Consider the following 86,573-nt stretch of genomic DNA (forward strand, 5'->3'; position numbering starts at 1 on the left):
GCTGCAGGCCAATGGGATGTTGATCTTGACTCCATACCGATACCTCGGCCCAGGGGTGTTCTTTTTGCACTTTCTCCACTTCACAGCCCAGTTTTTTTTTCCACTGCTGTTGTTGTTGAGATATGAATTGGTGATTGTTGGTCGAGGTACTTTTAGCCCTTTAATCCATTTGCTTGAGAATCCGCCATCCAAGTTGAAGTCAGACAATTCGAACCAATAATTCACAGAGATAGTCTGCAACTTTGCGACCGTTCCACAGCCCACCATCCGGGGGTTGAAGTTACCGTAAGGATAGGGTCGCCTTAATCAAAAAGTTTTAACCAAAGGTGCGCAATAGTCGGCGAATTAAATTCGCCGACTATTGCGCACCTCTTTTATGCATAGCCGACTAACCATAAAGGCGACCCTATCCTAAGGTTTCGTTTCCGGGCTGGACCTGACAAAATTTGATCTAATTGCCCTTGTTGCTGATAGCTTTTAAGAGGTGGAGCAAAACAGGTTTCTACGCCTACCATCTCCCAAGGTCAACGGTCCAATCCGGTTGTAGCCCCACACCAGTTCATAAATCCAACTTCGTTTATATCCAGTCACTTTGCGCGACTTCTTCACTGGTTCTGCCAAGGGCTAGCAACCAGATGATTTGATAGTGGGAGCATTCAATCGGATCTTTCCCTTGACGATAGCGCTGTTAATGTTCTTCTATACTCAGATGGGGTTCTATGCTGATTCGCTTGGGCATCAGTTTGGACCATTGTCTTGCATCTCTCATATATTACGGTTATTTAATGCAACTTGATATTACCTGAATAAAATGTTAGAGGGTGGGGGATTATAGCTGAGGGGGTGACATGAGCCCTGAAAAGCTTACTATATGAGGCTTTGATGCCAATTATCTCAGGGAAGATACAGTCCCAAATTGACCCTACGAATGATTTTCTGGAAGCTCAAACCCTTATAAATACGTCCAAGGTCGCGCCCAAAACAGCATATATATTTTTGTAACTTATGGGCTGAAATTATTACCCAGTAATGATTTCAGCTTGCATGTCACCCCCCCAGGGATTATAGCCTCCCCAAACCCTCCACGTAATACTAAAAATTAAGACTAAAAATTAAAACTAAACATTCAAACACAATTGAACATAATTACTGTTTTCTGAATCCACTGACTGAGTGTTACCCGACCTAGGGGATAAATCATTATCCAGCCAAATTTCACTAGTACCTAACCTCTGACCATCACTAGCTAACCAGCTCTGGAACACTTCCATGCGACCATCTTCTGGACTAACTAGCTGATAAACTCTGAACCGCTTTTTTCCTTGGCTCTGATAACGAATACACTGCAAGCCATAGCCGATTTTATCTAAGAAGCGCCTGATAATAACAATCGGAGTTGCTTTTTTAGCTAGTCCTATCCCGGTGATGGTTTTGATAGCACAACGGTTTGCTAATGCGATCGCAGCCATCTGCTGCAAGTCCTGATCAGTATTTTTGAGTTCTCGTTCCAGATTTTCTAATAGAATTGGTATCCCCAAAACCTTCATGGTACCAATCATGGCTCCTAGCACAGCACGATTGAAATCCGGTAGAAATATACTCCCTTGACCTTGCTCAATTAACAGTCGCGCTACCTTAGCATCCCGTTCTGCTAGATGTTGCCGACCGATGGTAAGAAAATAATGGAGCCGTAGCTGCTGATACCAGCCTTGGTCATCTTTGAGTACCAGTTCTGGTGTGACTGGGATGCCATAACGCTGCTTTAAATCGTACTTCCGTAGTGAGCGACGCTCCGATGGTGTTTTGACTAGGCATTTGCTAATCTTTTGATATTGGCTATCACTGAAGTCTTGACTAGATGCGATCGCATTACACTCAGCCTGATAGTTTTGGTCTCTAACTGCAGTAATCGCTGCCATCAGAGCATTCTGTGCTCCCAACTCTTCCGCTTGGGGTGAACCCTTAGACTTCTTTTTCCCAGCTTTAGTGGAACTAGCTGGGGAAACATCCATCACCAGATGACCTTCAGCACGCAATCCTGCTAGCACGGATTCCCGATAGTTCACCATGGCGGCATTGAATCGGACAGCCATTTTAGCCCAGCACATCAAGGATTCTGCTTGAAAGCCTGTATCTAAATCATCCACAGCATCGAAATCCGATTGTTGTAGCAACCGAATATTCATTTGGGTCAAACGCTGTCCAGATGCCAGCAGTGAGGATAGAGACGTGGAGCCATTACCCACTTGATTAAAGCCATAAGGGGCTACCCAGATGAACCGGGGGAGATTTTCTCGGATTCGCCCTAAGGTTTGTCTGACACTATTTTCTCCTTGCACCCCTTGGGCAATACACCACACAGAGGTAAAGTGTCCCCGCAGATCAATACTCACTCCCGTTTCAATAGCAGGACTAGCTAATACAATGTCATACTCCCCTAAAACATTGTTGAGGTTATTGATACACCCCATGGCTGGATGACTGGTTTCACCAAGGGATTCCGAATCAATGCGCAATATCCGGAGGTCGGGAAATTGCTTTTTTAGGTAAGCTTCTAGAGTGCAAGTACCCCATTGGCTCTTTGGTTTTTGAGCAGAAAGACACACAAAGGGTTTGCCTCCTTGAGCAATGTGTGCTTCTAGCTCTCGCACTAGTCTTTTTGGTGTGCTATCGGTATAGTTATGAATTTGCCAGGACCCGTCAATGTTGGGTTTCCAGTCATTCTCAATGATGAAGGGTTCCAGGTCAACGCCAGACAAGGTCAGTAAGTAATCTATCGATATATCACTCAAGTCTGCATCCGCAATATAAACTTGACCAGACCCCCCCAAGACATTCTGGATTAGGGTTTTCAGGGATTTGAGAATAGCAACCCGATTACTCTGACAGGTGCTAGAGTTCAATCCATGCCAGAGCACTTGCTCGACTTCATCGATAATCACTACGCCATCAGACCAGTTAGCGGCATTGAAGCGAGCCTGAGAATTACCATGCAAGGAGTCGAGACATAAACCATAACCTAATACCCCTTGCTTCTGGTCATCCCTGACCTCAGTGATATACTTGATGCCAAAGCGTTGGCACAATGCTTCTACTAATCGCACCCGATGACCAAGCACCAATACCCATTGCTTTCGGGCTAGGGCTTGAGAGACAATTTTTTCTAGTAGTTGGGTTTTTCCAGTACCCTTAGGGGATTTAATGCCAATCAGTTGGGCTGTATCCGGAATCGGAAGTTCTTGCAGATAGCGGCAATTTACTTTAAGGTTAGCTCCATAGGTGAGCTGGGTTAGGGATTTAGCTTTCCAAGTATCCAGGGGGAGTGCTCGTTGGTAAACTTGCTCAAAGGTCTTCTGACCTTGATCAGCAATTAAATCATCTACCCCTTTGCCTAGCTGGGCATCCCAAGTTATTACCTTCACAGGGCAACCTGCTTGATTGAGCAGATATCCCATTCTACGAATCGCAGCATTGACAGCTTTGATCGTATTCGGTTTCGAGTCTTGGTCAAAGACTATGTAAATCGGTCGGTCCGGAGTCGCTAGTTTCTGTAGTTGAGGAATCAAGTCAGACTTGCCAATCCGATTTCCCTGGGCATCCCTACGGATTCGATACCCACCATTAATTCCTGGTAATGCGATCGCAGCGTAACCAGCAGTGAGTAAAGCTCCAGCTTTCTTAGCGCCCTCAGTAATACACAAGGGAATCGAGGGGTGAGAGATTAGCCACTGCCAAAACCCTAGATCCGGTTGATTGTGGTCAAGGTCTGTGGGGAGAATAGTAAAATCATTGCGTTCAGCAATCCGTTGCCACAGGTGGAAAGGTACTCGCAGAGCAAACAAGCCTGTGGGGGTTTTGGGGGGATGTTCATATTTTATTAGCTTCCTAGTTTCCCCACTCTGACGGGGTTGGCTGGGTTTGAAACAGCCCCAAATATCCTCCTGACCAGTAAGCAAGTCAATACCAGAACACCACCATCCCCCTTGTTCGAGGTGTTGATAGCGTTTCAGAATCGAGTTTAGCAATCGACCATCATTGCGTCTGGGCAGGGAGTCGGAATAGAAGAGATACTCAAATGGGCTAGAGCCTTCGAGAGACCTTACATTGAGGCGAGTCAGCTGTTCATCAACACTACTAGCTGTCCACTCCTGGATATGGTTCATGGGTTTGGGGAAGACTCTGGCAGAGGTCACGCTATATCTAGTGGTTTAATCTTTAACTTAAGGAATATAACACTATTTGTGACCTAATAGCTTATTTTACCTAATGCTTTAGCTTTTCTTGACAGTTCACCGTTTACCGTTCACCGTTGACGGTTGATAGTACCATAAAATGATCACTTATCCCTAGCATCGGATCACTAGTCATTAGTTATTAGTTATTAGTTATATAGGGATCAGTGTAGGAATTGTGACAATTTTTGTTCCCTACTCCCTACTCCCTACTCCCTACTCCCTGTTCCCTTTGCTATTGCACCATATTCCCATAGTCTGGGCGAGAGTTGGAAACGCCACTTTCACCCTCATTGCTCTAATTATTATTGCCCTAAGTTTAGGTCAAGCAGGTTGGTTTCGGTGGTTAGCGCTTCACATAGCTAATTGGGGATGTGGTCGTGGCCATTTGCTTTTCTCCTTAGTGATCCTAGTCGGGATGTTATTGAGCAATGTGTTTACTAACGTGGCCACCACCATAGTCTGGACAGCTGCTGTCATGGAAATTTTGCTGCTGCTTGGCTTTAGTGCCAAAGCTACTCTAGCATTTGTATTTACTAGTGGTTTTATTACCGATGCCGCTAGCTTGCTACTGCCGATGAGTAATCCAGTAAATCTGATTTATGTTGATTATTTACAGATTTCCTGGTTGCGGTATGTGATGGTGATGTTGCCCGTAACCGTTGCCACAATAGCCACTAGTATCATCATTCTCTGGTTCTATTTTGAACCCGAAATCCCCCTGACCTATAACCTTGCCCGTCTACCACCACCTAATCGTGCGATTCGAGATTCCTTAATTTTTAAATTGAGTTTTCCTATTTTAGGACTACTCCTAATTGGCTACTTGTTGGCAAAAGTGCTAAATTTACCCATTGCCTGGATTGCTGCTATGGCAGCTTTAGTGATGGTGGCATTAGCAGCACGTTCCCTTAACGGTCGTGCTATTACACTTAGTTATATTTTACAGCTAGCAGGTCAACTGCCATGGCGAATTATTTTACTTATCCTAGTCCTGTTTTTATTCAGCATCGGTTTGGACAATCTGGGCATAACTGCTCTGTTGAGCCAGCGGTTGGAAATTCTTTCTAATTGGGGACTCACCTTAGCCGCTAGTGGTAGTGGTTTCCTAGCCACATTTATTGCCAGTGTACTCAACAATTTACCAACATTACTGCTGAATGCTAAGGCAATTGAAAACATTACGGATATTGATCCAGCTGTAAAAGAAGTGATGATATACGGTAATTTAATTGGGTGCAACTTAGGAGCAAAAATTACTCCTTTAGGAAGTCTATCAACTCTACTTTGGTTGAATGTATTGGCTTTTAGAGGACTCCAAATCAGTTGGGTTTATTATATTCGCTTAACTTTTATTCTTACCATGCCAGTTTTGTTTGTTAGCTTGCTGAGTTTAGCAATTTGGTTACCATGGCTAATTGCTTGATTATATTTATGTTCACATCTTAACTAAAAATGCTATATAATAGAGAGAGGAATTACATGGGGTTTGTGACCAATGACAATGATTACTCAAAACTCTCCCAATAAAAAATCACAACTAGTGTCATTGGAAGCATTTCTAAAACTACCAGAAACCAAACCTGCTAGTGAGTACATTGATGGCCAAATTATTCAGAAACCAATGCCACAGGGAAAACACAGCACAATTCAAGGGGAATTGGTTACTGCTATTAATCTAGTGGTGAAGCAAGAACGAATTGCTCGTGCTTTTCCAGAACTTCGGTGTACTTTTGGTGGACGCTCAACCGTTCCGGATGTATCTGTGTTTGTTTACCAGAGAATTCCTCGTGATGACAATGGCGAAATTGCCAATGTTTTCCAGGCAGCGCCTGATTGGACAATTGAGATTCTTTCACCTGACCAAAGTCAAACCAAGGTGACAAAGAATATTCTCCATTGTTTAACGTATGGGACGGCAATGGGCTGGTTGATTGATCCAGAAGAGCAAACCGTTTTCGTTTATCGTCCAAAACAGCAAATCGAAGTGTTTGATCAATCATCCGAGAAACTTCCTGTGCCATCCTTTGCTAGGGAGTTAAGCATTACTGTGGGCGATTTGTTTAGTTGGCTATTGGATTGAAGCTATAATGGTAGGGTGGTAAAAAAGCGATCGCCGATAAGCTTAATGGAAAAAGTCTATTACTTTTTGCCCACCCTACGACTAAACTGCTTTTTTGTAACAGGCTACTGGTGAGCATATGCAGTAAATTGCCTTTTGAAGGGAGACTTAAACCCTAAAACTATATCCTGTTGGGGAACTCCGGCTTCAACTAATTCATTAGCTACTCCCACTTCAGTGCCATCACTCTGAATCCAAATTTTGTTATCTTTTATATCAATATGAATTAAGCTTCCATATTCCCGTCGTTGGTCATACCAGCCCACTAGCATAACTAAATAATGATTGCGCTCACTATCAAAAATCATTTGAACTTCTGTCTGATCATCGTTAAGGTTGATAGCGTGGGCTTTCAGGATTTTTTGGACTAATTCATGATAGTTTAATGTTTCCATGCCTTTCCGTAAACTTTGATGTATAATAGAATATATTTGGTGATAACCTAGCCATCTTTTTCCAGGGCTAACCGAACGGTGTTGTGAAAAATATCCTTGGTTGGTATAGACAGATGGGCAATTGGAAATGACTTAGGCTTTTTAAGATTTATTATAACTGAGATCGATCTAAAAAATTCCTCCCGCGCTCTACCGTAACGTCACCATCGGGAGGAATTTGAGCGGAATTATTAAATTGAGACCATAGGGTAAAAGTTAAACCTTGTTTAACTCGTGTTCGCCACACTTGCCTACCCCAAAGTTAGGTGTTTCCCTCTATAACTAAAACGATATCACCAGGGAGTTTGTGACATTTTTTTCGACTTAGAGTCCTGTTTTAAGAACTTCCGCCGCTAAAATCTGGGGCCGGGTACAAACAGATTGGCCACTTTAAACTCTTTCGCTCCCACTTCCGACAGCGAGAACGTAATCGGGTAGGGACGGGAAACACCTTTACAAAGATCCGGTTTCAGGCGGATGAAGGTAACAATGGGAGGCTGGGATTTTGCCAATATGGTTGTGAAGTCCTCTTTCTGCGTGCAGCCGTTGCTCGTCACTACGATCGTGACACCTTTTTCAGTGATGTTTATTCCATGCAATGGTTCTACCGTTTCTGCTAAAGCCGTGGGAGCTGTGACACAAAATACTGCCACTACAGCAAAGGGCAGGGTCGCTAGACCGAGTGCTAGTCTTGAGAGTGCTTTCTTCAAGGGAAGAGCAGCTGGCTTGAAGCGGTTGAATGGTGTATTTAGCATGATGTTTGAATTATTGATTTTCCGAATTTTGGCCTGATGTTAAAGGGACAGGACAGTCGAGATGATGGAGACCCTCGTGTCTCCCATCCCCTTAAGGCCGGGCCAATTTGGATTGAGCACTCAGAAGATTGAACCATAGGGTCTCCTTGTGGCTTCTGGTTCCGGGGAATTCAGGAATACTCAGGTTTCCTGCCCGATCGGACTTTGGAAAAGATTGGAGTTCGGCTCAAGAACTCCTGCGCCATTCGCGATTCTAAGAGCAGGGATATTTCATTGTCAATAAAATATAAGATAATCAGAGATAATTACTCTTAAGTACAAAAACTGATGCTTCGCTTTTTTACAGAAAAGAACCAACGGGGGCAGTTGCGATTAGCCCGAAGGGCTACGCTACGCGATCGCATCCTTGTCAAAGCAATACCCTAAACCTGAATAAAATAGGTTAACCCTTAATTATAACTTATTATTTTCAATGATTGGCTAGATTAAGTAAACTGCTTGGTAAAATGATTCCTATCAGTGATACCAATGGGTGTAATAGTGTTTACAAATTCAAGGCAGGAAGTGATGCAGGGTGGTCTTATATCATGTCAGGATAATTACCCTTAAAAAAAACCTTACCCATCTCCCGTTTCTCCCCATCTCCCCATCTCCCCATCTCCCCACACTCCCCTATCTTTTTCTATTTCCTATTCCTTGCGCACAGCGCTATTACTCACATGATCGCCAATCCAACCATCCCCTTGATGACCGCTCAAGAGTACTTGGCATGGGAAGAGAAGCAACCCATTAAATATAACTTTATCAATGGTAAAGTTTATGCCATCACTGGGGGAACACTTCCCCACAACTCCATTGCCCTCAATTTAGCCTCTGCCCTAAAAATTCACTTACGTGGCAAAAGCTGTAAAGTTTTTATGGCAGATGCCAAACTTGGTGTATCAGCAAACGGGCCTTATTACTATCCCGATGTCATGGTAACCTGTGACCACCGTGACCAAAAGTCCCGCAAAGTGATTTATCACCCTTGTCTGATTGCGGAAGTCCTTTCCCCTGGTACAGAAGGTAGCGATTAGCCCGAAGGGCTACGCTACGCGAACGCGGTAAAAAATTTAGACACTACCGCCGCCTTGATACCCTTAGGGAATATCTCCTGATTGATTCGGAAACCATGAGCATTGAATGCTACCGACTTAATGATAGAGGCAAATGGGAACTTACCAGTTACTTGATGGATGAAACCACAAAAGACGCAACAGAACCGGATGTACATATAACCAGCATTGACTTTGACTGTCCTCTATCCCAGCTCTATGAAGATGTTGAGTTTTTGGAAGACCAAGACAATTAATTACAGGTTTTTGGTGAGCAAAAGCTCATTTACTGGCTGGGTTAGCCTAGCGCTATAGTTTAGCCATGGCAATACTATAGCCACTCAATCAATTTATAGCGCAGCGCTAGCTTACCTGACCTCTGCTGAAGTCTTAACTATCACCCTACCAGCCTTGCCAGCACCAAACACCTGAGCAGTCAAGTCTCAACGGCTCGACTGGGAGTTGGGTTGGTACTGAGCAGAGTTGGTATTTTGAATAGAAGTACTCAACTTTCAGCACTTTCAGGAATTTCATCAGGTCTTTTTTCAGGACTTTCAGCAGCTGTTTTTTCAGGACTTTCAGAACTTTCAGCAGCTCTTTTTTCAGCCATTTCAGCAGCTCTTCTCTTAGCTTCGGCCAAGGCTTCCTGCTTATCTTCTTTCCGAACCTTGCAGAACCGTGGAGGCTGATCCATTGGGGGTGCCAATTCTTCTACAAACGCGAAGGCATTTTTGTGGGGAAGGAATCGGGCTTTGACCTGGATGAATTTTGGCTTGCCCTGCTCCTTGAGCTTAGGATTGAATCGGAATGGTTTGACCGAGGAGTCCCGCCAGAATAATGGACAGTGACCAGCTTTGAGTACCCGAGTTCTTTCTGTAGCCTGGTGAGTTTTGAGATAGTTCACTAATTGTTCACTGTGGTTCCTAAAGACTGACACACAGGGAACTTTACAAACAGGGATGAACTGCCACAATCCAGCCAAGATGAAATACCCATTGCCAATCGCTTCAGCCCAAGCATGGGGTCTGTCTTCCTGTAAAATCCCAATCACCTCAAACCGGATATCCTGGAATTTGTTCCGATCTGGGAAATGGATCGGCTTAGGATATACCACGAGGCGATGCTCTCGGTTTCCGGCCTCGATGTGCCCCTTGAGAATATCCAGCACATACCTTTTCCGGTTGTGCTTCAGCAGAAAAAAGAGTGGGTAAGGCTTACCCTGGATGGTAATGGTAGGAATTTTCTCAGACAAATCTACCTCACCAGTTATAACCCCAACAGCCATAAACTTTGGTTCTGATGGCTGAATTAGTTCAATTGGTTGAGATGGTTTTACTAATTTTTTGGGAATTTCTGGTTTTTTGATTAGTGTTAGAATTTCTGACATAATTAAGAGTGATTGTTTATGTTCTTAACAAAAGACATCTAAAGAAATCTAGGAGATAGATCCAATAGGTTACCTGGCAACTGCAAGACGAAAATAGAGACGATACAACTGATAGCTTGGCTTCGCCTGATTGCCATCGAGTGTCACCAAACCCATACTTTCTATAGGTGCGCTCTTACCATTAAGGATTAAATTCGCGCTTTGGTGTATTTTTCAATGGGCGAGTAAATCCCCCTTGGGTCACACCTCCTAGTGTAGGTACTGCTTGCAAGAACTCCTTTTATGTTATCTCTCTGACGAGAAAGGTGATAAAGGCCAAGGCTGGCCAGATCAGGAGATCATGCTCCCATGACTATTAGTCCAATTTGGTTTTACTGCTATTAGTCGAATCAATACCATAGTGCTGCCCTAAATTCTGCTCCTGCTTTGGCCTAAGCGGCTTTGGGCGCTTATTAGACTTCGCCGGAGTTGTCAGGGGAAAGGGGAAAGGACAAAGAGATTAGATTTGAGTCTACCCCAAACCTGTTGATGCCAAAATCCCAGTATGAACAATCGGTGTTGGGCAATAGGTCTTGAGCAACCTCAGTTCCCTGTCAGAAATTGCCTGGTGTTTTGAGAAGATAGGAGACATCATTCAGAATTCAGGAGAATAATTCAGAAGTTATTGGGAGAATACATAGGTTAATTGCCCATTAAACTCTGATTAATTCCAAATTAACTATAAAATTCCGTTATTATGGCTACTGACTCCTGACTCGAAGCTCCTGACTCCTGGATAAAGTCGGTGATGTCGAACTCAGTTTGGGCAAGACTAGGATACTCGAAAACCACCTGGACTTAATTCACAATATTTTTACTTTTTTTTCATAATTAACCAAATCTTCACATTTAGTTTAAAAAAGCTTTCAAAAAATTTGGCTAGTCTTCATGATAAATTTATTAAAATTATACTGATTTTTTCAGATCCTTACTTATATAACCTAACTGGGTTGTTTTTACAGCACCTTTGAACGGCACAGGAAGCTGCAAACAGCGAGTCAATCCCAAATGGACTAGTTTGGGATTGACTCGTAATTATCACTATTAGCCACTGAATCCAGAGGAATTGCTACAACCCACACTCACCTCAACCAGGTTTTGTAGCAATAATAGTGCGGTGACGAGGATCGCTGGCTACCGTGGTCTGATAGTCAAAACCAACTTTAATCATCGCCTCTTCTACATTAAAGCTGTAGTAGTCATCACTCCAAGGTTCTGTACTTTTCATCAACACAAACAGTGCAGGGGGGAGATTCTGGATGACTGGGGAGGCAGGATTATTGTCTACAACACCAAGGCAGCCACCAGGTCGTAGAATCCGTAGCACTTCCGAAAAAATTTCCTCTGTTGCTTGGCGCGGTAGTTCGTGGATCACAAACTGTAACGTGACCACATCAAATGAATTGTCCGGTAAACCGGTGTCCTCTCCTTTGCCATGGATCCATTCTGATATTTCTGCTGTCTGATCCATGGTCTTGGCCACAGCCAGCATATAAGGGGATAAGTCTAACCCAACGGTGCGGATTTTGCCCTTTTTGATCCTGGAGTAGTAGCGGTGTAGCGCTAAGGTAGAGATGCCCACTGAGCAGCCAATGTCTAGGACATCTGTGACTATCTCGGGATTATACTCTCCTAGTACTTTATGAAAACTACTTCGTAATCGTTCTTGTGCCGAAAGCCAAGTAAGTTTTTCTTTAGGCCAAATCCTCAACCCCATAGCCTTGGTAGCACTGCCAGCTTCAAAGGCAGCTTCCCAGCATAGGTTTCCCTGGTCATAAGCATGGAAAGGCACTTTGTAGTAGTCTGGGTAGACCAGGCTAGGGTTAGTAATCTCGGATAGTAAGGTCTTCGCTGCTGATTTTTCTAACTCCTGGTAGTTTTTCCGCCACTCAATCCCATTTTTTTCTGCGGTTTTAATTAGCACCTGTCTGGCCTGGTGTTGCATCACCTTGTAGATCGGCTTGGTGTCGATCAACAGATTAACGAACCGGGAGAGTAAGTCATCCCCCGCCCAGTCTGGTTTGAGCTTGTCTTTCATCAGTATTCAAAAATTATCCCAATGATTAGCTCATCTAATTATTTCATAGGGGTATTATTGCGCGGTATTATTCCTCTGCCCCAGCACCGATTTCAGTTCAAGTAACTAAACAGTGGCATCAACAATAATAAAGTAGTGTGGGAGAACGTTACGTTTATTCCTACCTACAAAGAGAATTAATGGCTAATGATTCTTAACCACCCAAAATCCCAAGTGGACAAAAGCTGGAGTAGTTGGGTCATAGTTCTATTACTGCTGGTGTGGATAGCGATCGCAGCAGGTTTACGGTTTACCTATCTGGCCGGAAAACCCCCCTGGTCAGATGAATTTGCCACCCTAGTGTTTAGCCTGGGCAATAGTTTTCGGAGCGTACCCCTGGATCAGGTGATTACCTCAGATACCCTCTTAGCTCCCCTCAAACCGAACTCTAGTGCTAGCATCAATTCCGTTATTAATAACCTAATCACGGAGAGTAATCACCCACCACTGTACTTCGTCCTCACCCATCTGTGGCTGAAGCTGTTTCCAGGCCATGAGGAATTGGTATCCCTGTGGGTAGCGCGATCCTTAAGTGTCCTACTGGGAGTGATTTCCATTCCAGCCATGTTTGGCTTAGGTTGGTTAGGGTTTCGCTCTTCCCTGGTCGGTCACTTCGCAGCAGCACTGATGGCTGTTTCACCCTATGGCATCTATCTGGCACAAGAAGCTCGACACTACACTCTAGGGATTCTATTAGTTATCGCTTCAGTCAGTTGTTTGGTGTACGCTACGCGATCGCTTCAACGGCAGACTCCCTTCCCGATTTCAATAGCATTAATCTGGGTTATTGTCAATAGTTTAGGCATAGCTGTCCATTACTTTTTCGTCCTGGTGATCGCAGCTGTAGGACTGGTAATGCTTGGGTTGCGGATTGGGTCAGGGGGTTCAGTGTTTTCTTGGAAGTACTGGTGGCGAATTTACGCGGTAGCCCTCGGGACATTAATGGGAGTCTTAGTTTGGCTGCCAATTTTGCCACGCCCCTCCAGTAATCGTTTGACAGAGTGGGTTCACCAAGACACAACCCTGAGCAATTTGCTCGAACCGGTAGCTAGACTCTTGTCTTGGCTGATCACTATGGTAGTGATGCTGCCAGTAGAAGGGCAATCCCTACCGATTATGGTCGCCTCTGGACTAGTAACAGTAATATTAGTAGTCTTGATCGTGCAACTGTTGCGTCGAGGACTCAGAATTCAGAGCTTACACTCCCAGACTAAGGTCATGACTCAGGTTTTGGGCGGATTTGTGGTGGGAGCGATCGCATTATTCTTATTATTCACTTACGGTCTTGGGATTGATTTGACCTTAGCGGCTCGTTACCAGTTTGTCTACTTCCCCATCGTAATTATGTTACTAGCAGCAAGCTTTGCCAGTTGTTGGAGAGCTGCCCAAGGGAAAGATCAGCAATGGGTAGCACTAATCCTGTTGATGGGATTGGTAGGTGGAGTCATAGTCGCATCCCATGTCAGTTACCAAAAAGCCGATCGACCAGATCTTGCGATCGCTAAAATATTAGAGATTAGTGATTCCCAGTCTCAATCCCTTCCAGTCCTGATTGCCACAGTTCACAAAAGCCATGAACAAACAGGAGAAATCATGGGCTTAGCTTGGGAATTGAACCGTCGCAAAGTAGTTGATACTGCTATTAATTCACCCCAGTTTCTCTTGGCACATAAAGACACCGAGCCAAGGGTGGCTACAGAAACGCTACAAAAAACTGTGGCTCAACTGCCGAAACCTTTAGAATTGTGGGTAGTCAATTTTTCTGCCTCTGTTGAGTTAAAATCCCAAGGTTGTATTAAGGATAAACAATCTATATCTAAAGTCCCTGGTTATCGATTTCGACGGTATTACTGTCAGAACTATAGGGCTGGAGCCAGCGAATAAGCGAGAGTGGTAAGCATTCAGCATAAGCGCTACGCGCACGCTACGCGAACAGCATTCAGCTATCAGCATTCAGCTTATGTGCTACGCACACGCTACTTGAGGTGCTATCAGTAGTTGGCCAACGGCTGACGCCTGACGCCTGACGCCTGACGCCTGAATGCTTACGTGTGGGGATAGGGTGGAGACGGGAGATCTAAGAAGTAGTTTTCGATAATTTGCTATAGTTATAGAGATTTTTGCTTATTTTTATTCTACTTTATGCACAGACATCAGCAATTTTGCTAAACCATTATTACTAGATTCAACACTTAATCTTGAATACTTAGTACTTAATCTTTAATCTTTAATACTTAATACTTAATACTTAATACTTAATGCTTAATCTTTAATAATCTCTGTTCCCAGATCCGCTGTTCCCAGATCCGCTGTTCCCAGATCCGCTGTTCCCAGATCCGCTGTTCCCAGATCCGCTGTTCCCAGATCCGCTGTTCCCTATCAAACTTGGCAATTGCTGTAATTGTATGGTATATTTTCGAATAAATTAATAGCGCTAGAGTAAGTTGTCCGATCATGATAGATACCACCCAAGCTGCCTATCTTCTAGGTATTTGTCCTCAACGAGTTCGCCAACTCCTGAAAGAGGGCAGAATTCAAGGAGCCGAAAAAGTTGGTCGCTTTTGGCGGATTCCCCTATATAACGGTATGCCCAAGATAGTTCCCGGTAGCCGTGGACCACAAGGCTCCTGGAGAAAACAGCCCAGCAAATCCCTGACTCACATTTACCTCAACGAGGAAATACTTCTCAAGAATCAACAAAACCATACAACAGACCCAGTGATTACAGTTAAACGGGGTAATCGCGATATCAACTGTCATTATGTAGAAATCAGCGGGCCATCCCGGTTAGTCTATCGACCCGAGTCTCCCAAGAATGGTGGTGCCACCCTTTGGATAGAGGTTGAACCGAATGTGGAGGTTGTAACTAAGGTTTTTGGTCAGTATTAACATTTTCAGAATTAAGCTCAACCACTTCTAGGCTGTATCCTCTTTGCTTAGCAATCCGCTTAGCTTTGGCTTGGGCTTGACTGGAGGAATCAAATTTGAGTGCTCCCCCTGGATGAGGACACCAATTTAAGCGTTCCATACCACCTAATAACTCTAATGAGGCTAGGTAATTAGAGCTATTGGATTCAAATAATACGTACCTAGCTCGGGATGAAGTCCTGTTAGTAACATCGTGAGATTCTTGGCGACGTTGTTGTTTTAGTTTTGATGCACGACCCATAGCAGACCTCTAAAAAACTAGTGTTGAATTTTTAAAAAATTATCATTCCGGGGGCAAGTGATTATTGACAAAAGCAGAATCCTAGGTTGACCAAAGATAGTGCAAATCCAAGACAAACCCAGGCAAAACCTCCTCCCCTGATAAAGTCTTAGGAGACTCCAACACCTCCACCACTTGTCCTGGTCGATAAATTTCCACTTGCCGTGCTTGAGGATTAATTAACCAGCCCAGACGTACCCCATTTTTTAGATATTCCTCCATCTTGGCTTGAGTCACCGTTAACCGATCACTTGGAGACATTAATTCTACCACAAAATCCGGGCAAATCGGTGGAAACTTCTGGCGTTGCTCTGGTTTAAGTGCATCCCAGCGTTGTTGTTTAATCCACGCTACATCCGGAGAACGGTCAGCACCATTAGGGAGTTTAAAGCACGTCGATGAATCAAAAACTTTACCTAGCTTAGTTCGTCGATTCCAGATCACGAAATCAGCATTTATTTCTGAATTATAGTTACCGGTTTCTCCGCCAGTAGGTGACATAATAATCACTTCTCCCTTGGCATTGCGCTCAAATTTAATCTCCGGGTTATTTCGACATAACTGATAAAATTTGTCATCGGTCAGTTCAATAATAGAGTTTAAATTTACTGTAAAAGCTGTCATGGTTATGTTAGCAAATTATATAACAAATTTAACAATAAATATTGCTCACATCTTGCTTATTTAAAAAAAAGCAATGCTTGCTACGAGCCGCTACGCGAACGCACAATAATCCTAGGTTGACCAAAGATAGTGTAAATCCAGGACAAACCCAGGCAAAACCTCTTCCCCTGATAAAGTCTTAGGAGACTCCAACACTTCCACCACTTGTCCTGGTCGATAAATTTCCACTTGCTGTGCTTGAGGATTAATTAACCAGCCCAGACGTACCCCATTTTTTAGATATTCCTCCATCTTGGCTTGAGTCACGGTTAACCTATCAGTTGGAGACATTAATTCTAGAACAAAATCGGGGCAAATCGGTGGAAACTTCTGGCGTTGCTCTGGTTTAAGCGAATCCCAACGTTCTTGTTTAATCCACGCTATATCCGGAGAACGGTCAGCACCATTAGGGAGTTTAAAGCATGTCGAAGAGTCAAAACAAACCCCTAATTTAGCTTGTCGATTCCAAATTCCAAAATCAGTAGCTAGTTCAAAATTTTGTTTACCAGTTTCTCCACCAGTAGGTGACATAATAATCAGTTCTCCCTTGGCATTGCGCTCAAATTTAATCTCCGGGTTATTTCGACATAACTGATAAAATTGGTCATCGGTTATTTCAAGAATAGAGTTTAAATTTACTGTAAAAGCAGTCATGGTAATTTAAAATGTAGAATGGTAGTGACTATTGGACTTATTATTAATTTCCACAGGTATGATACACTCAGGACTACTATTTCTGACATTATTCACAGTAGTGCTAACGGGATAAACACTCATCTTCTGGGCATCATAGGTAATCAGTAGTGGCTGCAATAGCTCCCGTTGACTTACCTGATGATGCAGCCATAAATCATAATCACTAGGTTCTAATATCACTGGCATTCGATCATGGATCGGACTGATAATTTCATTAGCTACTGTGGTTATAATTGTACAAGAAACAATTATCTCACCCGCTGGATTTTTCCAACGTTCCCAAAGTCCTGCAAAAGCAAACGGACGCTTATCTTTCCTCTGGAAATACAACGGTTGCTTCTTGCCATCCTTTCGTCGCCACTCATAAAAACCATCCGCTACAACCAAGCAACGCCGACGACGAAATGCACTGCGAAATGCTGGCTTTTCTGCTACCGTTTCTGCTCTAGCATTAATCAGCTTTGCACCAATTTTAATATCCTTTGCCCAACTAGGAATTAAACCCCAACGTAACAATTGCCATTGTCGCTCGCTATCGTTTGAGGGGTTTAAGACTGTTGCTACCAGCTGAGTAGGGGCAATATTGTACTTAGCCTCCTCAGTTGGCACATGATCTAAATTCAAAGCTCGCGCTAGGCTTACCCCTATCGTTGTCAGGGTGAATCTACCACACATACTGGCTGGACGTGATTTAGTATTTATGTACTATTTTAAAAGCCAGTTATCCGTCCTGAGTGCTACAAACCAGCAAGCCTGTATTAAGCGTTCGCGTAGCCTGGCCTACGGCCAATCGCAATTAAATCAGTAATTCAATTATTTGTGGCTGGACGCTCTGGCCAGTTTGTTAGTTTCGTCCCTTACTGGAGCAGCGTTCAAGTAATAGACCTTGACAAAATTAGCAATTAAATCAGCAATTACCCGATTCCCGATTCCCGATTCCCGATTCCCGATTCCCGATTCCCTGCGCGCAGCCCTATAGTACGGGCAACCAGTCCGGTCACCCGTAGAACCGTCAACTCTCAACGAACCATCAATGTCTTAAACATCTGTTTCGCTAAACTCACGATTCATGTGGTCAAAAGGCTGATCAACAAATCCGATATTCCCAATACCAGCTTCTGTTGCCATTGCTTTGACCATATCTTTCATAATCTCAATCCCACGTACCGTTGGACCGATTGGCACACCTAGGGAGTTATAGGTTTCCCGCAACCCTTGTAGAACCCGCTCATCCAGGACATTGGTATCACCAGCAACTAGGGCATAACTAGCATAGCGCAGGTAATAATCCAGATCTCGTAAACAAGCAGCATAACGACGAGTTGTATAAGAATTGCCACCTGGACGCAACAGTTCAGGAACTTCCTCATACAGTTGTGCTGATGCTTGCTTGACAATAGAAGCAGCATTGCCATTGATTAAAGTAGCTACAGCCACCCGAGCGGTGCCAGTTTCAAAGTAAGACTTAAGTGAATCGATGGCATCCCGATCTAGGTAGCGACCTGAGCTATCATAATTCCTAATCAAGTTTGTGACTAAATCCCTCATTAAATTATTCTCCCAACAACAATCTTGATAATTTTGATTTACTATTGGTGTCTTCCCATGATTTAGGGCGAGAACTCAACAGGTACAGAGCGCTACACTATGCACTCCACAGGAGTTAAACAGCAAGTTGAATGTGTGCTCAATTCCAGACGCTATAATTGGCTGGAGCTAAGCGTATACATATCTTTCATCACTAGATTGTACCCTGTTGCTTGTTGCTTTCATCCTTAATGCTTCTTTAGAATTGGGCGTTGTCCACCATCGATAGGACCGATTAATTGCGCAAGATACTCCCAGAGGGGGGAAACAGGGAAACTAGAACCGACCGACCCAATGCTCCCACTAACCCCATTGCTTATATAGAGGCGATATAGAGGGATTTAGGCAAAACCTGCCACTAACCAGAGCCTAGTTTTGCCATGGGCTCCCTTGCTGAGCAGACAAAGACCTTCTCTTGAGCCTTTGTGCGAGCCTTTTTGCCAACCTGACTGAGTCTAGAACTGGAAAATTTAATTTTTTATTCATATGAGATCCGATCATCTTAGGACATTCTGTATTGTTAGATACATAATCTCCTACTTTCTATCCCTAGGATCAGTCAGGAATCAGGGAACTACAACTTTTCACTGTTCAAGGGAAAAGCCAATCAAGATGCTTTTAAGGAAATAGTGCTCCTTGCACCACTCAAAAAAAAGTATCTCCCCGCGAATAACTGACTCGGATGCTTACCCAGTCAGTCCTCGGTTTGGGAAAGCTTCAGTGTCGCCAATTTTGGTAGAGTCACTGACTCAAGTAATTTTATAAGGTTGTTTCTTTGTAAACAAACGTAAAGCTGATCAAAGGAGTAATTCATGCCTGAAACCCCACAAGAAGTCTTGAAAATGATTCAAGACGAAGACATAAAAATCATCGACCTTAAATTCATTGATATGCCAGGGATCTGGCAGCACTGCTCATTCTACCAAGACCAAATAGAAGAGAGTTCCTTTGAGGATGGAGTTCCCTTCGATGGTTCAAGCATTCGGGGTTGGAAAGCAATCAACGAATCTGACATGGCAATGGTTCCTGATCCCAAAACAGCTTGGATCGACCCATTCATGAAAGAAAAAACCCTGAGCATGATTTGCAGCATTAAGGAACCGCGCACTGGGGAATGGTACAGCCGCGATCCTCGCAGCATTGCTCAGAAAGCCCTTGACTATCTGATCAGCACTGGCATTGGGGATACCGCCTTCTTTGGTCCAGAAGCTGAATTCTTTGTGTTTGATGATGTTCGCTTTGACCAAACCGAGAGCCAGTGCTACTACTATGTAGATAGCGTTGAGGGTCGTTGGAATTCTGGTCGAGAAGAAGCAGGTGGTAACCTCGGATATAAGCCTCGCTATAAAGAAGGTTATTTCCCTGTCTCTCCCACAGACACCCTGCAAGACATGCGTACCGAAATGCTGCTAACCATGGCAGAGTGCGGTGTACCCATTGAAAAGCACCACCACGAGGTCGCTACAGGTGGACAGAACGAGTTGGGTTTTCGCTTTGGCACCCTAATTAAGGCTGCTGACGATCTGATGACTTATAAGTATGTCATCAAAAATGTTGCCAAAAAGTATGGCAGAACTGTCACCTTCATGCCCAAACCAATCTTTAACGACAATGGTTCGGGGATGCATACCCACCAATCGATCTGGAAGGATGGAGAACCCTTGTTTTGGGGTGATGGTTACGCCAACCTAAGTAAAATGGCGCTCAATTACATCGGTGGTTTACTAAAGCACGCACCAGCTCTGTTAGCATTTACCAACCCCAGCACTAACTCCTACAAGCGACTAGTACCTGGGTTTGAAGCGCCCGTGAACTTAGCTTACTCCCAAGGTAACCGTTCAGCTTCCATCCGCATTCCTCTATCTGGCCCCAATCCCAAGGCGAAGCGGTTAGAGTTCCGTTGCCCTGATGCCACCTGTAACCCCTATCTCGCCTTCGCCGCTATGCTCTGTGCTGGTATTGATGGCATCAAGAACGAGATTGAACCAGGTGACTCTCTAGATGTGGATATTTACGACCTCTCTCCAGAGGAATTGAGCAAAATTCCATCAACCCCCGGTTCTCTAGAAGACGCTCTGGCAGCCTTAGAAAAGGATCATGCCTTCTTGACTGAATCAGGAGTATTCACCGAAGACTTTATTACCAACTGGATTGAATTCAAAATAGACAACGAAGTCAATCCCATGCGGTTGCGGCCTCATCCCTACGAGTTCGCACTCTACTACGATGTCTAGTACTTTGTCTATGGTGAACTAAGACCATTAGCCATCCTTAAGGGTGGCTTCTTTATTTATGTCTGACTCTTGATTAATTAGTATTTCAGATCGCTCACAATTTAGGAATAGGTATGATCCCACTGTTTTTAGATTGTTTGAGATTGATGTTATTACTGAATCAAACTTTTGGCTACTGGTAAGGTCGAGTAACTTCTTATTATTACAGACTACAGTAGACTGGGGGTATGTTCGGTGAAACTCAGAAATAATTCCTGTTGCCAATTCAACGACCGTTCCCCTATCGGGTCAGACGTCGGTTTGGTGCGAGTATAGCTAATAAAATCTATGACAGTTGCATATCCTCACAAATCAAACAATGGCATGGGTGCCCGTGAAATCTTGCCACATGTGGTACGCGATCGCAAACTTCACCTGGTCATGCTCAACCGCTATCGCTACAACGAACAACACAGTTGCCTAGATCTCACGGATTTGGTAGAAAAGTTGGATGGTCAGCCAAAAGAACTGGTGCGGGATTTATCTCATCACATTGCTGACGAAGCTCGTCATGCCATGTGGCTGACTGACCTACTCATGGAACTGGGGGCAGATATTGGTAAGCCCCCTGGAGTGTCCTACATCAACGAATTTGATCGACTCATCGACCAGGAAAGCTATAAACAACAAGGAAAGCTTGATGATGGACTAATCGGTGGTTTGGCAGCGATTAATGTCACCGAAAAACGGGGATGTGAGTACTTCTCAGCTCACATCAAAGCATTGAAAGAGGCACCGAAAACTGAAGAAAATATTAAGATTATCAAAACCATTGAACGGATTTTCCCAGAGGAAGTTGGTCATGTCCGTTGGGGGAATCGGTGGTTGGCACAAATTGCCAAGAAAAGCCCAGAACATCGACAGAAGGTAGAACAGGCAAAGCGCCAGTATGTAGCCATTGAACAGGCGGCTTATGAATCTGGTATAGATCTGATGGCAGGTGCGGAACTGCGCCGACTCAATAACTTGCTAGAGGTTGCCCATACCTTGCCAGTGTGGGAACGTCCTCAGTACCTGATCGAGCGCTTACCCCAAACCTTGCTAGCCCCTGAACTGCAAATGACCAGGATTCAGGTAGCACAAAAGGCTTGGCAGCAAGATCCACAAGGGTTTATAGAAAAATTTGTGCCAATGTTTTTAAAGGGTCTCAATCAGGTATCTAAAAATCAGCAAAAAGCAGTCTCCTAGAAAATTGGTCAAGTAATCAGAAGCTGAGCAAGTGCCTTTGTTAGTGTTTCGATCTCTCAAAGGTAAAATATAAGAAAAGGGTTCAAGGAAAAAGGTTAAAGAAAAATCATCTTTTACCCTTGACCCTTTCCTTTTTGCCTCTCTCACCTAATTCCATGTCTCGACCCTTGATTTAAGAAAATTAATCAACGTGTCAACAAGCATAGCTACAGGTGATACTGGGTCTTAGGCAAACCCCAAGACCAGCACAGAGAAATTGATTATGACAAACCCACAGCCGAATCCTGACACTCTATCTAGTCAAGACTTGTCAATGGCAGAAATCGTTGCCAGTGAGTTCAACCAGACTATGACTGCCGTTAACTATGTCGAAAACATTGAAACGGTCATCTCCAGCCTGGAACAAAACAATAGCGCTATGGTAAGCCACAGTGAAGAAGGCTACTTGTGGAAGTTTCAGTACGGTAGCGTGGAAGTATTCGTCCAGCTCACTGGTTCCACAGATGATGACACCTTTACAGCTTGGTCTTCTGTGATGCATCTACCTGCCAAAGACGAGGCAACATTGATGCGCAAGCTCCTGGAAATGAACTGGTATGACACCTTTGAATCCCGCTTTGCTATTGTTGAGGATCAAGTTGTCGTGTTATCCACGCGAACTGTTGCTGAATTGTCCCCAGGAGAAATTTCTCGCGCCATTACCGTGGTAGCCACTATTGCCGATGACAATGATGACTTATTACAAGCTCAGTTTGGTGCCGCCTAGAATCTTCTGATTCAAGTTGATATTACCACACAGGTGAAGGAATAAAGCTTAAAACATACCAGTTAATCAATTAGCGAACAAATCAGCCAACAATGGCATTGTTTCATACTTCAGACTTACCACTTGAGACTTCTGATAGTTCAGACTTACCACTTCAGAGTTCATCCTGGCGTTTAATTCCCTTACTACAGGCATCAGGGCGGCTTCAGATGGCCATTGACCAGTGGCTACTAGCCCAGCACCAACGGGGAAAACATTCCCCAGTATTGCGATTTTATACCTGGGCATCACCAACCATCTCTCTTGGCTACCATCAACGCCGTTGGCCTGAGTTCTGGGAACAACTCACTTGGGCATCACAACCAGTAGAGCTGGTAAGGCGTCCCAGTGGTGGTAGAGCTGTGCTACATCAGGGAGATTTGACCTATATGGTGGTTAATTCCGGATTGACTGGTAAACGTCTTGATGCCTATCACCAAATTTGTGAGTTTTTGATTCAGGGGTGGCGCTCCCTTGGTGTAGAGTTGCACTATGGTTCAGCTGGACGGGGGTATATTAACAATCCCAACTGTTTCGGGACTGCTACTGGTGCCGATTTAGTGTTAGCAGATGGTTCTAAACTGATTGGTAGTGCTCAATTGCGCCGTGGTAATGTGATTTTGCAGCATGGCTCAATTCGCTTAGAACCAGATGCTCGACTGTATACTCAAGTGTTTGGGGAAGTGCCCCCTCCCTTTCATCTACCCATGGCTCAACAGGGAGATGCCTTAATCAACATTGTGGTGGATGCCCTAACTCATGCTGCTGCTGATTGTTTTGGTGTGGAGTTGGTAGAGAAGCCTTTATCAAATCAGGAGTGGCAAGAAATTCTGGCTTTGGTAAATAGCAATCAGAACAAATCTGGTTGAACACCCATAGTTAAGGCTGATGGGAAAGCAGACAAGGACAGGTTTTTATCATGGGTAATAATCCAGAAATAATCAGGACTTAAGCAAAAGTAGGTAACAAACTCGCTTATGTCTGAAATTACTCCAAGAAACAACTTGGGCGTGATGACTTGTAAGCTCCGAATCCTGTACCGAGCAAAATATACTTCTGGCTCGTTTCTCAATCTTTGACAATAACTGCCATAAATCCCACCTCCTGTCAGTATTTTCCCTGAGGGTAAGTTCAAGGTAAGTTTATATAATCCTAAACAAGCACCTTTTTCAGTAATAGCTTCAAGTATGAACCAGCACAGATGAATCAGGTTACCCATTTTTTTTTCCGGCTTAGGGTTTGCTAACTTTAATAAGTTAACTCATTTATCCAAATCAATTGATAATCACTAACTTTAATCTAATTATAACTCAAAAATATTTGTTTTATTTTAATTAAATTAGGATTAGACATGGTTAAGGGATAATAAATTATAGATATTTTTAAATTTATGAGTAAATCAATTTGTGTTGATAGGATCCTGAAGCAGTGACATACGATCAAGACAAAAATCTCATCTTAGTTGTAGATGATACACCCACCAATTTGTCAGTTATATCCCAGGCTTTGCACAATGCTGGCTTTACGGTTGCTGTGGAAACAGATGGTGAAAGTGCGATTGAACAAGTTAACTATAATCAACCCGATCTAATTCTATTGGACGTAATGATGCCAGGAATTGACGGATTTGAGACTTGCAAAAGACTAAAGGCAACAGGGCAAACGCATCTAAATTAGATTTAAAAATAAGCAAAAAGGTGATAAAAAAACCCAGGTTAAGTTGATAAAAAAAATATGATATCATGACTTCATGACTAATTTTTAATAACTCGTTGGCGTGTCTGACAAGTGCATGGTCTGACTCTCACCAATTAGTCTTAGGACAACATAAAGTTAAGGATAAATCCAATGAAATTACCGCTATCCCTCAATTACTAGAAATGCTATCAATTGAGGGAAGCATAATTACTATAGCAATTCTATAACTGGTGAGGTACAAATATCTAGGTTTTAGGGAGCAGGGAGCAGGGAGCAGGGAGCAGGGAGCAGGGATTAGGAACCCACCCCTAACCCCTCCCAGGAGGGTAGGGCTGTTTCATTCTGGCCAAAAATGGGGAGATGGGGAGATGGGGAGATGGGGAGAATTTTGGACGAATAGTCGTGATTTTGGCCAAATTTATCTAACCATACTCAAAAGCCGAATCACGAATTGTTAGTCATTTGAGTTGATTGAAGCCGGCTAATTAGTCAGATTTTAATGACTAAATTTGGGGATTTTTCGGAAAATTTTGAGCTATCCCCCTATCCCCCTATCCCCCTATCCCCCTATCCCCCTATCTCCTTTTCTCGTTAACTTATTTTTCTTTGAAACAGCCCTGCTCCCAGGAGGGGAAGGCAAGAGTCAAGAGTGAAACAATCTTGTGTACCTCATGAGTCCTAGAAACGCTATATCGATGCAATGGGGTGTCAAAAAGATATTACCTCCCTAATTATTAATAAAAAAGCTGATTATATTTTGGCTCTAAAAGCTAATCAAAAAAATCTTTATGAAGAAGTAAAAACTTGGTTTGATTTAGCTATGAAGTCTGACTTTGTCGGAAAAGACTATAGTTATTATCAAGAAATAGAAAGTGGGCATAATCGAATTGAAAAAAGAGAAGTATGGACGGTGAATGTGTCTAGTTTCACCTGTCTTCATAACCAATCACTATGGACAGGTTTAACCACAATTGTGATGGTTAGAAGCGATGCAGCGCGGTCTTGGGGGTTTCCCCCATGAGCGACTGCATCAAGACAGTGAGCGACGTTTGTGGAATAAAACAACCACTGAAGTTCGTTTTTACATAAGTAGTTTGGAAAATAATGCTGATAAAATTGCTAAAGCTATCCGCAGTCATTGGGGGATTGAAAACAGCTTACATTAGATATTAGATGTCACCTTCTCTGAAGATAGTAGTCGTATTCGCAAGGATAATTCTCCTGAAAACTTGGCTTTACTACGTCGTTTAGCTTTAAATATAATGAAACAAGAAGCCAGCTTTAAAGGAAGTTTAAAGATGAAACGCGCTTCGTGCTGCTATGGACAATAACTATTTAGTCAAAATTTTAGCATCTGCCAGTAAATAACTAGGGACTTGTTAGTCAAGTTTTCTCCAAGAGAATAAGCCAAATATGCACCCAAATTTATGAGTTAACATTTCGGGAAATAAGGGAGGACGCGGTCAAAAATTTTTAGTCAGCTCCAATCGCTTGATTGTTACTAGTTAAAATTGATAAATATAGATTTTTTAAAACTTACTTAAGTTAGATGCGTTTACCCTGATTGATTGAAGAACTGATAACCAATGTGCGTCCTTTATCAGAAAAGAACAACAATACCTTAGAAGTAATCTATTTGAACAACCCTGGCAGAATCCTTACTGACCCCACCAAAATGCGCCAAATCCTGCTTAACTTGCTCAACAACGCTTGTAAATTTACAGAGCATGGAACTGTTAAATTGATAGTCAAAAAGAGTGATGGCACAGCAGAGATTGACGATAAATTTAATTCACCATCTACAATTATTCCTGATCTTGGTCAACACCAAAGAACTAAACCATCAATCACATTTCAAGTCAGTGACACCGGTATTGGCATCAGTCCAGAGCAACATTCAAAGATTTTTGAACCCTTCACTCAGGTAGATGAGTCGGACACCCGCAAGTATGGTGGGGCTGGCTTGGGTTTAGCGATCGCGAAAAAGCTCTGTCATCTGATGGCGGGTCAGATAACTGTGGACAGTGAATTGGGTAAGGGAACGACCTTTACCGTTTCCCTACCCATAGAATTAGTTTAACAATCATTAATCATTAATGATTTTTACCCAATGGTTATCCTTCTATCCCTACACCGAATCCCCTTGGGCAAACAACTTTGGTCAAAAGGCCACGCTAAGCGAACAACCTGCAACCCTCAATCGTGACAGCTCCTACACTGACCCGTTGGGTTCAGTGTAGGCTTCCCAGCCAATCCGGCTATCGCTTAGGAGGCGCTGGGCTTTAAGAACGGACTGCCCTGCCGCTCTGTTTTCTTGGTCTTTTTTTTAAGACTGTTTTGCTGACAAACCAGCATTTTCGGCTTTGTTTACCAGTACTTATATTATAGCAATTCCATCCATACCCTGTGCAAAATTCATCCCACACCTATGCTGCGCATTAGGTGTGGGATGAATTTTGCCGGACAGCTAAACCGTACTTAGAGCTGTATCAATCCACTGCTTTAGGGTGGGTAGCACTTCCTCAAGGGAGAGTTCTGTCGATTTGTGGGTAGCCCGTTCCACCACTTCCACTTTGCCATCTTTAAGCGATCGCCCAGTGACAATCCGGTAGGGAATCCCAATTAAATCAGCATCTTTGAACTTGACCCCAGCTCGTTCGTTGCGGTCATCAAGCAGGGTTTCGATACCTGCTTCATTGAGTTGAGTGTAAAGTTTTTCTGCTGCTGCCATCTGCTGGGTATCTCCCACATTCGGGATCGTGATAATCACATGGTAGGGTGCGATCGCAACTGGCCAGATAATCCCATCCTTGTCATAGGATTGCTCTACAGCTGCTTGAGCTAACCGAGACACTCCCACCCCATAACAGCCCATACATAACGGAATTTCTTCCCCTTGCTCACTGGTGTAGGTAGCCCCCATCGCAGATGAGTATTTCGTCCCCAACTGGAAAATATGGCCAACTTCAATTCCGCGAGCGCTTCGTAGGGTTTGATTCGGGTCATGGATGGCGCGATCGCCTGGACTAGCCTTACGGACATCCACCACTAGCTTCGGTAACTGGAATTGCTCACCCCAATTGGCACCAACTACGTGATAGCCTGACTCATTAGAACCAGTAGTAAAGTTTTTCAGTTCCACTGCTGTTTGATCTACCAACCGCAAAAACTGAGGCGCAATATTTTTCGTTGGTTTGATGTAATCATCTGCCAAATCAGGTGCCATGTAACCCAAAGGTAGAGGTTTCGATGCCCATTTTTCCTGGGTAGCCACCTCTGGTACCGTCAGAGCTAAAACCGTTGTGGCATCGTATTGGTCTGCCAATTTCACCAATTCATTCTGTAACTTCACCTCATTTACATCTTGATCCCCCCGAATGCTCACCAAAACCAACACCGTCATCCCGTTGTCATAGACAATTTGGTAAAGAACATTTTTAACCACACTAGTGGCAGAGCACTTCAGGAATTGACAGAGGGTGTTAATAGTTGAGGTGTTTGGAGTTTCTAGCTTTTCATAAGTGTTATAGGGTGAGGGCTCTAGGTCTGGTGGTAGGGAAACCGCTTTTTCTACATTGGCAGAATACTTGCCATCCTCCGTGTAGAGAATCTCGTCTTCCCCAGCATCAGCCAGAACCATAAATTCTTGAGAACCCGAACCCCCAATCGCCCCAGAGTCAGCCTCAACCGCTCTAAACTCCAAACCACTGCGGCTAAACATATTTCGATAGGCTTGATCCATCGCCTGATAAGTCTTTTTCAGGCTTTCGTGATCGGTATGGAAGGAGTATGCATCCTTCATAATGAATTCCCGTCCCCGCATCAGGCCAAATCGGGGGCGAATTTCATCTCGGAACTTAGTTTGAATTTGATACAGGTTTAGAGGTAATTGCCGATAGGAGCGAATCATGTCCTTAGCAACAGTAGTGATTACCTCTTCATGGGTTGGTCCAAGTCCCAATTCTCGCTTTTGTCGGTCAATCAGAGCAAACATAATGCCCTCAGCTTTCGTATAGGTGTCCCAACGACCCGATTCTTTCCACAGCTCAGACGGTTGTAGCTGAGGCAGTAGACACTCTTGAGCACCTGTGGCATCCATTTCCTCCCGCACAATCTGAGAAACTTTTTTTAGGACACGCCACATCATTGGTAAATAGGCGTAGATGCCACTGCCAATACGTCGAATATAACCCGCACGGAGCAAAAGTTTATGGCTAGGGATTTCTGCTTCCACTGGGTCTTCCCGCAGTGTCACCAACAGCATCTGAGACAGTCGCATTACTTACTTCCTTTTTAGACCAAACTACCATTATCTCATCAGTTTAAAACTTTCATCAACAGTATGTCAGCCAGGATTGACAAACTATTCACCCTCTGAGAAGGTATTTGATTATATGCTAGTTTCTAATTTAATTTAAATTACCATAATCGTGGTTATAAACGTTTTAGCTGGCGAAGTTTTACATTTCCTTGGTTTCATTAGTTAACATATTTCCATCTGAGCTTTAAAAAAGGCTCGTGGTGATGGTATTGTTAAGGTTTTTAAAAAATCTAGAATTTTTTGATATTTCCAGCTTTGATATAACTCTGAATTATAGCAGTATAAATACCAGTTATAGATTTTATAAACAGTCATACTTTTTAAGTAAAAATGATATTAATTTTTAGATAAACACAACAATAAAATCTTTCGTTGCTTGTCATAATTGCTGTTGATGTCTATGAACAAAAGCTCGAGCAACCCATCTGCCCCCCCAGAGAATATACCCTAGATGAATTACTAGCCAATGAAGTCGAAATCAGTGAAGAGGTTCACTGGGGTAAAGCAGAAGGTCGAGAGGTGTGGTAGGCTTCTTTGAGTGCGAATTACCTTTTGGACAACTTCTAGTCAGCAAAAAAGGAACAGATATAAACTTTGGGTATTGAACTACGCAGTTACGTATACATAGACAGCTTGCAGCCTCAGCACGCCGCTTACATGGGAACAGTAGCGTTAGGATTTTTGCCCTTACCAGGAGATACCTCCCTTTGGATTGAAATCTCACCAGGTATTGAAATTAACCGGATTACCGATATTGCCCTCAAATCCACTGCCGTGCGTCCAGGAGTGCTGGTGGTCGAACGGCTTTACGGACTTCTAGAGGTGCATGCTAATAAACAAGGGGAAACCCGTACAGCTGGCAAAGCAATTTTAGACGCACTGGGCGTCCGGGAACAGGATCGGCTCAAACCTCGGGTCATTTCTAGCCAAATTATCCGTAACATTGATGCCCACCAGACCCAGTTAATTAATCGCACACGGCGGGGTCAAATGTTGCTAGCAGGGCAAACCCTATATGTATTAGAAGTTGAGCCAGCTGCCTATGCTGCCCTAGCTGCCAATGAAGCAGAGAAATCTGCCTTAATTAACATCTTACAAATTAGTGCAGTGGGCAGCTTTGGACGCCTCTACCTAGGTGGAGAAGAACGGGATATATTAGCAGCGTCTCAGGCAGCGCTGACAGCTATTGAAAGCGTGAGTGGTCGTGAACATCCTGCTGCCAAGCGCAAGGAATAGAAAGGAATTCTTCCTGAGCTGATCCCTTAATGTAGTGCCATTGGGTTAAAGTCTTTGTTGGCACCGCTACATAATGTGAAGGAGAACCTCAATGGCCAATATAGAACATCTTGCTCTACTCAAACAAGATCCATTGAGATGGACAGAATGGAGAAAGACAAATCTAGATCTAGAACCAGACCTTAGCGAAGTTAACCTCAATGGGGCTAACTTTGAAAGGGTAAACTTAGCAAAAGCTAACCTAAAAAAGGCAAATCTAGGCAATATTAAACTGATTAGCGCTAACCTCAGCCAAGCTAACCTCAGTAATGCCAACCTCCAAGATGCTGAACTGATCAAAGCTAAACTGATCTCGGCAGAGCTAATTGGGACTAAACTTATAGCAGCTAACCTGATCAGGGCTGACCTAAATGGTGCCAATTTAATTGGGGCTGACTTGACCCTAGCTAACCTCATGGAAGCTGATTTGAGTAATGCTAACCTAATTGGCACTAGCTTGCTCAAAGCTAATCTCTCAGAAGCAGATTTAAGTGGGGCAAAGCTAAGACGGACTAACCTGGTTGAGGCTAACCTTATGGCTGCTAATCTCTGCCATGCTAATCTGAGCAATGCTAATCTTCATCAAGCTGAACTGCTTGGGGCTTACCTATACAAAGCTGAGTGTCGAGGGGCTAACCTAGCAGAAGCTCACCTTAGTGGAAGCTATCTGTTTGGAGCTAACCTAGCAGAGGCAGACCTTTACAGGGTTGACATTAGATGGGCGAACCTTACTAAAGCAAATTTAAGCGGGTCTAACCTGACTACAGCTAAGCTCAGGGGCGCTAACCTCAGTAAAGCTAACTTAACTGGGGCTACTATCATTGAAGCTGAACTAAGCCAAGTTAATCTAAGGGAAACAATTATGCCTGATGGAACCATCCATCCTTAGATCACCACATCTGATCACACTCAATCAAACCTTCGATTAATCAGTTAGTGCTGCCAATATCATCCAACAGACAAAATCGACCAGACACCGATGAGTCATGCCCAACCGCCCCTAGAATTTATCCGACAAGCTATAGTTGACCTGACTCATGAGCTGCAAACCTCTATGCAAAGTCTGATCATAACTTGACAATATTCTCTGAATAAGTAATAATACAAAACATTATTTTTATCCTTAACGTAAAGTTAATCAAAGTGGGCTTTTGGTTAACTTTAGGTAAAGGTTTGGACTGTGACTATCCTGAGTCCACTCAACCTCAATCTCAAGAGTCTGGCTTGCTAGACGTCAGACTGGGACGATGAACAAACTAGTATTACCCCAAAGCAAAACCATTGGAGAATGGAGTTATCTGGGAATTGAGAAACACTTCCAGAAAATGCTTAGTCACGAAGCCGCCGTTCTCCAAGATCGAGATCCAGAACAGCTGCACCAAATGCGTATCGGAATGCGGCGCTTGCGTACCGCCGTCACTAGTTTTACCCCTGCCTTAGACTTGCCCAAAGCAGCCTCTGAAAAACAGATTGGTAAGATTGCCCGTATTTTAGGCAGTCTTCGAGATCTAGATGTCCTCCAAGAAACCCTCCACAAAGGTTACCAACCCAAGTTACCCACCAAAGAACGGAAAGCATTGAAGCAAGCTTACGTTTACTTGGAAAAAAAGCGGTGCAAAGCTTTAACACAAGTTCGGGAAGCTCTGCAAGGTAAGCCACACCAAAAGCTTAAGCAAACCTTAAAACGGTGGCTCAAAAAACCCACCTATAAAGAAATGGCTCAGATGCCAGCGGCTGCGGTATTACCTGATTTACTCTTACCCATTGTCAGCCGCCTGTTACTCCACCCCGCTTGGCTAGTGGGCGTTGATCTTCAGGATACTGGTAGCCAAACTCCCAAGCAGCTGAAACCAGCAGCAGTTGAGTCATTGCTAGCCATTCGTGGAGCAATGATTCACGATCTACGTAAGCAAGCCAAGCGGGTGCGTTACCAAATGAATCTATTTACTGAACTATATAGTCCTACCTATAAGGACTATGTGGAAGATATGAAGCAAATTCAAGGCATCTTAGGTGATATTCAGGACAGTATGGTTTTAGACGAATTCTTAAACTCTGTCTTTGACTCAGACCTAAAACATAAGGCTCCCCAGCTGGCTCAGTTACTACAGGCCAACCGCTACAAATCATGGCAGCAGTGGCAAACCTTACAACAGAATTATTTGAAGCCCGAAACCAGGCAAGCCTTTCGCCAAATATTACTGACTGAGTCAGGCAACTGATAGGTCTGATGCTGGTGAGGGTATAAACACGGTTAATGTATCTTGGTTGAATGAATTGTATAAAATGTGCTAGCCTTAGTAACATAATAGATACAACACTTTGTTCTTTTTGCTTTCTCAGAGTCATGGTCAAGGCAAAAACCTTTAGGCAAGACTGATTCCCTTGCTGAGCTGCTCAAAAAGCAGTGATGGTTTTTAACCTGTTAGGGCTAGCCACTGTTGACGATTTTCTACAAATATCTTGCAGTATCTACAAAAATAGGTTAGACTTTGATTAGGAATCTAGTGTCATTGAAAACATTCTGTAACTTGAATTGAAGCCGAAAACCAAAGCTTTAATGATAGTGGTTGCGTTTTCTATTAAACACAGATTTATGCGCCAAGAGCGGAACAAAACCTATCTTGGCCTTGGGAGATACCCCCTGGCTGCGAGAGCAGCTTGCATTAGTGGGCTAAAATCTGCAAAGTAGATTTTGGTAGCTAAAAAGTATCGGAACTGAAAGTGTAAAAGAAAAGATACAAGTGGTCTTATAGGAGCTTTTTGCTTGATGGACTATATAGAAAAGGTTTTGGAAAAAATTCAAGAATGGGCGCGCAAACTTATTGAAGCGCTATTAGGTCCTGAGGCTCAGCCTGAACCAGAACCAATACCCATTCCTGTTAATGACCCAAGGTGTCGTCGGAATTAGATAGTTATTGTGTCCGGTGATCCTCGAAAACGTCTAAGTATCCTGGTTCTCCATGGTCCCAATCTTAATTTACTGGGACAGCGAGAACCACGTATTTATGGATCTGTAACCTTGGATGAGATTAACTATCTCCTAGAGCAAGAAGGGCAAAGGCTTGAGGCAAGCGTGACAGCCTTGCAGTCTAATCATGAAGGTATCTTAGTCGATAGGATACATGGAGCTTTAGGAAACCACGAGGGGATTTTAATTAATGCTGGTGCTTATACCCATACCAGTGTGGCTATTCGAGATGCAATAGCTGCGGTAGCCTTGCCAACTGTAGAAGTTCATCTGAGCAACATCTATAAACGAGAAGCCTTTAGACATCATTCGTTAATGGCACCAGTGGTAGTCGGTCAGATTAGTGGTTTTGGAGCTAACAGCTATAGACTGGGGTTACAGGCTCTAGTTCTTACATTGAGAAAATCGATTGGTAATTAAAATCGAAAAGGTGATGGGTGCTGCCTTGCGGGTTGAAAAAGGCAATTTAAAAGCACAGTAGATTTCTTGACAAAATATGGATGCGGTACTCACTTTTGAACCGATTTAGAGGTGCCTTGTTAGGTAGCCTTGTGGGAGAAATCCTGGCTGGGAGTGGCTGCCAAAAGTTACCACCAGCTCAAGTAAGATTTCGACCGCTTTCCCTTGGGGATGCTGGTCTGAGTAAGGCGATTTCCGATTGGAGCAAGATTGCTACTTGTGGTATTGAAAGTTTGATTCGCTGTGGCAACCTCGATTTAGGAGATTGGTTAGTTCACTGTGAAAAGGCTCAACCCTCTATCCTTTCATTAAAAGGGACTGCCAACAGTAGCGAAGCAGCAGTAGCAACCTTACCAATAGCATTATTTTTTCATGAAGATGAAGTCAAGTTGCGCCAAAAGCTGCTACAGGCGGCAGCAATTTGGCAAAATGATTCTCAAAGGTTTGAGAGTGTCTTGACAATAGCTTGGGCAATAGCGATCGCTCTTACCGAAAAACTTGACTGCCCTAACCTGATTTCCCGAATCATTGCCTACCTAGGGAACTATGAAAATCAAAATACCTGGGTGGAACAATTGGAACAATTACAAAGTCTACTGGAGCTTGGGGCAAGTTTAGAACAAACTGTTATCCAGCTGCGTCGAGAGCAAAGGCGTAGAAATGAGTCTGAGGATGACTGCTCTTTATCGATTGCCTTAGCATTGTACTGTTTCCTAAACACCCCAGAAGATTTTCGCCTCTGTGTAACTCGTGCAGCTCTTACAGGCTATCAATCACAAACTACTGCTGCCTTAACAGGTGCTTTAGCTGGTGCCTATAACGGTATCATCAGTATTCCAGTGCCCTGGCTGGTGGCTCTTAACCTCAACATTACTGGGGTTGACCCATGGCAATTAGCAGACCAGTTGTTGGCAGTGTGGTCAGGTGTATATGACGTTTCAGCGATAGCTCAGTTTCAGAAGCTAGCTGTGGTAGCACCAAGGGTGATCGGATCTCGATAAGCTGTTCAATCAAAGGACTTTCAAACCAAAAATGAAGTTTTACCTACAAGGGGCTGTAGCCTGAAACGTGATGGTAGATAAAATTTTCATGGCCTGTGTTGCACCCGTGGTGTTGAATTTGCTACCACAGCTATAGGTAAAACTAATATAAACCAGTTAAACTAAGATGATCTAAAAAAAACACTGGCTTCTGAGTTTTGTAAACTAAAAATCAGTCAAGTCTGGAATTATATTCTGTTACTGACCCCGCAATAAAGGGTGCTTATGGGGTAAGACTTAAGCCTAAGTGTGACTAGACGATTGAGCCTAATCCTGGTAAGAACTTCCAGCCACAACCCCTAAGCTGGAGTATCTGCAAGACTGCTTACTTCAGTCGCGGTTAAGGATCGGAATCATCAAGGTGCGCGCCTCCTAGGCCGCGAGCAATCCCTCGCGGCCTAGGGTGGCACCGCTTGGATTAGGTGGTCAAGGGGACTTACAACTCCATGATTGAGGATTATCTCAATGCGAGTAGCTATTTGATCACCAACTCGACAGCAACTAATGCCAATTACCCCAAGTTCCCCTAGGGAATCGATTAAAGAAAGAAAAGCTAAAGTTGTAAATAATGACGTAGGCGTATTTACGGTGAAGTTGGTCTGTGAATCATCTGGAAGTCAAACCCAAGCAATAGCCATGGGAATTGACCAAGGTAACCACGAAACCATAATCGGCGTAAAGTCAGTCTATACCACTTTAATAAAGTTTTCTGTTCGTAAACTCCAGTTACTGTTACAGTATACAAGGCGTGATTGTAACTGGAAGTTTCCCACGCAACCTGCGCTCTACCCATGTCAAATGAGTGGATTTAAAATGAGTGGAGGAAAACTTTCCAGTGTTTTTTATGAATAATCAATAAATGTAGATGTCTTTAAGCAAAATGCCACCACCACACAGCAAATTGTGAGCAGACCGCTACTGTTACCAGACATTGCCATTCTTGTGCTATGAAAACGTTAAATTCGCTGACGCAGCCGATCACGCAATTACGGCGAACATCTCAGCACCTTCGCAGTTTTTTGGGATTTAACTCCTCTAGTGCTGCCAAATCCTCAGTTAGCCAATCACAGCAGGAGAATTTAAAAGGACAATCTCTACAGCTCACAGAGTCTCCAAGGCATGGTGAAGGCAGTTCCACTAGCCTAACTTCAGGAAAAAATTGGGGCAAAAGCCAGCATCAACTTCAACAGAAAATTACTCTACCTGTAATGTGGACTTTAGCAGTGGTTTCCCTGACCAGTGTTATGGGAGGGCGCTTTTACAATCAGCCACAGCTAGGTGAAGACACAGTAGCACCACAGACAATCCGGGCACCATTCGATGCTCTGGTTGAGGACTCTAAGACGACGGCTGAGAGACGCAAAGAAGCTCAAAGAGGTGCTCAACCAGTTTTGATGATTGACCAATCTGTTACAGAAAGAATTTATCAAAATCTTGAGCAGTCTCTGGACGCTGTGGAAGAACTGCGCACTAACAGCGGTGTTTTTCCTTTTGTAAAGACTGATGTACTATCCATCGCCACCCAGCGGTATCTGCGGCAAAGTAAGGAATGGGAATGGCGGGCTATCTTGGCATTTTCAGATATCGATAACCATGGCAACGGGTTTGATGCTGAAGCCAAACCACCTACTCCGGCAGAAAATTCATTAAATAAAGCTTTTGTTGAGGCAGTAAGTGAACTGCAAAGCTACCGTCAAAAGTCTTCTGAACAAGAGTTCTCAGCTCTGATTGAGTCAATATCTGCTGCTCGGCAACAGTACGCTCAGGTGTTGCCTCAGCTGTCACAATACCTTAGCCCTGAATTCAGTAGCCTAGATGATGTTTCCGTACTGGATCTATCAGATCAAGATTGGCAAAAAACCCGCATAGTCATTAAGCAGGCTGCTAGTCGCATCCTGACCCAAGGTATTGTTCCAGGATTACCACCAAATCTGATCCAAGAGACCGTGAAGGTAAACTTGACTAGCCTTATGCCCCAGGAAGCTCAACCACTAGCCAAGTATTTACTAGTCAGAGTTTTAGAACCCAACTTGATCGAAAATAAGGAATTAACCAAGCTCATAGCAGAACAGGCAGCAGAAAAAGTGGAACCAATGATGGTTTCAGTGCGTAAAGGAGATGTGATTGTAACCGCAGGCGAAACCATCACTCAAACAGAATTTGTACTACTGGATTATTTTGACTTAAGCCGTCGAGGAATTAACTGGCTGGGTTTGATGGGATTTGGTGGTTTGGTTACTACTACGGTGGGCATTTTTGCCTTAGTGCAACGGCGAGTTCACCCTAAATGGAGGCGGCGGGACTACATTTTGGTATTGCTACTGACCCTGAGTATGCCAATATCAATACTTTTCAAGAGTCCCTTCTTCGAGATTCCCTACACTATGCCTGCTATTGGTTTGTTAGTAGGGAACTTTTATGGGTCTACCATGGGCGTGACAGTGGTGGTTTTACTGACAGGCTTAGTGACCTTTAGTATGGAAGTCACTGGAGAACAAGTACTGGCAAATGTTGCTGGTGGTTTACTGGGTGCCTTGATGGCAGGACGAATGCGATCGCGAGAGGAATTGGCTCTGCTCGGAGTTGGGGTGGGCTTAACTCAAGGTGTGGTTTCCCTGATTATCAATCTGATTATTAGTGCCACGGCTAGTACAATTTGGTCTGCAGTTCTGCCAGGAGCTTTGTTATTAGGTTTATCTGGGTTAGCTTGGAGTATTGTCGCCCTGGGGCTATCACCTTACCTGGAACGTTTGTTTGACCTGGTAACACCAATTCGTCTGGCAGAATTGTCTAATCCCAACCGTCCTCTGCTCAAGCGTCTAGCTACTGAGGCACCTGGAACGTTTCAACATACTCTGTTTGTTGCTTCTTTGGCAGAAGCAGCGGCTCAAGAACTCCATTGTAATGTGGAACTGGTTCGGGCAGGTACGCTCTACCATGACATTGGTAAAATGCACGATCCGTTAGGGTTTATAGAAAATCAAATGGGTGGTCCGAACAAGCATGATGAGATTAATGATCCTTTCAAGAGTGCTGAAATTATCAAAAAGCACGTTACCGAAGGACTGGTTATGGCTCGTAAGCACCAGTTACCCAAGGCAGTGCGGGACTTTATCCCAGAACATCAAGGGAAATTGCTGATTTCCTATTTTTATTTCCAGGCTCAGCAAAAAGCCCAACTCGAAGGTACTGGGTCTGTGGACGAGTCATATTTTCGTTATGACGGTCCAATTCCCCAGTCCCAGGAAACTGGTGTAGTTATGTTAGCTGACGCCTGTGAAGCGGCTCTACGCTCACTCAAAGAGGTTACTCCGGAAACGGCTCTTACGGTGGTCAATAAAATTCTCAAAGCTCGCTGGCAGGACAACCAATTAGTGGATTCTGGGCTAACCCGACAGGATTTATCAAAAATTGCCCAAGTCTTCATCAGAGTTTGGCAACAATATAATCACCAACGTATTGCTTATCCAAAGGGAGCACTTAATTGTCAGTCGTCTCCTAAATGAAGTACGAAGTCTCCAGTTTTTGTAGACAAAGAGTATTAAACAGTATAAAACACAGAATTTCAGATCTGTTCCACCTTCTTGAATCCTGTTTCTGTACAAACACTGTGCAAGTCTTTATCCCACTGATCAATGGGTAGTTGAGGTATATAGGCAAATTCAAATACAATGCCGATCCTAGGAATAGAATCCCACTCTGGTGAATTAAGCAATCGGTCATAGAAACCACCACCGTAGCCCAAACGATACCCCCGCTGGTCACAAGCCACAGCGGGGACAAGGATTAAATTCACATCCTTTGGCTCTAGGCTGGTAGAATTAGGTAATGGTTCTAAAATACCGTAATTTCCTTTTTGCAAGGGTTCGCCCGCCTTCCAGGTATGCCATAAGAGAGATTTTCCCACACATCTCGGTAGTCCCCAACAGTGCTTAGTGTCTGTAAATAGGGGACTTAGATCTGGTTCTTTTCGAAAACTGAAATAGGCTAAGACTGTTTGTGGCTGGGTCACTAGGACGCCAGATTGCAGATGGGTACAAATGCGATCGCTTTTTTGCCGCCATTCTTCTACAGACATAGACTGGCGCTTTTGAAGCAGGGATCGGCGTAGTTCTGCTTTGTTCATCTGATCTTCCCTCCGCTTTGATAGGGCGATCATATCAACAAACTATGCTGATAGTGGGTAATCATACCGAGTTGCATTTATAGGTAGTAGATAGGAGCTTGTTTACTCCCATCTCCCCATTCCGTTCAATTGAGCCCTTAAGCAATAAATAATAGGTTAAATAATAGGTTTGAGAGCAACTTGGTATCAGTAATGGGTAATTGGCAACTGGGCTTATTACCCATTACCCATTACCCATTACCTAATCTCTCCTCTAGCAGGTACCAGTTACCTCTAGTAAGCACCGTTATTTTTGGGAAAAATAATAACACCAATGGTTTTCAATATGATCCATAAATCCAGCCAAAAATTCCGGAAACTGACATAGTAAACATCAATTTGCACACGGCGGTGGTAAGGTATGTCATTGCGTCCAGAAACCTGCCATAAGCCAGTAATTCCGGGTCGAATTCTCAAGACTTTATCCATGTGACGCCCGTATTTGGGCAATTCCTCTGGCACTAACGGTCTTGGACCAACCACACTCATCTGTCCGTTGAGTACATTCCAGAACTGAGGAAACTCATCTAAGCTAGTCAGCCGTAGAAATTTTCCAATTCCAGTAATTCGAGGATCATCCTTGAGCTTGTAATTATCCTGAAATTCCTCTCGTATCTGAGGGGATTTTTCGATCATCTCTAGCAACATTTCGTCTGCATTTTCCACCATAGTTCTGAATTTCAGGCAAGCAAAAGGTTTGTAGTCTTTACCCACCCGCTCCTGAACATAAAAAATTGGTCCAGGTGAGCTGATCATAATTAGCAATGCCAGTAGCAGGTAAACGGGAAAAAACGAAATCAGAACTGATAGGGAAAAGGTAACATCAAACAGTCGCTTGGCAAAATTTCCGTCTAAGCGATAGCGAGTCAGATTCTTGTGTATACGACGTGAAGCGAGGGGCTGAAAACCTCGCTTCACGAATGCTCGCAATATCTTGACGGAGTTAAGTTGGCTTTCGGCAGTCATCTCACTCCTTCAATTCACACCACACGTCATAATCATAAAGCTACGAGACACTCGCTATAGCCCATAGCCAGCTCGGATATTTAATTTTTTACCAGAGAAATTAAAACTGGTAGTCTTGATAACACTTTTCCAGAAATGTCAGGTAGCGATCAGCAAAAATGTTGGGGGCAAATTTGGCAGCGTTTAACCGGCTCGCTTCCCGATTAAACTTTCCTGCCAAGGTCTCAAAGGTTTCCATGGCTTCAATCAAAGCCTCTGAGCTTTGGTCTGGAAACAATAGACCTGTACCACTGTCTAAATGTTGCCGAATATCTAGAACTGTTTCTAGTGCCCCACCAGCACCATAGGCAATCACCGGCGTACCACAAGCTTGGGCTTCCACCAGGGCAATGCCGAAATCCTCACAGGCAGCATAGACAAACCCTTTAGCTTTAGCCATATACTGCTCAACCACCTGATTGGGTTGAAATCCCAAAAATTTTACATTCTTGTGAGCCAAGTTGCGAATCCCTGCTAAATCTGAGCCATCACCAATCACCACTAGAGGGTATCCCAGTTGATTAAAAGCTTGAACAATTAAAGATACTTGTTTGTAACTTACTATCCGGGAAACGGTCAGATAAAAATCTTCTTTTTCTTCCTGGAAAGGAAAACGTTCAATATTAACCGGTGGGTAAATCACTTCAGCCCTACGCCGATAGCAGCGCCAGATCCGCCGTGCTGTGTGATGAGAGTTGGCAATAAAGTAATCCACCCGATTTGCTGTAATCACGTCCCACTGACGTAACCGATGAAGCAGATAGCGAGTGATCAACCCTGGAAAACCCTGTCCCATAGCACTACTGCGCAAATAATCAAACGTCAAGTCCCAGGCATAACGCATGGGCGTATGGCAGTAGCAGATATGCAGTTGTTGGGGACTAGTAAGGACACCCTTGGCAACAGCATGGGAAGAGGAGAGAATAACATCATACTCCCCTAGTTCCAGCTGTTCAATCGCTAAGGGTAGCAGCGGCAGATATTTCTGAACCCCGTTACGAGCGAAGGGTAAGTTCTGTAGGAAGGTTGTGCCAATAGAACGCTGATATAGATAACTCTGGGGATTGGTTGATTCAAAATCAATCAGGGCGTACAGGTCGGCATCAATGTGTTTGAGTATTTCTTGAACTACCAGTTCCGAGCCACCAGTTGCTTTGGGAGTCAACCACTCATGAACCAAGGCATATTTCATGAGATATCAACGGCAGATTGTTTAAATATACTAATAGCAGTACTTGACAAACGAAACATACCATAGACTTCAATGGTAAATTTACGATAGACCTAGCAGATACGGTATTTTGGGTATTGCCTAAGCAGGATATAAAAATATAGGGTTTTTCAGCTGCGCTCTAGACGGCGATTCTATAGCGCAGTCAGCCCGCCACAAGAAATCTAAACAACCTGTCTGGCAATACAGACGTCGAGGTAATAATAGGGTTTTATTAATTGTTTCAACCCCCTAGTTAGCTGAGCAATAGGTATTAATATCCGCCACTAATTTTGGTTCTGGGGTGGTGGCTTTCTGCAAATTGCTCAAGGCTTCCTCAGCAGCTGAGCGGTCTTGCTTCTTAAAAGCCTCTACAAAGTCGCGAGTCGCCTTGCTGGTATTGCGATACATCTTAATAAAACCAGCTTGATAGTCTTGGAGCTGTTCGTCCTTAACTATTATCGATTCCATGTCTTGAGATGCCCCCTCCATAGCATCAGCTGCCTGGAGCATTGCCTCGGGATCGCTTGATTCTCCACCATTAGTCAGGGTTTTAGCTTCTTCAACTGCCTGGTTCGCCACTTCAATAATCTTCTGACATTCAACTTTTTGGCCACTACAGCTAACGGTCAATAAGCTCATGAGTACACTCACCGTAACAAGGAGGAAGTACCGCGTTGGAAAATGCATTAATGCTCTCCTAATCAGTTTTGGGTACTCTCGTTGTGGTAGCATATTTTTACCATGCTGAAAAGCTTTAGCTTGAATTCCACAACACTCCACTCTTCAATGCACGGCGCTCAGAGTCAGGATAGGGTGAGCGGGTGGGTCTAGGCTGACATTGAGCAATTTATTGTCAATAAACCTGTAAATAATCCCCAAAAGTTTTGAGCGGTTTTGACAGGCGAAAGTATGGTAAAAAAGGGCTTTAGCCTTCTTGTAACCGCACAGCCGTTCGCTGACACCCCATACCCAGTCTCAATAGACAAGCTTGGTGCTTAAATCAAGGGCAAGGAAGGTCAGTGTTCCCCTGTTTCAATAGCTGCAGCAAGCTTTTGCAAGGTTTGTGTGACTTGCTCAAGCTGTTTTAGAGACTCATTTTGAGTTTCTGCCAAGGTTTGCACCGCATCACTGAGAGCAAAAAGCTGGTAGCCTTGTTGTTGAACTTGCTGCCCTTGGTTTTGTACTTGAATGACAAAGTTATCGACCCGGTCAGCTAGACGGTCTATGGTTTCGGTAGTGGCAAGTACTGCCTCTCCGATTTGTCCAACAATTAATTCCAAACGACTGATGCGGTTTTCCACCGTCAGAGACTCTTGTATGGTAGGAGTCGTGTTGTATGTAGTGTTTCCCATTTGAGCTGGTTTATCCACCGGCAACGTTTTCAATCAAACAAACATCAATATCGGCCATCAATATCGGCCATCAATATCGGCGCGAGACAGATAGACATGGAGTATGAAGTCTTGCCTAGTCTGCTATTAAATGGGGTCAGATCCGAATATCCCCTCTTAATTCGCCAAGAGTATTCTATGATTATTGGTTGAACTAGCAAAATTTCAACCCCTTTGACAGAAAACGTTTCCTAGTTTGATCGCACTCACACCAATTTCAAAGTGACGCTTTTCAGCCAATGGCAAGTATAATGCCGGTGTTAAGGCAATTCAGACTGGGGTGATTTACCTGTTGAGAGATTCCTCAAACTGAGCATGTCCCCCCAATTTGAGGGATGTATGCCTATCAAATTACCACAGTTTATCAATTAGCCGAATACGACTAGCCGGATAGGACGTTGAGTTGTCGGATCAAACTTCCACAACAAACAGCTAACGGTCAAAAACTTACAATGGTATTCACTTATGCAACTACTATTTCTAGTCCTGCTATGGGTAGTGCTTGGATTTTTGCTCGCCAAGCTGCTGCTCGAAATCATCCCTAAACAGTATTTCACCTGGCTTGGGGGTTTTTTGGTTTTTGCCATCATTGTCCTGCTGTTTTTCCGCCCAAACAATGCCCTGGTTTCACCGATATGGACAATTCTCTCACTTCCCTTTCAACCATTGGGCTTAGCACTTGTGCTGTGGTTCCTAGGAGCAATGCGAATTAAAGGTGACAATATCTCTAACCCAGGACCTACCTTGATTTGGACAGGATTTTTTGTCTTGCTTGTGGCCAGCACCCCTTTTCTATCTAATCGGCTGGCTCAACTTCTCGGGCCTGGAGTCGTTCAAAACCAACCTGCGGTTCAAATGGCGAAAACAATTGGGTGGCAGGAGGAAACCCTCACTGCATTTGTCCCCAATGGGGAATCAATTCAGCTTACTACTAATGCTAGTCCTTTCCCTAGGGACGCTGTGTTGGCTCAACTTGTTCCACCCAATCAAGCCATTGGCATCCGAGCTTTTATTCCTTCTATCGGAGCCCTTGAGCAGACTACCGGGGTAATTAACACCTTCTTTAGCAATATTTTGTTCCAACTACGAGGAGGACGAGTTACCGGCACAGAAGTTGAATCGCCGACCGCAAGAGATGTTTCTTGACATATAGAGGTGCAACTATTAGCCTTATAGCTATCTAAACCTTGTCAAACACTATTCATTGTTTTACACTGAAATAAGTTAGTAACTTGTTTAACAAGGGAACACTACCGCCCAACGAAGAACTAAAAGCTGATAAGCTGGTCGTAAGTTAAGCGACGTAAAATAATGGACTGAGTGAAGTTACAGTGCGGTTTGAGAGTAGGCCGAGAGCCTCCATCAATAAAATTAGCGCAATGCTTTTGGCATTGCTTTGTCGGCAACAACCATTAGTTTTCACGCTTTGCTATACCATCGTCCTATCTGCTTGTAAGTAGGTTTGTACAGGTTAAATGTTGCACCTGATGTTAACTACCCACATTAACCCGATCGGGTATAGTGTGGGTTTCTGGTTTAATTGGAAGTAAACCGATACCACCCTCAGCTCTCACCTTCAGTAAGGGTCGATGATTTATCCTGATCTGCGGTTCCATTGAGGGTAATTACTCCCCGAATTTTTGGTGAAAGGTTAAGCCTAAAGGAGGGGTATGGTTGAATATTGTAACCAGGACTGGAATTGTATAGTATTGTAACATGCTGAATTCCCGTCTAAAAAAACTGCTGCTTTACCTGCGCCCATACTGGCGACAGTCAGCCCTAGGTATTTTTGCCCTCCTTATTGTCAATGGACTTGGTGTTTATATCCCCTTACTGATCAGGGATACTATTGACAAGTTGAGTCAAACTTTGAGCTTTGACCAAGTCTCTAGCTTTGTGCTGCTTATTTTGATACTCACCTCATTGATGTGGGGGATTCGGATGGTTTCGCGCATCCTATTGTTTGGAGTGGGGCGCAAAGTTGAATTTGACCTGAAGCAGCGGATTTTTAAGCATTTGCTGACATTGGAACCAGCCTATTTTTCTCAGAACACGATAGGTGATTTGATTAACCGAGCCACCAGTGATGTGGATAATATTCGGCGTCTATTGGGGTTTGCAGTTTTGAGTCTGGCGAATACGGTGTTTGCCTACTGTTTGACCCTGCCGGTTATGATTGCCATTGATCCGTGGTTGACGTTCTTAGCATTGGCGGTTTATCCGTTGATGTTGATTATTGTCAAGCTATTTAGTGAGAAACTGCGCAGCCAACAACAAGAAGTCCAGGAGAAACTTTCTAACCTCAGTGAGCTGATTCAGGAAGATATGAGTGGTATCGCCATGATTAAAATCTACGCTCAGGAAGAAAACGAGCGTCGTGCGTTCCATCAGCTCAATCAGCAGCTTTTGGGAGCAAATCTCAATTTGGCAAGAACACGAAACTTTCTGTTTCCGATAGTTGAGGCTCTTACCTACCTCAGCTTACTGGTGCTTTTAAGCATTGGTCCTGGTTCCATTGAATCCGGTGCTATCAGTATTGGTGACTTTGTGGCGCTGATTATTTACACTGAACGTTTAGTCTTCCCCACAGCACTGCTAGGGTTTACCATCACTGCTTATCAACGTGGTGAAGTGAGTATTGATCGTATTGAGTCGATTCTCTTGGCTCAGCCTCGGATTACAAATGCCCCAGATTCGGTTAGCCTGCCAACGCCAGTAAGGGGTAAGCTCAAGGCTGTAAACTTGAGTTACACTTACCCCGGCAGCAAAACTCCTGCCCTGAAAAATGTTAGCTTCACGATTAATGCAGGTGAGACAGTAGCGATTGTGGGAGCCATTGGTTGTGGAAAATCTACCCTGGCTAATGCCTTGCCTCGTTTGCTGGATATTCAAGCTAGTCAACTGTTTTTGGATGGATATGATACTACTAAGCTGCCCTTGCAGGACTTGCGGAATGCGATCGCATATGTTCCTCAAGACAGCTTCTTGTTCAGCACTAGCATTAAAAACAATATCTGCTACGGTATACCAATCAGCGAACACTCAGAGGTAGAATACGCAGCTTCGCAATCCCAAATTCACCCGGAAATTATGAATTTCCCCCAGCAGTACGAAACAATTGTTGGGGAAAGGGGAATAACCCTCTCTGGGGGGCAGCGACAACGTACTGCTTTAGCTAGAGCTCTGCTGATGGATGCACCAGTGCTGATTCTTGATGATGCCCTTTCCAGTGTGGATAATCAGACAGCAACCCAAATTCTGGACAATCTCTCGGAAGGAGTCCAGCGCAAAACTGTAATTTTTATCTCCCATCAACTTTCAGCTGCTGCCAAGGCTGACCGGATTTTGGTCATGGACGCAGGGGAAATTGTCCAAACTGGTTCTCATGGTGAACTTCTACAACAACCTGGTATTTATCGCTTTCTTTGGGAGCAGCACCAATTAGAAGAAGTATTGAAGTAGTTCTTGAATTTAGTTAACTTACCTAATAGCTAACAGCTTATCAACGGGACTGGCCGGATTCGAACCGGCGACCTAGCGCTTCAGATTGGTGTGAGTTTCCCCACTCTCTGGACTATACCTTCACCCTAGGTTAATACCCCTTAAGGTTAATACCCCTTAGGTGGTGGCCGTCTAGTCTCTCCACCTTCCTGCATTTAACCAAGGGCGATGACTCGCACACAGATTCAGGCTTGGCTCGGTATTGCCTTAGAGTACTGAGTAAGCTAAATACCCCTTAGGTTTCACCGAATTTGACCACATTCACTCACGGAATTTCTTCCATGGTGCCCGATTTTTCAGGAGGCGCTTGCTCTATCCAGCTGAGCCACAGCCCCAATCGCAATATACCCGTATATTATCACAAAAGCTGTTAATCAAGCATCGATAGCCATACCTAATCAGGGTTGAATACCCCCGTTAACCCAACTGGTAATAGGTAATGGGTAATCGAACCCAATTTTTACGCAGTTTGTTGGTTGACGCTCTTGCCTAGAAAAGTGGGAACTATAGAACTAATCCCGATTAGCTCCCATATTGGGGAAGAATATGTTCCGGTCATGGCTCGAATGTAGAAAATATTTCTGGTACTGGACTGGGGTTAGCTATTGTCAAAAAATGTGTCGATATCCATGGCGGGACAATTAGTCTAAACAGTGATGTCAGTGTTGGCACTACGTTTACGGTCATGCTGCCTCGTAGAGTATTAGATGCGGATCAACTGCTCAAGGTAACTGGAAAGTCCATTCCTGATTACCAATCTGGATCACATTTCCTGCACTGAGCCAAAAGGGTTGATGGGAGGTAAGCCGCTGTTGGTCCACAAAAGTACCATTGGAACTACCAACATCAATGATTTGATAGCGCACTTTGTCCTGAGGCTCTGGAATTTGGAGAATTTGGGCATGGTTGCGAGAACACATCGCATCTTCTAACACTAGGGTGTTCGTGGGTTCTCTGCCAATGGTGAAAGGATTAGCAGACAAAACAATGATGGTACCGGATGAAGGGTTTACTAAACGCCCCTTGCTTGGTGGGGTAGGATTGGAAAAAAGTACGGTTGGGGCAAGTACTGGTTGATCGCGAATCGGCAGACTGGGTGTGGCGGCTGATTCGTCTGGAATTGTAGCCCTAGGTACTTCTTGATTGACAATGGCGTGTTTAGAGTTAGCTTCTCCACCAGGGAGGATATTGACTTGCTGGATTGGTGGTGGGGAGAGTTCTGGGCGACCAGCATTGGCAATCTGCATTTTTAGGACGGCTTCATGTTCTGCTTCCTGTCGAGCACTCATCCCTTCGACTTGACGAATTATCCCCCGTGTGTTAGGAAAGCTGATGTCACTGACTCGCACATCTTCGATGGAAAAGCCTACGGTATAGTAAACGTCAACATGGTCGAGAACGTATTGTCGGACTTCTACTCGTCCCTGATTGGTTAACTGTTCCATCCTCAGGTGACTAATTGCTACTCCTAAACTATCTTTAACGGCACTAGTTAGGGCAGCAATGGGGTCAGATATTTCTAGGGCAACTCGTTTGGCATCTACGACTTGATACATTACATTCAAAGAGACATTGACAAGATACTGATCCCGGGATAGAAAGTCTCCCTGAGAGGTAATGGGCAAGTGCCGGAGTTTGCTGTCTACTAGGAGCAGTTCACATTTTTCTAGCCAGGGTAGGGCAAAGCTGACATGACGCCCTGGTTTCCATACCCGCACACACCGACCATTTTTGACAAATAAAGCGATATAGCCTGCCCCGATAAAGTCCATGCTCCACCCTGCCCAACGGTCTGGGGTCAGGGTTTGAATCAGTGGGGGTGAGTTACCAGACATTAGATTTTGTTTAGAGGAGTGATGGGGGTAGTGCTTTTTTTAGCATTCCGCCGACAGGATGGTCCGATGGAATGCTGCCTGATCAATAGGTAGATGAATGTGGGACAGGGATTTACTGAAACTGACTGAATCAATTATAGCGCTACGCGCAAGTCAGAAGTTAGAAGTCAGAAGTCAAAAGGCAAAAGTGGGGAGGGTGGGAAGTGTGGGGAGAGGGGGAGATGGGGAGATCTCACAGGGGTTCCCACCACAAATCATTTTTGCGATCGCGTAGCGTGACCGTAGGTCAATCGCACTTTTATAATTTATAAATTCTAATTTAGAATTAGTTCAGTCTTCAGTCTCCATTCTTCAGTCTCCATTCTTCAGTCTCCATTCTTCATTCTTCAGTCTCCATTCTTCATTCTTCATTCTCCATTCTTCATTCTTCATTCTTCATTCTTCATTTTGCCGATTCCCGATTTCTTAATAAAAAAAATTTCTAAACCCCTTGACAAACGATTAACTTATTGATAAATTAATAGTGTCCACAAAATCAATCCATAATTTCAGATGAGTAACAATTTTCCTCCTTCCGACAACCAAAGTCCTAAACCCAAGAAAGCCAAGCTCTTTTTGATCGGTTCTCCTGAAAAGGTTCGCAAAACAATTAATGCCATTTATTCCCTTAAGTATGCGGAACCAGACGAGTGGAGCACTCCGGAGCCGACGGGAAAACCTGGTGAGGTTATGACCTTTTTGATTCGATATTTTTACGTAGATTAAGATAGGATTTTGCCAGGGTTGCCCCCTGGCAAATCAGGACTGGCGAAGGATGTTTTGTGGAGGAATATGAAGCAGCATCAAGCAAAATGAGTTGGAATGTTATTGCTTTCCAGTAGTTGCTGACTAACTCGGGAATCATGTCATAGTTGATCTGAAATTATCGATAGTTGAGTGCAGCTCAGCTGTATTTGTGGAACGTTAAAGTACAGAATTCGGTCAAGGATTGGGGTTAACCCAAACTTGACCGATTTTTTTTTAGGGAGATAGGGAGATAGTGCAGTGTGTTCGCGTAGCGTGACCTATGGTCAATGGCGAAGCGCTAGCTTTTTGGGCTAATCGCCTATCTTGTATGGTGCGTTAAAAAGTGTAGCGCACCTGTTTTGCTATCAGTAATGCGTTCGCGTAGCGGCTCGTACCGAGCATCGCGTAGCAGCTCGTACCGAGCATCGCTTTCTCAACAAACACACTGAAACGGCTACAAGTTAGGTTAAAAAAGGGTTTTGAGCTTTGAAGTGGGGTTAATGGGGTGAGTTGAGATCAAAAAATTGGTGCTAACTCGAAAAATTCCAAAATTGGGTTTTGAGATCGTCTTAAGGGTGTAGAGACAAAAGACAGAGAATAAAAACTTTGTCCAATGTCGAAACCTGAAAAGGTATTCCATCGTAAACGTCAAATCATTAAGGAAAAGAAATCCCTCATGGCAACTAACACTATCAATTCTAACTCTGTACTAGCTAATGGTTCTCAAGTAACTAGTCAGGCTAACGCTGCTTACGTCACCCACCTACCAGTTTTGAAAAAGGGAACAGCCGGTGAAGCTGTCCGCTTTCTCCAGCAGTTCTTAAATTGCTACACGGGCTATTATTTGGTTCTTGACGGACAGTTTGGCTCCCAAACAGAACAGGCAGTAAGGGATTTCCAAAGCAACTACAACTACTTCGACAAATCTAATCCTGACTACTTGATTGTAGATGGGATTGTCGGGAAAGAAACCTATCGTGCCATCGGTAATATGTTTTGCTAAAGATCCCAAATTAGTGCGTTCGCGTAGACGGTAAATCGCGAAGCGCTCTTTGGACTAATGCCTGATCTTGTCGGGTGCGTTAACAACGTGTAACGCACCTTTTTTGCTATCAGTAATGGGTTCGGGTAGCGGCTCCGAGCTTTTTCCCCCAACACACTGAAACGGCTAAAAGTTAGGTTTTAAAAGGGTTTTGGGCTTTGAAATGGGTTTGAATGGCGTGAGTCGATATCAAAAAATTGGTGCTAACTCGAAAAATTCCAAAATAGGGTTTTGAGATCGTCTTAAGGGTGTAGAGACAAAAGACAGAGAATAAAAACTTTGTCCAATGTCGAAACCTGAAAAGGTATTCCATCGTAAACGTCAAATCATTAAGGAAAAGAAATCCATCATGCTAACTAACACTATCAATTCTAAATCTGCACTAGCTAATGGTTCTGCACTAGCTAATGGTTCTGCACCAGCTAATGGTTCTGCACTAGCTAATGGTTCTGAAGTAACTAGTCAGGCTAACGCTGCTTACGTCACCCACCTACCAGTTTTGAAAAAGGGAAAAGCCGGTGAAGCTGTCCGCTTTCTCCAGCAGTTATTAATTTGCTACATGGGCTATTCTTTGGTTTTTGACGGACAGTTTGGCCCCCAAACAGAACAGGCAGTAAGGAATTTCCAAAGCGACTACAACTACCAGGGCAAATCTAATCCTGACTACTTGATTGTAGATGGGATTGTCGGGAAAGAAACCTATCGTGCCATCGGTAATATGTTTTGCTAAAGATCCCGAATTAGTAGGGATATAGCACAGGGCGGTGAACTCAGCCCCTGCTCACCGCCCGTTACAATCATCTGATCACTGGTGACTGGTCACTGAATTACTCCCAACTCAACCCAAAATGCCTCGCCGCATCCTGGCAATTAAGGCGGTATCATCTGAAGAGCAGGTCATAATTCTACAATAAATTCTTGACCAAAATAAAGTCCTAAACCTAAACAATTTCAAAATATATAATATCTAACTACCGACCAAACTCCCTCAAGTTTACCTCTGAACAGCCCCCGTTAAGGGGGTTTTTTGATGCTAACAGAATCCCAGGAAGTCCCGACCGGCTATTTGGTCTATACAGCTCGTTACTGTTAGTAATTAATCCAATTTAGCCTTATCTTGTACTCTCTGTAACAAATACAAGGGCAGGGATATAGCCTCGGTTGCACCAGGGGTAAATTGTCCCTGGTGCATCTCATATTTGTAAAAAATAAGGGGCGGGGGCGCGGGAAGTGTGGGAATTTTTGCCTAATTTCATCCATTGAGATGCACCCAATTGTCCCTGACACTGAAACGGCTACAAGTTAGATTGCAAGAGGGGTTTGAGAGGTCAAGTAGGTTTAATGGGGTGAGTCGATCGACAAAAATTGGTGCTAACTCGAAAAATTCCAAAATAGGGTTTTGATATCGTCTTAAAGGTGTAGAGACAAAAGACAGAAAATAAAAACTTTGTCCAATGTCGAAACCTGACAAGGTATTCCATCGTAAACGTCAAATCATCAAGGAAAAGAAATCAATCATGGGAACTAACACTATCAATTCTAACTCTGTACTAGCTAATGGTTCTGCACTAGCTAATGGTTTGGCACTAGCTAATGGTTCTGAAGTAACTAGTCAGGCTAACGCTGCTTACGTCACCCACCTACCAGTTTTGAAAAAGGGAAAAGCCGGTCAAGCTGTCCGCTTTCTCCAGCAGTTCTTAAATTGCTACATGGGCTATTATTTGGTTATTGACGGACAGTTTGGCTCCCAAACAGAACAGGTAGTAATGAAGTTCCAAAGCGACTACAACGAAACCCTCTACGAATCTGATCCTAACCACTTGATTGTTGATGGGATTGTCAGTAAAAAAACCTATCGTGCCATCGATGATATCTTGACTCTACGGTCATGCTAAATAAACACTTTGGCAAAGGGACTGAGGCCGTGGGCCACGCGGGGCGCGTTCGGAGCAGGGGAAAGAGGCCGTATTCAGAAAATTTTGCTAGTTAAATAGCCTAAGAACCCTTGTACCGTAAGCTTTCTGAGTTTTTTAACTGTCGGTTTAGCATAAAAGGTACTGAAGAAGCAATATCTTTTGCTAAAGATCCCAAATTAGTGCGTTCCCGTAGCGTGACCTACGGTCAATCGCGAAGCACTGCCCTTTGGGCTAATCCCTGATCTTGTCGGGTGCGTTAACCAAGTGTAACGCACCTCTTTAACTATCAGTAATACTTTCCCATAGCAGCTCTTTGCTGAGCATCGCTTATCCTAGGGTTAACACTCCCATGGGAAAATCCACAACTAAACGCTTTGTTCGTAACCACAAAACACCTAAAAGACTATTCACCAGTTGATCTCCTCCGGGTGCATCTCATTTTTGTTGTTTGACAAGGTGGTGCGTTACGGGGCGGGCTGTCTAAACCCTGGCGCTTGAGCGGAAAATGAGGCCCCCCTAACACACCCTACGCAACTTTTTTACAAATATGAGATGCACCCTCTCCTCCTAACACTTCAACCGTAAACTCCTCTTCCTCAATAACCACCTTTCCCTCATATAGCGTTTGTATTTGAGATGTGAACATAGGATTGATATCTCAAGGGAACAGGGAACAGGGAACAGGGAACAGTAGTCAAGATATCCGAGCAGTTTTTGGTATTATGATAAATCATCAGTAAACCCTGTATCTAACAGTGCCATTACGGCAAAAATCTCTCCATCATCAGACATCAAGCCAATTTCAAAAAACAACTCTCCTCGACTATTACGGCGGTTTGCATAACTATCAGGTACACAGGATTGTTTTCCTTCTTCCCTCTTCCCTCACTTCCCCTCCTGGGAGGGGTTAGGGGTGGGTTACTCTTCCCTGCTCCCTGCTCCCTGCTCCCTGCTCCCTGCTCCCTAAAAAACCAGAACTTTGTACCTAAATGAATTGCAAACCGCTTTAAATTCACCTTGGATCATATTATACCACAAGTTCCCGTTTCATTAATTCGCATAATAATACACTTTTTACCTGGATGTTGAGAACGGTATTTTGCCAGTGCTACCTTTTCATCTTCATCGATAAAATACTCCCCACTATCAGGTTCAATAATAATAAACCAATCATAATGCTCTTGAATCAATACGGTGCGTTACATTTCATGCTTCGCACCCTACAACTTACATAACGCTCCATAAACTAGCCAATTATTCGGGTATAGATGATCAGCTTTCTCAATAACTTCAACCGCCCTTTTATTTTCACCCCTATCAGACAAAAACCGGGAATAATAACACCAGCCATGAGGATTATTTGGGTACTCCTCAGTAAACTGCTTCAATATAGCCACGCTTTTTGCCGACTCTCCTCGCAACCGATAATAGTCAGCCTGCAACTTATGAGCATCAGCGGAGTGGGGAGCCAGTTTCAATACAGCATTAACTATCTTTTTAGTCTGCTTCCCTTCCTTACCCAATACTAATTTCATCCGGCAACGATAGGCCAAGCGTCGTTTTAAAACTGAGTAATCACCAGGGGCTAACTCTTCTGCTCTACTTAACCTCAACTCTGCTGACTGAAAATCACCCAGTATTAGGAGTGCATCATAACTGTGAATCATAGCAACAATATCATCTGGCTGAAGTAACAAGATTTGCTCAAAAGCTTTCAAAGCAGCGTGAGCATGATCCAGTTCCATCTCAACCCGCCCCAATGCCAGCCAGTGAGACGGATTTTCTGGCTCAGAAGATGCGGCTGTCTCAAAGGCTTTTACTGCTTTCTCTGGCTGACGGCGACAGACCTCTATCAAACCCCGGATATGATGCCCAGTAGCAACATTACTGGATAATGGCAAAGCACTCTCATAAACCTCAATTGCCTTAGCCACCTCTCCCATCAACTGTAAAAGTTTCCCCAGTTTCAACCTTACCTGAATTAATTGAGATTGCCGCTCAATAACTTGGTCATACTCCTTAACAGCCTGCTCCCAGTTTCCACTTTCATAGAGTAAATCAGCCAATTCCAACCGTTTTTTCCATCCAGAGGGATACTGCTGCACATAGTTAGTTAAGGTTTTCAACTTCTGCTGTTTTCGGGTGGTTTTTTTATCTAATAACAGTTGTACATTTAACTCGACCTTTGAAGACTGAGATAAGGTTACCAAACAGGGGTTAGTGTTTCTAGACATATCGCTGTTATCGCATAATTTATTTTATCATTAATTTGCTCAAAATGGCACTCTTTTGTCTTCGCATTTTGAGATGGAATCACGGATTGTTTAGTTTTAAATTCATCCCAAATCTCATCCTTGTCAATCTCTTTTAACAAGGGGGAAGAATCATCTATTCCTGATAGATACCGCTTCAACTGCTTTTCCATAATTGCTCGCCCCTTTTGAATGCGTTTGTAAACGTTATCCACCGAGAGAGCAAGTTTTTTGGCAATGTCTGGGTAGGGTATATCTTGGTAAAAATGCAGCACAAAAGGCTCTCGCAGTTGGGGAGACAGAGCCTCTATTTCACGGCGGATGTACATTCGTAACTCGCGACGGAGAATAGCTGACTCAGGAGAGTACTCACTAGAAGCTAATGTCTGGTGTTCTCCCACTGCCATTTCTTCAATGCTCTCCATACCGATTGCACCTCTCTGGCGTTTTCGATGCAGATCTACGCAGAGGTTATGAGTCATTCGAGTTAGCCATGCTTTGGGATTAGTAATTTTTTCGGCGTGGTGTGGTAGTTTCTCCCACGCCTTGATTCTGGCCAGACTTAATGCTTCTTCAGCATTGGTGCGATCGCCTCCCATCCAAGTTACGCACCGACCGTAAAGATAGTCTTGATTGACCAGCCATAACTGCCAAAAGGCAGTGCGATCGCCAAGAGATATACTTTTTAATAGATTAATCTCGTCTAATTTTGTTTCTGTTTTCATTTTTTTGAAGAAAATTGAGTGAACTCTAAGTAGTCGTACAAAATTAGGTTTAACTGTCGAGATAGGGAACAGGGAGCAGGGAGCAGGGAGCAGGGAGCAGGTAAGAGTAACCCACCCCTAACCCCTCCCAGGAGGGCAGGGCTGTTTCATTCTCGCAAAAAATAGATGGGGAGATGGGGAGATGGGGAGATGGGGAGAATTTTGGACTAATACTCGGGATTTTGGGCAAATTTATCGTTCCCTTACACCAAGGCCGTTAACAAATTGTTAGTGATTTGAGTTGATTGAAGGCGGTTAATTCGTAAGATTTTAATGACTAAATTTGGGCATTTTTCGGTAAATTTTAGTTTATTTCCCTATCCCCCTATCCCCCTATCCCCCTATCTCCAATAATCGTTAACTTACTAAAGTTTGAAACAGCCCTGCTCCCAGGAGGGGAAGTGAGGGAAGAGGTAAAAAATAATGTGTACCTCATAGCTATGAAAAACCCTGTATATATTAATTTTGATACTGCATCAGTTGTTTTTGTTTAGCGTAAATGCTTTTCAGGTGCTTCTTAACAGTATTGATGCTGATATATAGCTGCTGTGCAATTTCTTCGTAAGTTAAGTTGGCTTTTTTAAGTAACCATACTTCCTTCTCCCGGTGACTTAAGCCATATTTAATAGCATCAGTGATAGCGGAATTTTGGGTAGATTGATGTTTATCTTCTAGGGTGACTAACAGATAATGATTTCGGGATAACTCTAACGTTAACCATCTAACCCTAACCCGAAAGTTAACTGACTTATTCACTTGAATTTCAGCTTCGATAATTAGTTTGAGATCGCTAAACAACTCACGACTATCAATTAATGATTCGCAAACTCGCCAAATTGGCTGAGGGATAGAGTTTATCGGTGACTTACCTTGAGAGATTTGAGAGCACATTCGACGTCCACACTCATTGGCATGAAACAACTCTTGGTTAGTAGTTATAATCAGCACCCCATCAACAAAGCCTTCAATAATTGCTTTGAGCAGTAATGGCAAACCTTCTTCTGAATCTAACTCTGGCTTACTGCTTTCGGGTTTAGTCGCTTCTACTTTGATTGATTGTGGTAAACTACAATAGTGTTTAAAGTGTTTGACATAATCTAGTTTTTTATCCGGTTTATGAAGCTCATATGTGCTTGAACAAACTTGGCTTAACTCAATATTAATGGGTTTTGTAAAGAGTTTTTGATTAGTCATGGTGAACCTTGATTATGAGAAATTAATTGGGCTTATTCCAAATGCAATTGATCAACTAATTGGTTGTTTTACGTTTTCCATTTAGCGATCAAATTATTTCTATTTTTAGCACCCCACTGGCGCTGCTGAAATTATTTCCAAAGATAAATTCGCTGTAATCAGCTAGGTTATCTAGTCCAAGGAAGTTGAGCCAAATTTCTAACAATAGCCATAACGTTGTTCTTGCCAACAGTTTTTTAGAGAGCACATTCATGGTTTTATTTAGGATAAAATTCCTAGAATATATAGCAGTTTTGAATTGGGTGAGGTACTTTCCTCCTTTGGCCGACTCCATCGCTATTGCCTTTTGCCTTCCCCCCTTCCGGGCGGGGGGTTAGGGGGGATTCCTTTTGCCTTAAATTGCTATATATTCATCAAACCCCACTGCATACTGACTTACCGCCTGAGATGATCTGACTTGTGACTAAATTGTGAAGAATTTGTGACTGAATTTTCCTTTGTCAATGGTATAATCCCTACAGTCATGATCAAATGAGCCATGCCTAGGTCGCTCAAAGTCCGTCAGGAATGCATTGAAAAAGTTAAACTGGCAGTCAGGCGTAACGGTTTTCCGAGCCAGAGGGCTTTGGCGGAAGATGTCGGGTTTGCCTTAGCCACAGTCAGCAACTTCCTGACCGGTAAACCCGTTGACTATATTACTTTTGAAGAACTTTCTCAGAAATTGGCACTGGAATGGAGAGCCATTGCCAATTTGGATTTTGACCCGCCATCCCAGGCTGTAGATGATCTGTCATCCCAGACTGTAGATCAAAAGCCACAAATCAGAAGCTCTAGCAAACGCCAAGACTTGGGAGAAGCAATTGATGTTACCAATTTCTACGGGCGCAAGGAAGAATTAGCCACACTCAAACAATGGATTATTAATGACCATTGCCGACTGATTACCTTAATTGGCATGGGTGGAATTGGTAAAACAACTTTGTCTGTCAAGTTAGCCCAGGGTCTACAATCGGAATTTCAGTACCTGATTTGGCGAAGTTTGCGTAATGCGCCACCCATTCACGAGCTTTTGACGGACCTGATTGGGTTTTTGTCCGATCAGCAAGACACCACTTTACCAGAAAGCTTAGATGGTAAAATCTCCTGTTTAATCGAATATCTGCGGGCAGAGCGTTGTTTGTTCATCTTAGATAATGTAGAGTCAATTCTATCCCCTGACCAACGGGCAGGAGCCTATCGCCCAGGATATGAAGGCTATGGGCAACTCCTCAGAAGCTGGGGCGAGACTAACCATCAAAGTTGTCTGGTGTTGACCAGTCGGGAGAAACCCAGAGAAATTAGAAACAAAGAAGGTGTAAACGCTCCGATTCGTTCCCTGAGGTTACCTGGCTTAACCGAGGGAGAAGGGAAGAAAATTCTCGCGGAAAAAGGCTTTTCTGTCTCAAAAGACGAATGTCAAGCACTGGTAGAGTTTTATGCAGGCAATCCTTTAGCATTGAAGATTGTTGCCACGACAATTTATGAGTTGTTTGACGGCGATGTGGCTCAGTTTTTAGAAGAAGGCACTATTGTCTTTGGTGATATTTCCGATTTAATGGACCAGCAGTTTAATCGCTTGTCAACTTTAGAACAACAGGTGATGTACTGGCTGACCATTAATCGAGAATGGGTCTCATTTAAGGAGCTACAAAGGGACATTATTCCGGCTGTTTCATTCAAACATTTATTAGAAACCTTAGAATCTCTACAATTGCGCTCAATGATTGAGAAGACTTCGGGAAAATTTACTCAACAACCCGTGGTGATGGAGTATGTCAGCGATCGCTTAATTGAACAGATTTTCTGCGAAATTCAAACGGTAGAAATAGCACTATTGGAGCGCTGTGCCTTAATCAAAGCCCAAGCCAAAGATTATCTGAGAAATGCCCAAATTCAGCTGATTCTCAAACCGATTACCGAGCAACTACTCAACCTGCTTGGTCTCCCAGAAAATGTCCAAAACTATTTGAATCAAATTTTATCAAAACTGAAGTCTTTTCCCCCTCGAAAACCCGGATATGCCGGGGGCAATGTTCTCAATTTACTCTGGCAGCTTAATCTTGACCTGAGTGGCTATGATTTTTCTAACTTAACGGTTTGGCAAGCTTACCTACAGGGCATGAATTTGCATCGAGTCAACTTCGCCAATGCCGATTTAAGTAAGTCGGCTTTGACTCGCACCTTAGGGGGGGTTTTATCAGCGACCTTTAGCCCAGATGGGAAACTCCTGGCAACTAGTGTTGATAATGAGATTTGGTTGTGGGACGTTGCCAACATTAAACAAATTATTACCTGCAATGGTCACAAGGCTTGGGTGCAATCCCTGGCTGTTAGTCCAGAGGGAGAAATTTTAGCCAGTGGTAGTAACGACCAAACGATCAGGTTGTGGAATGTCCAGACCGGGCAATGTCTGAAAACATTGCGAGGTCATACCAGTTGGGTGCAATCCCTAGGGTTTAGTCCAGACGGGGAAATGTTAGCCAGTGGTAGCCATGACCAAACGGTAAAGCTGTGGAATGTTCACACTGGAAAATGTCTGCAAACCTTGTCAGGCCATAGCAATCCGGTATTTTTTACTACCTTCAGTCCCAATGGACAAAGGTTGGTCACTGGGGCTGAAGACCAAACTGTGAGAGTCTGGGATGTCAACACTGGTTCTTGCCTGCAAGTCCTAGAAATCCCGATCAATTGGGTATTATCGATTGCCCTTAGCCCAGATGGACAAACATTGGTAACTGGAAGTGATGGCACAACGGTAAAATTTTGGGATTTAGCCAGTGGTGAGTGTATCAAAACCTTACCAGACTACAACAGTTATGTGTGGTCAGTTGCTTTCAGCCCAGATGGTAAAACACTGGTGACCGGTAGTGAGGATACAACGGTTAAAATCTGGGAGGTGGAAACCGGGAAATGTCTCCAAACGTTGCACAAGTATAGCAATTCCCCTTTAGGTAATAGCTACGCTTCACGGATTTGGTTGGTTGCTGTTAATCCGGATGGTCAAACCTTGCTGAGTGTGAGTGAAAACCAAACCATGAAGTTATGGGATATCCACACCGGACAATGTTTAAGAACAGTGGAGGGGTATAGTAATTGGATCTTATCCGTTGCTTTTAGTCCAGATGGTCAAATGTTGGCCAGTAGTAGCGAAGACCAACGGGTAAGATTGTGGGATATTGATACGGGGCAATGTCTACAAACGTTGTCAGGACATACTAATCTAGTCTCATCAGTCACTTTTGCTCCCAAAGACCATCAGATTCTGGCCAGTAGCAGTGACGACACAACTATCAAACTTTGGGATGCAAATACAGGAGAGTGTTTGCAAACACTGTGGGGACACGATAGTTGGGTGCATTCGGTCAGCTTCAGTCCAGAGGGAGAAATTTTAGCCAGTGCCAGTCGTGACCAAACGGTAAAGCTTTGGGATTGGCATACAGGAGAATGTCTGCACACCTTAGAAGGGCATATTCAGCACGTCTTAACCATTAGTTTCAGTCCCTGCGGTAAAATCCTAGCCAGTGGTAGCCATGACAACACGATCAAACTTTGGGATGTCAGTACGGGAACCTGTCTACAAACATTGCCAGGTCACGAGGATTGGGTTTTATCGGTTGTGTTCAGTCCCGGTGCCAATCTGCTGGCCAGTGCCAGTGGAGACCAGACGATTAAACTGTGGGATGTTGAAACGGGGCAATGTCTACAAACCTTATCCGGTAACACATCTCGAGTCAGAACAATTGCCTTTAGTCCAGATGGCAAGAGTTTAGCCAGTGGCAGTGATGACCAGACTGTTCAACTGTGGGATATCAGTACAGGTACTGTTCTCAAACTATTTCAGGGACACCACAAAGCAGTCCGGTCAATTGCCTTTAGTCCTAATCGTCCTGTGTTAGTGAGTAGCAGCGAAGATGAAACCATTAAGCTTTGGAATCTTGACACCGGTGAATGTATAAAAACCCTGAGAATTGATCGACCCTATGAAGGGATGAATATTAAAAACGCCATTGGTTTAACCAAACCTCAGAAAAACACGTTAAAAGCTCTAGGTGCAGTAGATAAAGAGTGAAGCCTGGCACCGCAATGGTTCTAGCTCCCTTGACAAATAAGCTTATAATATGCTATTATAGAAGTATAATTTATGATCATAAAGCAAGCTAAGGGCAAGAAAAATTAAGCCAAAATGTGATCTACCCAAATGTGATTTAGATCAAGGGTTATGACCATAGTAAGCCTTGATTATATGCACTATTGTGCTTATTTATCACTCTTTTGAAGAAGAATTTATTGAGTCTTGTCCTTGCCCTGTATCATAACAATTGAGGTCCATAAAAGTGGCTATGGAAAATACAGAATCTAACCAAAATTATGAAGAGCAAGTAGTAGAAAATACATCTGGCGATACTAACCCCTTAGGGGACGATCGCTCCGACTCTCAGGAAACAGTAACAACTCCTGAAGAAACTGAAGTAAAAGCTGGATCGAGTGATGAAAATGTCGAAACAGATAATAAAGACACTAAAGAAATTACTGCACCAGAATCTAATACAACTACTAGTGAGCGTTCTCCAGGAAAAACCGATAGAGGTTTATAATCCAGGAGTTCTATTCTTGGGCGAGAATTGACCAACTCAGCGATCCCCCCTAACCCCCCTTAACTAAGGGGGGAATTAGATAAAAAAGTGCTCCTGATGAAGGTATAATTAGATAAAAAAGTGCTCCTGATGAAGGATAGAATTAGATAAAAAAGTGCTCCTGATGAAGGATAGAATTAGATAAAAAAGTGCTCCTTAATAAGGGTAATTTAGGGGGTTATAAATCAGGAATTAACAAAAATGTAACTCCTTCAATAAGTATTAAGAGAATGGCATGACCAACAATATATATGCGCTGCTGGTAGCTATTGATGAATATCCCAGTCCTGTTCCTTCTTTGAATGGCTGTGTCAATGACATCCTAGAAATACAGGAATATTTGCAAGGGCGGGTCGCTGCAGATGGAGATAAACTTCACATCCGCACACTCTTGAATCAAGATGCTACCCGTCAGGCAGTTATTGATGGTTTTCGGGAGCATTTGTGTCAAGCTAGCAGTGAAGATGTTGCTTTCTTTTACTACGCGGGACATGGTTCTCAAGAGCAAGCCCCACAAGAGTTTTGGGCAATAGAGCCAGACAGATTAGATGAAACATTAGTCTGTTATGACAGTCGCACTGAAGGGGGTTGGGACTTGGCAGATAAGGAGTTAGCCAAGCTAATTTCTGAGGTAGACCAGAACAACCCCCACACTGTTATTATTTTAGACTGCTGTCACTCTGGTGCTGCCACCCGTGGCGAACTAGAAGCAGAAACAGCAATTCGTAAAACTTCCACCGACAAACGTCAGCGACCCTGGGATAGTTTTATTTTCTCCTTGAGTGAAACTGAAAAATTATCAGCTGCCCTCAGCCCGGAAAAAAATCCTAGTGGTTGGAGTTTCCCCACAGGAAAACATATCGTCCTAGCCGCTTGTCGAGATAGTGAGACGGCGAAAGAATACAACAGCAATGGGCAATCAAGAGGTGCGTTTTCTTACTTTTTGCTGGATACCTTGAAGAAATCCAATGGTAGCCTGACTTATCGGGATTTATTCAAGCGTGCCAATGCCCTAGTCCGCAGTAATATCAACGCCCAATCTCCCCAAATCGAAGCTACGGAGTTGAGTGATTTAGACCAACCTTTTCTCGGCGGTGCGATCGCTAACCATACACCCTACTTTACTGTCTGCTATGACAAAAACCAGGACTGGGTGATTGATGGTGGTGCGGTTCACGGCATTTCTCAACCTGTTGGGAATGACACCACAATACTGGCCTTGTTTCCCTTTGACACCCCCACAGAGGAACTTCGCCAACTCTCAACGGCAGTAGGTGAGGCAAAAATTGTCGAAGTAATGCCCCAGCTGAGTAAAGTTCAAATTAGTGGTATTGGGGATTTAGATCCCGAAATGACCTGGAAAGCAGTAATCACTAGTCTGCCCTTGCCACCGAAAGGGGTTTTATTGTCAGGAGAACCAGCTGGTGTAGAATTAGCCCGTAGCACCCTGCTCAACACGGCTCACAATCAGCCTTCCCTGTATGTTCGGGAAGTGGCAACCCCTGAAGCTGCCGATTTTAAGTTACTGGCTCGTGACGGTAACTATTTAATTACACAACCAGCGGATGACCGTCCTCTAGTGGCTGCCATTTCAGGTTACACCGATGCCACTGCCTTGCAGGCGATTCAGCGATTAGAACATATCACCCGTTGGCTGAATATCACTGAACTGGCCAGCCCAGCCACCAGCCGCATTCGCCCCGATGCTGTGCAAATGTTGATTTACCAGCAGGATGGGACGCTTTTGCTAGATACTGACATTCGCCTGGAATATCAACAGGAAAATGGCAGGTGGCGATCGCCCACATTGAAAATTAAGCTGAAAAACACCAGTAATGAGCCGCTTTATTGCGCTCTGCTGGTTTTAACCGACTTTTACGCCGTCGGTGCTGGGTTGTTAGATGGCGGTGGGATTTGGCTGCAACCAAGGGGGCAAGAGGGAGATGAAGCCTGGGTTAATCGCGGAAATCCTATTTGTCCTACGGTTCCCAAACAACTATGGCAAAAAGCGGGGATTACGGAAGTTAAAGATATTCTAAAACTGATTATCTGTTCGACGGAATTTGATGCTACTTTGCTCGAACAACCAAAACTTGACGTACCTCAACGTCCCGTGCCTACACCCCATCGCGGTAATGGTACCCTCAACCGCCTAATGCAAAGGATTCCAGCTCGTGACCTCCCCAACACAAAAGACGATCAAATCTATGATGACTGGTTAACTAGCCAAATTAGCATTACTACCGTGCGTCCTCTACACACTACTCCAATTCCCACAGGGGACGACTATGTCTTTCTGGGAGTAGGTTCCGCCCTATACGCCCATTCCGAATTGAGAGCTAAGGCACGTCTAACCACTCTCACCCAATCAACTAGGGATTTAGGTAATCATATCTTACCACCGATACTGCGGGAAAACCATCCGGGAATTGAGTCCTTTGACTTTACTAGCAGTCGGGGAACGGATCCTGGTTTAAGCGCGCTGGAATTAACTGAGGTGGAAAATCCGTCAGCCGTTACACCCAAAAATCCCCTGAAACTTATTGTTGATCGACCCCTTGCTTGTGATGAACAACTGTTACCGATTAGCTACGATGGGGAGTTTTTCCTGCCTTTGGGACGGGCTCGGTCTACCCCGGAGGGCAAAACGGAAATTTTACTGGAACGGTTAACAGAACCAATTAGTGAAGGTAGCCGCAGCTTGGGGGGTTCGATCCGAATTTTCTTCCAAAAAGTAGTGTCTCAACAACTGGGGCTAGAGTTTAATTACCCAATTTTGGCAGCAGCGGATGTCACTGCCTCTGGAGTGGTCAACTATACAGTCAACTATACAACAGAGGTTGAACAAGTCAAGTCGCGGGTTGCCGAAGCCCAACGCATAGTCCTCTACATACACGGTATTCTTGGTGATACCGAGAGCTTGCTGCCCAGCCTTCGCTCCGCCCAGGTTGAGGTGGATGGAACACAAAAACCCCTGGCGGAATTGTATGACCTGGTACTCACCTATGATTATGAGAGTTTAAATACCTCAATTGTAGAGAATGCTAAATTGCTGAAGCAGAGACTACAAGCTGTAGGGTTAGGGGAGAACCACGGTAAAATTTTTCACATTGTCGCCCACTCCATGGGAGGGTTGGTTTCTCGTTGGTTTATTGAACGAGAAGGAGGTAATCAGGTAGTTGGGCATTTAATTATGCTAGGTACACCCAATGCTGGTTCCCCTTGGTCTACGGTTCAAGATTGGGCATTAGCTACCTTAAGTATCGGTTTAAATGGGCTGTCAAAATTTACTTGGCCAGTACCAGTGATGGGGATGTTGCTTAAGGCTATTAACCAGTTTGCTGATGAGATTGAAACTATTGATATTTCCCTAAACCAGATGCATCCCACTTCTGAGTTCTTGGAACAATTAGCAGCAAGTCCCGACCCCAAAGTACCTTACTCAATTATTGCTGGTAATACATCTATTATTCCTGCCGCCCTGACAGCAGAGGCCAATCAAACGTCTAGGGCGTGTTTTCAAAGTTTTCCGCAAGATTATGATCCCCCCCAGCCCCCCTTAAAAAAGGGGGAGCCATACTCAAAGTCCCCCTTTTTTAAGGGGGATTTAGGGGGATCTCAGAGTTTGAAGACACGCCCTAGTCCCTTGCAACGACTAATGCAGAAGTTATTTGATAAAGCTGTAGCTCTGGCTTTCTTTGAGCAACCAAATGATATCGCTGTTACAGTACAAAGTATAAAAAGCTTAGGTTCAAACCGGACTCCACAACCGAAAATTCAGGAAATCGGCTGCGATCACCTGGTTTACTTTACTGAACCAGTGGGGTTAACTGCCCTCTCCAAGGCAGTGATTCAAGCCCTAGAAAACACAAAAGATATTACTAATAATTCTTCAGGGAACAAAGCACTGAAATGGTGGATTATTGGGGTTGTTGGGGTATTAGTAGCAGCTAGTATTGGTTGGTTGATAGTAAAGTCATCCAATAATAGCCAACGGAGCAATCAATCTCAACCCCGCGAGAATCTAGGTCAATGATGCGTAAGCGGTCAGCGGTCAGCGGTCAGCCGTGCGCGTAGCGCTTAAGCTGTTCCCGTAGCGCATAAGCTGATAGCTGATAGCTGATAGCTGATAACTGATAGCTGAATGCTTACAATGCTATATACGCCAATGACACTAGGGCTTGTCTGCTTTCGTCAATAGGTAAAGATTTATTACGAAAATACTAATTTCTGCGTAAAGTTAACAAATTATCTTGGGGAATAAATAGGGAGCATCCCAGATTTTACAAACTATACCCCAGCTGTGTGAGCGGGATTATACCGCCCACATAAAAAGATATATTTGCCAAAATGGGATGCTAGCAATCCCTAGTATTAAAGTTATCTTTATAAGTGCTTTTAGTATAACATGTTTTCTCGCAATCTCGCCTTGATCATCGGTATCAATAACTACACCAACGGCATTTCTCCCCTGAACACTGCCGTAAACGATGCCAAAAAACTAGTGGAAATTCTCCGCGAGAAGCATGATTACGAAGTCTGGGAATGCCTAGACGAAGTGGCAACTCTGTCTAAGTTTAACAAATTTTTATTTCATACCTTACCCGAACTTGTCACTGAAAATGACCGCTTATTATTTTACTTTGCTGGTCATGGAGTCGCTCTCAATGGGGATGATGGCCCGGCGGGTTACTTAATTCCTCAAGATGCCAAACTAGGCGATACTAATAGTTATCTGCCCATGACCAAGTTACACGATGCTTTAAGTCAATTACCCTGTCGTCATTTCTTGGGTATCCTCGACTGCTGTTTTGCTGGTGCTTTCCGTTGGTCGAATACTAGGGATTTACTCACATCGCCAGAAGTAATTCACCAAGAACGATACGACCGTTTTATTACTGACCCAGCCTGGCAAATCATTACTTCTTCAGCTTCTGACCAAAAGGCTTTAGATAACTTCTATTTAGATAGCGTACGCGGTCAAGTCGGCAATCATTCCCCTTTTGCAGCGGCATTATTAGAAGCCCTCGAAGGTGGAGCAGATATCTATCCTCCTGCTACCAATGGTAAACCGCCTGGAGATGGGGTAATTACAGCCACCGAATTATATTTACATTTACGGGATCGAGTCGAAATACCCACAGAAAAATGCCGTCTGCGACAAACCCCTGGTATTTGGTGTTTAAATAAGCACGATAAGGGAGAATATATCTTTCTTTCTCCCGGACATGAACTTAATTTACCCCCCGCACCACCTTTGGATCAATCACAAAATCCCTATCGCGGTTTAAACTCCTTTGACGAGAAACACAGTTCACTGTTTTTCGGTAGAACATTACTAGTGGAAAAGTTACAGGATTTTGTCAAAGCTAATCCCCTGACAGTGGTGTTGGGTGCTTCCGGTTCGGGTAAGTCTAGCTTGGTCAAGGCAGGATTAATTCCCAAACTACGGCAAGATAATACCGAGAAATGGTGTATTTTGCCACCCATCCGTCCTGGTGAGACTCCCTTGGAACCATTAAATAATGTGCTGACTGAAGCTAAGTTACCCTTGGTTGAGCCACAAAACCCCCAGCATAACCTGGCAATGAGCATTGATGTTTGGGCAAAAAATAACCCAAACTCTAAGTTATTACTGTTTATTGACCAAAGCGAAGAAATTATTACACTCTGTCAAAACTATGATCAGCGTCAGGAGTTTTTCCAACAGATACTCACAGCCATAAATGCCCATGGGGATAAATTACGGGTAGTATTAACCCTACGTTCTGACTTTGAACCCCAAATCACAGATGTGGGCTTAAAGTTGGCACCGGAAGTACTAAATCAATTGGGAACTAAGGTACTGATAAATCTTTGGCAAAGTGGACGATTTATTGTACCGGCGATGACACGAGGGGAACTCAACGAAGCGATAGAAAAACCGGCTCAAGCACGGGTAATGTATTTTCAACCCCACGATTTAGTAGAAAAATTAATTGATGAAGTGGCGGATATGCCCGGAGGATTGCCCCTGCTGTCTTTTGCCTTGAGCGAACTTTATCTGAAATACTTAAGGCGACAAAGGCAGGCACAATATAGAGGAATCACCATTGACCGGGCGCTGACTCAAGAAGATTATCTTGAATTGGGGGGAGTAATGCGATCGCTAACTCAAAGGGCTGATCAGGAGTATCATTTGCTAGTTCAAGAAAATCCCGCTTATGACCAAGTAATCCGTCATGTCATGCTGCGGATGGTGGCACTAGGTGGGGGTGAATTAGCCCGTAGGCGGGTACCTTTATCGGAATTGGAATATCCACCAGCGAAAAATGCTTTAGTGAAGGAAGTAATTCAGCGTTTTAGCACAGCACGGTTATTGGTTATTGGACAAGATGCTGAGGGGAATCCTAATGTCGAACCAGCCCATGATGCTTTAGTACGGGGATGGCAAAGATTGCTGGGATGGAAACAAAACGAGGAAGAAAGCTTACTTCTACAACGGCGGTTGACTCCCGCAGCCCAGGAGTGGAAAAGCCAACAAAAGGCAAAGTTTCTTTGGCATGCTAACCCTCGTCTTGATTTGTTGAAAAAGGTATCTTTATCCGATGATAACTGGCTTAACCAAGTAGAAGCTGAGTTTGTGCGGCGTACTCTGCAAAAAAGGCGAAATGATAGCCGTCGATTCATTAGCCTAACGGTCGTGATTCTCGCTCTGAGTGGATTGAGCATCTTTAGTTTTAATCAGTTGCAGCAACTCAACTCCGCATCTGAGCAATTCCAAAGCGACTCTATCAAAGTACTAGCGGAATTTTCCATCAATACTGTATTGAACATTAACCCCACTTCTGAAAACAATCCAGTTCGTGGAGAGGTAAAGGCACTCAATAAAGCCCCTTGGAGAACTCTGTTGAACGAAAAAAATCAGGTATTTGCCATGTCACGTAAGTATAATAAGGGGCAAGTATTCACGATTGCACATCATGGACTTTTATCAAATACAAATTATAGTACTTTTATGTTTTTAGTGCTTAATTATATCAATGGACTTAATGGCAATAAAAAAGTATTAATGTCAAGTGATCATTGCGAACTTTTGACTTTAAATAATGATTTAAAAGGTTACAAAATAGCCGATATTATGGAAAAATTGGGGTATGAAACCAAGGAAATTTCCGCACCTATTAATAGCACAAAAATTCAAAATACAAACGCCAATATTATCATCATTGGAAATGCATGGGGCAATCTGGAAAATGATGAAATAAAGACAATTGAGCAGTTTGTATCGAACGGTGGGAAAGTCATTATTGTTGGATTAGGAGGGTATTGGAAAGATTACAGTGACAAACCTGATCAACTAGATAAGCTAGCACACCGAGGCAAATGCAATCAGGAAGGGCAGGATACAAATGATATCTCAACATACCCAATGAACAAGCTTTTAGAGAAATTTGATGCTCGTTTTGAAAGCTCTTTGATCAATTAGCAGAACACTAACTAGGTATTCAAGACGATCACGAATTAGAAGACAAGACTTTTATCCACAGAGTGCTTGTCTGTTTGAGACGAGCAGTTAAGGCGATGAATCACTCAGGATGAAAAAGGGGTAATCGCGTTTGTGACTATCTGAAGAATAACTCTAATGTGAGCGATCGCCATCTCTTTGACGATGTAAAGAAGTAGTTGCAGAAGATAAAATTTTTTAACACTAGAAACAGTTCTTGGTCAAATATGGGCCTTGCTGAATTAAGGAATGAATGCGCGATTATCTGGTTTTATTAAAGCCCCCGTTGGTCCCCCAACTTTGGGGGACTTTAAGAGTTTTGTTCCCCCCAGAATTGGGGGGCTAGGGGGGCGAAACCATACCCATAATCAGCAACGCCTAGTTTTTTGGCATCGTTTACGGCGGTGTTCAGGGGAGAAATGCCGTTTTGGTAGTTGTTGATGCCGATGATAAAGGCGAGATTGCGGGAGAACATATAGCGTGCGATTTTATTAAGTACACAATTATGGTTTTTTATGGAACAGGAATTATTAAGGGAGGCAGGGAATATAGCAGTTGGCATTCAAACTATTTTTGGCAAGAATGAAACAGCCCTGCCTCCTGGAGGTTAGGGGTGGGTACCCATCTATGTTTTTGCCAGAATGAAATCGCCCTGCCCTTAATAAGAGGGACTTTTGAATCTAATTTCACTCTTTGTTAAGGAAACCGACACCTTGTAAAATACTGTCGTATGTATAAATATGAGCTTACCATGTCTACCGAAACTAATTCCCAGACTAAGAACACTACAGGTGCTGATGCGGTTGATGACGCGATCGCAAAGGGAATTGATTTAGATGGCTCCCCAATCCCCAAAGCTAAGTTAGACCTTTACACTCAAGTGATGGGGTTGGAAGCTCAACGGCAACGGAGCGGTGTTAGCAATACCATGAGATCGAGAATTGTGCGGATTGGAGCGAAGCATATCCCTCAAGCAGAACTCAATCAAATGCTGCTCGATGCTGATTTTACCCCTCTTAAAGACAAAGAGATTGCTTTTTACTACGGACCTAAGTAGGGAGTAGGGAGTAGGGAGTAGGGAGTAGGGAGTAGGGAGTAGGGAGTAGGGAGTAGGGAGTAGGGAGTAGGGAGTAGGGAAATTCGGATCAAAAATTATCACACTTGATTTAGGATCCCTAGAGTATAAATATCAATAGGGTTGGCGAATTGTTACAGCTCTGAGCTAATTCACCAACCCTATTGTAAGTAACATTAAACGTAAGTATTAAGCTATCAGCCCTTCCCTTAGCGGTGGAACAGGCTTCGACGCTGGGAGGTAGCCATTAGCTGATCGCTGATAGCTGATAGCTGATCGCTGTTCGCGTAGCGTGCGCGTAGCGCATTAGCTTACCAGCCAAAACCCTAAACTAAGTTAATACTTACCTGCTCCAATACTGTGGAAATTGCTTGAATCAAAACTAGGGAATTTTCTGCCACAGTTGCAGTAATTTCCCTGGTCATCGGTAAGCTATCTACTACGATACCGGTACACAATAACATCATGTAGAGAATTGAGTACTTAAACATAGACCGGGCAAGTTGATTATCTGTAGGTTCCTTAAGCAGCAACCATGCTTTTTTGATAAAAATACTGCCCAAAAGAATAGCAACTATTCCATAAACGACGCCCGATTCTCCTAAGGGATAGATCAACAATAGGGAGGTGGGGACGACTAATAAGGTGTAATACCAAATTTGACGAACAGTAACCTCTTCACCAGCTACTACCGGTAACATCGGTATCCCAACTTTGGCGTAATCCTCGTGAATCATTAACGCTAACGCCCAGAAGTGAGGGGGTGTCCACAAGAACACAATCAGAAATAGTAACCAAGGGGCCCAACTCAATTCTCCTGTCACCGCAGCCCAACCCACTAGGGCTGGAATTGCTCCTGCTGCACCACCAATGACGATGTTTTGGGCAGTGTGGCGCTTGAGGATATGAGTGTATATGAGCATATAGAAGATAATGCCAGATAGCGCTAGTAAGGCACTAAGGAGATTAGCGAAGACTGTTAGCAGGGTGAACGAGAGTATTGCTAATGCGATCGCAAACAGCAAGGCATCACGAGGCTGCACTTTCCCAGAAGGAATGGGACGGTGGCGGGTGCGCAACATTTCATAGTCGATATCACGGTCATAGATGCAGTTAAGTACTTGGGCAGATGCTGCGGCCAAAGTCCCACCGACCAGGGTAACTAGCAATAATATGGGATCGACTTGTCCATCGGATGCCAACCACATCCCTGCTGCTGTCGTAATTAATAGTAGTGGAATAATTCGAGGCTTTGTTAGTTGATAGTAACTTTGAATAACCTCTCTTATGTTTTCATGTTGACGGGTTAAACTAGTCCCAAGCATTCAATTCACCAATTCCTTCTCTAAAAAGTCTCAAGTGTTAAGCATGTTCGTCCTTAGGGTTCCCGTAGGGTAGGAGGAAGCATTAAGGATGAAGGACCAAGGGTGAAGTTTGAAAGATAACAACATAGGGGTTGTTGAGCAACCAATTCATGGTATACTTCTTATGGTCTAATCTTTTCCAGAGGTGCGACCCGTGGCGAATTTAATTCTTAATGGTAAGAGCGCACCTATAGCATCGTTAGCAACAACAAGTAGACCAACAAGTAGACCGACAATTAGACCAACAAGTAGATAACGGTCCCCAGATCATAGTTTCAAGATGGGATCCCCTAGCGGCTCAATCTTCCGATTCTATTTAGCTGATCTACAACTTATAAAACCGGACTTGATAGTTTACTTGCCAGCTATCACACTGGATACGTCACACTTAATCCTTCACACTTCATACTTCATACTGACTTTGACACTCCACACTTGCGCGGTCACGTAAAGCGAAGACTGTAAACCCTACCAGTACTCCTAATAATGCTGCTCCCACTGCTTGATGGCAGATAGTTAGTAGTTCCACTTGTAGCCTTAACCGGAAGGTAGCAACACCGAGGAGTATCTGTAAAACTACCAAGCTAGCAGCTAGATTAGCTAACTTTCGCAGTACTGGATGTAGGGCTGGTGTCCGGGATGCTATCACCACGACGGCGACAGTTGCTACGGTCGCTGGCACCACACCAGCAATATGGCTATTCATCACGGTACACAGCTGTGTACCGCCAAAACACTGATGCACTGCCCAGCGGGAAGCGACTAGTCCACCTAATAGACTTTGTAGATAAACAAAAATCACTGCGGTTAAGCTCAGCCAAGGTAACTTCCCAACTGAACCTGTCCCTTGATAGGGGGTCAGCAGTGTACCAATCACGATTAGAGTTGAGAAAAATAGCAGTGCTGTTCCTAGATGAGCAGTGACGATATCAAACCGGAGCAGTTCTGTAACCGTCAGTCCCCCCAGGACTCCTTGAAAAATAATTAGCCCTAGAGCAAATGTGGATATCCAGGGCAGCCAGTTGGGTAAATCCCGCCGATGCCACCAAGATAAGCTAGCGAGAGCGATCGCACTAATACCAATCAAGGCAGCATCAAGGCGGTGAAACCACTCTAAAAATACTTGCAAATTCATCTGCTGGCTTGGCACCAGCTGACCATAGCATAAAGGCCAGTCTGGGCAAGCCAGACCAGCATTCATCACCCTGGTAGCACTGCCTACTGCCATCAACAGCAAGGTAGCGATCGCAATTTTCCACACCAAGCTCCGAATCCTGGCCTGAGGCTGGGTCAGGTTGTTGGAGGTTACATCATTCTGATTCTGATCAAGAGCCGATTGAGCTATAGCCATCTGCAATAGGAAAATGCAAACTAAGTTAATCAAATCCCGAGTAGTGGCTCATTTTCGTTGGTAGAAGATTGCCAATCTCAAAGATCATCTCTATTCCTATACCACTGTAACCAGCCTTTTCCTTAATTTCTGAAGCTTTAGAGATTTTTCAGATTGCTATTCCCCTGCCCTAAAGGGTCACAGTTACTTGGACTCAATGATTTACTATTGATTTACTTTTTTATATTTTTTTTAGCTATGTTAAGTTTTATTGAATAAAATCTTAAGTTTTGTTGAAATTTTTCGGGTGCTGTGCCAGTGATCCTAAAAAAAAGTCTAAAAATCTCTAGGTGTGACCCAATCAATTGTTTAGCTGCTTTACCGTAGTTAATAGAGCAAGCCAAGCTTGCTCTAATATCCTCTACTCACGCCCGTCACTGCTAGCAGGCCATCAGAATTGTTGTCTGTAATGTGGACACTATGGGCGGAGTAGCTCACCAGAAGGCTGATTTTCCTTAAAAATATAGCCATGCCCTGACATTCTAGGACACTAAATCGGTTCGTGCCTCGCCTGCCTTGATAATCCCTGTTACTTTTGTTGATATAAGTATTCAACCCTAATCTCGTGAACATTCCAAGCCAAATTTCAACCCTTATTGCTGGCATTTTCATAACCCTGATTAGTCTCTGGTACGGTCAGAATCATGGACTTATGCCAGTAGCCGCCTCCTCAGAAGCCGGTGATGTAGATGGTCTGTTCAACTTGATGATGACCATTGCCACTGGTCTATTTATCCTCATCCAAGGGGCACTTATCCTAATAGTCATCAAATTTCGTAGACAAAAAAATGACCAAACCGATGGGCCATCGACCCATGGCAATATCCCCCTAGAGATCCTTTGGACCGCAATCCCGACGGTGATTGTCTTTGTCCTAGCTGTCTATAGCTTTGAGGTCTACAACGCTATGGGAGGTCTGGATCCCATGGCTTCTCATGACCACCATCAGCAGGAAATTGCCCACAATCATCAGATGTCACCATCTGGGCAAGAGGGGAATGAAAGTCTGATTGCCATGGTTCCAGGTCAAGGCACAGTTGCCCTAGGTATTGGAGCGCCTCCAGGACAAGAAGGTCAAGGTGAACCCCTAGAGGTTAATGTCGCTGGTATGCAGTATGCCTGGATTTTCACCTACCCTCAAACCGGTGTTATGTCTGGGGAAATGCATGTCCCAGTTGGACAACCGGTTAAGCTGAATATCGAAGCTAACGATGTGATCCACGCCTTCTGGTTGCCAGAGTTTCGGATTAAGCAAGATGCTATCCCAGGTCGGATTAGTCAACTAGGGTTTACAGCAACTAAAGTGGGTGATTACCCGATCATCTGTGCTGAACTCTGCGGGTCCTACCATGGAGGAATGAAAACTCGATTAATCGTTGACACACCGGAAGACTATCAAGCCTGGGTTAAGGAAAATCAATTTGCTAGTGCAGACACCATGGAAAAAGCGGTGGCTATCAACCCTGCTGCCATGTCAGAGGGTGAGTTCTTGGCTCCCTATGCCTCTGAAATGGGTATTGATTCCCAAACTCTCCAACACCTAGACCACTCTCACCATCATCCTGGAATTATCCAATAAGTTCATATTAGAATTAAGAATTTAGAATTAAGAATTTAGAATTAAGAATTTAGAATTAAGAATTTAGAATTAAGAATTTAGAATTAGTTCATTCTCCATTCTCCATTCTTCATTCTTCATTCTCCATTCTCCATTTTCCATTCTCCATTCTTCATTCTTCATTCTTCATTCTTCATTCTTCATTCTCTTGCCTATTGCCTCTTGCCTATCCTTTTAGTCCATCACACCTCCACTATCCCATGACGACGCAATTAGAAAAACCGGAATCTGTCAAAGATGCTGGTCATGTTGAAGAACATGAGCGGCGTTGGCAAGATTACTTCACCTTCAATACCGACCATAAAGTGATTGGGATTCAATACCTGGTCACTTCATTTGTGTTCTATTTCATCGGTGGCGCATTAGCTGGATTAATTCGCACTGAGTTGGCAACACCAGACCCGGATTTATTGAGCCCTTTAACCTACAACCGAGTGTTCACCATGCACGGAACAATTATGTTGTTCCTATGGATTATCCCGGCTGGTGCTGCTTTTGCTAACTATCTGATTCCCTTGATGATTGGGGCAAAGGATATGGCATTCCCCAAGCTGAATGCGGTGGCATTCTGGATGAATGCTGTGGGGGGTTTGCTGTTAATGAGTAGTTTTTTCGTAGGTGCTCCCGAAGCCGGTTGGACCTCTTACCCCCCTTTGAGCTTGATTAGTTCTCAGGTGGGTGAAGAAATTTGGATTCTGAGCATCCTGGTGATCGGGACTTCCTCAGTGCTAGGGGCGCTTAACTTCTTCACCACTATTGTGAAGATGCGCACACCTACCATGACTATTCATGATATGCCTCTGTTTTGCTGGGCAATGTTAGGAACCTCAATCCTAGCTTTGATTGGTACTCCAGTCCTAGCAGCAGCGTTAATTTTCCTGTCCTTTGATTTAATTGCTGGCACCAATTTCTTTAACCCGACTGGGGGAGGAGACCCAATTGTTTACCAGCACATGTTCTGGTTTTACTCCCACCCGGCGGTGTACATCATGGTGCTACCGTTCTTTGGGGTAATTTCCGAAATCCTACCGGTGCATGCCCGTAAGCCGGTTTTTGGCTATCGTGCGATCGCATACTCCAGTATGTTGATTTGTTTCCTAGGACTAATTGTCTGGGCGCACCATATGTTCACTAGTGGCACTCCTGGTTGGTTGCGGATGTTCTTTATGGCTGCCACCATGCTGATTGCTGTGCCCACAGGGATTAAGGTGTTTAGCTGGGTGGCAACGATTTGGGGCGGAAAAATCAGCTTAAATAGTGCCATGCTCTTTGGTATGGGCTTTATCTCGGCATTTTTGATTGGGGGTCTCAGCGGTGTCATGCTCGCTTCCGTTCCCTTTGATGTCCATGTTCATGACACTTATTTCATTGTCGCTCACTTCCACTACGTTCTATTTGGTGGTAGTGTGCTCGGATTATTTGGCGCAGTTTATCACTGGTTCCCCAAAATGACCGGGCGAATGGTCAACGAAACCTTAGGACGCATTCACTTTGTGTTGACCTTCATTGGTCTAAATATGACCTTTTTGCCGATGCATGAGCTAGGTCTATTGGGTATGAACCGTCGGGTTGCTATGTATGACCCCCAGTTTCAAAGCCTCAACATGATCTGCACTATTGGCTCCTATCTTCTAGCGGTTTCTACCATACCCTTTGTGATTAACATCCTCTGGAGTGTGAACCGTGGTAAAATCGCTGGTCGCAATCCTTGGAGAGCTCTGACATTAGAGTGGCAAACTACCTCTCCTCCTGCTATTGAGAACTTTGACGAGGAACCCATTTTGTGGTCCGGTCCTTACGAATACGGTATCGACAGTTATAGTGTTGACACCGATAAACAGGTCGAGGAGTTGCTGGTTGAAGTTAAAGGAGATGTTGGGTAAGTGTGGGTTTAAGGTTGTTTGGTTGAAGGTTGTTTGGTTGAAGGTTTGTTTTGGTTGAAGGTTGAAGGTTGTTTGGTTGAAGGTTGTTTGGCCACGCTACGCGAACAACCTGTTAACCTACCCTACGGGAACGCCAAGGGCGAACAACCTGTTAACCTACCCTACGGGAACGCCAAGGGCGAACAACCTGTTAACCTACCCTACGGGAACGCCAAGGGCGAACAACCTGTTAACCTTCAACCTTCAACCTGCTAACCTTCAACCTCCTAACTTACCATAATCGAAGCTCAACAGGCACAAATGTCAGCTGAAGAAGATTAATTCAAAGGAATTTATGCAAGGCTCAACGATAGATCCGTCTAAAACTAGCCTCAACTATCATCATGAGGTTGAGGCGGCAGAGGTACATCACGAGGAGCATCCGGATTTTCGGATGTTTGGTTTGGTGGTGTTTCTAGCTGCTGATAGTATGACCTTCTTGGGAATGTTTGCCGCTTTTTTAATTTATAAAGCGACCATGCCAGCTTGGCCTCCAGAGGGTACAGAATTAGAATTATTGGTGCCAACAATTAACACCATTATCCTGATTACTAGTAGTTTCGTCATGCACCGGGGCCAGAGTGCTATTAAGAAGAATGATGTCTCTGGTTTGCGACTCTGGTTTGGAATCACTGCTCTGATGGGTGCGATGTTCTTAGGAGGACAAGTCTATGAGTACACCCATGTAGACTTTGGTCTGACTACTAACTTATTTACCAGTTCTTTCTTTGCCTTAACTGGTTTCCATGGTCTTCATGTTACTTGCGGACTCGGGTTAATTATGTTAGTATTAATGCGATCGCTAAATTCAAAGCACTACTCCAGTGAAGAGCATTTTGGTGTAGAAGCCGCAGAACTCTACTGGCACTTCGTTGATGTGGTGTGGATTGTTCTGTTTGTAATCGTGTATTTGATTAATTAGTTTTCGCCACAGTTTTCTTAACAAAGTTTTGATGCACTACCCCCCGATTGGGGGGATTTTTTTTTGAAGGTTAAGCGGTTGGAGGTTAGCAGGTTGAAAGTTAGCAGGTTGTTCGCGTAGCGTGGCCAATAGGCCAAGGTTGTTCGCGTAGCGTGGCCAATAGGCCAAGGTTGTTCGCGTAGCGTGGCCAAAGGCCAAGGTTGAAGTAGGGTGTGTTAGGGGCGGACTTGCCCTGATGTTTCACCTCGTGGCCAGGGCTGGGATAGTCCGCCCCGTAACGCACCACCAAAAGTTGAAGTAGGGTGTGTTATACTAAGTTGCGATCAAAGGTACAACTTTATCTGCCCCCAATCTCCCCATCTCCCCATCTCCCCATCTCCCCATCTCCCCATCTCCCCATCTCCCCATCTACTATCTTTGAATGCAACTCGGTATTAGGGGCGGACTTGCTCTTATGTTTCGCCTCGTGGCCAGGGTTGGGATAGTCCGTCCGGAAATGAAACGGGCAAGATGCCCGTTCCACCAAGATGCCTGTTTATGGATGATGGTAGCGCTAATCCAAACAGCACAGGTGAATTTAACCCGTTGGATTCCTTACAATTTTCAACAATCACTTAGGATTTCTATAGTAGGGAAGGATGTCATCTTGTTTAGGAAAATTTCGATATAAAAAAACCATGATAACGGCAAACGATATAGCTGCTACAATTGCTTTTTGACCTAATAATGGTTCCATTGAAGCTCGATAATCGTTTACCGAAATGAAGTCAACGTTTGAGCTACTATAGTAGTGTCGAATCCTAAAAATTGTTACAATAGTATTGTAAAGACTATGACAAAGGATTGGGACTATTAATTTGCCAGTCTTAAAGTAGAGAACACAAAATATAGTTCCGGCAATGAACAAGCCTACAATATCGAATCGCAAATGGAAAATCGCAAATAATAAAGATGAGGTAAATATTCCGGCTTTGATCCCCCATTTCATTGCCCACTTCTGCAAGATTATTCCACGACAAATAAGCTCTTCCAACAACGGAGCACAAACAATTGCTGAAAAGCTACAAAATATTAGCCCTATAACATTTGTGAAGCATGATTCATTAATGAATTTTTCAACATAATCTGGAAAAATAAATGAAATATAATATAAATTCAGCGAATAAAAGCCCCAAGCAAAAGCATATTCTATAATAACTATAAAAATAATTAACTTTAGATTTTTTTGGTGCTTTAAAATACCCAAATTAAAAATACCAAATTTTCTTAAATCGAATCCAACTCTTCGGATCTCTAAAAATAAAAATAATCCGATAAATAACGATACAATTACACCGATTACTGCGTTAAAATCGGCATTTTCGATAAGCTCGCTAAAATCCCTGTTATTCACCAAGCCAAATAATCCGACTATTGTCAAGATGTAAATTGGGAAACCTAGAAACCAAAATAATAAAAACTCAGGGATATTAAGCTTATTAAAGGGGTGATTTATTGAGTCTTTAGCCAATGACTCTTCTGAATAAAGTTTATTTCTCTTTGTCGGAAAAAGGAATAAGACTGATAAGCCCCAAATACTTAATAATCCTAACCATCCCCAATTACTTGGATATCCCTTGTCGTGAATATATAGACGGCACCCTTTGACAAGAGGCACATATCCATATAATAGTAATCCTAAAATCAGTAAAATAATGAGTAGAGATAAAGGTGGATACAATGAGGCTAAAAACCTTTCATTTTTTTGTGAAATTAATCCAAGAGTTAATAACGGAATAAACTGGAAAGCTAATCCACAAAGAATTAGGTTGATAGAGTGATTTTTGGAATTGGTATTCTTGATTGTCATTGGCTCCGTAGGTAATATACTATAATCGTTTCATACCAATGGAATAGAGAGGATTGACAAAAACAGAGGGAGTGGGCAAGCTTGAAAACAGAAAGCACTCATCGGTTATCAACATGCCAAGAATTAACTTCCCTATCCAGAAAGCCCTGTGGGATAGCTGATGTCAAGTGGTTAATTGGAGCAACTTTGGACATCTAACCACCTGTATTGGCATAATAATAGCCCTGATAGAAACAAGGAGCGTTAAGAAACAGCATCACAAAGGTCTTTATCCCCTTGAATTCCAGGTACAAACGTACCACTACTATTCTTACTACCTTTTTGTACTCAATCAGGATTATTTGGTTAAAGGTTGTTCGCCTTTGGCGTTGCCTTCGGGTAGGTTAACCGGTTTAAGGTGATCTTAATTGACTAGAATAAGGATTCTCATAGTAATTAAATACACCAGATTTTTTCCCGATTCCCGATTCCAGACTCCCTATTATCGATTCTCGACTCCCTATTGCCTACTCCCTATTCCCTATTCCCTATTCCCTATTCCCTATTCCCTTGACTAAATGATTACCCCTATTCACAGATTCCTAACAACTCCTTGTAATAAACGATTTACTCCTCAAGTTATCTTTTGGTTTAGCCTCAGCCTAACCTTTACGGTAGTGTATAGCTTCCTAGCACTACGGGAAGCATTCAGCGGTGAGTATATTGTCCAAGATGATGCACGACAACATATATTTTGGATGATGCGATTTCTTGATCCAGAGCTGTTTCCTAAAGACTTAATTGCTGATTACTTTCAAACGGTTGCTCCAGCTGGCTACACTACAGTCTATCGAGTGATAGCAGCATTGGGTGTTAATCCATTGCTATTTAACAAACTCTTACCGGTAGTGTTGAATCTGGTTAGCGCTAGCTATTGCTTTTGGGTATGTCTGGAATTGTTGCCAGTACCGGCAGCTGCCTTTAGTGCTACCCTGTTGCTGTCTCAAGCGTTGGGTATGACTGATACGGTGGTGTCTGGAACACCGAAGGCGTTTGTCTATCCCCTATTGTTGGGGTTTATGTATTACCTAGTGCGGGGGTCATTGTGGTTTTGTTTGGGTGCGATCGCACTCCAAGGTCTATTCTATCCCCAGTTAGTCTTTATCTCTTCCGGTACCTTAGTTTTACGACTATTTGAATGGCGCAATGGTAAGTTAGGGTTATCCCAAGAGCGACGTTGGTTGTGTTTGGCCGGTTTGATAGTAGCCTTTTTGGTGATGCTGCCCTATGCTCTCAAAACCAATGAGTTTGGTCCAGTGATTTCTGTCGCTGAAGCCAGACAGTTACCAGAGTTTTTTCCAGGGGGGCGATCGCGTTTTTTTTATGACGATGATCCCGCTAAGTTTTGGTTAAAAGGTAGAAGCGGAATTCGTCTGACTTCGATTCTTACTCCAGCTACTAATGCAGCGGGATTTTTACTGCTGCTCTTGCCATTATTTCCCAATAAATTTCCTTTAGTCAAGCAGATCAGTAAAGAAATTACCCTTTTGCTCCAGATGGTGATAGCGTCTCTCGGGATGTTTGTTGCTGCTCATGTTTTGCTATTTAAATTACATCTTCCTAGTCGCTATACTCAACATAGTCTGAGAGTGATAATGGTGCTAAGTGCTGGCATAGTTTTTATCATTCTGATTGATAGCATCTTTAAGTGGGCAAGCCAGCCTAGCCAAAGCGGTTTTTCTAACTCTGGTTTTTCTAGTATTTTTTCTATACCTAACGTTTTGGCGATAGCAACTACTACGATAATTGCAGCAGCCTTAGTATTCTATCCTAGTTTTGTAGATGATTTTCCCATTACTGCCTATAAAGTCGGGGATACTCCATCCTTGTATAACTTTTTTCAACAACAACCGAAAGATAGCTTAATTGCTTCTCTGTCTCCAGAGATGAATAATATCCCCACCTTTGCTCAGCGTTCGGTTTTGGTAGCGAGTGAGTATGCTATTCCTTACCACGTCGGATATTATCAGAAATTTCGACAACGAACTCTAGACTTAATTGATGCTCAATATAGTGCTAATCTCTCCGTTGTTAAGGAGTTTATTAAAAAGTATGATATTGATTTTTGGGTACTAAACCCAATTGAGTTAAAGGCTGATGCTATTAAAGATCGCAAGTGGTTGAAGCAGTATCAGCCAGCAGCTAATAATGCTATTCAACAACTTGAACAAGGGATAAAACCTGCTTTGGAAGAAGTGATGGCATCTTGTTCGGTGTTTGAAACTCAGGGATTGGTGGTTTTGGAGGCGAAATGTATTGTTAGGGAGTAGGGAGTAGGGAGTAGGGAGTAGGGAGTAGGGAGTAGGCAAGAGGCAAAAGGCAAAAGGCAAGAGGCAAAAGGCAAGAGGCAAAAGGCAAGAGGCAAAAGGCAAAAGGCAAAAGGCAAGATCTAATAGACAATAGGGAAACAATATTGTCTATTGGATCAGCTATTTAAAAAATGCTATATTACTTGATTTAATTTGATGAAATTACTTCTTTAAATTTCGTTAATAGCTAATCGTTAAAATTGCCAACATTAAAATTTTATATTGTTAAATATTGTTAAATAATGCCAAAAATATCTTGACAATGTGGGCTTTATTGGTAATAATAAAAATGTCTGGTGTTTCGATATGATTATCGGACAAAAAGCCGCGCTTGAGACCATCATTCCAACAGCGCGGCTTATTCCCCAAGGATATCGGAGATAATTCCATGATGCCAAATAAACGCTCAACTGATCATGCTATCTACTATCAGCGATACCTAGATCGCCTGGCACAACTATCAGGGAAGAAACCCCCTCGCCCAAAATCCTATCCTCGTCCCCTAACTGACCTAGACCGAATTCTGATTCAACTGTACAGTAACTGGCAACTGGCGATGACACCAAAGGAATTCATGTCGAAATGGGAGGTTAGTCGAGAAGACATAGCATTAATCTGCTCCCGCTCCATCAGTACAGTTAACAGCTGGTTTGCTGGAAATAAGCGCTATAAAGCTCCTGGTGCTGACGTGTTACGACATCTTGCCCTGATGGACTTTTTGTTGGAAAATTTCGATGCTATTCCCAGGGAGTTGTTGGAGCGATTATGTGGTAGTAATCTTGAAGGTTATTCGCCCTAGGGGTATTGATAAACAAGTAGTGGTTTGGCTACGGTCTGGTAAAGGATTCGGGAGCTAAAATCACTACTTGTGTACGACTGCCAAACTTACTAGTTTATTGACCTAACGATCATGTCAAATCAAGCTTTAACAGACTATTTCAACTTTATTGCTCCTACTGATATTCGCATCAAAGGAACAAGAATTGGTATTGAAACTATATTATATGACTATCTAGACTGTCATAAAACCCCAGAAGAAATTGCTCAAGCTTATACATCATTAACTCTAGAACAAGTCTACGCTACTATTCTCTATTACCTGCAAAATCAAAACGCTGTGAGCGAATATATGAAAAACTGGATTTTTCATGGTCACACCATGAGGGAGCAGCAACGACTCAATCCGCCTCCTGTTTCCGAGAAACTGCGCCAATTAAGAGCAACAAGAAAAGCTAGGCAACAAGGGAATGAGTCTTAATTATCTAATTGATGAAAATGTTAATTCTCTCTATCCTACACAAATTAGACGAAGAGAACCCAGTATTGTGATCAAAGTGGTGGGAGAATCGGAAACACCACCTAAAGGTACTCTAGATCCAGAAATTCTTGACTGGTGCGAGGAGAATAACTTTGTGCTGGTAACCAATAACCGGACTTCCATGCCAGTTCACTTAACTGACCACCTAGCACAAGATCACCACATACCAGGTATTTTTATTCTTAACCCTAATTTGACTATTGGAGAAAACCTTGAGGAGTTAATCATAGCAGCTCTTGCCTCTGAAGACAATGAGTACCAAGACCGCATTGTTTATTTGCCTCTGCCATAGGTTGATCAGTAAAGCTATTAGCCCTAGAAATGCTGAGATTATCTATAAATACGTTATTGTCTTAACTGATCACAGATGGTATGATCCTTGAGTTCATCCTTCGTTAAATGTATAAAAAAAATGGTTAATGAATATACAGGGATTACCGAGTATTACGATCTATTGATGACATCTGGTTACTACGACTATCAGAAGATGGCTAAGGAAGTACACTCGATTGTGGGTGATGGTTGTGAGCTTCTTGAGTTAGGTGTAGGAACGGCATTACTGGCAGAACAGTACATGAAGATCGACCCAACCTGCAAGTTTACAGGAATCGATTTTACCCCATCCATGATTGAAATTGCCAAAAGACGGTTGGGAAATTGGGCTAAATTGATTGAAGCTGATGCGATCACAATGGACTTAAAGGCAACATTCGATGGGGCGATCGCTAATGGAGGAGTGTGGGGATTTCTTGATTGGGGTGATCGATGGGAATTAGCGAGTCACATTCCCGATGTTGAAGCCAACCGTCAAGGGTTGAAAAATTTAGCTCGCCACTTACGAGAAGGAGGATTGTTATTGCTCAACCGGCAAAAACCACACGAGAACTATGATAAATCCCTGTCAGCGGGAATTGTCTATTCCCAGTTTATTGAGGAAGGGGAAGATACTAGGGATTATTATACCATCAAAAAAAGCTATTTATTTAAGAAAGATGGAGAAATTATGGCTCAAGAACAGCTAACGCTTACTTATTTCAAGCCAGAGGCTTATCGGCAAATGTTAAGTGAAGCGGGATTTGATTTCCAAGGTACAAATAATAGCGAACTCTTGGCGATTTACAAAAAGCGGTGATATTCGATTATAAGATAATCTTATCAACGACTAGGTTGATAAGATTATCTTATAATATTCCTAATCGAGTACAAATTCTGGCGTTCCGGAATTAGGGGATGAAGACAGAGCGCTATTAATTAACGCTAGTTATAACCGGAGGTAAGAATGGCTGGACGATATATTGACGGAACCCAACTGGCTTCGTGGCGACAAGAGGCGATGGAGCAAGCGAACGGGGGGGCACTACAAACCCGACTGCACAGGTAGTTGGCTACGCTCTGGTGAAGGTTCCGGGTGCTAAAATCACTACTAGTGAAATTTGATAGAGTGACGTTCAATTTGATAATGCTCTAGTTTCCTCAGCTGTTGTATGGTTCAAGCGAAAAAAATCGGATAAAAACCATAACGTTAAATTCACCTTTGGCGGAACCATCCACAAGCCAGCCCTGCAAAAAGACGTTAGTTGGAAAGTATTGACTTCTGAAAATAAATGGTCGCACTTTCCATTGTTTGATGAACGTCAAGTTATATTTATTCTCAACCAATCAAAAGCAATTGTTACCAACTCATATCTTATTCTCTACCCCAAGCCAGATTTGGAAAACGCCATAAACGAAAATCCCAACTTGGACAAATTGCTGATAGAAGCGCTTAATCAAATTACTGGGAAAGCTATGGTTGATGAGGGTAGAGTTTATGGTGGAGGGATGTATAAATTAGAACCGAAGGAACTGGCTAATGTACCAGCATTTGAGCTGCAGGGGTTGCTATCAAAAGGTTCTAAGTAAGGGGAGCATCTCAAAGTTTTAAATCTATAATTCAGGGAACAAGAGTTGTGTTTTATGCTTCCATCGGAGTATGTTTGCAAAATAAAGTTAGATGCACCCTCTCACCCCTTAATGGTCAGGTAGTGGTACACAAGTAGTGATTTTAGCTCCTGTTACTTTGACCAGACTGTAGCCAAATCACTACATGTTAATCACTACCAATGGTCAAAATTTACAACAACTTTAATTTTAATCCCGAGAATGTGAAGGAATTGTGTTGACATTACAGCAAGTCATCATTTATGATTAATGTAAGATCCAATCAGACTTGACACAATAGTATTTTTACTGGTAAGCTTTATATAGCTATACCCAAAAGCTTGGCATTTCAGATTTTTTGTAGTCTGATTGGATCTAACAATCGACTCATTATTCTGATTGGCAGCGCTTGGTAATGCTCCAAATCTGGAAATGGTCGATGTAAGAGGTATTCTTCAAAAGCCAGTGAGTCATACCAATAACTCTTCTACCCTTCTAGAAGGCTACGCCAACACACCCCTAGGTGAGATTATCACCATTTACGTTATATAATTATAGGAACCATTATCATAAATATCTCAAAGTTGTAAATCTATAACTTAGGGAAGTGGAGGAGTGTTTTAGCCTTCAATGCTCGTAGTCATTGCTATGTGTACCACCGTGTATCTGTGTGATTGGCTGTGTTTTGCCTGGTTGCCATATAGGTGGACTAGTTGCAGATTTTCATACTAGAAAGACTCAGCCAGAATCAGTTTCGCAGGCCGTTTCTGGCTGCTGTCCTTCTAACAACGAATACAAACTACCTCGGCTCTTCTAGGGCCGCTAACTCCCTATGATATCACATCAAAATCCCCATTTCAATGTGGAGGTTAGCCAGGTTGTTAATACATCAACAGGTGCATCAACTCCCGATACACCTCCTGGCGCTCCACTTATCCCCCTGATCCAAGGTGGAACAGCAGTGGCTGCAGTCATTGCCTTAACCGTGTACTCAAAAACAATTATCGAAGCGATAACCAAATTAGTTAAAGAAGCAAAGGAGGATTGATCACTGGATAGCCTAAATTGATCAACTTGGGTTATCTTCGGTAATTACCTTTAATCCCCAGATAGTTGTTGAGACTATCTGGGAAATAGTTTTAGTTACTGACAGTAAGCAATCAGCTTTCAGCAATCAGCTTTCAGCAATCAGCTTTCAGCAATCAGCTTTCAGTTTTCAGTTTTCAGTTTTCAGCTTATGCGCTACGCGCACGCTACGCGAACAGCCATTGGCAGTAAGCCAGGCTAAGAGAGCTTTTGAATAAAATAAGTTGACCGCTGACCGCTGACCGCTGACCGCTGAGGTCAAGAAGTCAGGTTTAAGCAGTCCCTTAAAGATCCCACATCACTGGATTATCATCTAAATGGTCTGTAACCAGCCGTCCAATCTGATCAATGTCTTGTAGCTCATCAGCAGCAGACAGCTTAACCTCAACAGCTTGAGCATTGTCAATAGCTTGGGCACTATTTCGGAATCCTGCGATCGCATTAGTTTGTGGCTGAGACATCAACCATGCCAGAGACAACTGAGCCAGGGTACACTGATGACGCTCTGCAATTGGTCGTAGCTGAGCTAATGCTTGCTGTGCTCGTTGATAGTTATCACCGTTGAACAACTTATTTTTGCTGCGATGATCCCCTTCTTCAAACTTGTGCTCTGGACCAAACTTGCCAGTTAATAATCCCTGAGCTAAGGAAGAATAGCCAATAATCGAGATATTGTGCTCTACACAGAAAGGCATAGCATCTTGCTCCACCTGACGCCAAAACAGAGAGTAGGGAGGCTGCAGGCTATCAATTCGTCCGTACTGAGAAGCTTCTGCTAACTGGCTGCGGGAAAAATTGGAGACTCCAATTGCCCGAATTTTGCCTTGCTCTTTCAACGTATTGAGAGCGCTCATGGTTTCCTCAATTGGCACTACCTCACTTCCCAAGGTGCCAGAAGGCCAGTGAATCTGGTAGAGGTCGATATAATCTGTCTTCAGATTTTTCAAGGAACCCTCACAAGCCTCGATCACCTGGTCATATTTAAGATGATTAGCACACACTTTGGTAGCATAAACCAGTTGGTCGCGTACCTCTGCTAGAGCCTGACCAACAATTTGTTCCGAGTGACCCTTCCCGTAAAGTTCTGCAGTATCAACCGTAGTTATCCCCGCCTCAAATCCTGCTCGCAGCCCTTTTATGGTCTCAGCATCTTCAATGCCTACCCACCTAGATTTACCGGCCTGCCAAGTGCCCATGATAATCGGGGTGATTTTTACCTCCGAAGTGCCTAAGGCTTTGGTTTCCATCCTTAACTCCTTTCACTTTTTCGGCCTTACTTAATCATGGAATGATTTTAAGAGTTTTCTGGAATGGGCATCAGGCGTGGAATGGGCATCAGGCGTGGAATGGTCATTAGGCGTAAAATGTGCATTAAATGTTAAATGTGTATTAAACGTGTAATAAACATTAAGTGTGTAATGGTAATTAAGTGTGGAATAAGCATTAAGCGTGGAATATGCATTAAGCGTGGAATGGGCATCTTGCCCGTTACAATTTTCCGGCAGGCAGGATGCACCCCACCAAAACGAGACGATCGCCCATTCATACTCTAATTCAGCAACGTCATAATTCTAAGGGTTTTCTGTATAAAACATTAATTTTAACAAAACTCGCGGAATTCCCCACCCTCTTTCAGGGTGGGGATGCAGGGTAAGCGCAAGAATCAATAAGCCTAGGCTTATTGATAAAAAAACCGCGCCATTCTCAACAAATTAATTCTATTGCGAGTACAGTTCTACGAGATTATAGGGGTTTCGAGCCACGATCAACCGATATCCACCCAATGCACATTATGGGCATTTTTTTCTTGCGCTTACCCTGGGTGGGGATGGATAGCGAGCCAGGAAATTCATCTTATACCTTGACATCTTACTAGAAAATATATATACTATTAAGCAAGGTCGATAACGAAGTTGAGTGCAGTGAAACATAAAGCCGTCAAAGTTAGAATTTATCCCACGAAAGAGCAAGTTCAAGTGTTAGCTCAAAATTTTGGATGCGCTCGTTGGTGGTGGAACTATGCTCTGAATCAGTGCATAGAAACCTACAAAGAAACTGGCTTTGGGCTAAAGCAATCTGCACTAAACTCTATGTTGCCGAAACTTAAGAAACAAAAAGAGACTGAATGGCTAAAAGATTGTTACTCTCAGGTCTTACAATCTGTGAGTCTCAATCTTAGTCGTGCTTACCAAAATTTCTTTGAAGGTAGAGCTG

General features: G+C 43.5%; 80 protein-coding genes and 4 pseudogenes. 51 read left to right on the forward strand and 33 right to left on the reverse strand.

Features of this window, described 5'->3' with window-relative positions; translation table 11 throughout:
- Positions 1-477 precede the first annotated feature (477 nt).
- Both F6K53_RS19220 and F6K53_RS19225 read right to left on the reverse strand, forming a co-directional pair.
- Entirely contained in the window at positions 478-621 is a 144-nt protein-coding gene (locus F6K53_RS19220) for a hypothetical protein (RefSeq protein ID WP_293070757.1), read from the reverse strand.
- Between the two features lie 497 nt (positions 622-1,118).
- Positions 1,119-4,193 (reverse strand): plasmid replication protein, CyRepA1 family, encoded by a 3,075-nt coding sequence (locus F6K53_RS19225; RefSeq protein WP_364303811.1) that lies wholly within the window; start codon positions 4,191-4,193, stop codon positions 1,119-1,121.
- A gap of 217 nt (positions 4,194-4,410) precedes the next feature.
- Here F6K53_RS19225 and F6K53_RS19230 point away from each other — a divergent pair, with 217 nt between their 5' ends.
- Positions 4,411-5,658 carry an ArsB/NhaD family transporter gene (locus F6K53_RS19230; RefSeq protein ID WP_293025833.1) on the forward strand — a complete coding sequence of 416 codons (1,248 nt, stop codon included), beginning with the start codon at positions 4,411-4,413 and terminating at the stop codon, positions 5,656-5,658.
- A 72-nt stretch (positions 5,659-5,730) separates the two neighbouring features.
- The gene (locus F6K53_RS19235; protein WP_293025835.1) at positions 5,731-6,315 is read left to right on the forward strand and encodes a Uma2 family endonuclease; all 585 of its coding nucleotides are present in this window, start codon (positions 5,731-5,733) and stop codon (positions 6,313-6,315) included.
- Positions 6,316-6,419: 104 nt separating this feature from the next.
- Here F6K53_RS19235 and F6K53_RS19240 read toward each other — a convergent pair whose 3' ends face one another.
- Together F6K53_RS19240 and F6K53_RS19245 are read right to left on the reverse strand one after the other, a co-directional pair.
- A complete protein-coding gene (locus F6K53_RS19240; RefSeq protein WP_293025837.1) occupies positions 6,420-6,749 on the reverse strand; it encodes a XisI protein in 330 nt (109 codons plus the stop codon).
- 392 nt (positions 6,750-7,141) lie between these two features.
- A complete protein-coding gene (locus F6K53_RS19245) occupies positions 7,142-7,543 on the reverse strand; it encodes a hypothetical protein (RefSeq protein ID WP_293025839.1) in 402 nt (133 codons plus the stop codon).
- A gap of 719 nt (positions 7,544-8,262) precedes the next feature.
- On the opposite strand from F6K53_RS19245, the gene F6K53_RS45915 reads away from it, so the two are divergent.
- Positions 8,263-8,619: a Uma2 family endonuclease gene (locus tag F6K53_RS45915; protein WP_365940236.1), complete on the forward strand. Its 357-nt coding sequence runs from the start codon at positions 8,263-8,265 to the stop codon at positions 8,617-8,619.
- 77 nt (positions 8,620-8,696) lie between these two features.
- Complete coding sequence (locus F6K53_RS45920) at positions 8,697-8,894, forward strand: hypothetical protein (protein ID WP_364303813.1); 198 nt, start codon at positions 8,697-8,699, stop codon at positions 8,892-8,894.
- 248 nt (positions 8,895-9,142) lie between these two features.
- On the opposite strand, the gene F6K53_RS19255 is transcribed toward F6K53_RS45920, so the two are convergent.
- The gene (locus tag F6K53_RS19255) at positions 9,143-10,024 is read right to left on the reverse strand and encodes a hypothetical protein (protein WP_293025841.1); all 882 of its coding nucleotides are present in this window, start codon (positions 10,022-10,024) and stop codon (positions 9,143-9,145) included.
- Positions 10,025-11,150: 1,126 nt separating this feature from the next.
- On the reverse strand, positions 11,151-12,101 hold the full coding sequence (locus F6K53_RS19260) for a class I SAM-dependent methyltransferase (RefSeq protein WP_293025843.1): 951 nt from the start codon (positions 12,099-12,101) through the stop codon (positions 11,151-11,153).
- A 186-nt stretch (positions 12,102-12,287) separates the two neighbouring features.
- On the opposite strand from F6K53_RS19260, the gene F6K53_RS19265 reads away from it, so the two are divergent.
- Positions 12,288-14,024 carry a hypothetical protein gene (locus F6K53_RS19265; RefSeq protein ID WP_293025845.1) on the forward strand — a complete coding sequence of 579 codons (1,737 nt, stop codon included), beginning with the start codon at positions 12,288-12,290 and terminating at the stop codon, positions 14,022-14,024.
- Positions 14,025-14,409: 385 nt separating this feature from the next.
- On the opposite strand, the gene F6K53_RS45925 is transcribed toward F6K53_RS19265, so the two are convergent.
- Positions 14,410-14,532: a hypothetical protein gene (locus F6K53_RS45925; protein ID WP_365940238.1), complete on the reverse strand. Its 123-nt coding sequence runs from the start codon at positions 14,530-14,532 to the stop codon at positions 14,410-14,412.
- Positions 14,533-14,594: 62 nt separating this feature from the next.
- On the opposite strand from F6K53_RS45925, the gene F6K53_RS19275 reads away from it, so the two are divergent.
- On the forward strand, positions 14,595-15,029 hold the full coding sequence (locus tag F6K53_RS19275; protein ID WP_075905225.1) for a helix-turn-helix domain-containing protein: 435 nt from the start codon (positions 14,595-14,597) through the stop codon (positions 15,027-15,029).
- On the opposite strand, the gene F6K53_RS19280 is transcribed toward F6K53_RS19275, so the two are convergent.
- The 5 genes from F6K53_RS19280 to apcB all read right to left on the reverse strand — a co-directional run bounded on the left by F6K53_RS19280 (position 15,007) and on the right by apcB (position 18,255).
- Positions 15,007-15,309 carry a hypothetical protein gene (locus F6K53_RS19280; protein ID WP_293025850.1) on the reverse strand — a complete coding sequence of 101 codons (303 nt, stop codon included), beginning with the start codon at positions 15,307-15,309 and terminating at the stop codon, positions 15,007-15,009. The two genes, F6K53_RS19275 and F6K53_RS19280, sit on opposite strands and share 23 nt — an antisense overlap.
- 81 nt (positions 15,310-15,390) lie before the next feature.
- Entirely contained in the window at positions 15,391-15,972 is a 582-nt protein-coding gene (locus F6K53_RS19285; protein ID WP_293070753.1) for a Uma2 family endonuclease, read from the reverse strand.
- A 111-nt stretch (positions 15,973-16,083) separates the two neighbouring features.
- Positions 16,084-16,665, reverse strand: coding sequence for a Uma2 family endonuclease (locus tag F6K53_RS19290; RefSeq protein WP_293070751.1), 582 nt, complete (start codon positions 16,663-16,665; stop codon positions 16,084-16,086).
- Positions 16,666-16,671: 6 nt separating this feature from the next.
- Positions 16,672-17,382: an SOS response-associated peptidase gene (locus F6K53_RS19295; protein WP_293070749.1), complete on the reverse strand. Its 711-nt coding sequence runs from the start codon at positions 17,380-17,382 to the stop codon at positions 16,672-16,674.
- 363 nt (positions 17,383-17,745) lie between these two features.
- Positions 17,746-18,255, reverse strand: a complete 510-nt coding sequence (apcB, locus tag F6K53_RS19300; protein ID WP_293025858.1) for an allophycocyanin subunit beta — start codon at positions 18,253-18,255, stop codon at positions 17,746-17,748.
- 851 nt (positions 18,256-19,106) lie between these two features.
- Here apcB and glnA point away from each other — a divergent pair.
- The 4 genes from glnA to F6K53_RS19320 all read left to right on the forward strand — a co-directional run bounded on the left by glnA (position 19,107) and on the right by F6K53_RS19320 (position 23,429).
- A complete protein-coding gene (gene glnA / locus F6K53_RS19305) occupies positions 19,107-20,528 on the forward strand; it encodes a type I glutamate--ammonia ligase (RefSeq protein WP_293070747.1) in 1,422 nt (473 codons plus the stop codon).
- A gap of 327 nt (positions 20,529-20,855) precedes the next feature.
- Entirely contained in the window at positions 20,856-21,755 is a 900-nt protein-coding gene (locus F6K53_RS19310; RefSeq protein ID WP_293070745.1) for a ferritin-like domain-containing protein, read from the forward strand.
- 262 nt (positions 21,756-22,017) lie between these two features.
- Positions 22,018-22,521, forward strand: coding sequence for a YbjN domain-containing protein (locus tag F6K53_RS19315; protein ID WP_293025864.1), 504 nt, complete (start codon positions 22,018-22,020; stop codon positions 22,519-22,521).
- A 92-nt stretch (positions 22,522-22,613) separates the two neighbouring features.
- Complete coding sequence (locus F6K53_RS19320) at positions 22,614-23,429, forward strand: lipoate--protein ligase family protein (RefSeq protein ID WP_293025866.1); 816 nt, start codon at positions 22,614-22,616, stop codon at positions 23,427-23,429.
- On the opposite strand, the gene F6K53_RS19325 is transcribed toward F6K53_RS19320, so the two are convergent.
- A complete protein-coding gene (locus F6K53_RS19325) occupies positions 23,411-23,779 on the reverse strand; it encodes a hypothetical protein (protein WP_293025868.1) in 369 nt (122 codons plus the stop codon). The two genes, F6K53_RS19320 and F6K53_RS19325, sit on opposite strands and share 19 nt — an antisense overlap.
- 209 nt (positions 23,780-23,988) lie before the next feature.
- On the opposite strand from F6K53_RS19325, the pseudogene F6K53_RS19330 reads away from it, so the two are divergent.
- The 6 genes and pseudogenes from F6K53_RS19330 to F6K53_RS19355 form a co-directional block, all read left to right on the forward strand.
- A pseudogene (locus F6K53_RS19330) lies at positions 23,989-24,216 on the forward strand (response regulator); the annotation flags it as partial.
- Between the two features lie 131 nt (positions 24,217-24,347).
- A pseudogene (locus F6K53_RS19335) lies at positions 24,348-24,473 on the forward strand (ISAs1 family transposase); the annotation flags it as partial.
- 15 nt (positions 24,474-24,488) lie between these two features.
- Complete coding sequence (locus F6K53_RS19340) at positions 24,489-24,716, forward strand: hypothetical protein (RefSeq protein WP_293025870.1); 228 nt, start codon at positions 24,489-24,491, stop codon at positions 24,714-24,716.
- Positions 24,717-24,958: 242 nt separating this feature from the next.
- Positions 24,959-25,279 carry an ISAs1 family transposase gene (locus F6K53_RS19345; protein ID WP_293070742.1) on the forward strand — a complete coding sequence of 107 codons (321 nt, stop codon included), beginning with the start codon at positions 24,959-24,961 and terminating at the stop codon, positions 25,277-25,279.
- Between the two features lie 543 nt (positions 25,280-25,822).
- On the forward strand, positions 25,823-26,338 hold the full coding sequence (locus F6K53_RS19350) for an ATP-binding protein (protein WP_293025341.1): 516 nt from the start codon (positions 25,823-25,825) through the stop codon (positions 26,336-26,338).
- A gap of 16 nt (positions 26,339-26,354) precedes the next feature.
- Positions 26,355-26,498 carry a hypothetical protein gene (locus F6K53_RS19355; RefSeq protein WP_293025342.1) on the forward strand — a complete coding sequence of 48 codons (144 nt, stop codon included), beginning with the start codon at positions 26,355-26,357 and terminating at the stop codon, positions 26,496-26,498.
- A 227-nt stretch (positions 26,499-26,725) separates the two neighbouring features.
- Here the strand turns inward: F6K53_RS19355 and proS are convergent, their stop codons facing one another.
- Positions 26,726-28,537, reverse strand: coding sequence for a proline--tRNA ligase (gene proS, locus F6K53_RS19360; protein WP_293070736.1), 1,812 nt, complete (start codon positions 28,535-28,537; stop codon positions 26,726-26,728).
- A gap of 414 nt (positions 28,538-28,951) precedes the next feature.
- Here proS and F6K53_RS19365 point away from each other — a divergent pair, with 414 nt between their 5' ends.
- From F6K53_RS19365 to F6K53_RS19400, 9 genes and pseudogenes are all read left to right on the forward strand, one after another.
- A complete protein-coding gene (locus tag F6K53_RS19365; RefSeq protein ID WP_293025344.1) occupies positions 28,952-29,107 on the forward strand; it encodes a hypothetical protein in 156 nt (51 codons plus the stop codon).
- Between the two features lie 66 nt (positions 29,108-29,173).
- The gene (locus F6K53_RS19370) at positions 29,174-29,815 is read left to right on the forward strand and encodes a hypothetical protein (protein ID WP_044491860.1); all 642 of its coding nucleotides are present in this window, start codon (positions 29,174-29,176) and stop codon (positions 29,813-29,815) included.
- 91 nt (positions 29,816-29,906) lie between these two features.
- Positions 29,907-30,743, forward strand: a complete 837-nt coding sequence (locus F6K53_RS19375) for a pentapeptide repeat-containing protein (protein ID WP_293025345.1) — start codon at positions 29,907-29,909, stop codon at positions 30,741-30,743.
- Between the two features lie 358 nt (positions 30,744-31,101).
- The gene (locus F6K53_RS19380) at positions 31,102-32,076 is read left to right on the forward strand and encodes a CHAD domain-containing protein (protein WP_293025346.1); all 975 of its coding nucleotides are present in this window, start codon (positions 31,102-31,104) and stop codon (positions 32,074-32,076) included.
- 548 nt (positions 32,077-32,624) lie between these two features.
- Positions 32,625-32,765, forward strand: coding sequence for a hypothetical protein (locus F6K53_RS19385; protein WP_008177935.1), 141 nt, complete (start codon positions 32,625-32,627; stop codon positions 32,763-32,765).
- A gap of 9 nt (positions 32,766-32,774) precedes the next feature.
- Positions 32,775-33,245, forward strand: a complete 471-nt coding sequence (gene aroQ / locus F6K53_RS19390; protein ID WP_293025347.1) for a type II 3-dehydroquinate dehydratase — start codon at positions 32,775-32,777, stop codon at positions 33,243-33,245.
- Positions 33,246-33,325: 80 nt separating this feature from the next.
- On the forward strand, positions 33,326-34,285 hold the full coding sequence (locus F6K53_RS19395) for an ADP-ribosylglycohydrolase family protein (RefSeq protein ID WP_293025348.1): 960 nt from the start codon (positions 33,326-33,328) through the stop codon (positions 34,283-34,285).
- 540 nt (positions 34,286-34,825) lie between these two features.
- A pseudogene (locus F6K53_RS45930) lies at positions 34,826-35,176 on the forward strand (RRXRR domain-containing protein); the annotation flags it as partial.
- 167 nt (positions 35,177-35,343) lie between these two features.
- Positions 35,344-37,830: an HDIG domain-containing metalloprotein gene (locus F6K53_RS19400; RefSeq protein ID WP_364303714.1), complete on the forward strand. Its 2,487-nt coding sequence runs from the start codon at positions 35,344-35,346 to the stop codon at positions 37,828-37,830.
- Between the two features lie 59 nt (positions 37,831-37,889).
- On the opposite strand, the gene F6K53_RS19405 is transcribed toward F6K53_RS19400, so the two are convergent.
- The 5 genes from F6K53_RS19405 to F6K53_RS19425 all read right to left on the reverse strand — a co-directional run bounded on the left by F6K53_RS19405 (position 37,890) and on the right by F6K53_RS19425 (position 42,059).
- Positions 37,890-38,450, reverse strand: coding sequence for a 5-formyltetrahydrofolate cyclo-ligase (locus tag F6K53_RS19405; RefSeq protein WP_293025350.1), 561 nt, complete (start codon positions 38,448-38,450; stop codon positions 37,890-37,892).
- Between the two features lie 273 nt (positions 38,451-38,723).
- Complete coding sequence (locus tag F6K53_RS19410; RefSeq protein ID WP_293025351.1) at positions 38,724-39,455, reverse strand: sugar transferase; 732 nt, start codon at positions 39,453-39,455, stop codon at positions 38,724-38,726.
- 100 nt (positions 39,456-39,555) lie between these two features.
- On the reverse strand, positions 39,556-40,686 hold the full coding sequence (locus tag F6K53_RS19415; RefSeq protein ID WP_293025352.1) for a glycosyltransferase: 1,131 nt from the start codon (positions 40,684-40,686) through the stop codon (positions 39,556-39,558).
- A 270-nt stretch (positions 40,687-40,956) separates the two neighbouring features.
- A complete protein-coding gene (locus tag F6K53_RS19420; protein ID WP_293025353.1) occupies positions 40,957-41,394 on the reverse strand; it encodes a hypothetical protein in 438 nt (145 codons plus the stop codon).
- Between the two features lie 329 nt (positions 41,395-41,723).
- Positions 41,724-42,059, reverse strand: coding sequence for a hypothetical protein (locus F6K53_RS19425; RefSeq protein WP_293025354.1), 336 nt, complete (start codon positions 42,057-42,059; stop codon positions 41,724-41,726).
- A gap of 504 nt (positions 42,060-42,563) precedes the next feature.
- Here F6K53_RS19425 and F6K53_RS19430 point away from each other — a divergent pair.
- The 3 genes and pseudogenes from F6K53_RS19430 to F6K53_RS19440 form a co-directional block, all read left to right on the forward strand.
- Complete coding sequence (locus F6K53_RS19430) at positions 42,564-43,244, forward strand: hypothetical protein (RefSeq protein WP_293025355.1); 681 nt, start codon at positions 42,564-42,566, stop codon at positions 43,242-43,244.
- A 570-nt stretch (positions 43,245-43,814) separates the two neighbouring features.
- On the forward strand, positions 43,815-45,560 hold the full coding sequence (locus tag F6K53_RS19435; protein WP_293081745.1) for an ABC transporter ATP-binding protein: 1,746 nt from the start codon (positions 43,815-43,817) through the stop codon (positions 45,558-45,560).
- A 598-nt stretch (positions 45,561-46,158) separates the two neighbouring features.
- Positions 46,159-46,380 (forward strand): annotated as a pseudogene (locus F6K53_RS19440) (ATP-binding protein); the annotation flags it as partial.
- On the opposite strand, the gene F6K53_RS19445 reads toward F6K53_RS19440, so the two are convergent.
- The gene (locus F6K53_RS19445; protein ID WP_293046676.1) at positions 46,322-47,434 is read right to left on the reverse strand and encodes an FHA domain-containing protein; all 1,113 of its coding nucleotides are present in this window, start codon (positions 47,432-47,434) and stop codon (positions 46,322-46,324) included. The pseudogene F6K53_RS19440 and the gene F6K53_RS19445 sit on opposite strands and share 59 nt — an antisense overlap.
- Positions 47,435-47,531: 97 nt before the next feature.
- Here F6K53_RS19445 and F6K53_RS19450 point away from each other — a divergent pair, with 97 nt between their 5' ends.
- From F6K53_RS19450 to F6K53_RS19470, 5 genes are all read left to right on the forward strand, one after another.
- Positions 47,532-47,708 (forward strand): hypothetical protein, encoded by a 177-nt coding sequence (locus tag F6K53_RS19450; protein WP_293046679.1) that lies wholly within the window; start codon positions 47,532-47,534, stop codon positions 47,706-47,708.
- A gap of 278 nt (positions 47,709-47,986) precedes the next feature.
- Positions 47,987-48,199 carry a hypothetical protein gene (locus F6K53_RS19455; protein ID WP_293025358.1) on the forward strand — a complete coding sequence of 71 codons (213 nt, stop codon included), beginning with the start codon at positions 47,987-47,989 and terminating at the stop codon, positions 48,197-48,199.
- Between the two features lie 634 nt (positions 48,200-48,833).
- Entirely contained in the window at positions 48,834-49,223 is a 390-nt protein-coding gene (locus F6K53_RS19460; protein ID WP_293025359.1) for a peptidoglycan-binding domain-containing protein, read from the forward strand.
- A 325-nt stretch (positions 49,224-49,548) separates the two neighbouring features.
- Positions 49,549-49,992, forward strand: a complete 444-nt coding sequence (locus tag F6K53_RS19465; RefSeq protein ID WP_229415272.1) for a peptidoglycan-binding domain-containing protein — start codon at positions 49,549-49,551, stop codon at positions 49,990-49,992.
- Positions 49,993-50,716: 724 nt separating this feature from the next.
- A complete protein-coding gene (locus tag F6K53_RS19470; protein WP_229415271.1) occupies positions 50,717-51,157 on the forward strand; it encodes a peptidoglycan-binding domain-containing protein in 441 nt (146 codons plus the stop codon).
- 1,043 nt (positions 51,158-52,200) lie between these two features.
- Here the strand turns inward: F6K53_RS19470 and F6K53_RS19475 are convergent.
- The 5 genes from F6K53_RS19475 to F6K53_RS19495 all read right to left on the reverse strand — a co-directional run bounded on the left by F6K53_RS19475 (position 52,201) and on the right by F6K53_RS19495 (position 55,722).
- Positions 52,201-52,368: a hypothetical protein gene (locus F6K53_RS19475; protein ID WP_293041779.1), complete on the reverse strand. Its 168-nt coding sequence runs from the start codon at positions 52,366-52,368 to the stop codon at positions 52,201-52,203.
- A 30-nt stretch (positions 52,369-52,398) separates the two neighbouring features.
- Positions 52,399-53,412, reverse strand: a complete 1,014-nt coding sequence (locus tag F6K53_RS19480; RefSeq protein ID WP_293041776.1) for a tetratricopeptide repeat protein — start codon at positions 53,410-53,412, stop codon at positions 52,399-52,401.
- The gene (locus tag F6K53_RS19485) at positions 53,382-54,155 is read right to left on the reverse strand and encodes an RNA polymerase sigma factor (RefSeq protein WP_293025363.1); all 774 of its coding nucleotides are present in this window, start codon (positions 54,153-54,155) and stop codon (positions 53,382-53,384) included. The genes F6K53_RS19480 and F6K53_RS19485 overlap by 31 nt, the downstream gene beginning before the upstream one ends.
- A 498-nt stretch (positions 54,156-54,653) precedes the next feature.
- Entirely contained in the window at positions 54,654-55,388 is a 735-nt protein-coding gene (locus F6K53_RS19490) for a LuxR C-terminal-related transcriptional regulator (protein ID WP_293041770.1), read from the reverse strand.
- A gap of 88 nt (positions 55,389-55,476) precedes the next feature.
- On the reverse strand, positions 55,477-55,722 hold the full coding sequence (locus F6K53_RS19495; protein ID WP_293041767.1) for a hypothetical protein: 246 nt from the start codon (positions 55,720-55,722) through the stop codon (positions 55,477-55,479).
- A 204-nt stretch (positions 55,723-55,926) separates the two neighbouring features.
- Between F6K53_RS19495 and F6K53_RS19500 the strand changes: the two genes are divergently transcribed.
- From F6K53_RS19500 to F6K53_RS19515, 4 genes are all read left to right on the forward strand, one after another.
- A complete protein-coding gene (locus tag F6K53_RS19500) occupies positions 55,927-59,496 on the forward strand; it encodes an NB-ARC domain-containing protein (RefSeq protein WP_293070569.1) in 3,570 nt (1,189 codons plus the stop codon).
- A gap of 250 nt (positions 59,497-59,746) precedes the next feature.
- Positions 59,747-60,022, forward strand: a complete 276-nt coding sequence (locus F6K53_RS19505) for a hypothetical protein (RefSeq protein ID WP_293081749.1) — start codon at positions 59,747-59,749, stop codon at positions 60,020-60,022.
- A gap of 274 nt (positions 60,023-60,296) precedes the next feature.
- Positions 60,297-64,097 (forward strand): caspase family protein, encoded by a 3,801-nt coding sequence (locus F6K53_RS19510; protein WP_293081752.1) that lies wholly within the window; start codon positions 60,297-60,299, stop codon positions 64,095-64,097.
- A gap of 372 nt (positions 64,098-64,469) precedes the next feature.
- Complete coding sequence (locus F6K53_RS19515) at positions 64,470-67,529, forward strand: caspase family protein (RefSeq protein ID WP_293081755.1); 3,060 nt, start codon at positions 64,470-64,472, stop codon at positions 67,527-67,529.
- A gap of 328 nt (positions 67,530-67,857) precedes the next feature.
- On the opposite strand, the gene F6K53_RS19520 is transcribed toward F6K53_RS19515, so the two are convergent.
- The gene (locus F6K53_RS19520; protein WP_293071416.1) at positions 67,858-68,109 is read right to left on the reverse strand and encodes a hypothetical protein; all 252 of its coding nucleotides are present in this window, start codon (positions 68,107-68,109) and stop codon (positions 67,858-67,860) included.
- Positions 68,110-68,298: 189 nt separating this feature from the next.
- Here F6K53_RS19520 and F6K53_RS19525 point away from each other — a divergent pair, with 189 nt between their 5' ends.
- Entirely contained in the window at positions 68,299-68,604 is a 306-nt protein-coding gene (locus F6K53_RS19525; protein WP_293026518.1) for a DUF4090 family protein, read from the forward strand.
- A 344-nt stretch (positions 68,605-68,948) separates the two neighbouring features.
- Here the strand turns inward: F6K53_RS19525 and F6K53_RS19530 are convergent, their stop codons facing one another.
- A complete protein-coding gene (locus F6K53_RS19530) occupies positions 68,949-69,947 on the reverse strand; it encodes a heme o synthase (RefSeq protein ID WP_293047650.1) in 999 nt (332 codons plus the stop codon).
- A 442-nt stretch (positions 69,948-70,389) separates the two neighbouring features.
- Positions 70,390-71,337, reverse strand: a complete 948-nt coding sequence (locus tag F6K53_RS19535) for a heme A synthase (RefSeq protein WP_293026522.1) — start codon at positions 71,335-71,337, stop codon at positions 70,390-70,392.
- A gap of 604 nt (positions 71,338-71,941) precedes the next feature.
- Here F6K53_RS19535 and F6K53_RS19540 point away from each other — a divergent pair.
- The 4 genes from F6K53_RS19540 to F6K53_RS19555 all read left to right on the forward strand — a co-directional run bounded on the left by F6K53_RS19540 (position 71,942) and on the right by F6K53_RS19555 (position 75,838).
- Positions 71,942-72,955 carry a cytochrome c oxidase subunit II gene (locus F6K53_RS19540; RefSeq protein WP_293043158.1) on the forward strand — a complete coding sequence of 338 codons (1,014 nt, stop codon included), beginning with the start codon at positions 71,942-71,944 and terminating at the stop codon, positions 72,953-72,955.
- Between the two features lie 239 nt (positions 72,956-73,194).
- Positions 73,195-74,877 carry a cytochrome c oxidase subunit I gene (ctaD, locus tag F6K53_RS19545; RefSeq protein WP_293043157.1) on the forward strand — a complete coding sequence of 561 codons (1,683 nt, stop codon included), beginning with the start codon at positions 73,195-73,197 and terminating at the stop codon, positions 74,875-74,877.
- An 18-nt stretch (positions 74,878-74,895) separates the two neighbouring features.
- Positions 74,896-75,132, forward strand: a complete 237-nt coding sequence (locus F6K53_RS19550; protein ID WP_293081759.1) for a hypothetical protein — start codon at positions 74,896-74,898, stop codon at positions 75,130-75,132.
- Between the two features lie 79 nt (positions 75,133-75,211).
- A complete protein-coding gene (locus F6K53_RS19555) occupies positions 75,212-75,838 on the forward strand; it encodes a heme-copper oxidase subunit III (protein ID WP_293026530.1) in 627 nt (208 codons plus the stop codon).
- A 100-nt stretch (positions 75,839-75,938) separates the two neighbouring features.
- Here the strand turns inward: F6K53_RS19555 and F6K53_RS19560 are convergent, their stop codons facing one another.
- Together F6K53_RS19560 and F6K53_RS19565 are read right to left on the reverse strand one after the other, a co-directional pair.
- On the reverse strand, positions 75,939-76,121 hold the full coding sequence (locus tag F6K53_RS19560; protein ID WP_293071420.1) for a hypothetical protein: 183 nt from the start codon (positions 76,119-76,121) through the stop codon (positions 75,939-75,941).
- A 327-nt stretch (positions 76,122-76,448) separates the two neighbouring features.
- Entirely contained in the window at positions 76,449-77,687 is a 1,239-nt protein-coding gene (locus F6K53_RS19565) for a CPBP family intramembrane glutamic endopeptidase (RefSeq protein ID WP_293071422.1), read from the reverse strand.
- Positions 77,688-78,094: 407 nt separating this feature from the next.
- Between F6K53_RS19565 and F6K53_RS19570 the strand changes: the two genes are divergently transcribed.
- Entirely contained in the window at positions 78,095-78,244 is a 150-nt protein-coding gene (locus F6K53_RS19570; RefSeq protein WP_293043153.1) for a hypothetical protein, read from the forward strand.
- Positions 78,245-79,996, forward strand: a complete 1,752-nt coding sequence (locus F6K53_RS19575; protein WP_293043151.1) for a hypothetical protein — start codon at positions 78,245-78,247, stop codon at positions 79,994-79,996.
- Here F6K53_RS19575 and F6K53_RS19580 read toward each other — a convergent pair.
- Positions 79,986-80,126, reverse strand: a complete 141-nt coding sequence (locus F6K53_RS19580; protein WP_293081762.1) for a hypothetical protein — start codon at positions 80,124-80,126, stop codon at positions 79,986-79,988. The genes F6K53_RS19575 and F6K53_RS19580 overlap by 11 nt on opposite strands.
- 134 nt (positions 80,127-80,260) lie before the next feature.
- Positions 80,261-80,425: a hypothetical protein gene (locus F6K53_RS19585; protein WP_293043149.1), complete on the reverse strand. Its 165-nt coding sequence runs from the start codon at positions 80,423-80,425 to the stop codon at positions 80,261-80,263.
- On the opposite strand from F6K53_RS19585, the gene F6K53_RS19590 reads away from it, so the two are divergent.
- The 6 genes from F6K53_RS19590 (at position 80,424) to F6K53_RS19615 (ending at position 84,321) form a co-directional block, all read left to right on the forward strand.
- Positions 80,424-80,834 carry a hypothetical protein gene (locus F6K53_RS19590; RefSeq protein WP_293043147.1) on the forward strand — a complete coding sequence of 137 codons (411 nt, stop codon included), beginning with the start codon at positions 80,424-80,426 and terminating at the stop codon, positions 80,832-80,834. The two genes, F6K53_RS19585 and F6K53_RS19590, sit on opposite strands and share 2 nt — an antisense overlap.
- Positions 80,835-80,945: 111 nt before the next feature.
- Positions 80,946-81,293: a DUF433 domain-containing protein gene (locus tag F6K53_RS19595; protein ID WP_293043145.1), complete on the forward strand. Its 348-nt coding sequence runs from the start codon at positions 80,946-80,948 to the stop codon at positions 81,291-81,293.
- Complete coding sequence (locus tag F6K53_RS19600) at positions 81,283-81,645, forward strand: DUF5615 family PIN-like protein (RefSeq protein WP_293043144.1); 363 nt, start codon at positions 81,283-81,285, stop codon at positions 81,643-81,645. The genes F6K53_RS19595 and F6K53_RS19600 overlap by 11 nt, the downstream gene beginning before the upstream one ends.
- Positions 81,646-81,765: 120 nt before the next feature.
- Positions 81,766-82,485 carry a class I SAM-dependent methyltransferase gene (locus F6K53_RS19605; RefSeq protein WP_293043142.1) on the forward strand — a complete coding sequence of 240 codons (720 nt, stop codon included), beginning with the start codon at positions 81,766-81,768 and terminating at the stop codon, positions 82,483-82,485.
- 455 nt (positions 82,486-82,940) lie between these two features.
- Positions 82,941-83,255, forward strand: a complete 315-nt coding sequence (locus F6K53_RS19610) for a hypothetical protein (RefSeq protein ID WP_293071423.1) — start codon at positions 82,941-82,943, stop codon at positions 83,253-83,255.
- An 850-nt stretch (positions 83,256-84,105) separates the two neighbouring features.
- Entirely contained in the window at positions 84,106-84,321 is a 216-nt protein-coding gene (locus F6K53_RS19615; RefSeq protein ID WP_293026548.1) for a hypothetical protein, read from the forward strand.
- A 322-nt stretch (positions 84,322-84,643) separates the two neighbouring features.
- Here the strand turns inward: F6K53_RS19615 and F6K53_RS19620 are convergent, their stop codons facing one another.
- Positions 84,644-85,606 carry an aldo/keto reductase gene (locus tag F6K53_RS19620; protein WP_293043140.1) on the reverse strand — a complete coding sequence of 321 codons (963 nt, stop codon included), beginning with the start codon at positions 85,604-85,606 and terminating at the stop codon, positions 84,644-84,646.
- Between the two features lie 675 nt (positions 85,607-86,281).
- Between F6K53_RS19620 and F6K53_RS19625 the strand changes: the two genes are divergently transcribed.
- Positions 86,282-86,573 (forward strand): helix-turn-helix domain-containing protein (locus F6K53_RS19625; RefSeq protein ID WP_293081766.1); only part of this gene is annotated, 292 nt, incomplete at its 3' end.

The organism is Moorena sp. SIO4A1, from assembly GCF_010672065.1.
GTDB lineage: Bacteria > Cyanobacteriota > Cyanobacteriia > Cyanobacteriales > Coleofasciculaceae > Moorena.

What these genes read in the sequence shown, in the direction of transcription:
- F6K53_RS19235 (WP_293025835.1), top strand. Translation starts at nt 5,731, where the DNA reads ATGACAATGATTACTCAAAACTCTCCCAATAAAAAATCACAACTAGTG.
- F6K53_RS19240 (WP_293025837.1), bottom strand. Translation starts at nt 6,749, where the DNA reads ATGGAAACATTAAACTATCATGAATTAGTCCAAAAAATCCTGAAAGCC.
- F6K53_RS19245 (WP_293025839.1), bottom strand. Translation starts at nt 7,543, where the DNA reads ATGCTAAATACACCATTCAACCGCTTCAAGCCAGCTGCTCTTCCCTTG.
- F6K53_RS45915 (WP_365940236.1), top strand. Translation starts at nt 8,263, where the DNA reads ATGATCGCCAATCCAACCATCCCCTTGATGACCGCTCAAGAGTACTTG.
- F6K53_RS19255 (WP_293025841.1), bottom strand. Translation starts at nt 10,024, where the DNA reads ATGTCAGAAATTCTAACACTAATCAAAAAACCAGAAATTCCCAAAAAA.
- F6K53_RS19260 (WP_293025843.1), bottom strand. Translation starts at nt 12,101, where the DNA reads ATGAAAGACAAGCTCAAACCAGACTGGGCGGGGGATGACTTACTCTCC.
- F6K53_RS19265 (WP_293025845.1), top strand. Translation starts at nt 12,288, where the DNA reads ATGATTCTTAACCACCCAAAATCCCAAGTGGACAAAAGCTGGAGTAGT.
- F6K53_RS19275 (WP_075905225.1), top strand. Translation starts at nt 14,595, where the DNA reads ATGATAGATACCACCCAAGCTGCCTATCTTCTAGGTATTTGTCCTCAA.
- F6K53_RS19280 (WP_293025850.1), bottom strand. Translation starts at nt 15,309, where the DNA reads ATGGGTCGTGCATCAAAACTAAAACAACAACGTCGCCAAGAATCTCAC.
- F6K53_RS19285 (WP_293070753.1), bottom strand. Translation starts at nt 15,972, where the DNA reads ATGACAGCTTTTACAGTAAATTTAAACTCTATTATTGAACTGACCGAT.
- F6K53_RS19290 (WP_293070751.1), bottom strand. Translation starts at nt 16,665, where the DNA reads ATGACTGCTTTTACAGTAAATTTAAACTCTATTCTTGAAATAACCGAT.
- F6K53_RS19295 (WP_293070749.1), bottom strand. Translation starts at nt 17,382, where the DNA reads ATGTGTGGTAGATTCACCCTGACAACGATAGGGGTAAGCCTAGCGCGA.
- apcB (WP_293025858.1), bottom strand. Translation starts at nt 18,255, where the DNA reads ATGAGGGATTTAGTCACAAACTTGATTAGGAATTATGATAGCTCAGGT.
- glnA (WP_293070747.1), top strand. Translation starts at nt 19,107, where the DNA reads ATGCCTGAAACCCCACAAGAAGTCTTGAAAATGATTCAAGACGAAGAC.
- F6K53_RS19310 (WP_293070745.1), top strand. Translation starts at nt 20,856, where the DNA reads ATGACAGTTGCATATCCTCACAAATCAAACAATGGCATGGGTGCCCGT.
- F6K53_RS19315 (WP_293025864.1), top strand. Translation starts at nt 22,018, where the DNA reads ATGACAAACCCACAGCCGAATCCTGACACTCTATCTAGTCAAGACTTG.
- F6K53_RS19320 (WP_293025866.1), top strand. Translation starts at nt 22,614, where the DNA reads ATGGCATTGTTTCATACTTCAGACTTACCACTTGAGACTTCTGATAGT.
- F6K53_RS19325 (WP_293025868.1), bottom strand. Translation starts at nt 23,779, where the DNA reads ATGGGTAACCTGATTCATCTGTGCTGGTTCATACTTGAAGCTATTACT.
- F6K53_RS19345 (WP_293070742.1), top strand. Translation starts at nt 24,959, where the DNA reads ATGGGGTGTCAAAAAGATATTACCTCCCTAATTATTAATAAAAAAGCT.
- F6K53_RS19355 (WP_293025342.1), top strand. Translation starts at nt 26,355, where the DNA reads ATGATTTTTACCCAATGGTTATCCTTCTATCCCTACACCGAATCCCCT.
- proS (WP_293070736.1), bottom strand. Translation starts at nt 28,537, where the DNA reads ATGCGACTGTCTCAGATGCTGTTGGTGACACTGCGGGAAGACCCAGTG.
- F6K53_RS19375 (WP_293025345.1), top strand. Translation starts at nt 29,907, where the DNA reads ATGGCCAATATAGAACATCTTGCTCTACTCAAACAAGATCCATTGAGA.
- F6K53_RS19380 (WP_293025346.1), top strand. Translation starts at nt 31,102, where the DNA reads ATGAACAAACTAGTATTACCCCAAAGCAAAACCATTGGAGAATGGAGT.
- F6K53_RS19385 (WP_008177935.1), top strand. Translation starts at nt 32,625, where the DNA reads ATGGACTATATAGAAAAGGTTTTGGAAAAAATTCAAGAATGGGCGCGC.
- F6K53_RS19395 (WP_293025348.1), top strand. Translation starts at nt 33,326, where the DNA reads ATGCGGTACTCACTTTTGAACCGATTTAGAGGTGCCTTGTTAGGTAGC.
- F6K53_RS19405 (WP_293025350.1), bottom strand. Translation starts at nt 38,450, where the DNA reads ATGAACAAAGCAGAACTACGCCGATCCCTGCTTCAAAAGCGCCAGTCT.
- F6K53_RS19410 (WP_293025351.1), bottom strand. Translation starts at nt 39,455, where the DNA reads ATGACTGCCGAAAGCCAACTTAACTCCGTCAAGATATTGCGAGCATTC.
- F6K53_RS19415 (WP_293025352.1), bottom strand. Translation starts at nt 40,686, where the DNA reads ATGAAATATGCCTTGGTTCATGAGTGGTTGACTCCCAAAGCAACTGGT.
- F6K53_RS19420 (WP_293025353.1), bottom strand. Translation starts at nt 41,394, where the DNA reads ATGCATTTTCCAACGCGGTACTTCCTCCTTGTTACGGTGAGTGTACTC.
- F6K53_RS19425 (WP_293025354.1), bottom strand. Translation starts at nt 42,059, where the DNA reads ATGGGAAACACTACATACAACACGACTCCTACCATACAAGAGTCTCTG.
- F6K53_RS19430 (WP_293025355.1), top strand. Translation starts at nt 42,564, where the DNA reads ATGCAACTACTATTTCTAGTCCTGCTATGGGTAGTGCTTGGATTTTTG.
- F6K53_RS19435 (WP_293081745.1), top strand. Translation starts at nt 43,815, where the DNA reads ATGCTGAATTCCCGTCTAAAAAAACTGCTGCTTTACCTGCGCCCATAC.
- F6K53_RS19445 (WP_293046676.1), bottom strand. Translation starts at nt 47,434, where the DNA reads ATGTCTGGTAACTCACCCCCACTGATTCAAACCCTGACCCCAGACCGT.
- F6K53_RS19450 (WP_293046679.1), top strand. Translation starts at nt 47,532, where the DNA reads ATGTGGGACAGGGATTTACTGAAACTGACTGAATCAATTATAGCGCTA.
- F6K53_RS19455 (WP_293025358.1), top strand. Translation starts at nt 47,987, where the DNA reads ATGAGTAACAATTTTCCTCCTTCCGACAACCAAAGTCCTAAACCCAAG.
- F6K53_RS19460 (WP_293025359.1), top strand. Translation starts at nt 48,834, where the DNA reads ATGTCGAAACCTGAAAAGGTATTCCATCGTAAACGTCAAATCATTAAG.
- F6K53_RS19465 (WP_229415272.1), top strand. Translation starts at nt 49,549, where the DNA reads ATGTCGAAACCTGAAAAGGTATTCCATCGTAAACGTCAAATCATTAAG.
- F6K53_RS19470 (WP_229415271.1), top strand. Translation starts at nt 50,717, where the DNA reads ATGTCGAAACCTGACAAGGTATTCCATCGTAAACGTCAAATCATCAAG.
- F6K53_RS19480 (WP_293041776.1), bottom strand. Translation starts at nt 53,412, where the DNA reads ATGTCTAGAAACACTAACCCCTGTTTGGTAACCTTATCTCAGTCTTCA.
- F6K53_RS19485 (WP_293025363.1), bottom strand. Translation starts at nt 54,155, where the DNA reads ATGAAAACAGAAACAAAATTAGACGAGATTAATCTATTAAAAAGTATA.
- F6K53_RS19490 (WP_293041770.1), bottom strand. Translation starts at nt 55,388, where the DNA reads ATGACTAATCAAAAACTCTTTACAAAACCCATTAATATTGAGTTAAGC.
- F6K53_RS19495 (WP_293041767.1), bottom strand. Translation starts at nt 55,722, where the DNA reads ATGGAGTCGGCCAAAGGAGGAAAGTACCTCACCCAATTCAAAACTGCT.
- F6K53_RS19500 (WP_293070569.1), top strand. Translation starts at nt 55,927, where the DNA reads ATGCCTAGGTCGCTCAAAGTCCGTCAGGAATGCATTGAAAAAGTTAAA.
- F6K53_RS19510 (WP_293081752.1), top strand. Translation starts at nt 60,297, where the DNA reads ATGACCAACAATATATATGCGCTGCTGGTAGCTATTGATGAATATCCC.
- F6K53_RS19515 (WP_293081755.1), top strand. Translation starts at nt 64,470, where the DNA reads ATGTTTTCTCGCAATCTCGCCTTGATCATCGGTATCAATAACTACACC.
- F6K53_RS19520 (WP_293071416.1), bottom strand. Translation starts at nt 68,109, where the DNA reads ATGCCAACTGCTATATTCCCTGCCTCCCTTAATAATTCCTGTTCCATA.
- F6K53_RS19525 (WP_293026518.1), top strand. Translation starts at nt 68,299, where the DNA reads ATGTCTACCGAAACTAATTCCCAGACTAAGAACACTACAGGTGCTGAT.
- F6K53_RS19530 (WP_293047650.1), bottom strand. Translation starts at nt 69,947, where the DNA reads ATGCTTGGGACTAGTTTAACCCGTCAACATGAAAACATAAGAGAGGTT.
- F6K53_RS19535 (WP_293026522.1), bottom strand. Translation starts at nt 71,337, where the DNA reads ATGGCTATAGCTCAATCGGCTCTTGATCAGAATCAGAATGATGTAACC.
- ctaD (WP_293043157.1), top strand. Translation starts at nt 73,195, where the DNA reads ATGACGACGCAATTAGAAAAACCGGAATCTGTCAAAGATGCTGGTCAT.
- F6K53_RS19555 (WP_293026530.1), top strand. Translation starts at nt 75,212, where the DNA reads ATGCAAGGCTCAACGATAGATCCGTCTAAAACTAGCCTCAACTATCAT.
- F6K53_RS19565 (WP_293071422.1), bottom strand. Translation starts at nt 77,687, where the DNA reads ATGACAATCAAGAATACCAATTCCAAAAATCACTCTATCAACCTAATT.
- F6K53_RS19575 (WP_293043151.1), top strand. Translation starts at nt 78,245, where the DNA reads ATGATTACCCCTATTCACAGATTCCTAACAACTCCTTGTAATAAACGA.
- F6K53_RS19590 (WP_293043147.1), top strand. Translation starts at nt 80,424, where the DNA reads ATGATGCCAAATAAACGCTCAACTGATCATGCTATCTACTATCAGCGA.
- F6K53_RS19585 (WP_293043149.1), bottom strand. Translation starts at nt 80,425, where the DNA reads ATGGAATTATCTCCGATATCCTTGGGGAATAAGCCGCGCTGTTGGAAT.
- F6K53_RS19595 (WP_293043145.1), top strand. Translation starts at nt 80,946, where the DNA reads ATGTCAAATCAAGCTTTAACAGACTATTTCAACTTTATTGCTCCTACT.
- F6K53_RS19600 (WP_293043144.1), top strand. Translation starts at nt 81,283, where the DNA reads ATGAGTCTTAATTATCTAATTGATGAAAATGTTAATTCTCTCTATCCT.
- F6K53_RS19605 (WP_293043142.1), top strand. Translation starts at nt 81,766, where the DNA reads ATGGTTAATGAATATACAGGGATTACCGAGTATTACGATCTATTGATG.
- F6K53_RS19615 (WP_293026548.1), top strand. Translation starts at nt 84,106, where the DNA reads ATGATATCACATCAAAATCCCCATTTCAATGTGGAGGTTAGCCAGGTT.
- F6K53_RS19620 (WP_293043140.1), bottom strand. Translation starts at nt 85,606, where the DNA reads ATGGAAACCAAAGCCTTAGGCACTTCGGAGGTAAAAATCACCCCGATT.